This is a genomic window from Hafnia paralvei ATCC 29927 (assembly GCF_001655005.1).
In the GTDB taxonomy this organism is placed as follows: Bacteria; Pseudomonadota; Gammaproteobacteria; order Enterobacterales; family Enterobacteriaceae; genus Hafnia; species Hafnia paralvei.
The window spans coordinates 1-107,676 of sequence record NZ_LXET01000053.1 but is presented as its reverse complement, the minus strand read 5'-3'; the positions used below and the strand labels follow the sequence as shown (position 1 = coordinate 107,676).

Genomic DNA, 107,676 nt, shown 5'->3' with positions numbered 1-107,676 from the left:
ACACCGCGGGGCGGTTATGGAACACATCCATGTGTTCCCCCCTAAGGGGCAACGCTAAAGCGTTGTTCAACTTTGCTCCCTGCAAAGTTGTCGGCAGCTAAAGCTGCTACGACCCCATCGGTGTACTTCCCCTAAAATCACGCTTAAGTGACCGGCATTAGGGGGAATGTCGAAACGGTTATAAATAGAGGGCTGGACGAGTGATTTGCTTAACGCCTCGTTGGGTCAGCGCTTCAGCCAGCGTTTCTATATCTTGTTGCGTCGCACTTTTCCATCCGCTTGCTTCTCCGCGTACGCCGTGGTGGTGAAATGCATTGAGGCGAACAGGAACATCGCCGAGAGATAAGATAAACTCAGCCAGTTCATCTGCATGCTGGAGGTGATCGCTATGCTCAGGGATCACTAATAAACGCAGTTCACTCAATTTTCCCCGTTTTGCCAACCATAGAATGCTTTGTTTAATCCGATAGTTATCTCGCCCCGTTAATGCTCTGTGGCATTCGTTATCCCATGCTTTGAGATCGAGCATTGCCCCATCTATCCAAGGCAACAGCTTTTGCCAACCGGTTTCTGATAAATCGCCATTACTATCAACCAGACAAGTGAGATGCGCTAACTCTTGACTGGATTTTATAGCGGCAAAAAAATCACATAAAAAGGGAAGCTGGAGAGTCGCCTCACCGCCGCTGATGGTTACGCCATTGATAAACGGCGCGTTGCGTTTGACCTGAATCAGAAGGGCGTCAACGCTATAAATTTGCGTCATAGGGCTTGAGTGCTGGGTGCAGGTTTGTAGACAGGTATCGCACTGTTGGCAGACGTCAGCATCCCACTGCACTTTGCCACTCACCAAACTTAGTGCCTGATGAGGGCAGGTTGTCACGCAGTCGCCACAGTTATCGCACATCCCAATGGTGTACGGATTATGGCAATTTTTGCAGCGAAGATTGCATCCTTGCAGAAAAATGGCCAGACGACTGCCTGGCCCATCGACACAAGAAAACGGTAAGATTTTACTTACCGAAGCGCATCGTCTGTTCATGGCTTATCACTCGTGGCTGGCGTTGCATGATACCGGTGTTTTTGGCTGCTTCTTCACCTAGCCATGTCGTATTTAGACGGGAACCTTCTGCTTTAAATTTTTCAATATCGGACAGGCGGACCATATAGCCGGTGATGCGAACCAGATCGTTGCCGCAGACGTTAGCGGAGAACTCACGCATTCCTGCGGCAAATCCACCTAAGCAAAGTTGCATCATGGCTTCAGGATTTCTCTTGATGGTCTCTTCCAGTGTCAAAATATCGCTGATGCCTGAGGTGTAATAAGCATGATGCGGCGCAACGGTCATCAGATGTGTGACCGGATCGGGCTCAGTGCCGTAGGGAATACGAGCTCCCGGCGTAGTGCCTATGTCAGAGCTAATCCCTGACTGCGCATGCAGCATCGCGCGTTGTTTCCATCCGTGTTGCACTGGTGTCTGTGCGACAAACTCAGCTAATTGATTGCTGATGCGATAGCCAAGTTGATTGGCTGCGTCGTTTTCGCCATAGCTTCCCGTCAGGCCATCTTTTTCCATCAGAATATTAACGGCTTCTGCTAGCGCATAAATGCCAAACATAGGGACGAAGCGCTGTGGATCGATTAACCCTTCGCTAACCAAGAAGCTTTGGGTGAAGAAGTTCGACTGGTTATAGAGGAAATCAGTACGTGCATTGATGATTTCAATCTGCTGACGACAGTAATAAGGCAACTGATGGGTAAAGAAATCTTCTGAGGATTCACTACGCAAGGCAACCTGCTTTAAATTGATGCGCACCAGCGTATTTCCACCGCCGGCGAGAGGCAATGAGTTGTAGCAACTCACAATGCCATAGCCATTTTTTGTGAAAATACTATCATGAATAGGGCCGTTAGCGATGTGTGGTTTACTGCATTCACAGATGTTGCTGGCGGCTTGAAGCAGTAGGGATTGCGGAGTGATTTGCGGATCGTAAATAAAGGTTAGGTTTGGTGCAACCTGCTTGAGCTCTGCATCTACGCGTAAAATCAGACGCGTCAGTATGTTATCGCTAGGCCCGATGTTAGCGTGCATAAAGGCATCAGGTAAAGTGCGATCCAGATAACGCCAGAAACGTTTTATGCGGATATATAATTCGTTTTCTGTTAGAATTCCAACATAAGGCAGCAGTAAGCTGTCTAAGTGACCGAGAAACACCGGCATCGATGTGACGGAAGGAACATGGTGGTACAGGATGCACAGCATATTCAAGGCGTCGTCAAAATCCTGTGCTGGCTCTAGCTCCAGATACTCCGATCCCTGTGCCAGAAACTTGACGTAATCCGGCAGAACGTAACGTGGTTTGTACGGAGCATGGCCTTCGAACATATCGCAAATTACGCCGTCATCCAGTGCCTGACGCGCCTCTGGCGGTAGACTTGGATAGGGTAATGCGTTCTCGGCCTCAAGAGCTAAAAAGTGACGTTTTTGCTCTGGAGAGAGCGTTTCGCTAGTGGCAATTTGCTGGCAACGCTGTAAGAAAGAAGGTAGTGAAGTCGTATCGATCGAATTTGTCATAACGCCTCTCTGCGGGCAATAGTCCTGTTTGACCGTCATTCTAAAGATGATGAGCTGGCAATCTATTGATCCTGATATAGGCTGGTAGAAGGTAATGCCTTTTTCATCGATATAAGAGGTTATTTCGTGATGCTAATCACATATAATCTCGTGACGTTACAGTCTGTTTTTCATTGACTGTGATGTTGAGCACAAATGTGACGGAGGGTTTGTGTTCAAATAGTAACATATGATGTTGACCATGAAGGGCCATATGCGGTGAGAAGGATCTCAGTTGCTTTCCGGTCTTTAGCCGGAACAGTATCTTCAAGGAACCAAGTCCGCTCGCCAACGTATTGGGATACCTTCAAGGCTTACGCGTTTAACGTGAACAGTGAAGCCTCCGAACCCTAAATCATTGTGTCTGAATCTCGGCCAAGCCAGTTCAGCCAAGTTGGAGAGTAAAATGACTGATTTAAAAGTTGCTGCAAAACGTGCGTTACAGTTGATGGATCTGACCACTCTGAACGAAGATGACACTGATGAAAAAGTGATCGCCTTGTGCCATCAGGCAAAAAGCCCAGTTGGTAATACCGCAGCAGTTTGCATCTATCCACGTTTCATTCCTATTGCGCGTAAAACGCTGCGCGAACAAGGCACCCCTGAAATTCATATCGCAACCGTAACCAACTTCCCACACGGTAACGATGACATCGCTATTGCTCTGGCGGAAACCAAAGCGGCTATCGCTTACGGTGCCGACGAAGTTGACGTGGTATTCCCATACCGCGCACTGATGGCTGGCAACGAGCAGGTTGGTTTCGACATGGTTAAAGTTTGCAAAGACGCCTGTAATGAAGCTGGCGTATTGCTGAAAGTGATCATCGAAACTGGCGAATTGAAAGATGCCGCACTGATCCGTAAAGCGTCTGAAATCTCTATCAAAGCGGGCGCTGACTTCATCAAAACGTCAACCGGTAAAGTGCCTGTTAACGCGACTTTAGAAAGCGCTGAAATCATGATGACCGTGATCCGCGATATGGGCGTCAGCAAAACCGTTGGCTTTAAGCCAGCGGGTGGCGTACGTACCGCAGAAGATGCTGCCGAATATCTGGCTCTGGCAGGTCGTCTGCTGGGCGATGACTGGGCTGATTCCCGCCACTTCCGCTTCGGTGCTTCCAGCCTGTTGGCTAGCCTGCTGAAAACGCTAGGCTATGACACCAAAGGCACTGGCAGCGCTTACTAAGTCTGCTGGTTCTTGACGCTGATCTGCCTGATTTCTCATGCAACAGCGTCAATGAATGAGAGATTAAGCGAATCTTTTGCCGCGACGGTTTCGTCGCGGTCATTGTTAGTACTTGAATTGAATAGATGATGCGGGGCGTTCCGCAGAACATACCTCTTAACCTACACCTATATCTAATGTCTTGAGCTTTGACTCAACGAAAGAAGATATAAATCAGCAGGGGGATACAACCTTGTTCCTGGCACAAGAAATTATTCGTAAAAAACGTGATGGACATGCTCTGAGTGAAGAAGAAATTCGCTTTTTCATCAATGGCATTCGCGACAATACAATCTCTGAAGGTCAAATTGCCGCTTTAGCGATGACCATTTTCTTCCACGATATGGTCATGCCTGAACGCGTTGCGTTGACGATGGCGATGCGTGATTCCGGTACCGTTCTGGACTGGAAGGCATTGAACCTGAATGGTCCTATTGTGGATAAGCACTCCACCGGCGGCGTAGGTGACGTAACCTCTCTGATGCTTGGCCCAATGGTGGCCGCATGCGGCGGTTATGTTCCGATGATCTCAGGTCGTGGTTTGGGCCATACCGGGGGTACGCTGGATAAACTGGAAGCGATTCCGGGATTTGATATTTTCCCTGACGATGCGCGTTTCCGTAAAATTATTTCTGAAGTGGGTGTGGCAATTATTGGCCAGACCAACTCTTTGGCTCCTGCCGACAAACGTTTCTATGCGACGCGTGACATTACCGCGACGGTCGATTCTATCCCACTGATCACAGCATCCATTCTGGCGAAAAAACTGGCGGAAGGCCTAGATGCGCTGGTCATGGACGTTAAGGTCGGCTCTGGTGCCTTCATGCCAACCTTTGAGCTGTCCGAAGCATTGGCTCAGTCGATCGTTGGCGTGGCTAACGGTGCGGGTTGTAAAACGACGGCATTGCTGACGGATATGAATCAGGTATTGGCATCCAGCGCGGGTAATGCGGTTGAGGTGCGTGAGTCGGTTCAGTTCCTGACGGGCGAGTATCGCAATCCGCGTTTGCTTGAAGTCACTATGGCTTTATGCGTTGAAATGTTGATTTCTGGTAATTTGGCCGCAGATCAACAAGACGCCCGCAATAAACTGCAAGCGGTACTGGATAACGGCAAAGCGGCTGAAGTCTTTGGTCGTATGGTTGCCGCACAAGGTGGCCCGGCTGATTTCGTTGAACGCTATGACAGCTATTTGCCAAAAGCGACATTAAGCAAGCCTGTCTTTGCTGAGCACAGTGGTATTATTACCGCTATGGATACCCGTGAATTGGGCATGTCTGTTGTTGGACTTGGTGGTGGACGTCGCCGTGCAACTGACAGCATTGATTACAGCGTTGGTTTAACCGATATGGTTCGTCTGGGTGATAACGTTGACGCTCAGCGCCCGTTAGCGATAGTGCATGCTTCCGATGAAGCCTCTTGGCAGCAGGCGGCTCAGGCCGTTCGCAGCGCTATCGTTCTGGGTGATAAAGCGCCGGCAGAAAATCCGGTTGTCTATCGCCGTATCACCGAGTAAACGCCATACTTAATGCGTGGACGTTAAGCCAGCCTAAGAATTAAAACCAAAGAGTCGCCAAGTTTGCATCGGCTCTTTGGCCACAGCGCTAAAGCGCAGGAGAGTAAGATGAAACGTACATTTATCATGGTATTAGACTCATTTGGTATCGGTGCGAGTGAAGATGCTGAACGCTTTGGCGATGTGGGTTCCGATACTTTAGGTCATATCGCTGACGCCTGCGCGCGCGGCGAAGCCGACATCGGTCGTAAAGGTCCATTGACACTGCCAAACCTGAGCCGTTTAGGATTGGGTAAAGCGGCTGAAGAATCTACGGGGCGTTTCCCGCAGGGACTGGATAAAAACGCCGAAATCATTGGCGCATATGGCTATGCTAGCGAGCTTTCTTCCGGTAAAGATACCCCGTCTGGCCACTGGGAAATCGCTGGTGTTCCGGTTCTGTTCGACTGGGGTTACTTCTCCGATCATGAAAACAGCTTCCCGCAGGAATTGCTGGATATTCTGGTAAAACGCGGCAATCTGCCGGGTTATCTAGGAAATTGCCACTCTTCAGGTACTGTGATTTTAGATCAGTTAGGCGAAGAGCACATGAAAACCGGCAAACCGATTTTCTATACTTCGGCTGACTCGGTATTCCAGATTGCCTGCCACGAAGAGACCTTCGGGCTGGATCGTCTGTATGAACTGTGCGAAATCGCGCGTGAAGAGCTGACCAAAGGTGGTTACAACATTGGTCGCGTTATTGCGCGTCCATTCGTGGGTGACAAACCGGGTGAGTTTAAGCGTACCGGCAACCGTCACGATTTAGCCGTTGAGCCACCGGCTCCAACTATGTTGAAAAAGCTGGTTGATGAGAAGGGCGGCGAAGTGGTTTCTATCGGTAAAATTGCCGATATCTACGCGAACGTTGGGATCACCCAAAAAGTGAAAGCGACCGGTATCGATGCGCTGTTTGACGCCACGCTGGTGGAAATGGAAAAAGCGGGTGACAACACTATCGTGTTCACCAACTTTGTCGACTTTGACTCCTCTTACGGCCACCGTCGCGACGTAGCGGGTTATGCCGCTGCGCTGGAGCTGTTTGACCGCCGTCTGCCAGAAATGCTGAAATTGGTGAAAGATGACGATATCATTATCTTCACTGCTGATCATGGCTGTGACCCAACCTGGGCTGGCTCTGACCATACTCGTGAGCACATTCCGGTATTGGTTTACGGCCCTAAAGTGAAACCGGGTTCATTGGGGCACCGTGAAACCTTCGCTGATATTGGTCAAACGGTAGCGAACTACTTTGGTTTGTCACCAATGGATTACGGTAAATCCATGTTTTAATTTCTGAGCGCCACCTGATTTCAATGGATCGGGTGGCGTTTCATTTCACAGCAAGTTTGAATATCTAGATTCATATACCAAAAGGATACGAATTATGGCTACGCCGCATATTAATGCCGAGATGGGTGATTTTGCAGACGTTGTGTTGATGCCGGGCGATCCGCTGCGTGCAAAACACATTGCTGAAACTTTCCTGCAAGACGTCCGTCAGGTAAACAGCGTGCGCGGCATGCTGGGGTTCACCGGGACTTACAAAGGTCGTAAGATCTCTGTTATGGGTCACGGTATGGGTATCCCATCCTGCTCTATCTATGCGAAAGAGCTGATCACTGATTTCGGCGTGAAGAAAATTATCCGCGTTGGTTCATGTGGCGCTGTACGTATGGACGTTAAACTGCGTGATGTGGTTATCGGTATGGGGGCATGTACTGACTCTAAAGTTAACCGTCTGCGTTTTAAAGACCATGACTATGCAGCGATTGCAGATTTCGACATGGTACGTAATGCATCTGACGCGGCTAAAGCGAAAGGCATCAACGCTCGCGTAGGTAACATCTTCTCTGCTGACCTGTTCTACACTCCAGATCCATCTATGTTCGACGTAATGGACAAATACGGCATTCTGGGCGTGGAAATGGAAGCGGCAGGTATCTACGGCGTAGCGGCTGAGTTCGGTGCGAAAGCGCTGACCATCTGCACCGTTTCTGACCATATCCGTACCCACGAGCAGACCACTGCCGAAGAACGCCAGACGACGTTCAACGACATGATTGAAATTGCTCTGGAATCCGTTCTGCTGGGTGATGCAGAAGAAGCTGCTGCAAAATAATTGCAGGCGCTTTAGATTGTTTAAAAGGCTCCAGATTGGAGCCTTTTTCGTTTTTGGCTTTCAGCTAATTAATCGAACTATCCGCTAACCTAAAAGCGGAATAAATGGTGACGTGAGAGCGATTATTCATCAGAGAGTGGTGATTCACCGATAAAATTCAAGCGCATGGTTAACCAATCCTGAACGATGGCGTTAGCTGCCTTCTCCGCATCGGTCTTAGTGAAATGTTGTTCTGTCACAAGCCATTGTGCCGTTGTTTTACGCGCCTCATTAACCGCATTCAGTACGGCATCACGTTCCTGTTTTGGCCATTCTTTATCGTTCCAAGCTTGGATTGCACTTTCTGGGCTATTGGCCGCTGTCGTGTTGGGCTCAGATTTTAGAAAATCTCTTGGCGACACAGTGACATGCAGATCGAACATTCTCCAGTCTGCATAGCTGGCGGAACGTATGGTTCCCATATCTAAGCTGGCTTTATCAACGATCGTTGCCATTGCGTCATTTAATTGTTTCCATGCGGGGCGTTGAAATAAATCCCCTTGCGGCGAACAAATCGGAGCGTTTCCATCGAGAGATGAGCCATACAGCGCACCAAATGTGTCATAGGCGGCTTTCCCTTGGCGCTTGAAAATAAAGCAATGGGCATACTCCCTTTCTTTGCCGTTAATGATTTCCCTATAGTGATTTTCATTTTGTTCAATGGTCATGCGTAGCAGGGTAAGCGTGGCTGAGTTTTTGGTTGTCGCCGGATCTTTTTCTATGTCGTGGAGCAATTCGCCAGCCCATGAGCTACCTAACCCTTTTACCGCCTGTTGGTAGCGCTGTGCGGCTTCTGCATCGGTTATCTGGCTGGAGGGTTCAAACTGGTGAAGATAAACGAGCCAAGCAGAAGCGAGAGGGCCGCGATATAACGCTAACTTCTGTGCTGCAATCGCTGGATTGGCAGGTATGCCACGAATGATGTTGTCTAGCGTTGATGTTGCTTGGCCGGCTATCTCTTGCAGCTCACGGTCACGCTGCGCCATGCTTTTTTGTAAACAGCTTTCGAGCCGCTCGGGATTCGCTGCACACCCATTGCGCTGCTTGATCCAGTTTCTTTGGGCTGTACGTAACTCATTTGCTTGAGTTGTTGGAAGGTTAGACATCGCGATCTGGTAGCTTTCATTCAAGCTACTGTCGAGGGCGCTTAATGACGTGGTATCGCAGATGGTATGCTCTATGCTGCTTTCCGCTTTTTCACAGTCAAAAGAGGCTGCAAATACTGGCGCGGCACACATGATGAGGGGCAGCATAATCCCTGCGGGAATGAACGATGAAAAAATGCTCTTCTTTGCCATCGAAGAATGCATGTGACGGTAGGTGCCGTGTAGCATCAATGAAAGTCCCTTCTTATCGTCGTATTTTATCAAGATCATCGCTAAATGAGATCGTTTACGGAAAGATAACCGCAGAGCAGATCAAAATACAGCTCCGGTTTATGCGATCTGAAGTGCACAGTTATCGGATCACTATTAAGGAATATATGGCATGAAGCGAATACATAAATTAACGCTACTGTTAGCAGCGGTATCCAGTATGCCAGCTTGGGCTGCGAGCGGAGTGTCGTTCGATCATAAAGACTGGGAAGTCACTTGTGATAACACGTTAACCTGCCGTGCGGCGGGTTATAGCACAGAAGAACAGCCTAGCGGCTCAATCTTGTTTACACGCAAAGCAGGCCCCAATACGCCAATTAGCGGCGAAGTTATTTTGGCTGAAGTTGAATCGGCCGATAAGACTCCTAAGAAACTCACAATGTGGATCGATGATAAATTCGAGGGGGAGGCCAAGGCAGGAAAAAATGATATCTGGCACTTATCAGCGGTGCAGAATCAGAAGCTCATTCGCGCTCTAAAAGGAACGGGAAAAGTTGAGTTCAGAGGCGCTCCCGACCCCTTTATACTTTCTGGCGACGGCGCATACGCAGTAATGCTAAAGATGGATGATGTTCAAGGGCGGATTGGTACACCGGGTGCGATGGTGAAAAAAGGAGATAAGCCAGAGGACAGCGTATTGGCCGCGATCCCCGCGCCGGTGATTCAGGCGGCGCAGACTGAAACAGGAAAAGAGCGCCCGTTGACTGCTCCTGAGCTTGCTGCGCTGAAACCTAAATTGGTTTCCACTTTGACACCGGATGACGGATGTGACCGTTTACAGCCATCCCCAGATGACACTGCTGAAAGTGATGAGGGAATTACGCTAACGCCGCTCGATAAAACACATGCTCTTCTCTCGACACTTTGCTGGCGAGCGGCCTACAACGAAGGCTACGGCTACTGGGTGATCGATAATGCGTTGAAAGAAAAACCGGTCATGGTGACAGATTCCGGCACCAGCTATGACGCAGGCGTTATTTCTTTAAGCCAGAAAGGGCGCGGGCCAGCTGATTGCATGTCGATGGCGAGCTGGGTGTGGGACGGGCAGGCCTTTCGTCAAAGCAAAGTGGCCGACACCGGCATGTGTCGGTATATTCGGTTAGGTGGAACTTGGGATTTACCGACGTTTATCGCTGATGTGAAACCTGCGCGATAAAACGACGCTTGCTGTTGTTACTGCCAAAAAAACCAAAAGCCGCATAGTACTAGTACTATGCGGCTTTTGGCTAATCTCGCTATCGCATTAGCCGATTATTTGGATCCAATCTTACGCAGTGGCTTGCCTTGCATCAGGTTACGCTCGATGTGTTCCAGAGAAATGTTCTTAGTCTCAGGGATTAACGCCAGCGTAATGAAGATGAAGATAATATTCAGACCGGCATAAACCCAGAAGGTATGCGCGCTACCCAGAGAGTTCAGCATGGTCAGGAAGGTGGCACCGACAATCATGTTAGCAATCCAGTTGGTTGCGGTTGAGCAGGTGATACCAAAGTCACGTCCTTTCAACGGCTGGATTTCAGAGCACAGAACCCAAATCAGCGGACCAGCGCTCATAGCGAAACCAACGATGAAGATGAGCAGCATGATGACGGCAAAGTACTGAGCAAAGACGGAGGAGATGCCGATGTTCATCATCGTACCCAATGTACCCATGCCCAGTGCCATCACAATGAAACCGAGGATTAACGTAGGCTTACGACCCCAGCGGTCAACCAGTCCGATGGCGATGAAGGTTGCTAACACGTTCACCAATCCGACGATAACGGTGCCCCACATCTGCTGAGAAGTGCTGGCAAAACCGGCCAAATCGAAGATTTTTGGTGCGTAATACATGATGACGTTCATACCGGTGAACTGCTGCATCACCTGTAACAAGACACCCAGATAAACGGCACGGCGGAAGTTTTTGTTGTTTACAAATAATGCCCACCCGCTTTGTTTCACTTTCAAACTTTCGCGAATTTCGTCCAATTCGTTTTTGGCTTGTTCGCTGGTGTCACGCAGCTTTTCTAACACGCGGCGCGCCTTTTCATCACTGCCACGAGCGGCCAACCAGCGAGGGCTATCCGGTAGGAAGAATACCCCAATCAACAGCAGAACCGCAGGGATGGTGATGACACCTAGCATCCAGCGCCATGCACCTGTGTAGCTGAAAGCGGTATCAGATAAATAAGCGGCTAAAATACCGATGGTGATCATCAACTGGTACATGGAAATCATGCTGCCGCGGATTTTTTCTGGAGCAATTTCAGAAAGATAAATTGGAGCAGTATAAGACGCGATCCCCACGGCCAAACCCAGCAATACACGTGAAACGATGAGTATTTCTACGTCTGGGGCAAATGCGGAGCAAAGTGAACCGACGACAAATAATACTGCGCCGATCATCAGACTGTATTTACGACCGATGCGGAAGTTTAACCATCCACTGCCGACTGCGCCAACCGCTGCGCCAAACATCATGGAGCTCACAACCCATTCTTGTTGAGAGCTGGTGATCTGAAACGTCTCGCTGATAAATGGCAAAGCACCAGCGATAACACCAATATCCAGTCCGAATAATAAGCCTGCCAGCGCAGCGAGAAAGCAGACAAAAAACGTCAGGCTGGCATTTGAACGGGCTTTACGACCCGGGTGTGTACTCACGGTAGTACTCATACTGCCTCCGAAAAGAAACTCGTTTGTATATCTATCATGTTAAGAATCTATGGCTTGAATGTAAGTGCTCCCGATCACAGAAATGTAATCGTTTACACTGGCGTGGTATTCACCGTGATAGTGAATGGATGTGTGGTTATGGATTTATTTACAGTGAAAATGGACTATTTGATTGAATTTTATGATTTTTTGTCAATAGTTTGCGATGGTTATATATTTGTTTTGATGTTCATTAAGTGTACATTAATAATTTTTTTAGTTTAATTGGAAATATTATGTAATCGTTTTCATGGTGGTTGACCTGATTTGAGACAAAAAAAAGCAGGCTCACATGGCCTGCTTTATTGATGCGAAATAATCTAGCGCGAGTTAAATCTTACTTTAGACCCGCAGCTTCACGCAGCAATGCCGCTTTATCGGTTTTTTCCCAAGGGAAGTGCTCACGACCAAAGTGACCATAGGCTGCGGTTTGACGATAGATTGGCTGAATCAGATCCAGCATCTGGATCAAACCATATGGACGCAAATCGAAGAATTCACGTACTAGCAGAGTCAGTTGTTCGGTAGAGATTTTCTCAGTGCCGAAGGTTTCGATCATGATTGAAGTGGGTTCAGCAACGCCGATAGCGTAAGAAACCTGAATTTCACAACGATCTGCCAAGCCCGCGGCGACGATGTTTTTCGCCACGTAACGAGCGGCATAAGCGGCTGAACGGTCAACTTTAGAAGGATCTTTACCGGAGAATGCACCGCCACCGTGACGAGCTGCGCCGCCGTAGGTATCAACGATGATTTTACGGCCCGTCAAACCACAGTCACCCATTGGACCACCGATAACGAAACGACCTGTTGGGTTGATGAAGTATTTGGTATTAGACGACAACCATTCTGGTGGCAGAACTGGCTTGATAATCTCTTCCATTACTGCTTCTTGCAGGTCAGGAAGACTGATGCTGTCAGAGTGCTGGGTAGAAAGAACTACTGCGTCAATACCCGCAATTTTACCGTCGTCGTACAGGAAGGTAACCTGACTTTTTGCATCAGGACGCAACCATGGCAGAGTGCCGTTTTTACGGACTTCGGCCTGACGTTCCATCAAACGATGAGCATAGGTGATTGGTGCAGGCATCAAAACTTCAGTTTCGTTGGTTGCATAACCAAACATAATGCCTTGGTCACCGGCACCTTGTTCCAGAGGATCGGTACGGTCAACGCCCTGATTGATGTCTGGAGACTGTTTACCGATGGCGCTCAATACGGCACAAGAGTTGGCATCAAAGCCCATATCGGAGCTTACATAGCCGATTTCAGCAACGGTTTTACGAGTCAGCTCTTCAATATCAACCCATGCGTTCGTGGTAATTTCACCACCAACCAGCACCATGCCGGTTTTAACGTAGGTTTCACAAGCTACGCGCGCTTTAGGATCCTGTTCCAGAATCGCATCGAGCACGGCGTCAGAAATTTGGTCAGCAATCTTATCAGGATGTCCTTCAGACACTGATTCGGAGGTGAAAAGGTGTTTAGCCATTATGTTCTTTACCTTCAAAAGACGGGTTTATCGTGACTGCGTAGTGCTGGGGTATGTACATCAGTCGCTAGCGATATACCCTTACGAGTGGGGATAACACGCTAGTGCTGGTGCCTGATGCATCCTGCAACGCCCCTCAGGCAAAGCCGTTCAGCAGTTTATCTGTCAATAAGTATAGATGGATTAACATCTGGACGGCTATTTTAAGCCAGACCCGCCATAACATTCCAGTCATTTTTACTGCGTGCTTTTATCAAATGAGCACTATTTATATCTAGAACAGAACCTTTACACCTGCGTAAACGCTCAGAAACAGTTTTTAGTAAAATTTCATTTTGCATTTAAGGCGAGTTGATTGTATAAACTGCGCGCGGCTATGTGTCTCACTTCCAGCCGAGGAGGGTATGGGTTGCTGCTCATACTGTCAGTTTCAACACACTGTTAACTTTTTGGCTCTGTGCGTTAGCGATAACCGCAGACATGGAGGTGGTTCAGGTAATGATCCGCACTGATATCATTGCGACATCCGTCGCGCTAGACACTGTTATTTGCAAAACCGCTTTGTTTAAGACAACGGCTTTGTTTGATACCGTGACTTCCTGCAATACCCTGCGTCATTGTGACGCCTCGCCGTCCCGCGCATTGCGCTTTCCTTCCTATTTATCTGCATTTCTCGCATTTTCCCGATGTTATTCATCACTTTGGTGAATATAGGGCGCGACTCAGGATTCTTACGCCGATAGCGGCAACTGATGACTGAACAAGGGTAACCTGCTACGTGGTATGACGACCAAATAACGTGGCTGGTGAATTTTCATTGGGGTTTGTCCTGCATTCAAGAATGCACTCCCCGACCCACGGAGTTAGCGACGTGTTTTGCTCTTATACTTATATCAGCCCGGCATTTTGTCCGGCGCTGAGCTTTGTGGTCACGCCAAAAATCCCGGCGTGTGGGTTGTTAAGCGCAGATGTTGCTGCGATAGTGAATAACCGTGCTGTGAATAATTCCATTATTTGCCACGATAGTGCACAAGGAGTTCGGCATGTCTAACGAACTCAGCCAACGCCCGCAGGAAGCGGCCGGACACCATCATTTGCGTTCTATGCAGGAGGTTGCCATGAATGATCGTAATGCCAGCAAAATGCTGAGTACTTATAACGTCGCCTACTGGGGTGGCAACTATTATGACGTCAACGAATTGGGTCATATTTCGGTTTGTCCTGATCCCGACGTCCCAGAGGCGCGCGTCGATCTGACTCAATTGGTTGAGAAGCTGCAAAAAGAGAGCAACCAGCGTCTGCCTGCGCTGTTCTGTTTTCCGCAGATCCTGCAGCATCGCTTGCGTTCTATTAATGCGGCGTTCAAACGTGCGCGTGAATCCTTCGGTTATGAAGGCGGTTATTTCCTTGTCTATCCCATCAAGGTAAACCAGCATCGTCGCGTCATTGAATCTCTGGTGAATTCCGGTGAGCCTCTGGGGTTGGAAGCGGGTTCAAAAGCCGAATTGATGGCCGTGCTGGCGCATGCCGGTATGACTCGCTCTGTCATTGTGTGTAATGGCTATAAAGATCGCGAATACATTCGTTTGGCACTGATCGGCGAGAAACTGGGACACAAGGTGTATCTGGTCATCGAAAAGATGTCCGAGATTAAGCTGGTAATGGAAGAAGCTGAGCGTCTTAATGTCGTGCCGCGTTTAGGCGTGCGTGCGCGTCTGTCTTCTCAGGGCTCAGGCAAATGGCAGTCAAGCGGTGGTGAGAAATCGAAATTTGGTCTGGCTGCGACTCAGGTTCTGCAATTGGTCGAAACCCTGCGTGAGGCTGGGCGCTTAGACAGCCTGCAACTGCTGCATTTCCACTTGGGTTCTCAGTTGGCGAACATTCGCGATATCGCCACAGGGGTGCGTGAATCGGCACGATTCTATGTTGAGCTGCATAAGCTTGGCGTTAATATTCAGTGCTTTGACGTCGGCGGCGGTCTTGGCGTGGACTATGAAGGAACACGTTCCCAGTCTGATTGCTCAGTCAACTATGGCCTGAACGAATATGCTAATAACGTGATTTGGGGGATCGGTGATGCCTGTAATGAACACGGTTTGCCGCATCCGACAGTGATCACCGAGTCTGGCCGTGCCGTTACCGCGCATCACACCGTGTTGGTTTCCAACGTGATTGGCGTTGAGCGCAATGAGTTCCATGCACCGATTGCGCCGGCAGAAGACGCACCGCGCGCGCTGCAAAGCCTATGGGCAACATGGGAAGAGATGCAGGATTCTGGCACTAAGCGTTCTCTGCGCGAATGGCTCCATGACAGCCAGCTCGACCTGAATGATGTCCATAGCCAATATGCGCATGGCATTCTGGATCTGACCCAGCGTGCTTGGGCAGAGCAACAGTATCTGACGATCTGTAGCCAGATTCAGGAACATCTGGATCCAAGCAATCGAGCACATCGCCCGATTATCGATGAGCTGCAGGAGCGCATGGCCGATAAGCTATACGTTAACTTTTCGCTATTCCAGTCAATGCCGGATGCATGGGGTATCGATCAGTTGTTCCCTGTACTGCCATTGAGTGGCTTGGATCAAGCGCCTGAGCGCCGCGCGGTGCTGTTGGATATCACCTGCGACTCTGATGGTGCTATCGATCACTACATCGACGGTGACGGCATTGCGACGACCATGCCAATGCCTCAGTACGATCCTGAAAATCCACCGTTGATCGGTTTCTTCATGGTGGGGGCTTATCAGGAAATTTTGGGCAATATGCATAACCTGTTCGGTGATACCGCATCGGTTGACGTATTTGTCTTTGAAGATGGTAGCGTTGAGGTTCAAGATTCTGATGAAGGCAACACGGTGGCTGAGATGCTGGAATACGTTCAGCTCGATCCGGAAGTGTTGCTCACTCGTTTCCGCGATCAGGTACGTAAAACCGATCTGGCGCCTGAACTGCAAACGCAGTTCTTGGATGAGTTCGAATCTGGCTTATATGGGTATACCTATCTCGAAGATGAGTGATCCTCAGCTCTAAGTGGTAATAAGTAAGATCACATTGAGTCAGATCACAAAGTATCAGGGTGCTTCGGCACCCTTTTTTATTGCTGATATAGTGAGGATCATACCGAACAGAGACGTGGAGAGTTTCACATGGAGAAAATCGATCTGCATATGCACTCGCATTACAGTGATGACGCGGATTATCCGGTGGCTGAATTGATCGCTCGCTGCCTACGCGAAGGAGTGACTACGCTGGCGGTGACCGATCATAACTCGGCATTTTCATTTGCAGAATCTATAAAATGGCGTAGTGACTCCCTGAATATTATTTCGGGAATTGAAATCGACTGTACCTTTCAAGGACGCAATTTCCATCTGCTGGGCTACGGTTTTACACCGTCGGATGACTTCTCTCTGGTTTATGAAAACTTTAATAACATTCAGCGTGAGCTCGTACCGGTAAAATTGACCAAGCTGCGTGAATTGGGCTTTTTCATTGATGATGAACATTTGATTCGATTAGCTAACGGTCGCTTGCCGCAGGAAGAGCAAATGGGCGAGGCCATTCTGGAGGATGAGCGCAATGCCGGCAATTCACTGCTCTTACCATATCGCTCAGGTGGTGAACGTGCGGATATGCCGTTAATCAATTTCTATTGGGATTTCTTTGGCCCCAACAAAGCCTGTTATCAACCAGTGACCTATCCTGCGTTAGAGGATATGGCTGATTTGATTCGCAATAATGGTGGAATACCGGTGATTGCGCATATTGGGGCTAACCTGAAAGAAGAACATGAGGCGATGCTCGAGCTGATGTTGGAATCGGGCGTAGCAGGCATTGAGGTTTTCTCAAGCTATCACGATGAGGTGCTGGCGCAGCGACTCTACAATTTTGCGTGTGAGCAGGGTGCCTATGTGACCTGCGGCAGTGATTTTCACGGACGCAATAAGCCCAAAATTGAAGTGGGAACCTGCCAATATAATAGAGAGCAGTTGGCAGAAATTCAGCGCTTTATCGACGTTGTGAGCATGGGTTCATATCAGGCTTGAAGAGTGGAAAGTTTACGGCGATAATTGCTAATAGCAGCTTTAAAAGCGAACAATAAATCCCTTTCTCGTCGGGCTAACGACGCGGAAGGGATTTTTTTTCATCGGTACTTTGACTTCGGCCTGTAACAAATGTGGCCTTCAACGAGGATTGATTATGAGCACCCTGGGCAATAAACCCGATAACTCACTGGTTTCTAACGCCTTTGGCTTCCTGCGTTTTCCGCTGAATTTCCAGCCATACGACAGCGATGCTGATTGGGTTATCACCGGTGTACCTTTCGATATGGCCACTTCAGGCCGTGCGGGTGGGCGTCATGGTCCTGCCGCCATCCGTCAGGTATCCACCAATCTGGCGTGGGAAGGCAACCGCTGGCCGTGGAATTTCGATCTGCGCGATCGCCTGAATGTAGTTGACTGTGGCGACGTGGTATTCAGCTTTGGTGATGCTCAGGACATGAGTGACTCTCTGCAGGCACATACCGAGAAATTGCTGGAGTCCGGTAAGCGCTGTCTGACCTTCGGTGGTGACCACTTTGTCACGCTGCCTTTGCTGCGCGCTCATGCCAAACACTTTGGCAAAATGGCGCTAGTGCATTTCGATGCGCATACCGATACTTATGCCAACGGCAGCAAATTCGATCACGGAACAATGTTCTTCCATGCGCCAAATGAGGGGCTAATCGATCCAAATCACTCCGTGCAGATTGGTATTCGTACTGAGTTCGATCGCGATAACGGTTTTACCGTATTGGACGCTGCGCAGGTAAACGATCGCGGTGTGGATGACGTGCTGGCGCAGATCAAACAGATCGTTGGCGATATGCCGGTTTATCTGACTTTCGACATCGATTGTCTGGATCCTGCTTTTGCTCCGGGCACCGGTACGCCGGTAATTGGCGGTTTAACTTCAGATCGTGCGCTTAAGTTGGTGCGTGGCCTGAAAGATCTTAACATCGTGGGTATGGATGTGGTGGAAGTTGCTCCAGCGTACGATCAGTCTGAAATTACCGCTCTGGCTGCGGCCACGCTGGCACTGGAAATGTTATATATTCAGGCAGATAAAAAAGGCGAGTAATTTTCACGAAGTCTTATGATATTGAGGCGGCCATCAGGCCGCCTTTTTTAATTCTGCTGTGCTCTTTGGGGCAGTAGTAAATATATTTTCATACTGATGGGGCGGCTGGTTGAGGCAAACACCGACTCACCGACCTTATGGTTCTGCTGGCACAGGATCTGCGCATAATGCATTGGGTGTACCGCGATAATTTTGCACATGATATTTACCTAACGGTTTTGAAAATCTGATGGGGATATCAATGCTATGGAATCAATACCATAAAAACAGAATAGGGGATTCCTTATAAAAATAGGGTAATAATCGGCAGTGGAATATAAAAATGGTGTAACCATCTTACCTATTTCGGCTACTGTGAGGTGTTATTTACTATTATTTTGTTCTCACCGATTGGCATAATTTAATTGGCTACGCTATATGGAATAAGTATCACTTAACTGTAATTTTTTTTTTACTACATGCTCTTGGTGATAGAATAACTTATTACCAATTTATGGATTTTGTCGTGAAAAAAGTACTTGGATTATTTTTTTGTGTGGGATGCATCCTGCTTATTCTTGCGGGTTATATGCTCTATTCAAGCATGCAGTTTCAGAAAACTGCTTTACGCGCTGAAGGTGTTGTGACCGAAGTTCGCTATGAGTGCTCGAGTGATTCAAAAGGATCTTATCATCCCGTTGTTGCTTTTAACACCAATCAAAATAAGAGAATTGTTTTCGAATCCTCAACGGGGAGTTCTAGCTACAGAGGTACTGAAGGAAATAGCATTGAGGTTCTTTATGCCGCAGATGCACCAGAGAACGCAGAGATAAATGACGCACTTTCTCAATGGATTGCCCCTATTATTCTGGGTGGCATGGGAATAGTGTTTGCTGGCATCGGTTTTGTCCCCTTTCTGATTATGCGAGTGCGTTCTCGCCAAGGCGCCCGTTTGCTTCACGAGGGAGTCCCTATTGATGCACAAATTATCGGTGTTGAATTGAATCAGGCTATTCAATTTAATGGCCGTTCACCTTATCGGATTAAAAGCCAGTGGTTAGATAAAAATACAAACCAATTATTTGTTTTTTATAGTGACAATATTAAATTCGATCCTTCTTCTTATATACAGAGTGAGTCGATTACCGTTTACATCGATAAAAACAATCCTAAAAAATACCATATGGATATTTCTCTGTTACCTAAAATAGCGTGATGGCTGAAGTATATGTTTATTATTAAGGGAGTAGTGATGAACAAATTAACATTGTTTCGTTTGTTGTGCAGTTTCTGGATCATTTTCGCTTTGTCTGGCTGTGGGTATAACGATATTCAGTCGGATGATGAAAATGTTAATGCCACCTGGGCTGAGGTATTAAACCAATACCAACGACGTGCCGATCTGGTCCCTAATCTCGTCGCCAGCGTTAAAGGGTATGCCGCCCACGAGTCGGAGGTATTCGCACAGATTGCTGAGGCCAGGGCAAAAATAGGCGGATTGCCAAATATGCAGCAGGCTCCGCAGGATGAGCAAAGCATTAAGCAGTTTCAGCAGGCACAGGCCAGCATGAGTAGTGCGCTATCCCGTTTGCTGGTTGTTAATGAGAAATACCCAGACCTGAAATCCGATCAGCTTTATACCAATCTAATGGTACAACTCGAGGGGACGGAGAATCGGATTGCGGTTGCTCGCCATCGTTATGTACAGGCAGTGCAAACTTATAACACCCGCATTAGAACGTTTCCTAACAACCTGACGGCTAGCTGGAAGGGGTATAAGCCTAAACTCACTTTTCAGCCTGAAAATATCGAATCTATTAGCACGGCACCAAAGATAGATTTCTCAACTCCTTCAACGGCAAAATAAGGCGAAACGGATGCGCTTTTTCGGATATGGAATGATTCTGCTGTTATCACTGATGAGCGGCAGTCTATTTGCTAAAGAAATACCGATTCCTGCGTTAACTCAAAGAGTGACCGATTTAACCGATACGATTACGAATAGTGAAAGTGCGCAACTATCTGATCAGATTGTTAATTTCGAAAATAAAACGGGCCATCAACTTGCGGTTTTAGTGGTAAAAACCACGGGCGAGGAAACTATCGAACAATATGCCACACGCGTTTTTGAACAGTGGAAATTGGGAGATAAGAAGCGCGATGATGGTTTATTACTGCTCATCGCCAAGCAAAACCACACTCTGCGATTAGAAGTGGGATATGGGTTGGAAGGTGAGATGACCGATGTTGACGCGGCAAATGTGTTAGATAGATACATCGTTCCGTTATTTAAGAAAAATCAGTTTGCACAGGGCATTAGCTCCGGTATTGAGCAGGTAACGTTTAAGCTCACCGGTGTAAAAACGGCCGATAGAAGTGCAGCGGAGGGCGTTTCTGCAGCAACAACGCACAATCGCACTAATACAGCTTCTGACAACACGAGAAGAACTATCAGCCATATGCCATCGAGTCCGTATGGGGTTTACGTGTGGATTGTTGGCATATTGCTTTTACTCAAGCTAAACGCGAAAAGCAGTAAGGTTATTTTACCGGCATTATGGGGCGGTATCGGGATGGGGGGGGGGTAACGTTGTCTACCAATCTGTTTGTCTCTTGCTTAAACCCACACCTTTTAAATTGAGTTCTCTTGAGCCAATGTTTTCTGTTTTCTTCGGTATTTTCATGTTTATCGTTTTTTTAATACTCCCGTTTCTCAAGGGATGGCGCTCGGTACAGCCCTCTAGGCGGAAAAGTGGTTGGGAAAGTAAACGCTCTTCGAGTTCCTCCTCAACCTTTGGCGGAGGAGGTGGAAGCAGCGGCGGTGGCGGCGCGAGTAGTCGCTGGTGATTCGTTATCTTCCTCAGTAATACAACACGATAAGAGCTGTAAGAATTGCTACCAGCTAAGTTTTATCAGACCGCAGCCAATAACGTTGCGGTTTTTTTATCACTCATATACGACTAATTTGGCTTTCCCCTCCATTTCCATCTAATTTTTTGAATAAAGAAAGTAATGGGTGTAAATCCTACAAATCCTTATTCCGTGTGCCATTAGAGTTAATGAAACGTTACTCTTCATACTTATTAAGGGGTAAATATTGACTAAATAGTTCTCTTTTTTGATTTGACTCAATATGAGCAGGGTTTTAACTGCTAGTTTGCCGCTGACAAAAACATCATTGAAGCAATGAGGATGGCAATGGACGTCAGTCGCAGACAGTTTTTTAGAATCTGCGCCGGCGGGATGGCTGGTACAACAGCGGCAGTTTTAGGGTTCACTCCTAGTCTGGCGCTGGCGGAGTCGCGTAACTATAAGTTGCTGCGAGCAAAAGAAACACGTAACTCCTGTACCTATTGTTCTGTTGGTTGTGGGTTATTGATGTATAGCCTTGGTGATGGTGCCAAGAATGCTAAATCTACGATTTTCCATATTGAAGGGGACCCGGATCATCCGGTGAACCGAGGCGCGCTTTGCCCTAAAGGTGCTGGCCTACTGGACTATGTCCATAGTGAAAATCGCCTGCGTTACCCAGAATACCGCGCTCCGGGTTCTGATAAGTGGCAGCGCATTAGCTGGGACGATGCTTTTGAGCGTATCGCCAAGCTGATGAAAAATGACCGTGATAAGAATTTTGAAACCACAAACGCCGAAGGCGTAACGGTCAATCGCTGGCTCTCCACCGGCATGTTGTGCGCCTCAGCGGCCAGCAACGAAACCGGTATGCTAACGCAAAAGTTTGCCCGCTCTCTGGGCATGCTGGCGGTTGATAACCAAGCGCGTGTCTGACACGGACCAACGGTAGCAAGTCTTGCTCCAACATTTGGTCGCGGTGCGATGACCAACCACTGGGTTGATATCAAAAACGCCAACGTTGTGATGGTGATGGGCGGCAACGCCGCTGAAGCGCATCCGGTGGGATTCCGCTGGGCGATGGAAGCCAAAAACAATAACGATGCCACGCTGATCGTGGTCGATCCGCGCTTTACCCGCACCGCATCGGTCGCGGATATCTATGCGCCGATTCGTTCTGGCACCGACATTACTTTCTTGTCGGGCGTGCTGCTGTACCTGATTTCCAATAACAAAATCAACGCTGAATACGTCAAGCATTACACGAACGCCAGCTTGCTGGTACGTGATGATTTTACGTTTGAAGACGGCCTATTTAGCGGTTATGACGAATCAAAACGTCAGTATGACAAAACAACGTGGAACTATCAGTTCGACGAAAATGGTTATGCCAAACGAGACGATACCTTGCAGCATCCACGCTGCGTATGGAATCTGTTGAAAGAGCACGTCAGTCGTTATACGCCGGATGTGGTAGAAAATATCTGTGGTACGCCACAGGCCGACTTCCTCAAGGTGTGTGAAGTATTGGCCTCAACCAGCGCCGCAGACCGCACTACGACGTTCCTGTACGCGCTCGGTTGGACGCAGCACACCGTGGGCGCGCAGAACATTCGTACCATGGCGATGATTCAGCTGTTGCTGGGCAATATGGGGATGGCTGGCGGTGGTGTTAACGCCCTGCGTGGTCACTCTAATATTCAGGGGCTTACCGATCTTGGCTTGCTGTCTACCAGCCTGCCGGGCTACTTGACGCTGCCTTCTGAAAAGCAAACTACTCTGGAAACCTATCTGGCCGCCAATACGCCAAAAGCCACGCTGCCGGGGCAGGTTAACTATTGGGGCAATTATCCTAAATTCTTCGTCAGCTTGATGAAGGCGTTCTATGGTGATGCCGCGCAGAAGGAAAACAACTGGGGCTTTGACTGGCTGCCGAAGTGGGATCAATCCTACGACGTCATGAAATATTTCCAGATGATGGATCAGGGCAAAGTGACGGGCTATATCTGCCAAGGTTTTAACCCTGTTGCGTCATTCCCAGATAAAAATAAGGTCGTCGAGTCGCTTTCGAAGCTGAAATATCTGGTGATTATCGACCCTCTGGTAACAGAAACCTCAAACTTCTGGCAAAACCACGGTGAGATGAACGATGTCGATACTGCGTCTATTCAGACTGAAGTATTCCGCCTGCCATCTACCTGTTTTGCTGAAGAAGATGGCTCGATTGCCAATTCCGGTCGCTGGTTACAGTGGCACTGGAAAGGTGCGGATGCTCCGGGTGAAGCGCGTAATGACGGCGAGATTCTGGCTGGCCTCTATCACCGTTTGCGTACCATGTATCAGAACGAAGGCGGAGCGGGCGCAGAGCCACTGCTGAAAATGGGCTGGCGCTATGAACAGCCAGACCATCCTGAATCTGAAGAAGTTGCTAAAGAAAACAACGGCTATGCGTTAGCTGATTTGTATGACGCTAACGGCACGTTACTGGCGAAAAAAGGCCAACTGTTGGATACGTTTGCTCTTCTGCGTGATGACGGAACCACGGCCAGTGCCTGCTGGATTTATGCCGGTAGCTGGACCAGCAAAGGCAACCAGATGGCGAATCGCGATAACAGCGATCCGTCCGGTTTGGGGAATACGCTGGGCTGGGCTTGGGCATGGCCGCTAAACCGCCGCATTATTTATAACCGAGCATCAGCCGATCCAATGGGTAACCCTTGGGATCCGAAGCGGATGTTGATCGAATGGAATGGTAGTAAATGGGTCGGAAACGATATTCCAGATTACAACACCGCCGCACCGGGCAGCGGCGTCGGACCGTTTATCATGCAGCCGGAAGGACTGGGGCGCCTGTTTGCCATCGACAAGATGGCGGAAGGGCCATTCCCTGAGCACTACGAGCCGTTCGAAACGCCACTGGGTACTAATCCGCTGCATCCGAATGTTATCTCTAACCCAGCGGCGCGTTTGTATGAGTCCGATGCTAAGCGTATGGGTGAAAAAACGGAGTTCCCTTACGTCGGTACCACCTATCGCCTGACGGAGCATTTCCATACTTGGACGAAACATGCGCGTTTAAACGCCATTGTGCAGCCTGAGCAGTTTGTGGAAATCAGCGAAGGCTTGGCGAAGGCGAAAGGAATTACTCATGGTGATACGGTTAAGGTCAGCAGCAAGCGTGGATTTATCAAAGCCAAAGCGGTGGTCACCCGTCGTCTGAGCACGTTGCGCGTTAATGGTCAGGATGTGGAAACCATCGGTATTCCAATTCATTGGGGCTTTGAAGGCGTGGCGCGTAAAGGATTTGTGGCAAACACCCTGACTCCGTTTGTAGGCGACGCTAACTCGCAAACGCCAGAGTACAAGGCGTTTTTAGTTAACGTGGAAAAGGTATAAGGAGCCGAACTTATGTCCATGCAATCACAAGACATTATTAAGCGTTCGGCGACCAATGCCTTAACGCCGCCGCCGCAGGCTCGCGATTACAAGGAAGAGGTTGCTAAGCTCATTGACGTCTCGACCTGTATTGGCTGTAAAGCCTGTCAGGTCGCTTGCTCAGAGTGGAATGACATCCGTGATGAAGTGGGGCACTGCGTTGGGGTTTATGATAACCCAGCTGATTTGAGCGCCAAGTCATGGACGCTAATGCGTTTCTCTGAAGTGGAGCAAAACGGCAAGCTAGAGTGGCTGATCCGTAAAGATGGCTGTATGCATTGTACCGATCCGGGCTGCCTGAAGGCATGCCCATCGGCGGGCGCGATCATCCAATATGCCAACGGCATCGTGGATTTTCAGTCTGAACACTGCATTGGCTGTGGCTATTGCATCGCGGGCTGTCCGTTTAACATTCCACGCCTGAACCCAGACGACAATCGTGTGTATAAATGTACGCTGTGCGTTGACCGTGTCAGCGTGGGACAGGAGCCTGCCTGCGTGAAAACCTGCCCAACCGGAGCGATTCACTTCGGCAGCAAGAAAGAGATGCTGGAAGTGGCTAGCGAGCGCGTCGAAAAACTGAAGAAACGCGGTTTTGAGCAGGCGGGGATATACAATCCTGAGGGCGTTGGCGGCACACATGTGATGTATGTCCTGCATCATGCGGATAAGCCAGAGCTCTATCACAATCTGCCGAAAGATCCGAAGATCGATATGGCCGTGGGTCTATGGAAAGGCGTGTTGAAGCCATTATCCGTAGCTGGGTTTATCGCCACCTTTGCGGGGCTGATTTATCACTACATCGGTATTGGCCCAAACAAAGAAGTGAGTGACGAAGAAGAGAGCGATGACGAAAAGGGGAACCATCATGAGTAAAAGCAAAATGATTGTTCGTACTAAGTTTATCGATCGCGCCTGCCATTGGACGGTAGTGATCTGTTTCTTCTTGGTTGCATTATCGGGTATTGCGCTGTTCTTCCCTACGCTGCAATGGCTAACACAGACTTTTGGTACGCCTCAAATGGGCCGCATAATGCACCCGTTCTTTGGCGTACTGATTTTTGTGGCGCTAATGTTTATGTTCTTCCGTTTTGTGAAGCACAACATCCCTGAACGCGAAGACGTGCCGTGGGTGGTCAACATTGTTGAAGTGCTAAAAGGCAATGAGCATGAAGTCGCGGATGTGGGAAAATATAACGCCGGACAGAAGATGATGTTCTGGAGCATCATGAGCCTGATCTTCGTGCTGCTGGTGACGGGCATTATTATCTGGCGTCCGTATTTTGCTCAGCACTTCCCGATTGAGCTGGTGCGCTATTCGCTACTGATTCACGCCGCGGTAGCTATCGTGCTGATCCACGCCATCCTGATCCATATGTATATGGCATTCTGGGTTAAGGGATCGATCAAGGGCATGGTGGAAGGTAAGGTAAGTCGCCGATGGGCGCGCAAACACCATCCGCGTTGGTATCGTGAAATCGAGGCGAAGGAAGCCGAGAAAGCGAAGGAAGATAAACCGCACGATTAACGCTGTTATCCGATGAAAAAGCCGCATGAAAATTGCGGCTTTTTTTATGTCCGAAAACGGTCGTTCATTAAATGAACGTAGCTAGCTAACATGCGTCACGAGAATGACATGTTGTCCGTGATGGGCAGACACATGTCTGTATATGGCCTTTAAATTTAAAATATTAACAAGCATTATAGATCCCACAAGAAGTGGTATTGCTTAAGGCCGTTAGCTATTAAGATGCAAGGTATCTGGCTACAGACGGAACTTGAGCAAAATGAGCGTAGATGTCTACTTCTTGGTATTACCGAATATGATGGTGCTGGATATTGTCGGGCCGTCAGAAACGTTACAGTTGGCAGGCGATCACTTTAAAATTCATTACATAAGTCCCAAGCAAAGCGTTCGCTGTTCTACGGGGATGATGGTTGGTGACTTAAAACCTCTGCCGGAAACGTTACCTAACGGCAGCTTGTTAGTGCTGCCCGGAGTCACTAACTCGCTGGTTGATTTTGACACTGAAGAGGCGTTGACCGCACTGGAGTGGCTCAAAGGGTGGCGAGGGAAGGTGAGTCGGCAGGAGCTCAGCATCGTATGCATCTGTTCAGGTGCATTGCTCGCGGCTAGAGCAGGCCTGTTAGATGGAATTCAATGTACGACGCACCACGATATTTTGGATCGGTTACGAGCACTGGCACCGGCAGCGTTGGTGAAAGAAAACCGCATCTTTATTGAAGATAAAGGCGTGTGCACGTGCGCTGGCATTATGGCTGGTATTGATTTAGCGCTGCACTTAGTGCACCGGTTTTGTAGCCCACAAGAAGCGATGCGTGTGGCGAGAGAGATGGTGGTTTATTTTCCACGGGCGGGCGAGGACGCACAAATGTCACCGTGGCTAAGGTTTCGTCATCATCATCATCCGGTTATTCATCGTGCCCAAGATATTATTGCGATTTCACCAGAAAAGAACTGGAACATTGAGGAACTGGCCGCGCTTATTCACGTTAGCTCACGCCATCTGTCGCGTTTATTTCGCCAGCATCTTGGAATTAGCGTACGAGAATTTCATGAACAGATGCGTTTGGCCATTGCGCAGCAATATATCCAAAGCGGTATGGGCGTTGAAAAAGCGGCTTTGGTTGCCGGTTTCTCTTCCGCTCGCCAATTACGTCGAGCGAAAATGCGAGCTGAAGAGTAGCGTATAATTTACTTAATAATATTTTCGCACTCTTGATAATCATTTTTTAGCCTCACACTATCGGTATTAAATCGCTCCGAGGGAGCGATCTATTCAAAAAACAGAGAGTCGCTCTCCTAGCGCTAGAGATGTCATCTGTAAGTTTACGGTGAGTCTTGACGCTAGAGCCATATCTCCGTGGCGTAAAGGTTATGAATTAAAAAATTTTAAAATATGTTTTTAATAAAATGAGAGAGCGTGGATATGGAAAGTAATATCAGTCAGTCAGCTGTTGTTTCTCAGCAATTTGCCGTTATTGTCGACCCATTTTCTAGCGGTGCTCTATTAGCCGCAGAGTTTAAAAAACGTGGCTTAGAGTGTATAGCGCTAATTTCTCAGAAAAATATTCCCGCGGTATTTGCAGGATCATATCGCCGTGACGATTTCTTCATGGAGATTCGCTTCGACGGGAATGTGAAAAAGATCTCCAACGTTTTGCGCCAATTAGATATTCGTGCCGTGGTGTCTTGTTTAGAAACCAGCGTGGCTTTGGCGGATCGTGTGGCTAATTTACTCGATGTTCCGGGCAATAACGTATTTACCAGCGAAAGACGTCGCGACAAATTTGCCATGGGCGAAGCGGTGCGAGCCGCAGGTTTACGTGCCCCATTGCAAAAAATGAGCGCGAGCGAAGATGAAATCATTCGCTGGGTTGCAGAACATAAAGTATTCCCCGTGGTGGTTAAACCGGTAAATTCGGCTGGCTCAGATTGTGTCACGATTTGCCACGATCTGGATGAGGTGAAATTCGCATGTTCACTGATTTTAGGTAAGTTGAATAAATTCGAGCAGGAGAATACTTTCGTACTGGTGCAGGAGTTTTTAGATGGCCATGAATATGTGGTCGACACGGTGACGCTTAATGGCCAAACCGTTACCTGTAACGTATTCGTGTATGAGAAAGTTGCAGCTAACAACGTCGCTTTTGTCTACCGCGCTATTCGTGCGCTAGAGCTCGACGATCCGATTGCCCAAAAGCTGATTGTCTATAACGATCAGGTACTGAAGGCGTTAGATATTCACCAAGGTGCAGGGCACAGCGAAATTATTATTAGCAACGGAGAACCTGTGCTGGTGGAAGTCGGTGCGCGTATGCACGGCGGTAATATTCCAGCGGTTGTACAGAAATGTGCCAAATGGTCCCAAATTGAATTGCTCGTTGATTCTTATATCGATCATCCTTCGTTCCATCGCCGCGCTAAAGAACCGTTACATCTGGATAGAAAAATTCTTATTCATTTCTATATTTCGGGTGAAGGTGGAAAAGTAAAAGCAATTCGTGGACAAAGCGTTGTCGAGAATTTGCCATCTTACTTTGATGCATTTTGGTACGTTAAACCGGGTGAACCTATTGCTGAAACGGTTGATTTATATACCTGCCCGTTAAAAGTTATTCTCACTCACGATAATGCTCAACAGATTGAAGAAGATAAAAGACTTTTGTTAAAGCTAGAACAAGAGAATCTGATTTTTGAAGTGTAGTTATTTCCGATGATATTTTTAAAGGGTTAATTAATGAAAAAGATAGCTGTGCTGACTAATGACCTGCAATATGACTTGGTAGAGAAAAACCCTGAGCGTGTTGCCGCCGTAGAGGCATTTAAAGAGCGTTTTGTTTCATTCATGAATAATATGCGTGAAATGGGGCATATTATTGTCCATCTACAATTGGTTAACTTACCTGATGACCCTAATGTAGAGCGCTATAATGGTTTTCTTCCGGTACAGAAAGGAACTCATGGTGCAGAGATCATCAGTGAGTTTTTGCATCCTGCGGATATTGTGGTTGAAAAGAATAAAGACAGCGGTTTTTATGAAACCGAGCTGGATAATATATTGAAGCAGAATGATGTGGATACGGTCATTATCACCGGTATGCAAACTCAAATCTGTGTTCAAACGACAGCGGCAGATGCGTTTTTCCGTGGTTATAACGTTTGGGTTCCAACTGACGGCGTAGTTTCAGCCCGTGATGAAGATAAAGAAAGAGCGCTAACCTGGCTTGCTGGATATTGTGCCACCGTATGTTCTAGCGATGAGATTTTGCATACGCTGGTGGACAAAGGTCACTTACCCCGTAAAGAAGTTAAAATCCCTTAACTTATATTGAGTGAGCAATAAATGAACCAGCAGGACAAGATTGTTCTCGATCACGGAACGGGTGCGAAATTAAGCCAAGATCTTATTCGTACCATGACAGAACTTCTCGGTGATGTGCATATTGGTAAAATGGAAGATAGTGCGGTTCTCAATATTGGTAACAATAGAATTGCCATGACAACCGACTCATTTGTTGTTTCTCCTGTTTTTTTCGGCAACGGTGATATTGGGAAAATAGCCGTATGCGGAACGGTTAACGATTTGGCCGTGATGGGAGCCAAACCTTTATTTATCACTTTGGCGATGATTATCGAGGAAGGTTTCTTAATTGAGGATCTGAAACGCATTATTATGTCTATCCGTGATACCGCCCGTGAAGCCGGTGTGAAGATTGTGGCAGGAGATACCAAGGTTGTTGGGCGCGGTGAGGCGGATAAAATATTCCTGAATACGACCGGCATTGGTACTTTCGAACGAGAGCCTCTAAGCATGTTGAACGTGCGTAGCGGCGATAAAATTATCCTCAGTGGTAATATTGGCGATCACTCTATTCATCTACTTTCCATTCGTGAAGGTTTGGGATTTGAGCAACGCGTTAAGAGCGATTGTGCGCCGCTTAATAATATTATCGAAGCACTACTCAGTTCATCTTTGGCTTCAGCAGTGGTTTCCATGCGCGATGTCACCCGCGGTGGCTTCAGTGAAGTTATGCATGAATATAGCCAGTCGACAGGGCATGTCGTGTGTTGTGATGAGGCGCGATTGCCTATTCAAGCAGAGACACGTATGGCTGCTGATATGTTAGGGGTTAACCCTATTCATTTAGCCAACGAAGGTTGTTTGTGCCTATTTGTTCGTTCTGAACATGCAGACGAAGTCGTGAATTTCCTGCGTGAGTTTGAACAATCAAAAAATGCGACCGTCGTGGGTGAGGTGAGCGTAGAGGCAGGCTGCCAAGTATTGATGCGTCAAAGTGATGGTGATTCTTACACGTTGGAGCAATTGGTCGGGGCTGAATTGCCGCGCCTTTGCTAATACCCGTCATATTTGAAGCTGTATCGGCGTTGGCCAAGCCTGCTTAGCCGTATGACTAAAGAATGTAAGCTCATACGGATAAATAAGAGGCCGATGCAAATCCAATTATTTGGAGCATAGAGAAATATTTCCGTAGCGGGTCAGGTTATTTCGTTTATTGACCCGCCTTTTTCAACTATCTGTTCTTAATACTATGGCTATTTAGCCATTTAAATTGCAAAGAAATACATTATGTATACACACAAACAGATAAGAGTGAACGGAGTCGTACAAGGGGTCGGATTTCGTCCTTTTGTACATAAAATTGCATTAATTAACGGTCTATTGGGATGGGTGTTAAATGATTCCCAAGGCGTACTTATTGAAGTACAGGGAAGCGTTGAAAATTATGCCAAGTTTAAACGACAGCTATTAGAAGATAAGCCGCCGATGGCGAGCATTATTTCCTGCGTAGAAACGAGTTTCGAAACGAATCATGAAACGGGCGCAATTAAATACACTTCATTTTTAATTAAAGAAAGTCTAGAGAAATTAAATACTACGACGATAGTTCCTCCCGATGCCAATGTGTGCCCTGACTGCATAAGGGAAATGTTTGATCGCACCAATCGTCGTTATTTATATCCATTTATTAACTGTACCAACTGCGGCCCGCGTTTTTCTCTGATTGAAGATATGCCTTATGACCGCAAGAACACCACTATGGCCTCTTTTACCATGTGTGATAGCTGTTTGGCAGAGTATCAGGATGTTGCCGATCGCCGTTACCATGCTCAGCCGAACGCTTGTCCTGACTGTGGACCGCGAGCATGGCTTGCTGATACTGCAGGTCAAGAGATATTGCATCCTGAGCCGTTGGAGCAGGCTCGCCGGATGTTACGTGATGGACAAATTCTGGCGGTGAAATCGCTGGGGGGCTTTCATCTTTCTGTGGATGCGACACAGGAAAATGCCATCAAATTATTACGCCAGCGTAAGCGTCGGGATGACAAGCCGTTTGCCATCATGGTCAAAGACATGGCTACCGTGCGCCGTTTTTGTGAGGTCAGCGCTGAGGAAGAACGCTATCTACAATCGCACCAGCGCCCCATTGTCATCTTGAAAAAACGCAGTGATTGTTCACTGCCTGACGCTATTGCCCCAGCTAACCCATCACTTGGTGTTATGTTGCCTTCCGCGCCGTTGCACTATTTGTTGCTGGATGACACTGCGCTGCCAGCCTTAGTGATGACCAGTGCCAACCGTTCTGGCAACCCAATTGTGTTTCGCAATGAAGAGGCAGTGGCGGAATTAGGGCAAATTGCAGACGTTTTTTTATTCCATAACCGCGATATTCATACACGCGTCGACGACTCTTTGGTTCGTTTGGTTTCTACCCGAGATGGTGAAACATTGACGACGTTTGTTCGCCGCTCGCGCGGCTATGCGCCTTATCCGGTCAATGTGGCGCAAACGCTGCGTCCCATCATGGCCGTGGGTGCGGAGTTGAAAACCACGTTGGCGCTCTCGAAAGGTGAGCAGGTTTATTTAAGCCAGCACATTGGCGATCTCAAAAATGATAAGGCTTTTGACGCTCATGAATTGTGTGGCAAAACGCTCGGTCATCTACTGGATATTCAGCCGACGGCTTGGGCTGCGGATATGCATCCCCAGTTTCGTTCAACTCGTCACATCGAAGAGAGCAGCAATTTACCTCTGTATCGCGTTCAGCATCACCACGCACATATGGCGTCTTGTATGGCTGAAAATGGTTTGCAAGGCCAAACCATCGGCGTGGTGTTTGACGGCACTGGCTATGGTGATGATGGCACGATCTGGGGCGGTGAGTTTTTGCTGGGTGACTACAAAAGCGCACATCGCATTGCTAGCCTGCATCCGTTTGGGCTTCCGGGGGGAGACAAAGCGGTTAAAGAGCCATATCGCGTTGCGCTAAGCCTGCTGTTTGAAACTTTTGGTGATGATGCAAGGCACCTACCGCTGCCGTTTTTAAGTGAGCTACAGGCAGACCAAATCAATGTGTTGATGACTATGCTGAGCCGCGGAATTAATACCGTGAAAACGTCCAGCATGGGGCGATTATTTGATGGTGTGTCGGCGCTTATCGGTGTGCGCAGCAAAATTGAATATGAAGCGCAGGCCGCTATTGAACTTGAAGGTCTGCTGGACCGTGATCTTTCCAGCGCAGAGATTTTTGCCTATAGCTTTGTCGGCGATCAAGGTGTGATCCGATTGGATTATCGCCCCATGATTGCTGAAATTGTAGGCTGTTTGATTAACGGCTCACAGGATGCCGCACATCTCTCTCGCCGTTTCCACGCCACTATTGTCGCCGCCACGCATAGGCTGTGCCAGCTTCTTTCCGAAGCCTATAACACTAGCCAATTTGTTCTCAGCGGTGGCGTATTCATGAATGAATATCTCCTAGCCAATACTTACACGGCGCTAAAAAACAGTGGTTTTCGTCCCTTCGTTCAGCAGCAGCTTCCTGCTAACGATGGCGGTATAGCTTTGGGGCAGTTGATGGTTGCCAACGCCCAGATGGAGTCTTAATAACATGGCCCCTTTTGATCACGATCTTTCTCGACAGTTTGGCATTGAGTCCAACGCACGCACTTATTCGCGCACGATTAATTGCAACATTGTGCGCGGGCAAGGCTCTTTATTGTTTGATGAACATGGACATCGGTATATCGATTGTTTGGCCGGCGCTGGCACTCTTGCGACTGGACACAATCACCCTGAAATAGTCTCTTGTCTGACTTCTTTTTTAACCAGCGGGCAGATTTTGCATGGGCTAGATATGGTGACGCCGGCTAAGCGGATTTTTAGCGAAAAGGTGATTGCCGCTTTTCCTGAGCAATGGCGTAACGATCTGAAAATCCAGTTCTGCGGGCCAACGGGTGCAGATGCCGCCGAAGCCGCGATTAAGCTGTTTAAGACCGCCACGGGGCGCAGCAATATTATCGCGTTTCACGGTGCTTATCATGGGATGACCTGTGGTGCCTTATCGATAACGGGCAATCTAAAGGTGAAAGACCCTATTCAGAACCTGATGCCGGGCGTTCATTTTCTGCCTTATCCGTATTTGTTCCGAAGCCCATATGGCGTGGGCGACGAAGAGACGATTGATATCTCTCTCCATCATATCCGACAAACGTTAGTCGATCCTGAAAGTGGGATTAGCAAACCCGCGGCGATGATCGTTGAGGCGATTCAGGGGGAGGGGGGATGTATACCTGCCCCTCTGCGCTGGTTAAAGGGGCTTAGAGAGATTTGCACCGAGCTCGATATCCCCCTGATCCTCGATGAAGTTCAGTCTGGCATTGGGCGTTCGGGGGCGATGTTTGCCTTTGAGTTGGCCGATATTCAGCCTGACGCCGTTTTACTTTCCAAGGCGATTGGCGGCGGCTTACCAATGTCGTTGTTGGTCTATCACCAGAAGTATGACCGCTGGGCTCCAGGCGCGCACACCGGAACGTTTCGTGGAAATCAACTGGCGATGATTGCCGGAACCGCGACGCTGGAGATTATAGAGCGCGAGCAGATTTTGGAACAAACCAAGCTCAAAGGTGCGGTGCTGATGCATATGCTTGAAGGATTGAAAGCGCGCCATGCCTCAATAGGAGACGTGCGCGGAACCGGTTTGATGGTCGGCATTGAGCTGGTTGATGTGGGAGGTGAGTGCGATAAATTTGGCCGCTTCCCACCCAACGGCGACTTGGCCACTCGCGTGAAACGTCGCTGTTTTGAGCATGGTTTGATTGTTGAAACGGGAGGGCGGCATGGCGCAGTGGTGCGCTTACTTCCGGCTCTGACGATTGAAACAGCGTTGCTTGAGGAGGCGGTATGTATTCTCGACCAAGCCTTAGGCGATGAGCGCTAATCTCCAATCTATCTATTGATTGGATCTATTTATAACGATAGCCCCGCTAAAACGGTGGGGCACAAAACATCACTGACAGGCTAGGGGAAGGAATATGGGGAACGTTGATAGTCAAAAAGGCAGCCGTTTCGGCGTCGGCTATATATTGGTGTTTAACCTGTTGTCTGGGATACAGGCTGTTTATTTATCAGGGCTGCTGCAAAAGGCTAATCTGTTTGCCACCATCACTATTACGTTTTTCTTTGTTAGCGTTTTTTTTCTGGTCGTTTCTTTGTTTTATAAAGAGAAGAAAAACATACCGACGGCACCGGCTGCTAAATTTTATAACGTACTCGCTATTAACCTGACCACGGCGGGAAGTTGGTTGGGATTCTTTGTGGCGCTGAAATATATTGAACCGGCGGTGGTGTCTGCCCTCGCGAATGCAATTGGTCCAATGCTGACGCTGTTCATTACCGTGAAAATCGCGAAAAGCGACAAGCTGAGCCGCGCCGAGATATTCTCTGCTATCGGTGTGTTTGTCTGTATGTTGCTGATGATTCGTTCCACGATGAACGGTACCAGCGCATTAGGGAATATCTCCCGCGATCACGCGATTATCGGGATCGGCATGGCGTTTTTGTGCGGTCTTTCAATGGTGCTGAATACCATATTCTCAAAACGTTTGAATAACCAAGGCGTAAAACCCCATAGCATCATGACATTTCGTTTCGTTTTGATTGTGCTGGTAGGGGTTTATATTGCGGGTTATGACGAGATCATGGCGACGCTGCATCAGTATTGGCTGACGTTGTTGATTGTGGCGATGTTAGGGAATGTGTTGCCGCTTTATATCTTGCAGGTCGGGATTAGTAAAGTACCGCCGCTGGTTGTTTCGTTCGCACTGGTATTAGCTCCACTGTTTTACTTCCTGTCGCAGCAGTTTAGCGCCCGTATCGCATTTTCTGCAGAAACGCTGATTTTTATCCTGTGCTCTTTAATGTTTTTGTCCTACGGCATTATTGCAAAGTCGAAAGCTAAAGCGATGGCTGAAAAAGCCTTGCTGGCTGAATGAGTGTCTGCAAAACCTTATTGCGAATGCTATTGTTGGGATAACCACCTCAGATGAGGTGGTTTTTTTGTATGTACTAATTTTTACTTATCAGCAGCAATGCGTTCGCGGATGTGCTGTGCGCGCTCGGTTGATGGTGGGTGAGAATCAAACATACTGCCTTTACGGCCACCTTCTAACTGCGCCAATTTTTCAAAGCTAGTGGCTAAGCCTAGGGTATTTAGCTTACGTTTTTTCAGATAATCGTAAGAGAAATCATCGGCTTCTGATTCTTGGTGCTGTGAGAACTGAGAGTTAATCAGGGCTTCACCCAGATCGGCTAACTGTGTTTGGGACAACTCTGCGGCAACACCGCTTGTGGAGGCGACGGCAGTGCGTGCTGCAATGGTGCCATAGGCAACTTTCATCGCTTTCAAGCTGTGACCTAGTGCGACGTGACCCATTTCGTGACCTAAAACGCCTTCAACTTCTTCGTCGGTCATCATATCCATCAGCCCGCTATAAACACGGATGCAGCCGTTGGCCATTGCCCATGCGTTAACATCTTCAGTCATATAGACTTTATAGTTAACTGGCGTGCCGTTGATGTTATTGCCCATAGCCTTAGCAATTTTATTTAAACGCTTAGTGTATTTGCTTTTGCTGCTGGCGATTTGGCTTTGGCTATCCATCTCTTTGCAAGACTTGTTCGCGATAGCTTTAGCATCATCATCGGACAGAGTGGCTGCTTGGACGGCCTGTGCGCCAGATTGAGCCATCATTTGGGTATTTATGTTTTTACAGCCCGCTAATAATGCGGTAGTGACTGCAATCGCAATGATTGTTTTAAGCTTCATTATCTTTATCTTCCGTTGACAAATGATAGGTTAATTGGATGATTTACATAAAATAAAATCAGCTGATGCTATCACTAGGTCAAGGACGTAAATAGTTAATTAAATATTAAGTCAAAAACAATTTAGCAGGGGAAAATAGAGGATGAAGTAGGGCGAAAAGGCTCCGAATTATACCGGAGCCTGACAGTGTTATTGCTCTGCTGCGATGCGATCTCGGATATGTTGAGCGCGCGCCTGAGAGGACGGGTGATCGTCAAACATACTGCTTTGACGTCCGGCTTCCTGAGAGGCGAGCTTATCGAAACTGGTCGCCAATCCGATCGGATTAATGCCGCGTTTCTTCAGTAGATCGAACGAGTAGTCGTCAGCTTCACTTTCTTGTTTTTGGGAGAACTGGGAGTTCACCAGTCTTTCCCCCAGATCGGCGAGCTGTGATTGAGAAAGCTGTGCACCGATACCGCTGCTGGCCGCAATGGCAGTGCGTGCTGCCGTTGTGGCGTAGGCTACCTGCATAGCTTTACGTGAGTGGCCCAAGGCTACGTGCCCCATTTCGTGACCAAGAACGCCTTCCACTTCATTATCGTTCATCATGTCCATCAGACCGCTGTATACGCGCACGCAGCCGTTAGCCATTGCCCATGCGTTGACATCTTTAGTGACGTAGACTTTATAGTTAACTGGGGTACCATTGATATCGCTGCCCAATGCTTTAGATATAGTGGCTAACCGTTTAGCGTAGGTACTGTCGGCTGGTGCAATTTGATTTTTGCTGTCCATTTCGGCACATGATTGTTCGCTCAGGGCTTTTACCTGCGCATCTGACAGCGTTGCCGCCTGAAATGCCTGTGCACCCGATTGCATCAGTCCCTCGGCGTTCATGTTTTGACAGCCGCTGAGGAAGGCTGAGGCTGTTAGAGCAATAAGCGGAAGTGTTATTTTGTTCATGTTATTTTCCTTTGGTGCAGTCTTTCCAGAGATTGAAGGTCGATCTGTGGTAGTGTATCCAGCGCAAAACGGGCTGTCATTGAGTATGTATTTTGTCTGTGCAGACTCCATATGAAAGCGGATTAATCTGCTATTTACAGGGATTAAATGAGACTTGATGCACTCATTTGGCCTTAGGGATTGCTGTTTTCATGCGTAGTCTGAGAAAATACCTCGAACCCTGTTTCTTTAAATCCGACTTGGAGTAGAACATGTCCTCTCGTAAAGAGCTTGCCAATGCGATCCGTGCACTCAGTATGGACGCTGTGCAGAAAGCCAATTCTGGTCACCCAGGTGCCCCTATGGGGATGGCTGATATCGCGGAAGTCCTGTGGCGCGATTACATGAATCACAACCCGACCAATCCAAATTGGGCCGATCGTGACCGCTTCGTGCTATCAAACGGCCATGGCTCCATGTTGATTTATAGCCTGCTGCACCTCACAGGTTATGACCTACCAATCACTGAGCTGGAAAATTTCCGTCAGTTACATTCTAAAACCCCAGGCCACCCAGAATACGGTTACACCCCTGGTGTTGAAACAACCACTGGCCCATTGGGTCAGGGCATCGCGAACGCGGTAGGTATGGCTATTGCTGAGCGTACTTTGGCTGCGCAGTTTAACCGTCCTGGTCATGAAATCGTTAACCACCACACCTATGCATTCTTGGGTGACGGTTGCATGATGGAAGGCATTTCTCACGAAGTTTGCTCTCTGGCGGGTACCTTGAAGCTGGGCAAACTGACTGCGTTCTACGATGACAACGGTATTTCCATCGATGGTCATGTTGAAGGTTGGTTCACTGATAACACCGCTGAGCGCTTCGAAGCTTACGGCTGGCACGTTATCCGTGGCGTAGACGGTCACAACAGCGACGCTATCAAAGCGGCAATCGAAGACGCACGTAAAGTCACCGATAAGCCATCACTGCTGATGTGCAAAACGACTATCGGTTTCGGTTCTCCGAACAAAGCGGGCTCTCATGAAGCTCATGGTGCTCCACTGGGCGCGGCTGAAATCGAAGCTACCCGTAAAGCATTGGGCTGGAACTATGCTCCATTTGAAATTCCACAGGAAATCTATTCTCAGTGGGATGCTAAAGAAGCGGGTAAAGCGAAAGAAAGCGCTTGGGATCAGAAATTCGCTGCTTATAAAGCTGCATTCCCTGAACTGGCTGCTGAGTTCAAACGTCGCGTGAGCGGTGAACTGCCTGCTAACTGGGCTGAAGAATCCAAGAAATTCATCGACCACCTGCAAGCAAACCCAGCTAAAATTGCTAGCCGTAAAGCCTCTCAGAATGCACTGGAAGCCTTCGGTAAAGTGCTGCCAGAATTCCTAGGCGGTTCTGCTGACTTGGCTCCTAGCAACCTGACCATGTGGTCTGGTTCTAAGCCGTTGAACGAAGATCTGGCCGGTAACTACATCCATTATGGTGTACGTGAATTCGGTATGTCTGCCATCATGAACGGTATTGCTCTGCATGGCGGTTTCCTGCCATACGGTGCCACTTTCCTGATGTTCATGGAATATGCTCGTAACGCCGTACGTATGGCTGCGCTGATGAAAATCCGCAATATCTTCGTTTATACCCATGACTCTATCGGTCTGGGCGAAGATGGCCCAACTCACCAGCCAGTTGAGCAGATGGCTAGCCTGCGCGTAACACCAAATATGAACACTTGGCGTCCATGTGATCAGGTTGAGTCTGCGGTTGCGTGGCAGTTCGCTATTCAGCGCAACGATGGCCCATCTGCGTTGATCTTCTCTCGCCAGAATTTGGCTCAGATGGATCGTACTCCAGAGCAGGTTGCTAATATTTCTCGCGGTGGTTACATCCTGAAAGATTGCGCGGGTCAGCCAGAGCTGATCTTCATCGCTACCGGTTCTGAAGTTGAACTAGCAATGAACGCCGCAGAGCAGTTAACCGCTGAAGGCCGCAAAGTGCGCGTAGTTTCTATGCCTGCAACTGAAGTCTTCGATAAGCAAGATGCGGCATACCGCGAATCTGTACTGCCGGCGGCAGTTACTGCGCGTGTGGCTGTTGAAGCGGGTATCGCTGACTTCTGGTACAAATACGTTGGTTTGAACGGCGCGGTGGTGGGTATGACAACCTTCGGTGAATCAGCACCGGCTGAACTGTTATTTAAAGAGTTTGGTTTCACCGTAGACAACGTTGTTGCTAAAGCGAAAGCTCTGCTGAAGTAATTCGGTAAGCATCGTAGATAGAAACGGGATTGCCGCAGGGCAGTCCCGTTTTTTTACGCCTGAACGGGGATATGAAACGCGATAATTTGTGAACTACAGCACATTTTTGGCGAAAGAAAGCGAGGCTTAACGCCCTTTTTATTGCGGTTATTTCTTTTGCTAAGGCTTTGGTTTATTCTTGGCTGAAGCGTTTCAGTTGATTGATGAAACGTCATTATTGGGATTATGTGACCGTGGGATTTCCATCGTTTTCGATGCTGCAGTACTCTATGCTCTTGTCTTAAAACTTTTGTTTTAAACTGCGTTCGGCGCAGGGAGTGATATGACCATTCGCATCGCAATAAACGGTTTTGGCCGCATCGGGCGCAGCGTGTTACGTGCGCTATATGAATCCGGCCGACGGGTAGAGATGTCCGTGGTGGCGATCAATGAATTGGCTGATGCTGAAGGCATGGCTCATTTATTGAAATACGATACCAGTCATGGGCGCTTCGCTTGGGATGTCCGTCAAGAACGAGATACGATGTGGGTAGGTGGGGATATTATCCGCCTGCTGCATGAAAAGCAGATTGCCAATTTACCGTGGAGTGAATTGGGGGTAGATATCGTGCTTGATTGTAGCGGCGTGTATGGCAGCCGAGCTGACGGTGAAGCGCATATTGCTGCGGGAGCCAAAAAAGTGTTGTTCTCACACCCTGGCAGTCACGACCTTGATGCCACTGTCGTTTACGGTGTGAATCAGCAGGAGTTACAACCAGAACACCACATTGTGTCTAACGCATCCTGCACGACGAACTGCATTATCCCTGTTATAAAACTGCTCGACGACGCGTTTGGCATTGAATCGGGTACGGTGACAACGATCCATTCATCAATGAACGATCAGCCGGTGATAGATGCGTACCATTCCGACCTGCGTCGGACGCGTGCAGCAAGTCAGTCGATTATACCTGTCGACACCAAACTTGCCGCAGGTATCACCCGTATATTTCCCAAGTTCTGCGATCGTTTTGAAGCGATTTCAGTGCGAGTGCCGACCATCAATGTGACGGCAATTGATTTGAGTGTTAGCGTGCAGGCCGCAGTAAAGGTGAGTGATGTCAACCACCTACTGCAAAAGGCAGCAAGCACCTCATTTCGTGGTATAGTTGACTATACAGAATTACCACTGGTTTCGACCGATTTTAACCACGACCCGCACAGTGCCATTGTTGATGGCACGCAGACGCGAGTTAGCGGTCAACACCTGATAAAAACGTTGGTCTGGTGTGACAACGAATGGGGTTTTGCCAATCGTATGTTAGATACAACGCTGGCAATGTTCCAAGCGGTTTCCAGTACGGCACAGCGGCCTGTGCTGCTGTGACGGTCAAGCAACTTTAAGAGAATCAACGAGAGGGTTCACCATGTCTGTAATTAAGATGACCGATTTGGATTTGGCTGGTAAACGTGTCCTGATCCGTTCAGATCTGAACGTCCCAGTTAAAGAAGGCAAAGTGACTTCTGATGCGCGTATCCGTGCGTCTCTGCCAACTATCGAAGCTGCTCTGAAACAGGGCGCTCGTGTTATGGTTACTTCCCATCTGGGTCGTCCTACCGAAGGCGAATACAACGAAGAGTACTCTCTGCTGCCTGTAGTTAACTATCTGAAAGATCACCTGAAGTCACCAGTTCGTCTGGCTAAAGACTATTTGGATGGTGTGGATGTTGCAGAAGGTGAGTTGGTTGTTCTGGAAAACGTTCGCTTCAACAAAGGCGAAAAGAAAGACGACGAAACCCTGTCTAAGAAATACGCTGCACTGTGCGACGTTTACGTCATGGACGCATTCGGTACTGCACACCGTGCACAGGCTTCTACCCACGGCGTAGGCAAATTTGCGCCTATCGCATGTGCGGGCCCTCTGTTGTCTGCAGAACTGGAAGCTTTGGGTAAAGCTCTGGGTAATCCAGCCCGTCCAATGGTTGCAATCGTTGGTGGTTCAAAAGTTTCTACCAAGCTGACCGTTCTGGACTCCTTGTCTAAAATTGCTGACAAACTGATTGTTGGTGGCGGTATCGCTAACACCTTCGTTGCTGCTCAAGGCCACAATGTAGGTAAATCTCTGTACGAAGCGGATCTGGTAGGCGAAGCGAAAAAACTGCTGACAACCTGCGACATCCCAGTACCAACGGATGTCCGTGTTGCAACCGAATTCTCTGAAACTGCGGCCGCAACGCTGAAATCCGTAAACGATATTAAAGATGACGAACAGATTCTGGATCTGGGTGATGCTTCTGCACACGAACTGGCTGAAATTCTGAAGAATGCAAAAACCATTCTATGGAATGGTCCAGTCGGCGTGTTCGAGTTCCCTAACTTCCGTAAAGGCACCGAGATCGTTGCTCAGGCTATCGCTGATAGTGAAGCATTCTCTATTGCTGGCGGCGGCGACACTCTGGCAGCTATCGATTTGTTCGGCATTGCTGACAAAATTTCCTATATCTCTACTGGCGGCGGCGCATTCCTTGAATTCGTTGAAGGCAAGAAACTGCCAGCTGTAGTGATGCTGGAAGAACGTGCTAAGCAGTAATGAACCGTGACGGGAGGCCGAGCCTCCCGTTGTTCTATCTGTTTGAATGTGTGGTAGCTTTTTTCTCTGTACTTTGCCCACATCAAGCAGCTGAAGACGATTTATTTTTTACTTACGGCCCACGAAACAGGACGACGTAACATGTCTAAAATTTTTGATTTTGTTAAACCGGGTGTCATCACTGGTGATGATGTTCAGAAAGTTTTCCAGATCGCTAAAGAAAACAATTTCGCATTGCCTGCAGTCAACTGTGTTGGTACCGACTCTATCAATGCGGTAATGGAAGCTGCTGCGAAAGTACGTGCTCCGGTTATCGTTCAGTTCTCAAACGGCGGTGCAGCATTTATCGCTGGTAAAGGCGTGAAAACCGACGTTCCTCAGGGCGCTGCTATTCTGGGCGCAATTTCTGGTGCACACCATGTTCACCAGATGGCTGAGCACTACGGTGTTCCAGTTATCCTGCACACTGACCACTGCGCCAAGAAACTGCTGCCATGGTTAGACGGGCTGTTGGACGCTGGCGAAAAACATTTCGCAGCAACCGGCAAGCCACTGTTCTCTTCTCACATGATCGATCTGTCTGAAGAGTCCTTAGAAGAAAACATCGAAATTTGCTCCAAGTATCTGACCCGCATGTCTAAAATCGGCATGACGCTGGAAATTGAACTGGGTTGCACCGGCGGTGAAGAAGATGGCGTAGATAACAGCCATATGGATAGCTCTGCGCTGTATACTCAGCCAGAAGACGTTGACTATGCGTACACCAAACTGAACGCAATCAGCCCACGTTTCACTATCGCTGCTTCTTTCGGTAACGTACACGGTGTTTACAAGCCAGGTAACGTACAGCTGACTCCAAAAATTCTGCACAACTCTCAGGAATATGTTTCTAAGAAACATAATCTGCCACACAACAGCCTGAACTTCGTATTCCACGGCGGTTCTGGTTCTACTGCTGCAGAAATCAAAGAAGCTGTAAGCTACGGCGTAGTTAAAATGAATATCGACACCGATACCCAGTGGGCAACGTGGGAAGGTATTCTGAACTACTACAAGAAAAACGAAGGTTATCTGCAGGGCCAGCTGGGTAACCCAGAAGGTGCAGACAAGCCTAACAAGAAATACTATGACCCACGCGTTTGGTTGCGTGCAGCTCAGACCAGCATGATTGCTCGTCTGGAACTGGCATTTGACGAACTGAACTGCAAAGACGTTCTGTAATTCTTGCGGCGCAGCACTAATTTGATTGGTGCTGCGGTCAAATAAAAACACCCTGACGATTTCGTTGGGGTGTTTTTTTTGTTTTATATGACGACCAATATCTCTGAATTATCCTATTTCATTGGGCCAAATTTTATATTTTAAGTTTTGATTAGTTGGCGTATGGCCCATTGTCCGTTAACCTTACGTCAACATGTCGCATATATCCGTCATACTTGAAGTTGCATCTGTGTTGGCTGTGTTCGCTCACCCGAATCACTTACTAGAGTAAGCTCATCGGGTTTTTCTCACTTGCCGCCTTGATGCAACTCCAATTATTTGGGGTATAAAACGGCATAAATTGAGCATATTGCATTACTTTTGATTTCTTAAAAGGAAGGATGGTTTATGAAAGACCTGAACGTTGTTGATGGCATTAATAATGCCGGAAACTGGTTAGTGAAAAATCAGGACTTATTGATTCACTATGCGGTAAATATTATTGCTGCGATCGTTATCTTCATTGTGGGTTCGATTATTGCCAAAATCGTTTCCGGCACAATTACCCGTTTAATGAAGGCTCGCGGCGTAGACCTCACCGTTGCTCACTTCCTTTCTGCACTGGTGCGCTACGGTATTATGGCGTTTACCATTATTGCTGCGCTAGGTCGTTTAGGTGTGCAGACTGCGTCTGTGATTGCCGTTATCGGTGCCGCAGGTTTAGCTGTTGGTTTGGCGTTGCAGGGCTCACTATCTAACTTTGCTGCGGGTGTTTTGTTGGTTCTGTTCCGTCCATTCCGTACCGGAGAGTTTGTTGATTTGGGCGGCGTATCGGGTACGGTTAAAGACGTACAGATTTTCTCTACAACGATGCTGACTGCTGACAATAAAACTATTGTAGTGCCAAATGGTAAAATCATTGCAGGTAATATTATCAACTACTCGCGTGAGCCTAATCGCCGCGTAGATATTACCGTTGGCGTCGCCTACGATGCTGACATCGATATCGTTAAAAAAGTTCTGGGCGATATTGTTGCTGCTGATAGTCGTATTATGCACGATCAAGGCGTCACTATTCGCCTGAATGAAATGGCTGCTTCATCTCTGAATTTTGTGGTTCGCGCATGGACAACCAATGCTAATTATTGGCCTGTCTATTTTGACCTGATGGAAAACTTCAAACGTGGTTTGGATGCCAATAAAATTGGTATTCCATTCCCGCAGATGGATGTACATCTGTATCAAGCCGCGGTGCGTAAGGCTGAAGGGGAATAGAATCTCCTATTGTTTAGGCGTTTCGAGCGTCAGTTGTTTATGTTAAGGCTGTGCAAGGTTCCGCCCGCCTGTCGATACCGAGCTTCATTGATGCACTGATGAAGGCGTACGGGCAGAGACCACCAGCGCGTGGTCTCTGCACTTGCGCGCTTTTATCTGAGACGCCATCTCCGCTTCGGTTTGGTATCGCCCATCCAGGGCGCCCCAAACTCCGCCGATACATCCTTGTGTCGGCGGCTCTCCCTACCAAGACTTAAACAATTAAAAAGACACAAACAAAACAATATTGCTGTGTCTTTTTCATGTTGAATGGAATGCATTTTAGAGCCGCCATTAGGGATGCTAGTGGGCGGACGAAAGGCTGGCGTGATATTCAATGCTCTAGCCGCATGCCTCTATATCATTAGCCTCTCTAATCCCCGATAAGAATCATCCATTTCCTCTTCTGAAATTCTCGGCGTAATATCGCTGCCATTCCGGCCCATTATCTCTTTGGGACGCCGTTATATTTCTGAGGGACTTCCATGTTTTCTGTTTTTTTACAGGGCTTTGCTCTGAGCGCAGCGATGATTTTGCCTCTTGGTCCGCAAAATACGTTTGTGTTGAGCCAAGGAATTCGTCGTCAATACCACCTGATGATCGCCTGCCTGTGCGCGCTTAGCGATATCGTTTTAATTTGTGGCGGCATTTTTGGAGGAAGCGCGTTATTAAGTCAGTCGCCGCTTTTGTTAATGCTGGTTACATGGGGCGGTGTCGCGTTCCTGCTATGGTACGGATGGGGGGCTTTCCGTGCGGCGTTGGCAAAACAGGGGATTCAGACTGGCACAGAGGTCATGCAACAGAGTCGCTGGCGTATTGTCGTGACTATGCTGGCGGTGACATGGCTAAATCCGCACGTCTATCTTGATACCTTCGTCGTTCTGGGGAGTTTGGGGGGACAGCTTGCCGTAGATGCGCGTAGCTGGTTCGCTTTCGGCGCAGTGAGTGCATCGGCGTTATGGTTCTTTTCACTCGCGCTATTAGCCGCATGGTTGGCTCCGTGGTTGAGTACACCAAAAGCTCAGCGAGTGATTAACCTGCTGGTTGCCTGTGTCATGTGGGTTATCGCCCTGCAATTGGCTCGAAGTGGACTACAGTTGTAATGTAATCTGTAACTCGATGCGTAAATTAAGGTTTGCACCCGATGGACAAAATTCTGGATTGTTCCTAAAGCGTTACATACTGTTTTAGTTCAGGATATTGTTCATCTTTCAGTATGAAATAGGTTCATGCTGAAACCACCAAAATCGAGGATGTCTACAAGGAGACGCCATGAAGCTAAAAGCTTTAGCAATGGTTGCAATGATGGGATTAAGTGCGTTACCGACACTGTCTCAGGCCGCAGATATACCAGAAGGACCACATTTGGCGACTTCCGGTACATCAAGCGTAAGCGCTACTCCCGACATCGCAACGCTGACTTTCCAAGTAACAGCGTCTGCTAAAGATGCGGCAAGTGCTAAAACTCAGGTAGATGAGCGGGTTGCCAAGTACTTCGATTTTCTGAAGACCAATGGCATTGAGAAAAAAGATATCAGCGCCGCGAATCTCAGTACTCAGCCTGAATACGATTATCTGAAAGATGGCAAAAGCGTGCTAAAAGGCTATCGTGCCGACCGTAGCGTTCAGGTGACTCTGCGTCAGTTAGACAAGCTGAATGGTTTGTTAGATGGCGCGTTGAAAGCCAACTTGAATGAAATTCGTTCGGTAGAGTTAGGTGTTGCTAAGCCAGATAATTACCGCGAGCAGGCGCGTCAGGAAGCGATCAAAAATGCCGTAAATCAGGCTCAGTCTCTGGCAAAAGGCTTTGGCGTGACGCTTGGTCCGGTATATAGCATTCGTTATCATGTCTCAAACTACCAGCCAGCGCCGGTAAGCCGCATGTATATGGCCGCAGATTCTATGCCGAAGACTTCAGCTGCACAAACTTATGAACAGCAAACTATCCAGTTTGACGATCAGGTTGATGTGGTCTTTAGCTTGAACAAATAATTAACGCCGATGAACTGAAAAAGCACACCAAACGGTGTGCTTTTTTAGGCTTGATACACCGAACTTAGTCCTGACGTAACACATGATGCCCATAGGTCAGCAGCGCATCGGTGACTCGGCGCATCATGCGGCTCTCTGGCGCAAATCGGTGCCAATACAGCATACGGCGCTGCACCATGCCTGGAGTTAGATTGATCAATGAACCGTCTTTAAGCTCTTTTTCAATTTGCAGATGAGGGATCATACAACAGGTGGTTCCCTGCAAAGCTAACTGCACAAAGGCTTCGGACGAGTTAACGATATGGCACGGCACGCTGCCTGGGGGAAGGTCAAAGTTTTGCTGTAAGAAGGCCTGATGCATATCGTCCAGATGGTCGAATGCCACGGCAGGAGCTTTCAGCAGCGAAGAGCGGTTAACGCCGTTTGGAAAGTAACGAGCAGCAAACGTTGGCGATGCGACAAACAGATAGTCTAGTGCCCCCAAGCGGTCAACGAGGCAGCTGGGTAGTGGTTGTGGCTGGATACTCACGGCACCAACAACCTCACCGCGGCGCAGACGCTCTTGGGTTCGAGTTTCATCCTCAACCTGAAGATTCAAACGTAGCGGCGAATCGGCCAGCACAGGTTTAAGTGCAGGCAGCAACCATGTTGCCAAACTGTCGGCGTTGACGGCTAAAGAGAGCAACAGCGGGCCATCCGTGCTGCTATCGTTCCCAAGCCACTCTTCCTCTAGCAATTCGACCTGATGCAGCAACGCAAGCAGGCGCTGTCCCTGCTCCGTAGGACGTGGCGGAACGGTACGCACCAGCAATGGCTGTCCGAACAAATTTTCCAACTGCTTGATTCGCTGAGAAACCGCAGACTGAGTTATACAGAGTTTTTGTGCCGCACGCTCAAAGCCACGTTCGCGTATTACCGCATCCAGTGCTTGCAAAGTCCGGTAGTCCGGGCGTTTCATGTTGTTCTTCGTCCCCTGCGCTTATGATTTTTATATCTTAATAACTGCAATATGCCACATTTCTCCTCATTGACGAGGAGAAAATACATCAACCTCAGGGAAAAGGTTGTTACTAAGGACTAAAAACTCGCCATGTGACACGCCATTTTATAGGCAGTTGCTCTATAATACGCACACGTTTTCGTAGATTAGTCGATAGGATTCGGTAATGACTCAAGATGAACTGAAAAAAGCTGTGGGTTGGGAAGCGCTGAAATATGTGAAGCCAGGTACCATCGTTGGAGTGGGGACGGGGTCAACGGCGGCTCATTTTATTGATGCGCTAGGAACCATGAAAGGGCAGATCGAGGGTGCTGTATCCAGCTCTGACGCTTCTACGGAGAAATTGAAGAGTTTGGGTATTACTGTCTTCGATCTTAACGATGTGGACTCACTCGATATTTATGTTGATGGCGCAGATGAAATCAACGGCCACATGCAGATGATCAAAGGCGGCGGCGCGGCGTTAACGCGTGAAAAAGTGGTAGCTGCCGTCGCGAAGAAATTTATTTGCATCGTCGATGCGTCCAAACAGGTAGATATTCTGGGTAAATTCCCTCTGCCGGTGGAGGTTATTCCAATGGCACGCTCCTATGTTGCGCGTGAGTTGGTGAAGCTCGGTGGTCAGCCAGAATATCGACAAGGTGTTTTAACCGATAACGGCAACGTGATTTTAGATGTGCATAACCTGAAAATCATGGATGCAATTGCGTTAGAAAAGCAAATCAACGCGATTGCAGGTGTAGTGACCGTTGGCCTGTTTGCTAACCGCGGTGCTGACGTTGCGTTGGTCGGTTCGGCAGACGGTGTAAAAACTATCGTTTTATAAAATCATCGTTTTATAAAATCATCGTCTTATAAAACCATCACGGCTTAAATTCGCTGTAACGATTGTTATCGTTGACTCAGCTCCGAAAACTCGGAGCTGTTTTTTTGTCCATCTGCCATAATTTCTTTTTAGTGCCTTTCCCTTTGTTAACTTTGTTTTAAACACTGAATTTCATTTATTTATCACACCCCCTAAATTCGGTGACATATGTCACATATTTGCGCTTGACGATACTTTCACTCTGCGGTGATGAAAGCCGGTAGCATTTTTCGCCAACTTTTAACGTTTTATTCCCTTTGCTCACCTCATTGTAGGCAATCGGTTGGCTTGCTGGATGCGTAATATTTGTTATGTTGGCTGCATGCCGCATGAGTTTTATCGTTCGCAGCGGTCACACTAAGGTTCGAATTAACAGGGGTTAGGGTCGGGTCATGGCAAAAGTATCTTTGGAGAAAGACAGGATTAAATTCCTTTTAGTTGAAGGCGTTCATCAAAGCACGGTCGATAATTTACGTGCAGCGGGTTACACCAACATTGAATATCATAAAGGTGCGCTGGACTCGGAATCGCTGAAATCATCCATCCGCGACGCCCACTTTGTAGGCATTCGCTCCCGAACCCATCTGACCGAAGATATCTTTGCGGCAGCCGAAAAGCTGATTGCTGTCGGCTGTTTCTGTATTGGAACCAATCAGGTTGATTTGGTTGCTGCTGCCAAACGCGGTATTCCGGTATTTAACGCGCCGTTCTCAAATACGCGCTCCGTAGCTGAAATGGTGCTTGGCGAGTTATTGCTACTGTTGCGCGGTATTCCGACGGCGAACGCCTGTGCGCATCGCGGTGAGTGGAATAAGCAGGCCGTTGGCTGTTTTGAAGCTCGCGGTAAAAAGCTCGGCATTATTGGCTATGGTCACATCGGTACTCAGTTGGGCATTTTGGCTGAAGGTATCGGGATGAATGTCTTTTTCTACGACATTGAAAACAAGCTACCTCTGGGTAATGCGCAACAGGTTCGCCATCTCTCTGATTTGCTCAACATGAGTGATGTGGTGTCTCTGCATGTGCCGGAAACTCGCTCCACGAAAGATATGATTGGTGCGGATGAACTGGCGTTGATGAAGCCTGGTTCGATTCTCATTAACGCCTCTCGCGGGACGGTCGTCGATATCCCTGCGCTATGCAATGCGCTGTCATCTAAGCATTTGTCTGGAGCGGCTATTGACGTATTCCCAACGGAGCCAGCAACGAATAGCGATCCGTTTAACTCACCGCTGTGTGAGTTTGATAACGTGCTGCTAACGCCTCACATCGGCGGCTCAACGCAGGAAGCGCAGGAAAATATTGGCGCAGAAGTTGCGGGCAAGCTGGCAAAATATTCAGATAACGGCTCTTCATTGTCAGCCGTCAACTTCCCTGAAGTTTCACTGCCGATGCATGAAGAGAACGTCAGTCGACTCCTGCATATTCATGAAAACCGCCCAGGTGTTTTGACTCAGATTAACCAGATTTTTGCCGAAGAGGGTGTGAATATCGCAGCTCAGTATCTGCAAACTAATGCGCAGATTGGCTATGTGGTTATCGATATCGAAACGGAAACCGAGCGAGCAGAAGCAGCGTTGCAACGGATGAAAGAGATCGCTGGGACTATCCGCGCTCGTCTTCTGTATTAATTTCGCATCATTATCATTGTGAAAACGGCAGCCATAAGGCTGCCGTTTTTTTATCTAGCATCTTGCTAGAAAATGAATAGTTTCTGTGTAGCGAAGTCATAAAAATCAAAAGATAGACTGCATTCTGAGCCTCTCTTTTTCTTATCTCTGTGTACTTATATCATCAATGATGACCAACGATAATGCGTCGTTGGCGTGATTATTTCTGGCAGCGGCACATCCCATTCTTGAGACGGTAGAGTATCGACTTTTTGGCAATCGTGAGCCAAGCCGATAGGGTAAGGTCCGCAGTGATTGGCGTGCGCACTTTGCCAATACTGAAGAGTACGATCGTAAAAGCCGCCACCCATACCTAGTCTTTGCCCCAATTCATCAAATGCAACTAACGGTGTAAAGACGATCTGCAGTCGATGTAGTGGTAGGACTTGCCGCACGTCGAGCCGAGGCTCATCAATGCCAAAATAGTTTCGCGTCATTTCGGTGTCAGGGGCGTAGCGTAAAAACAGCAGATTGCCGCGACTGAAGGGATGAAGAACCGGCAGATAAACCGATTTCCCTGCCTGCCAGAGCTGCTCAATGAGTGGACGCGTATTTAATTCTCCGTCAAAAGAGAGAAAAAGAGAAAGCGTTTGAGCCCGTTGAATTTGAGGTAATGACATCACTCGAGCCGCTATATCTAGGGCTGCATGTCGTTGAAATTCAGAGCTAAGTTTTTTCCGACGTTGGCGGATAGAAGAGCGGATATCCGAACGGGATAGAGCAGATATTGGAGTAGAGTAGGGAAGAGCAGGGTTATTGGACATGAGACACCCGTTTAAGGATGTTTAGGGTAAGGAATCTCCGAGGTGCCGTAACAGGCTGTAACCCTTGAACCCATGGTTCAAGGTGAACGCAACGACGCAATCTTAAGGCTTCTCGGAGACCGAGCGTGCTCACCGATTACGGATCCGCCGCATTCTTGAGGTATTAAATATCGGCTCAGGGGACTGGCCCGCACACGAACACCTCAGAGAAATTTTGTATCCTTTACGCTAATTAGCTTATCACATTTTTCTTAAATTGATACGATTTTATTTAAAAATCGCTTGCTAACCAACATGTTACAACTATAGGTCACACTTATTCGAACTGCGCACCCTGACGATCAGTGATGCGACCTTGTTCCAGCAGAGCTTGTTCAATTGTCTGCTGCAACATGCGAATTCTTTGCTCCATATTGGAGGCATAATCGCGAGTTTTCAAGCGTTCTTGCGCCAGTTCGTGACATACGTTTAATGCCGCGATGAAAACCAGTTGCTCTGTATTTGTGACTCTAGTGCGAACTTTGAGATCTTGCAACCGCTGATTAAGATCCTCTGCAGCCTGATTCAACGCTTCTTGTTGTTCTGGCGGGCAATTAACTCTTAACGAACGACCAAAAATTTGAATATCTACCGGTTGTGCAGACATACCACCTTCCTGCCTAGATTTTGCGCCAGTTTCAAAACCGCGAGGGTCACTAAATCGGGCGCCAACTATATATACCTCGCTACGCAGTTACAAGCCATTTCAAGCCTTACAGCGTGCCCTTTCTGGTATAGCGACTGTTCTTGATGGTAGCATAACACGAACTTTATCTGCCAACGATGACCAAAACGTATGTCAATTGAGATTACTGTACCGGAATATTCTGTTTTTACTCAGGCTTTGCAACAGCAAGGCGTTGGATTAACTCCCGCTGAAATGCATGGTTTGATCAGCGGAATACTGTGTGGCGGCAATCAGAACGACAACTGGCGCACTATGGTTCATGATTTGACCAATGAGGGCGAGGCTTTTTCTCAATCGCTCGCACAGCCTCTTCAGGCTGCTTATCAGCATACCCGCGATACGCTGGAAGATGATGGATTTGGTTTCCAATTGTTGCTGCCTGATGGCGATGATGTGACCGTGTTTGATCGCGCCGATGCGCTGTCTGGCTGGGTAAATCACTTCCTGCTAGGTCTGGGCATGATGCAAAAGAACCTTGGCAAAATTAAAGGTGAAGTGGGCGAAGTGATCGACGATCTGCGTAGCATTGCTCAATTGGGCTATGAGGAAGACGAAGATCAGGAAGAGTTAGAACAATCTTTGGAAGAAGTCGCAGAATATGTGCGTATGGCAGCCATGCTGTGCCACAGCGAGTTTTCTCAAGAAAAGCCAAACGCGGCTGAAGTGCAAAAGCCAACGTTGCACTAATTTCTGTTATGAATCAGGTGGCACTCCCGCCGCCTGATTGATCTTGCTTATCCCATTTCGCAAACCGCGTGATAGTCTATACCCATCATATTTGAAGCTGCCTCGGCGTTAGCTGCACCCATGCTTTCGAATCGCTTACTGATGTAGGTTCATCGGAATTTATACGCTTGTTGCCTTGATGCAACACCAATATTTAGGCTATATCCCCTGCATGCTTGAAGCTTGGGGACTCTATCTGTATTGATAGCTCATGCTGATTAAGCCGTATGCTATGAGCACTACGCCACGTTTTCGCAACTGCTGATTTCAGGAGAAGGTCATGACCCCGCAAGAATTCCAACGTCGCCGACAGGCTGTTTTGGCACAGATGGCACCCGGTAGTGCCGCTCTCTTTTTTGCTGCTCCAGAATGTACCCGCAGCGCGGACAGTGAATATCCTTACCGTCAGAATAGTGATTTCTGGTATCTGACGGGTTTTAACGAACCCGAAGCGCTGCTGATCTTGATTAAAAGCGACGAGACCCATAATCACAGCGTGCTCTTTAACCGCGTGCGTGATTTAACCGCCGAGATTTGGTTTGGTCGTCGTTTAGGGCAAGAAGCCGCTCCGGCCAAGTTAGGCATAGATCGCGCCTTACCTTACGGCGATATTGAAGAGCAGCTTCACCTGTTGCTGAACGGGCTAGACGTGGTTTATCACGCTCAGGGCCAGTATGATTTTGCCGACCAGATTACCTTTGCCGCCCTCGAAAAACTGCGTCGTGGTGTACGTCAAAACTTCCGCGCGCCGGCAACGCTTATTGATTGGCGTCCTTGGGTACATGAAATGCGCTTGTTTAAATCGCAGGAAGAAATTGCGGCGATGCGCCGAGCGGGTGAAATAACGGCATTAGGCCATATCCGTGCGATGGAAAAATGCCGCCCAGGTATGTTCGAATACCAGTTGGAAGGTGAAATTCTGCATGAGTTTACTCGAAACGGCGCGCGTTACCCCTCTTATAATACCATCGTTGGCGGTGGTGAAAACGGCTGCATTTTGCACTACACCGAAAATGAGTGTGAGTTAAAAGACGGTGATTTAGTACTGATTGATGCGGGCTGTGAATATAAAGGCTATGCCGGTGATATCACCCGTACTTTCCCTGTAAACGGCAAGTTCACCAAGCCACAGCGCGAAATTTACGATCTGGTATTGGCTTCGATGGACAAGGCATTTGAAATCTTTGCTCCTGGCCGCAGTATTCGCGAAGCGAACGAGGCGACGGTTCGAGTGATGGTCGAAGGGTTAGTAAAATTAGGCGTAATGAAAGGGGATGTGGAGCAACTGATTGCCGATCAGGCACATCGCCAGTTCTTTATGCACGGTTTGAGCCATTGGTTAGGTCTGGATGTACATGACGTCGGCGATTATGGCTCTTCTGCGCGTGAGCGCGTGTTAGAACCAGGCATGGTATTAACCTGCGAGCCGGGCTTATATATCGCACCAGATGCCGATGTTCCAGTGGAGTATCGCGGTATTGGCATCCGCATTGAAGATGACATCTTGATTACTGAAGATGGATTTGAGGTGTTAACTAAAGATGTTGTTAAGCAGGCTGATGATATCGAAGCGCTGATGGCGCAGGCCAAAGCAGCCCGTTAAGGAAAGATAAACGGCATGAAAATGATCATTGTGGGCGGGGGCATGGCGGGAGCCACGCTGGCGTTGGCGGTTTCTGCTCTGAGCGCTGGACGTATTCAAGTTGAGGTTGTTGAGGCGGTCTCCCCAGACAGCAGACAACACCCAGGATTCGACGCTCGCGCTATTGCTCTCGCGTATGGTACATGCCAGCAATTGGAACGAATTGGCGTATGGCAGGCGCTTAAGGCGTGTGCTACACCGATTGAGCGTGTGCATGTTAGCGATCAGGGACATGCCGGCTTTGTTGGCCTCGATGCTCTGGATTATCAGATCCCTTATTTGGGACAGGTGGTTGAACTGCATCAGGCGGGCTCACGACTATTCCAACTGCTTGAGAAAGCGCCGGGCGTTACACTGCATTGCCCGGCAAAAGTGGTGGGTGTCGAGCGGCAAAAAGATAGTGCTCGTATTGCGCTGGATAACGGCTCTCATCTTACAGGCGAACTACTGGTGGCGGCGGATGGTTCATCTTCGGCGCTGGCTCAGCATTGCAACGTCGATTGGCGTAGTGAAGACTATGGTCAAATTGCCGTTATTGCCAATGTGACCACCGCATTGCCGCATCAAGGTAAAGCCTTTGAGCGCTTTACCCGTAATGGTCCGCTAGCCATGTTACCGATGAGTGAGGGGCGTTGCTCGCTGGTGTGGTGCCATTCCGCAAACGAACAGGACAACGTAGATAGCTGGAGCGATAGCGAATTTTTATGTCAGCTTCAGAAGGCGTTCGGCTGGCGATTGGGCGCGATGGTCAAAGCGGGTAAGCGCCATAGCTATCCATTGCGCTTAACGTTGGCTCAGCAACATATTAGCCATCGCCTTGCCTTGGTGGGTAATGCGGCACAGACGTTGCATCCAATTGCAGGCCAAGGGTTCAATCTGGGGCTGCGCGATGTGATTTCACTGGCAGAGACGGTTGTTCAGGCCGAGCAGCAAGGGCATGATATCGGCAGTTATCAGGTACTAAGCCAGTATCAACGGCGCCGTGAGCCGGATCAACGGGCTACGATTGGTGTGACCGACGGGCTTATCCATCTGTTTGCTAATCGCCTTGCACCCTTGGTGGCTGGGCGCAATCTGGGGCTGATGGCGATGGAGCTCGTTCCATCGCTGCGTGAAACATTGGCGCGGCGCACGCTCGGCTGGGTGGAGCGTTAAATTTATCCTCGCCGTACTTCAGGAGGCTTTTCAGCAGCTTGAATGATTTAGGGGATATGATTCATTAACAGGAACAGATAATCACAATGCAATCTTTTGATGTGGTCATTGCCGGTGGTGGCATGGTGGGATTGGCAACAGCAGCAGCGCTTCAGGGAAGCGGTTTACGTATTGCTGTGGTTGAACATCGGATCCCAGAGCTCGCAGAGCTAGCGCCAGAACCCGCCCTGCGTGTTTCCGCGATTAATGCCGCCAGCGAGCGTCTATTGCAACATCTGGGCGTTTGGCAAGATATTCTCGCCCTACGCGCCAGCGCCTATCAAGGCATGGAAGTATGGGATAGTGATAGCTTTGGACGGATTGCGTTCCGCGCGCAGGAATATGGTCATACCCATCTGGGGCATATCATTGAAAATAGTGTCATTCAGCAGGCATTGTGGAATAAGGTAGCTCGGCAATCCGAGGTAACCATGATAGCGCCAGCCACTTTCCAACAGGTGGCATGGGGAGAGAATGAAGCGTTCATCACCCTGAATGATGGGCAAATGCTCACCGCGCGCTTAGTCATTGGGGCCGATGGAGCACAGTCGTGGCTGCGCCAGAACGCGGATATCCCTTTAACGTTCTGGGATTATGGGCACCATGCCCTAGTTGCTACGATCAAAACCGAACAACCGCACGATGGCTGTGCTCGTCAGGTTTTCCGTCCAAATGGCATACTGGCTTTCTTGCCGCTGGAAGACGAACACTTGTGCTCAATTGTATGGTCGGTTGGGCCGGAAGAGGCTCGGCGTCTGGAAGCCTTATCGGACAGTGATTTTAACCGCGAGCTGGCGGTGGCCTTTGATACACGTTTAGGGCTGTGTGAGGTGGTAAGCCCACGTCAGTCACATCCACTAGTGGGGCGCTACGCACGTAGTTTTGCCGCGCATCGCTTGGCCTTGGTTGGTGATGCTGCGCATACCATTCACCCATTAGCGGGGCAGGGCGTGAATTTAGGCTTTATGGATGCCGCTGAGCTGGCTTCTGAAATTAAGCGCCTACAACGTCAGGGTAAGGATATTGGCCGATATATGTATCTGCGCCGCTATGAACGTTCTCGTAAGCATAGCGCCGCTGTGATGCTGACGGCGATGCAAGGTTTCCGTCAGCTCTTTGACGGTGATAATCCTGCCAAAAAGCTACTGCGTGATGTTGGAATGATGCTCGCGGATAATCTCCCCGGGCTAAAACCTCGACTAGTACAACATGCTATGGGGTTAGCTGATTTACCGGATTGGTTGCAAAAATAATCCTCTTTTGCGGCTGACAAAACGCATTGTTGGCCGCCTCCATTCTTCCCTTTCTTTTTCCTCTTACGACCTTGTTTGAAATATTCTAATGCTGCCCGCTATTTTGAATTAGTTTTTCTAATGCATGCGATTTTAACATCCGCTATTTTCCACGATAAAATTGCGACATACGTTATATAACTGCAATGCAGTTGCAGTGAAAATGTTAATAATGTGCCATTAGGCGCAGTTTTCTAGGTGAAACTTCTGCATTATCCCCTCTCTAAATTTCACTATCGTTAACACCAGCTCTTATTTTAACTTATGGTTAATCGCTGATTTCGGTGATAACGTCTGAGGAAGGGTATCGTTTGCGTAGCGATGTTTGCTGCTCTTTGGCTCGAAGATATCTTTAGGCAAAACATATCTTATCAGTGCGCCCGGGACGCCATAGAGAATGACTTGTACCGGATGACAAAACGTTCAGGAAAAGAGGGTTAAGATGGCTAAACAAACTCCACTCTTCGATCAGCACGTCGCCTGTGGCGCGCGTATGGTTGATTTCCATGGTTGGATGATGCCGCTGCACTACGGCTCACAGATCGATGAGCATCATGCCGTGCGTCAGGATGCAGGCATGTTTGACGTTTCCCATATGACTATCGTCGATTTGCGCGGGCCGCGCACCCGGGAGTTTTTGCGCTACCTGCTAGCAAACGACGTCGCCAAACTGACCGTTCCGGGTAAAGCTCTCTACACTGGCATGCTGAACGCCTCTGCAGGCGTCATTGATGACCTGATTGTTTATTTCCTCGAAGAGGAATATTTCCGTCTGGTGGTTAACTCTGCGACACGTGAAAAGGATCTCGCATGGATCACCGAGCATGCCGAGCCATATCACGTTGATATCACCGTACGTGACGATCTCGCGCTGATTGCCGTTCAAGGTCCGCAAGCGCAGGAACGAGCCGCAACGCTGTTCTCAGACGCTCAAAAGCAGGCTATCAGTGGTATGAAACCTTTCTTTGGCGTACAGGCCGGCGATTACTTTATTGCGACTACGGGTTACACCGGCGAGAACGGTTATGAAATTGCACTACCTGTGGGTGAGGCCCCTGAGTTTTGGCAAAAACTGGTTAAAGCTGGCGTTAAACCCTGCGGTTTGGGCGCGCGCGACACTCTGCGTTTAGAGGCGGGTATGAACCTCTACGGCCAGGAAATGGATGAAGGTGTTTCGCCGTTAGCCGCCAATATGGGCTGGACCATCGCTTGGTCTCCGGAAGATCGTGACTTTATTGGCCGTGAAGCATTAGAACAGCAACGCGAAAACGGCACAGAACAGTTGGTTGGCTTGGTCATGACCGAAAAAGGTGTGTTACGTAATGAGCTTCCGGTGCGTTTCACCGATACCAACGGGAATCTTCAAGAAGGTGTGATCACCAGTGGTTCTTTCTCTCCAACCCTAGGTGTCAGTATTGCATTGGCGCGCGTACCAGCAGGAATTGGTGAAGAGGCTATTGTGCAGATCCGTAACCGTGAAATGCCGGTTCGTGTCGTTAAACCTGGTTTTGTGCGTAACGGCAAAAGCCTGATTAACTAGGCTACTGCGCTTGCCATCTTAAGCTCGGGCAGTGCTCGGAATCCTCACGTACTGTGAGTACGCTCCGATTCCTATGAGCTGGCCGCACTTAAATTGGCAACACCAATTGAATCAGACTTAGAAAGTATAATTTAACAAACATTTAAGAGAGGATTTCGATGAGCAACGTGCCTACTGAATTGAAATATACCGCATCTCACGAATGGGTTCGTGCAGAAGGCGAAGGGGTTTATAGCGTTGGTATCACCGAGCATGCGCAGGAGTTGCTGGGCGATATGGTGTTTATCGATCTGCCTGAAGTCGGTACCTCTTTCGATGCTGGGGATGACTGTGCGGTAGCGGAGTCCGTAAAAGCGGCTTCAGATATTTATGCGCCTATCAGCGGTGAAATCGTCTCGATTAACGATGAGTTAGAAGGAGCACCAGAGCTGGTAAACAGCGCGCCTTATTCCGAAGGCTGGTTGTTCCGCATTAAAGCATCAGACGAATCGCAGATTGCTGACTTGCTGGATGCTGCTGCCTATGAGTCTTCTATCGAAGACTAACTGTCCGTGCCTGAACGCTTTTGGGCACCGTAGCGGCAACTCGTGGTAGATAGCGCTTCAAACTTTCTCTCGGCGGTAGGGTATCGCCGAGAGAAAGTGAGTTCGTAGTGTCATTTCTTTTGTATGCACATTTAGGAATCAGTAACTCATGACCCAGACTCTCAGCCAGCTCGAAAACAGCGAATCCTTTATTGCTCGCCATATCGGTCCGTCTGCGCAACAGCAGCAAGAAATGCTGGAAACTGTCGGAGCACGCTCTTTACGTGATCTGATCGAGCAGATCGTTCCATCGGATATTCAGTTACCAACACCGCCAGCGGTGGGTGACGCCGTGACTGAACATCAGGCGTTGGCTGAGCTGAAAGCCATTGCGGGTCAGAATCAACGTTACAAATCCTTTATTGGTATGGGTTACCACGGTGTGCTGATGCCGCCGGTTATTCAGCGCAATATGCTGGAGAATCCGGGTTGGTACACCGCTTATACGCCATACCAACCGGAAGTGTCTCAAGGACGTCTTGAGGCACTGCTGAATTTCCAGCAGTTGACGCAGGATCTTACCGGTCTTGAGTTAGCTTCTGCTTCCCTGCTGGATGAAGCAACAGCCGCGGCGGAAGCCATGGCGTTAGCCAAACGAGCCAGCAAGCTGAAAAACGCTAACCGCTTCTTTGTGGCTGCAGATGTTCATCCGCAAACGCTGGATGTGGTACGTACCCGTGCCGAGACTTTTGGCTTTGACGTTATCGTCGACGATGCAGAGAAAGTGCTCGATCATCAAGACGTATTTGGCGTATTGCTGCAACAGGTGGGGACCTACGGCGAGCTGCACGACTATACCGCGCTGATGAATGAGCTGAAAAACCGCAAGGTGATAACCTGTGTCGCAGCCGATCCTATGGCACTGGTACTGCTGGCGGCTCCGGGAAAATTAGGTGCAGATGTCGTATTTGGTTCGGCACAACGCTTTGGTGTGCCGATGGGGTATGGTGGTCCACATGCGGCCTTCTTTGGCTGTCGTGATGAATTTAAACGTTCCATGCCGGGACGTATCATTGGGGTTTCGCGTGATGCGGCGGGTAATACCGCGCTGCGTATGGCAATGCAGACGCGTGAACAGCATATCCGTCGCGAGAAAGCTAACTCCAACATTTGTACTTCGCAGGTATTGCTCGCCAATATCGCCAGTCTATATGCGGTTTATCATGGTCCAGTTGGGCTGAAGCGTATTGCCGATCGTATTCATCGTTTAACCGATATTTTGGCTGCGGGTCTGAAGCAAAAAGATGTCACCATTCGTAATCACAGTTGGTTTGATACGCTCACGGTGGTTGTTAAAGATAAAGCCGAGGTTTTGGCTCGTGCATTGAGTTTTGGCTTCAACCTACGCAGCGATATTCCTGGCGCAGTAGGGATTTCTTTGGATGAAGCGACCAGCCGTGAAGATGTTGAAGCGTTGTTTGCGGTTCTGTTAGGCGATAATCATGGTTTGGATATTGATACGCTAGACACGTTGGTATCTGAAGAGTGCGAAGGCAGTATCCCATCACATATGCTGCGTACCGATCCTATTCTGACTCACCCAGTATTCAATCGCTATCACAGCGAAACTGAAATGATGCGCTACATGCATCGTTTAGAACGTAAGGATTTAGCGCTGAATCAGGCGATGATCCCGTTGGGTTCTTGCACTATGAAGCTCAACGCTGCGGCGGAGATGATTCCAATTACCTGGCCTGAATTTGCAGAGCTGCACCCGTTCTGCCCGCCAGAGCAAGCGTTAGGGTATCAGATAATGATTTCCCAATTGTCACAGTGGCTGGTGCAATTAACCGGTTATGACGCTGTGTGTATGCAGCCGAACTCCGGTGCTCAGGGGGAATATGCAGGTCTGCTGGCGATCCGTCGCTATCATGAGAGTTGTAACGAAGCAACGCGTCATGTTTGCTTGATTCCAAGTTCTGCCCATGGGACGAACCCGGCCTCAGCGCAAATGGCGGGTATGAGCGTGGTCGTTGTGGCTTGCGACGATTCCGGTAATATCGATCTGCACGATTTGCGTGCTAAAGCAGAGCAGGCCGGCGATGAGCTGTCTTGTATTATGGTGACCTATCCGTCGACCCATGGCGTATATGAAGAAACCATTCGTGAAGTGTGCCAGATCGTGCATCAGTTTGGTGGACAGGTTTATCTTGACGGCGCCAACATGAACGCGCAGGTGGGCATCACCACGCCGGGCTATATCGGCGCGGATGTGTCACATCTCAATCTGCATAAAACTTTCTGTATCCCTCACGGCGGTGGCGGACCGGGCATGGGGCCTATCGGTGTGAAATCACATTTGGCTCCGTTTGTACCGGGTCATACTATCGTACAGATTGACGGTTTAACCACTCAGCAAGGTGCGGTTTCTGCTGCACCGTTCGGCAGCGCGTCGATTCTGCCGATTAGCTGGATGTACATCCGTATGATGGGGGCTGAAGGGCTGAAGAAAGCCAGCCAGACGGCAATTTTAAATGCGAACTATATTGCAACGCGCCTGAAATCCGCTTATCCAATTTTGTATACCGGCCGTGATGGCCGTGTGGCACACGAATGTATTCTGGATATTCGTCCGCTCAAAGAGCAGACCGGTATTAGCGAAATGGATATTGCTAAACGTCTTATCGATTTCGGCTTCCATGCACCAACCATGTCTTTCCCTGTGGCGGGTACGTTGATGGTTGAGCCAACCGAGTCAGAAAGCAAAGCTGAACTGGATCGCTTTATTGATGCCATGCTAGCGATTCGCGCTGAGATCGAGCGTGTTAGCAGTGGCGAATGGACATTGGCGGATAACCCGCTGGTCAACGCTCCCCACATTCAGGCTGAGTTGGTGGCAAACTGGGAGCATGCTTATTCACGCGAATTGGCGGTATTCCCAACGGAATCAACCAGAGAGAATAAATACTGGCCAACCGTGAAACGTCTGGATGACGTCTACGGTGACCGTAATCTGTTCTGCTCGTGTGTGCCCATTTCTGAATACGAATAGTTTTTAGAATAAAACGGTAACGATCAAACCCACCGCTCTGATGCTGTGAATCAACAGCTCAGAGCGGTTTTTTATGTCATAAATCCGCAAAGCGTTATAGCAAATTGAGTAGGTGAAGGATTACATGTCCTGAATCACCACGCCGCCAAGCAATGGCGATATCGCTGGTAGGAAGCGCCCGGAGGGACTCAAGGCAGACCACGTTTTTTTCATCTATCTTGCTTAGCGAAGCCGGAACGAGAGCAAAGCCAAATCCCCCTCCCACCATGCTAATTGCCGAGGTTAGCTGAGGAGATTGTTGGCCTAACAACGGTGTGAATCCGGCTTCTTCACAGGCGTTAATCGTTTGATCATATAGACTTGGCGCTACCTCTCGTGGAAACGTAATCAGGGGTTCATCTTTCAGATCTAGTAATGATAGGGATTTATTTTGGCTGAGAGGATGAGTTCGCGGTAAAGCCACCATCATTTTCTCTGTGTCGATCACTCGGCACATAAAGTCTTTACTGCGCTCGCACGGCAGGCGGATAAAAGCAAAATCCAGATTCCCTTCTTCAAGTGCGTTCATCAATGCCGACATGTCTTTCTCTTGCGGTTGAAGGTGCATCTTGGGGTAGTTTTCACGAAAGCGTCGTAACAGCGAAAACACCGTGGGATTAAACGCCGTAGAGCACGCAAATCCAATATTCACGGAGCCACTAATACCGCGCGCCACGTTGCGAGCACGTTCCAACGCGGCATCGGTGAGTTTGATGATTTCACAAGCGTCTTTATAGAGCGTTTTCCCCGTTTCCGTAAGTTCGATCCCGCGAGTTAAGCGCTTTATAAGAGGTGTGCCAACTTCATGCTCAAGTTTTTGGATTTGCTGACTGAGTGGTGGCTGGGAGATCCCGAGTTGCTCAGCTGCTCGAGTGAAGTGACCGGTTTGAGCCACTGCGACGAAATAGCGTAAATGGCGTAGTTCCATATCAAAAACGTCTCAAAGTGAACACAACATCATATTGGAACTCATTGCTGAAAGGAGTCAACCTTTAGTTAACAACGCTAATGATTAAAAAATGGATCACCTCATGAAAGCACATCATTCTGACTGTTCATGCGTGGCAGACATCGCAGAAACTGCTAAGCAGCTCTATCGTAAACATCCAGAACGCGTCATTTATCAAACTTCTCTAATGAGTGCGCTATTAAGCGGGGTCTACGAAGGTGAAACCACCATGGCCGATTTACTTAAGCATGGTGACTTTGGTTTGGGCACGTTTAATCATCTCGATGGTGAGATGATTGCGTTTAACCGCAACATTTTCCAACTACGTGGTGACGGCAGCGCTCGGAAAGCCAAGCCTGAGCAAAAGACGCCTTTTGCCGTCATGACATTTTACCAACCCACCGAAGAGTACCGTATTAACCGTCTACATAGCCGTGATGAAATCCATCAGGTTATCGACAAAATGCTGACGAGCCAAAATGCATTTTGCGCACTACGCATCGACGGTGTTTTCCATAATGTGGAAACACGGACTGTGCCTGAACAGCATCGTCCTTATAAGCCGATGCAGGAGGCTATTGAAGCGCAGCCGACATATCACATTGAACAGCGCAAGGGCGTACTGATTGGGTTCTTCACCCCTAACTATATGCAAGGTATCAACGTTGCTGGCTATCACGAACATTTCATTACTGAAGAGCGCGACTGTGGTGGTCATGTTCTCGACTATCAGGTGGAAAGCGGTGTGCTGACCTTCGGCACAATCGACAAATTACTGATCGATTTTCCTCATGACGATGATTTTATGCAGGCTGATTTATGTCCTGCAAATTTAGATACCGCAATTCGTTCTGTAGAAAGTTAAACCTTGAAGGCATCTAGGAGTTGGGTTCCATGAAAAAGTCTGATAGCAACAAAGCATGGCAGTGTGGGGCAGATCTGATCGTCGCTCAGTTGGAGGCTCAGGGGGTAAAACATGTATTCGGTATTCCTGGTGCGAAAATTGACCGCGTATTTAACTCATTAGTCGATTCCAATATCGAAACTATTCCAGTGCGTCATGAGGCAAATGCGGCTTTTATGGCGGGAGCGGTGGGCCGTTTGACGGGGAAAGCTGGCGTAGCGTTGGTGACTTCAGGACCTGGCTGTTCGAATTTAATTACCGGTGTAGCCACGGCAACATCGGAGGGTGATCCTTTGGTTGCACTGGGTGGGGCAGTAAAACGCGCTGACCATTTAAAACAGGTACACCAAACCATGGATACCGTGACGATGTTCCGTCCGGTCACCAAGTATTCAGCTGAAGTGACATCGGCTTCTGCTTTGCCTGAGGTGTTAGCCAATGGTTTTAGAGCGGCAGAGTTTGGGCGTCCTGGGGCAAGTTTCATTAGTCTACCCATGGATATTCTCAACGAGCCAGTCAATAGCAGGGTGTTGACGACGCAGCATCCTACTCTTGGTGCGGCTCCTTTTGAGAGTGTGGCTCAAGTCGCACGCCGTCTTGAGAAAGCTAAAAATCCAGTCATTTTGCTGGGACTGATGGCTAGCCAGCCGCGTAATGCTGAAGCTATTCGCCGGTTTTTGCATAAAAGTGGGCTGCCCGTTACCAGTACCTATCAAGCTGCGGGGGTTATCGATCAGGCGCATTTCCATCGTTTTGCTGGTCGGGTGGGGTTATTCAATAATCAGGCAGGAGATCGTCTGCTGAGGAATGCGGATCTGGTGATGACTATTGGTTACAGCCCGATAGAATATGAACCAGCACAGTGGAATAATGACGAAAGTGCGCTGGTACATGTCGATATCATGCCCGCCGAAACCGATAGCGATTATCAGCCAGATATTGAACTGGTAGGGGATATCGCCGATACGTTGGATCTACTTTCTGAACATATTCATGCCACGCTAGATTTAAGCCGTGATGCGGTCGCTATTTTGGAAGAGCGACGTCAGCAACGGGAACTGCTGGCACAAAAAGGACGTAGCCTAACGCAGTTTGCGATTCATCCGTTGCGCTTGGTTAGAGCGATGCAGGATATCGTCAATAGTGATGTGACGTTATGCGTAGATATGGGGAGTTTCCATATTTGGATTGCTCGCTACTTGTACAGTTTCCGTGCGCGTCAGGTGCTGATCTCAAATGGGCAGCAAACCATGGGTGTTGCGTTACCGTGGGCAATCGGTGCTGCGCTAGTCGATCCAAGCCGTAAAGTGGTCTCGGTTTCTGGAGACGGTGGTTTTATGCAATCCAGCATGGAGCTAGAAACCGCCGTACGGTTAGGCGTAAACCTGCTGCATATCATTTGGGTCGATGACGAATATAATATGGTTGCGATTCAGGAAGATAAAAAGTATCACCGCACATCAGGGGTTAAGTTTGGGCCCATTGACTTTAAAGTTTATGCTGAAGCTTTTGGGGCTAAAGGTTTTGCTGTTACTTCCTCGGAAACGCTCGAGAGCACGCTTCGCGCTGCCATGGATGTGCAAGGACCTGCGGTTGTCGCCGTACCGGTCGACTATAGCGATAATGCGTTGTTGATGAGCCAGCTGAATATGAGCGAAATGTTCTAATTCAAGAGCCATTGATTTCACCTACCCCGGGGAGTGTCTGACATAGCATCTCTTCGGTTTCAGCCTCATCATTTTATCGATGAGGCTTTTTTTGTCTTTATAGCGACTTAAACCATCTTACCCTTACTTTTTCTCATTTATTTTGGATGAAGTTTTCTAATGCAAAAGTTGCAGATACCCAATGGGCAATCTCTTGGGTGACTTTGGATAAATCTAATTTTATCATTTAGTTATGCTTATTTAACATTCTATTACTTACACTAATCATCACTTTTACTCATGCTGATTTAACCCTCATTCAACCCCAGAATGGTGATAAAAGTGTGATAGAGTTCTCACCGTGAAATGTTCCCCTAATGAATACAAGGTCAGCCAGCCTATCTGGGCTTATTGGCTGATATATCAGCATTTTCATCATGACAATCCACCTGGGTGCTTTTAACGACTACGGGTGAGCTATTGGTTTTGCATTACAACTTTGACGCGTGACCACACGCGCGCCGGCATAAAACAGGTAAGGCATTTATGGAATTTATTACTCAGTTAGTTAATCAGGTCAACAGCCTGCTTTGGGATGAACTACTGATTTTTCTACTTTGTGGGACGGGGATCTATTACACGCTACGTTTGGGGTTCATCCAAATCCGCCATTTTAAATCGGGATTTAAAGCTTTGTTTAGCGGTATCTCGCTGTCTGGTGCTAAAGCAGATAAGCAGGGGATGAGCTCTTTTCAGGCCGTAGCGACGGCGATTGCTGGACAGGTTGGTACGGGGAACTTAGCGGGGCCAGCCACGGCCATTATTGCTGGTGGACCAGGTGCGATTTTCTGGATGTGGGTTTCGTCGTTCCTTGGGATGGCGACAATTTATGCTGAAGCGATGTTGGCTCAGAAATTCAGATCAAAAGATAAAAATGGGCAGGTTGTCGGCGGACCGGCGTACTACATCGAAAAGGGGCTGAACTGCAAATGGCTCGCCTGTATTTTCTCGGTGTTAGTGATTATTGCATTAGGATTTATCGGCAACATGGTGCAATCCAACTCCATTGCCGCAGCGTTTAATAGTTCTTTAGGCGTTCCGGGCTGGGTTATTGGCATTATTCTCGCGTTGATTACCGGCGTGGTCATTATGGGGGGGATCAGCAGTATTGCGTCCTTTACCGAGAAAGTGGTGCCTATTAAAGCCGTGTTCTATTTATTGGGTACTCTGGTGATTTTGGTGCATAACGCACACTATATTCTGCCTGCGTTTAAATCGATCTTCGTTGCTGCGTTTAATCCAACAGCGGTGTTAGGTGGTGGTGCAGGGATTGCCATCCAGCAGGCAATGCGTTTTGGTATTGCTCGCGGCCTGTTCTCCAATGAAGCCGGTATGGGGTCTACGCCTCATGCGCATGCGGTCGCTAAAGTCGAACGTCCAGAGCAGCAGGGTTATATCGCGATGATGGGGGTTTTCGTCGTATGCGTTATCGTAACGTTGACGGCATTGGCAATTATCACTTCCGGTATGAGCATGTGGGAGCTGGATGGTAAAACTCAGGCTAATTTCCTCGGCGTGTTTACTGGACAGGGAATTGCGGTGACTCAGCAAGCCTATACCTATGTCTACGGCTATTTCGGCAGTCTGTTTATTTCTGTCTCTCTATTTTTCTTTGCCTTTTCAACGATTGTAGGTTGGTACTACTACGGTGAAATGAACATTCGCTACCTATTCAATTCGCAAAGAGCGGTACGTGCTTATCAATTGATGGTGATCGCCTTCATCTTTATTGCATCATTCTTCAAGGTTGAGCTGGTATGGAATATGGCAGATATGTTCAACGGGCTGATGGTACTACCAAACCTTATCGCGCTGATTTTGCTGTCGCCAATAGTGATTAAGATGAGCAAGTTGGTAGGCGGAAAGGTGGCGGTGAACCCAGATTAAACTGGGTGAATGTTACGTCCGCCTAATGTATCCGGTCTTACATCTGTATTGTGCAGGCATCCGTGTCGGAGGGCTCAATAGACGCCCTCCGACGCGTTTCCAGCCGGCTACGCGGCTGCCCTCGGGAACGAACGGCAATCGCCATTCTGGCTAATCCGTTCTTTTACGTAGTCCAACGTCAGCTACACATACAAATAAATCGCAAAGAAGTGGCAAGCACAGCCCCCGAGTACAAACGCATGCCAGATGGCGTGGTTGTAGGGGATGCGTTTGCTGACGTAAAAAATCACGCCTAGCGTATAAACAATCCCGCCGATAGCAAGCAATGTCACTCCGCCCCACGCCAGCTTGGTTGCCAGTTGGTAGATCACAATCAGCGACAACCATCCCATCGTCAGATAGGTGATCAACGACAGCACTTCAAAGCGATGCGCAAACGCGAGTTTGAAGATTATGCCAAACAGCGCTATTCCCCATATCACCGCCATCAGCCATTTAGCTAGCGTTGAGTCCAGCCCAACTAACAAGAAAGGCGTATAGGTGCCGGCAATCAATAGATAGATTGCGCAGTGGTCAAACACTTTTAGCCAACGCTTGGCGCGCTGATGTGAAATTGCGTGATACAGCGTGGAGGCCAGAAACAGCAGAATCATACTGCCGCCATACAGGCTGTAACTGGTGATTGCGGTGGCGTCAGCGCCGGTGCCAACGGCTTGCACCAGCAATAAAACTAAGCCGACGATACCTAGAATAAAGCCAACTCCGTGGCTGATGCTGTTGGCAACTTCCTCTGCCAGCGAATATCCCTGCTGAACAATATTTGCCTTTGCCATAGTGCGGCGTTACCTCTGTTGAACAATGAAAAATTAAAGCTAAGGCTAGATTAGCTGAGAATGATTCCAGTGTACACGTGTACGCCAAAATATAATTAAAACAAGATAGAGAGTGATGTGTTTGCTTTTGGTTATCAAATAATTAAATGATTTATAAGGGAATAAATAAGTTTTTATAATATTGTGCGTATGGGCTTGGTGTCATAATTATCACAAAATATGGGGTATTTTATTACCTTCCAAACATTTGTTTGGTGCGACACTGTTACAGCAGCAAAGTTTCGTCAGACTTTTCGTAGATAAAGTTGCGCAACACGGCTGTAAGTGACTACCTGCGTTGGCGTATTTTATAGAACCCTTGCAGGGCAAGCCTTATCGAGCTGTTTTAAAATTGTGCTCTCCGTTTTAAATTTGATTAATCCTGCAAAGATTGTAGAATCCCTCCGAATTTTTTTACCGCAAACGTGAACGCAATCGATTACGTATTTAAGAATGTATTCCTAGATCACAGATTTTTGTGAGCAATGATTTCTATAATACACTCAGCCAGAAAGCTGGGTTGTTGATCAATTGATGGCTATTTGTGGTGATGTTTACATGGGTCTTTCCCCTGGCAGGGAATCTTGCTTAAGGTAAGTAGCAATATTATGAAAAAAATAATTTTAGCTGCAGGCACCGTGCTTGCGCTTTCAAGCAGCGTTACTGCTGTAGCAGCAGACAACAACAGCGAATATCTTTCTGACTGGTGGCACCAGAGCGTTAACGTCGTGGGCAGTGCTCATACGCGTTTCGGACCACAATTGCGTGACGATACCTACTTAGAATATGAAGCTTTTGCCAAGAAAGATTGGTTCGACTTCTACGGTTACGTGGATGCGCCAATGTTCTTCGGCGGTGACAGCACCTCTCGCGGTATCTGGAACCACGGTTCACCGTTGTTCATGGAAATTGAACCACGTTTCTCTATTGATAAATTGACAGGCACCGACCTGAGCTTTGGTCCATTTAAAGAGTGGTACTTCGCGAACAACTATATCTACGATATGGGTCGTAACAGCGATAACCGCCAGAGCACGTGGTATATGGGTTTGGGTACCGATATCGATACCGGCCTACCAATGAGCCTGTCCATGAACGTATATGCCAAATACCAATGGCAGAACTACAATGCGTCTAACGAAAACGAGTGGGATGGCTACCGCTTCAAAGTTAAATACTTCGTGCCAATCACCGAAGTATTGGGCGGCAACCTGAGCTACATCGGTTTTACCAACTTTGACTGGGGGTCTGATCTGGGCAAAGACTCTGGCTACAGCAACATCGATGGCAAGCGTACTCGTACCAGCAACTCTATCGCCTCCAGCCACATTTTGGCATTGAACTACGATCACTGGCACTATTCCTTCGTTGCGCGTTATTTCCATAATGGCGGACAGTGGAACGACGGCACTGAACTGAACTTCGGTAAAGGTAACTTTGACGTGAAATCCACCGGCTGGGGTTACTACCTGGTTGCGGGTTATAACTTCTAAGTTTTGCCAATATGCATAGAGAGAGGAGCCTTATGGCTCCTTTTTTTGCGTTCTGGTGAGTCGCAGTGTTTGCTATAAAAGAGGAACCAGAGAGAAGATATTCAGCCATTTTCACCTTCCCTGTTTTAGTCCATGATAGTCCTCAATACGGGCGCATCTCTGCGGCTTCACTCATATTCACCCTTGGCGAAGAGGCTTTGTTACATGACCAAATACCTAAATAAAGATACGCAGGTTTGTATGTCGCTGGCGGCGCGGCCAAGTAATTTTGGGACTCGTTTCCATAACTATCTTTACGATGCACTGGATCTGGACTACCTCTACAAAGCATTTACGACCAAAGATATTCAGGCGGCTATAGGCGGCGTTCGTGCGCTGGGGATACGTGGATGTGCGATCTCGATGCCGTTTAAAGAGGATGTGATCCCGTTAGTCGATGAAATGGATGCATCCGCTAAGGCGATTGATTCAGTTAATACCATTGTTAATACTGATGGTCATTTAAAGGCCTATAACACCGATTATTTGGCGATTGCGCAACTGTTGGCACAGTATGCGGTGTCTAATGATCAGGTTTTTGCTTTACGTGGTAGTGGCGGTATGGCGAAAGCCGTAGCTTGTGCGTTGAAAGATGCTGGTTTTAAGCGTGGCTCTATCGTGGCTAAAAATGAAAAGACGGGTCAGCAATTGGCCGCGTTATATGGCTATGAATGGCGCGCAGATATGCAAGGTGTTACCGCCGAGGTATTAATTAACGCGACGCCAATTGGCATGAGCGGCGGCGCTGACGCCGATAAATTTGCCTACAGCGAAGATGAAATCAACTCCGCAAACGTGGTTTTTGACGTGGTCGCACTGCCATCGGAAACGCCAATGATCCGCTACGCCAAGACGCAGGGCAAAACCGTTATCAGCGGTGCAGAGGTGTTTGCGATTCAAGCGGTCGAACAGTTTGTGTTGTATACCGGGATTCGACCGGATCATGAGTTGTTTTTGGCTGCGGCACAATATGCGAGGGAGAGTGCATAAAAAGGATGAGTACGGGTTGCTGAGTCTTGCAGTTGAGCCTTTATGTTAGAACTATGAAAGGTTTCGTCCGCCTGTCAGTATCTACTTTTCCATGACACCGCTGGTGTAGGCGTCCGACGAGAGGTTGCCAGCGCGTAACCTCTCGACTCTCGCGCTTTTTTACCGCGTCGTTTGACCGACCGGTCTCGAAGCGCACATCCTGTACGCCCTCGACCTACCGCCATCTTCCCTGATGGCGGTTCTATCATGCATTCCATTCAATATGAAAAAGACACAGCAGTATTGTTTTATTTGTGTCTTTTTAATTGTTTAAGTCTTGGTAGGGAGAGCCGCCGATACAGGGATGTATCGGCGGAGTTTGGGGCGCCCTGGATGGGCGATACCAAACCGGAGCGGAGATGGCATCTCGGATAAAAGCGCGCGAGTGCAGAGACCACGCGCTGGTGGTCTCTGCCCGTACGCCTTCATCGGTGTATCAATGAAGCTCGGTATAAAACAGGCGGGCGGAACATTACACAGTAGCCCCATAAACGGCCAGTGTGCGCAACATTACACAGTAGCCCCATAAACGACCGATAAAAAATCTTACTCTACTAATGAATACGGCAATGCCTGAATGGTCAGCATGCCGCCTTCATCATCACGTACTCTCAGTACGCTGTCGGCTTCCAAATCGTTATTTAACACGGCCTGAACATTTAGAATGCCGTCGTTAAGCTGGATTGCAGTGAGTACAGTGCCTGTACGGCGCCAGTTTTCACCTAGCTTAAGCTCTAAATCTTCGCCAGCCTGCGGAACTCGACTTGCAGAGCCTTGCAGCCAATAGAGTGCGCGTTTATTGGCACCACGATACTTAGCTCGAGCCACCATTTCTTGTCCGGTATAGCAGCCTTTTTTGAAACAGATGCCATTCAGAGCCTGAAGGTTAGTCGCCTGTGGAATCAGTTGGCCGCTGTTTTCTACGTCGATAACGGGCTGTCCCGCTTCGATATCCAGTTCAACCCATTGCTGACTATCGTTAAATTGGGCACTGCCCTGAAGCTTTTCAACCAGCGCTTCAGCCATCGAGGTTGATGTAATCACTAGGTAGCGATCATCTGGCTGGGCTAGATACAGCAATGTTGTCTCTTCATGAGCAACCACCGGCGTTGTCGAGTCAGGCAGTTGTGAGAACAAGGGGGCAAGCGCAGAGGCGGCTTTAAAGCCGGCAACGCCAAGAACGACGGCGTCAGTGTCGGCAGCGATAGTGAGCTTGGAGAACACGGCATATTTCTTTAGTTCAACGATTTGGTTCTCCGCGACGCTGCGACGAAGCAGATAAGAGAAACCTTCTGCGCGGTGGAATAAACGTAAATCGCTCCACATTTTTCCCTTTGCGTCACAGTGGCCACACAGGGTGTGCTCTTGCTCAGTCAGCGCGGCGACGTCCACCGTTAATTGTCCCTGCAAATATTTACCTGCGTCAGGGCCTGTTACGTTCACCAACTGCCAATCGTTGAGTAGCATAATCGTTAGTGGAAGGTGGCTTGAAGCAACAGGTTGGCGCGGTGCGAAAAGAGAGTTCAAAGTCATGATGGTTCCCTACTAATGCCGTTCCGAAATGGAATTCGTCCATGTTAAGAGAGGGCGGTAGGATTGCAAACGGAAATATTGCACCATGGCGATAAAAATAGAGTCAGAAATGCATATGAATAGAGGAGTGGTCAGAGCAGGGGAGAATTCCGAGTTTCGATGAAACCCCTACTTTTTCCAATGTTAAAGGCTCGCTTTGGTACATAATGCGCTAATAAATATGTCAGTTTGTGAACCTATTTTCTAAATCTTGGCCTGAATCGCGCTAAAATAGAGCCTCGGCATCTTGTAGAGGCTGGGAACCCAGTATGATATGGGGTGTCTTACAGGATTAATGATAAGAATAAGACTAACTGATCAGGAGTCGGTAAATCATGGATATAGAAAATAAATCACGAATTCATTGGGCGTGTCGCCGTGGGATGCGTGAACTGGATATCTCTATTATGCCGTTTTTCGAACATGAGTATGATTCACTGAGTGACATAGACAAGCAGACATTTGTACGCTTACTTGAGTGCGACGATCCCGATCTTTTTAATTGGCTAATGAATCACGGCTCACCAAAAGATCCTGAATTGGCGCATATGGTTAAACTCATTCAAACGCGAAACAAAGACCGTGGACCAATGGCGTTGTGATGTGCGGGTGTCATGGCGTACACAACTATTACTGTTGGTGACGCATGGCACTCTGGTTTTATTGATTTTGTTAGCTCCTTGGCCGGAAAACTACAGTATTTATTGGCTCATTTTGCTGACATTAGTGGTGTTTGAAAGTATTCGCAGCCAGAAGCAGATTGCTAAGGTTCAGGGAGAGTTGAATTTTCTGGCGGAAAATCGCATTAGGTGGCAGCACCAAGAATGGGAGCTATGTAAGACGCCGTGGATCAGTGATTTTGGCGCTTTGCTACCGTTGAAGAGTTTGAAGGATCAGGATAAAAGAAAGCGTTTGTGGATTGCAGCAGATAGCCTGACGCCAGAAGCGTGGTCTCATTTGCGACGCAGTTTAATGCAGATGCGTCATGATGCTTAACAAAGAATGCCCGAGGTTTTCTATCGGGCATTTTTGTTGGGACGTGATTTACAGCAGTTCAGCAATTTCTAACATGATCTGTTCGCACCATTGCTCAAGTCGCTGATCGCTTAGATCATATTGGTTGGCCTCATCTAGTGCCAGCCCGACAAAGAGTTTACCGTCATCGATAACAGGTTTAGGGCTTGTAAATTCGTAGCCCTCCGTTGGCCAGTAACCCACAAACTGTACGCCGAGCGGCAGTAAACGATCGTGTAGCATGCCGAGTGCGTCTAGGAACCACTCACCGTAGCCGAGCTGATCGCCCATGCCATACATAGCGATGATTTTGTTTTGTAATTTCAGGCTAGGTAGCGCGTCCCAGACCGCTTCCCAGTCTTCTTGAATTTCACCGAAATCCCAGGTCGGAATACCAAGGATTAAAATATCGTAATCCTCCATCCGTTGGATCGGCACATCTTTGATGTTGTGCAAATCGACTAACTCGGTGCCGAGAATATCGCGGATTTTTTCAGCGGCCATTTCGGTGTAACACGTGCTGGAGCCGTAAAAAAGACCTATCTTCATAGTTATACCCAAAAACATTCGAGCTGCGGCAAGCCGGCAACTGGGGGATACGAGGGACGCTAACACCCCCCGCATTGACTGGGGGGGAATTCGCTGCCATCGGGTTACAAATACATAACAGCAGAGTGTATCAGATTTGAATCCGTATCAGGCATAATGCACACTAAACCTAAGTTTGAGCCTTTATATAAAACGGAGTAAGCGGTGCACGAGCAAGATCAGGCACTGATAGAACAATTTCTGGATGCGTTGTGGCTAGAGCGTAATTTGGCAGAAAATACGCTGGCGTCTTATCGCCTAGATCTTCGGTCTCTGGCCGAATGGCTGGCGCATCATCATTCTGATTTATTACTGGCTCAGGTCTCCGACCTGCAAGATTTTCTCGCTGAGCGTGTTGATGGTGGCTACAAGGCGACCAGTTCAGCTCGGCTATTGAGCGCAATGCGCCGTTTGTTCCAGTATTTTTACCGTGAGAAGATGCGCAGCGACGATCCAACAACGCTGCTATCATCGCCAAAATTGCCGCAACGCTTGCCCAAAGATCTCACTGAAGCGCAGGTTGATACTTTGCTGCAAACGCCCTGTATAGAAAATCCGATTGAGCTGCGTGATAAGGCGATGCTTGAGGTTCTCTATGCGACTGGGTTGCGAGTATCTGAGCTGGTTGGTCTGACGCTGGCTGATGTGAGTTTGCGTCAGGGCGTTGTTCGCGTGATTGGTAAAGGTAATAAAGAACGACTGGTTCCGCTGGGCGAAGAGGCTGTTTACTGGATTGAGTATTATCTGGAATATGGCCGTCCATGGTTGCTTAACGGCCAAACAATCGATGTACTGTTCCCCAGTAATCGCGCGCAGCAAATGACGCGCCAAACGTTTTGGCATCGCATTAAACATTATGCGGTGCTTGCTGGAATCGATAGTTCGCGTTTGTCCCCCCATGTGTTAAGGCACGCTTTTGCGACGCACTTGCTGAACCATGGGGCTGATTTACGTGTCGTACAGATGTTACTCGGACACAGCGATTTATCCACCACCCAAATTTATACGCATGTAGCCACTGAACGACTGAAACAGCTACATCAACAGCATCATCCTCGCGCCTGAAGCGATGGGGAATTACAAGGACTATGCAATGAAGAAAGGTTTAATCTGGTTGTCTCTGTTGGCGGCTTCAGTCACCGGTGCCGCGCATGCAGGTGACGCAGAAATTCAACAGTCGCTGAAAACGTTAGGCGTGCAAAAAGCTGACATTCAGCCATCGCCAGTGGCTGGCTTACAAACGGTGTTTACTGACAACGGTGTGCTGTATGTCACGAGTGACGGCAAACATATCCTTCAAGGTCCAATGTATGACGTCAGTGGTGCTGTACCGGTTAACGTGACCAACCAGATTCTCATTGGGCGTTTGCAGAAGTTGGTGCCTGAAATGATTGTCTATAAGGCACCTAAAGAAAAACATGTCATTACCGTTTTCACGGATATTACCTGTGGCTACTGCCACAAACTGCATTCTCAGATGAAAGAGTACAACGATCTTGGTATCACCGTACGCTATCTGGCATTCCCGCGTCAGGGCTTAAGCTCGCAGGCGGAAAAAGATATGCAATCAATCTGGTGTATGGCCGATCGCCGTAAAGCGTTTGATGCCGCGTTGAGTGGTGAATCCACTCAGCCTGCAACCTGTAACGTTGACATTAAAAAACATTATGAACTGGGTGTGCAATTTGGCGTACAGGGCACCCCAGCTATCGTGCTGAATGATGGCACTGTTATCCCTGGCTATCAGGGACCTAAAGAGATGCTGGCGATGTTGGATGCACAGGCTGCAATGAGCAAAGCAAAAGGTTAATAAGTTTGATCGTATCGACACAACTCCGCCGCCGTGAGGCGGTGGAAAATCATGAACTGCCCGAAGATCTCCATCCTCTTCTGCGTCGTGTCTATGCTAATCGCGGCATTCTCAATGTGCAGGAGCTAGAACGCAGCGTTAAAGGCTTACTTTCATACCAGAAACTATCCGGTATCGAGCGAGCCGTAGAACTGTTACATCAGGCGCTGAGTGAGCATCAACGCATTGTTATCGTCGGTGATTTTGATGCTGATGGCGCCACCAGTACCGCGCTGTCAATGTTGGCGTTACGTAGTATGGGGGCTGCCAACGTCCAGTATCTGGTGCCAAACCGTTTCGAAGATGGCTACGGGCTAAGTCCTGAAGTGGTCGAGCAGGCGGCGGCAATGGGTGCTGAACTGATCATGACCGTCGATAACGGCATTTCTTCGCATGCTGGCGTGGATAACGCTCACGATCGCGGAATTAAAGTCTTAGTTACCGATCACCATTTACCTGGCGAAACGCTGCCAGCAGCTGATGCCATAGTGAATCCAAACCTCAATGATTGTGACTTTCCATCCAAGTCATTGGCCGGTGTGGGGGTTGCTTTCTATCTGATGCTGGCGCTGCGTAAGCATCTCCACGAACATGGTTGGTTCGAGAAACATGGTATTTCTGCACCGAATTTGGCTGATTTGTTAGATCTCGTGGCGTTAGGCACGGTTGCTGATGTGGTCGCTTTGGATACCAATAACCGTATTCTGGTTCATCAAGGATTAAATCGTATTCGTGCAGGAAAATGCCGAGTCGGTATTCGCGCACTGTTGGAAATTTCCAATCGTGATGCTAGACAATTGGTGGCAAGCGATTTGGGCTTTGCGCTAGGGCCAAGGCTGAATGCCGCGGGGCGTTTGGATAATATGTCCGTGGGCGTTGAATTATTACTGTGTGAAGATATGCCGCAGGCGCGGGCATTAGCCAGTGATTTGGATAGCCTAAACGTCACACGCCGTGAAATTGAGCAGGGCATGCAGGTTGAGGCGCTGCAGATTTGCAGTGAGCTTGAACGCACTACGGTAGAAATGCCGTATGGTTTAGCGTTGTATCACCCTGAATGGCATCAGGGTGTGGTCGGTATTTTAGCATCGCGCATTAAAGAACGTTTCTATCGTCCGGTCATTGCTTTTGCTCCTGCGGGGGATGGCATTTTGAAAGGTTCAGGACGCTCGATCCACGGTTTGCATATGCGAGACGCCCTCGAACGTATAGATTCACAGAATCCCGGTCTGATCATGAAGTTTGGTGGTCATGCAATGGCGGCGGGATTATCCCTGGAAGAGGCGCGTTTTGATGAGTTCCGCCTGCGTTTTGCTGAGCTGGTGGGCGAGTGGCTGGATGCCTCTCAGTTGGAAGGCGTGATTTGGTCTGACGGTGAATTGGCGATGGACGAGCTTTCGTTACCAACTGCCGAACTGTTACGCGATGGCGGCCCTTGGGGCCAGGCATTCCCCGATCCGACGTTTGACGGCAAGTTTAAAATTCTGCAACAGCGTTTGGTTGGCGAGCGCCATCTAAAGCTGATGGTTGAGCCCGTTGGTGGTGGTCCGTTGTTAGATGGAATTGCGTTTAACGTGGATACCACATTATGGCCAGATCCCAGCGTGCGTGAAGTTGAACTGGCATATAAGCTGGACATTAACGAATATCGTGGCAACCGCAGTGTACAGCTGATGATTCAACACCTTTGGCCGCGCTGACGCGTTCGAATAAAAATCCATGTAATGTAGAAGGGGTAGCACAAGCTGCCCCTTTTTGTTCTCATCATAGCTCAAGCGGTATGAAGTAATCGCTTTCCACCATACAACCCGAGTTGGATAGCGCTATGAGGCATCGCTCTTTTATAAGAAAAAGTAATAACTGCGACTCAGCAATAAGCTACACATTTTAGTTTCGTCGATCCTCGTCCGATTTTGCAGCAACAGAGCTTGAAAAGCGCGGAATGACTGCCATTTATAGATGTGAGTTGCTATATTCTGTAAGGGCATTTTGATAGAGTCGAAAACTGAGCATAAGCGATTTTTTCGTTCATTATGCTGCTTTGAGGCTGTTTCTATCGTCTCTTTATGGCGGGTTAGGATTTCCTTTATGGGAATGAAGTGGTTCCGTCTTTGAACACTTAACGAAAGATATAAGAAAATATGTTTGAAATTAATCCGGTAAAAAGCCGTATTCAGGACCTGTCTGAACGGACAGAAGTTCTGAGGGGGTATCTTTGACTATGATGCCAAGAAAGAACGGCTAGAAGAAGTCAACGCTGAGCTTGAACAACCCGATGTGTGGAACGAGCCAGAGCGGGCACAGGCGCTGGGTAAAGAGCGCTCCTCGCTAGAAGAAATTGTTAACACCATTAATCAAATGACGCAGGGTCTGGATGATGTTTCCGGGCTGCTGGAGTTAGCTATTGAAGCTGACGACGAAGAGACCTTCAATGAGGCCGTCGTTGAGCTGGATCAGTTAGACGCGAAGCTCGCTCAGTTAGAATTCCGTCGTATGTTCTCGGGTGAATACGATAGCGCCGATTGCTATATCGACATTCAGGCGGGTTCTGGTGGGACAGAAGCACAAGATTGGGCAAGCATGTTGCTGCGTATGTTCTTGCGCTGGGCTGAGGCCAAAGGTTTCAAAACTGAAATTATTGAAGAGTCAGACGGTGAAGTTGCTGGTCTGAAATCTGCGACCGTAAAAATTTCCGGTGAATATGCCTACGGCTGGTTACGTACTGAAACTGGCGTACATCGTCTGGTACGTAAGAGCCCGTTTGACTCCGGTGGTCGCCGTCATACGTCATTTAGCTCTGCGTTTGTATACCCAGAAGTGGATGACGATATTGATATCGAGATCAATCCAGCCGATTTGCGTATTGACGTATACCGCGCCTCCGGTGCAGGTGGTCAGCACGTTAACCGTACGGAATCCGCTGTACGTATTACCCATATTCCGACCAACATTGTGACCCAGTGTCAGAATGACCGTTCTCAGCATAAGAACAAAGATCAGGCAATGCGTCAGCTTAAAGCTAAGCTGTACGAGTACGAAATGCAGAAGAAAAATGCTGAGAAACAAGTGATGGAAGATAATAAATCTGACATCGGTTGGGGGAGCCAGATCCGTTCTTATGTACTGGATGACTCTCGCATAAAGGATTTACGTACTGGCGTTGAGACGCGTAATACACAGGCCGTGTTAGATGGCGACCTGGATAGATTCATTGAGGCAAGTTTGAAAGCCGGGTTATGAGGAAACAATATGTCTGAACAACAATCACAAGGTGCCGAACAGGCTCTTGATCTAAACAATGAAATGCAGTCACGCCGTGAGAAATTGGCCGCGCTGCGCAAGGAAGGGATCGCTTTCCCTAACGATTTCCGCCGTGATGCTACTTCGGACAAGTTGCATAGCCTGTACGACGAAAAGGATAAGGCAGAACTCGAAGATCTGAACGTCGAGGTATCTGTTGCAGGTCGTATGATGACCCGTCGTATCATGGGTAAAGCTGCCTTCGTGACGCTGCAAGATATGGGTGGTCGCATCCAGCTGTATGTTGCTCGTGACGATCTGCCAGAAGGCCTGTACAACGACCAGTTCAAGAAATGGGATCTGGGCGATATCATCGGCGCACGCGGTAAAGTTTTCCGCACTCAAACCGGTGAGTTGTCTATCCACTGTACCGAAATTCGTCTGCTGACCAAGGCTCTGCGCCCACTGCCAGATAAATTCCACGGTCTGGCCGATCAGGAAACACGTTACCGTCAGCGTTATTTGGATCTGATTGCTAACGAAGAGTCTCGCGAGACTTTCCGCATTCGTTCTAAAACGCTGGCTGCTATTCGTAGCTTCATGGTGAACAAAGGCTTCATGGAAGTGGAAACTCCTATGATGCAAGTGATCCCTGGCGGTGCGTCTGCACGTCCATTCATCACTCACCACAATGCGCTGGATATCGATATGTATCTGCGTATCGCTCCAGAGCTGTATTTGAAACGTCTGGTTGTGGGTGGCTTCGAACGCGTGTTTGAAATTAACCGTAACTTCCGTAACGAAGGCGTGTCTCCGCGTCATAACCCAGAGTTCACCATGATGGAACTCTATATGGCTTACGCGGATTACAAAGACCTGATCGTTCTGACCGAAGATCTGTTCCGTACTCTGACTCAGGAAGTTCTGGGCAGCAGCATTGTTCAGTACGGCGACCAGACTTTCGACTTCGGCAAACCTTTCATCAAAATGACCATGAAAGAGTCCATCAACCACTATCGTCCTGATATTAAAATGGAAGATTTGGATGATCTGGAAAAAGCGACCAAAATCGCTGAATCTCTGGGCATTAAAATTGAGAAGAGCTGGGGTCTAGGCCGTATTCAGTGTGAAATCTTTGACGAAACCGCAGAGAAAAACCTGATTCAGCCAACCTTCATCACCGAATATCCAGCAGAGGTTTCTCCGCTGGCACGTCGTAACGATGATAATCCGTTCATCACTGACCGCTTTGAATTCTTCATCGGCGGTCGTGAAATCGGTAACGGTTTCTCCGAGCTGAATGATGCGGAAGATCAGGCTGAACGCTTCCAGGATCAGGTTCGTGCGAAAGACGAAGGTGATGATGAAGCAATGTTCTATGATGAAGACTATGTGACTTCTCTGGAACACGGTTTGCCACCAACCGCAGGTCTGGGTATTGGTATCGACCGTATGATGATGCTGTTCACTAACAGCCACACCATCCGTGACGTTATTCTGTTCCCTGCAATGCGTCCAATTAAATAAATCAACGTACTGATTTAATTTAATAAAAACCTCATTAATGCATTCTGTGGTTAATGAGGTTTTTTTATGCCTATGTTTATTTTCCTTTGTGCGCATCTATGTGATCGCCTAGGGAAGATCACCTGAGCATCCAGAGCCATGGGAAAACGTTGAGGGGAGAGCTGATAGATCTTCTGCGAGCAAACCAACGGAGGAAGAGGGGATAGCTTGATTGACGCTCAATTATCTTATGCGAGATATGGCGCATGTCTATTTGCTTAAATTATAAGCTGTTAGCGCATTTATCTGCTTGCCGGGTTAACATAAGCGGCTATAATGGTCTCCACATTGATGCGGGCGTAGTTCAATGGTAGAACGAGAGCTTCCCAAGCTCTATACGAGGGTTCGATTCCCTTCGCCCGCTCCAAACTCAAGTCTTCTGAAGTCTACCCAACTCAATTTTTCCTTGATAAATCAGCAGTTATAGCATTCTATTAGTCTATTGAACTCAATAATACTCCCCCAGGGTCAAGCTCAATGTGGGGGTATGGATGGGGGTATAATTGTACCCCATGCTGAGAGGTACCCCCAATGAAGTTAACTGCTCGTCAGGTTGAAACTGCAAAGCCGAAAGAGAAGCCCTACAAATTGGCTGATGGTGGGAGTCTTTACTTATTGGTTAACCCCAACGGTAAGAAATACTGGCGTCTGAAGTATCGTACGCCTGGAGGGGAAAATGTACTTGCGCTTGGTGTTTATCCTGCTGTTTCTTTAGCTGAAGCACGAAGCAAGCGTGAGGATGCTAAAAGAACATTAGCAGCTGGTAACGATCCTTCTCTCGAAAGAAAAATGGAGAAGCTCAGTCGCAAGCAGGACGCTGAAAACTCGTTTGAGGCTATCACTCGGGAGTGGTATCAGCGTCGCTATGATCGCTGGTCTGTCTCCTATCGTGAAGAGATGATGAGAACCTTTGAGAAGGATGTATTTCCTTATATCGGCCACCGACCAATCAAAGATATCAAACCGATGGAGTTGCTTGCTGTTCTTTCAAAGATAGAAACTCGAGGAGCAACTGAGAAGGTCCGTAAGGTTCGCCAGCGTTGTGGAGAGGTCTGGAAGTATGCGGTTGTGACTGGCAGGGCTGAGTACAATCCAGCTCCCGATCTAGCCAGCGCCGTAGCTCCCCATGAGAAAGAGCACTATGCTTTTTTGACCCAGGATGAACTGCCTGAGTTTCTTCGGACTCTGAACACCTATGCCGGTAGTGTGATTGTTAAGATTGCGATGCAATTACTTATTTTGACTGGAGTAAGGCCTGGGGAATTGAGGCAAGCGGAGTGGCAGGAGTTTGATTTTGAGCGGAAGGTTTGGAACGTACCAGCAGAGCGAATGAAAATGCGCCGACCTCATCTGGTTCCGTTATCAAGCCAGGCAATTGACCTGCTTAATCAGCTTAAACCCATGACGGGAGCAGGAGAGTTGCTGTTCCCAGGACGTAATAATCCTAAGAAACCGATGAGTGATATGGCATTGACTGTGTTGGTAAGGCGCATCGGCTATGCAGGACGCGTTACAGGGCATGGATTCCGCCACACGATGAGTACCATTTTGCATGAGCAGGGATTTAACTCGGCCTGGATCGAGCTACAGCTGGCTCACGTCGATAAGAACTCAATTCGTGGAACGTATAACCATGCTCAATATCTGGAGGGGAGGAGGGCGATGATGCAGTGGTATGGTGATTTTACTAGTAATTTAGGCAAGGAAGGGATTATTACAAGCTGAAATGTTGAAAGGCAGTCTCGAAAAGCAATTGCATTCGTCTGGGTACCTAGACGTCTGGATGGATGTAATTCAATATATGCTGCTAACTGCAATAGTTGAAAACCAGAGAAATAGTGGCTATTGCTACAAATTTTTTGCCTAAGTCAAAACTTGGTCTGCCTATACACTGATGCTATTTTAGACAAAACTAAATAAGGGAGGTAAGTATGTTTGAGGCGATCCAGCCATTGGATATATACAATAAGAACATCAACATACTGATTGGCTCAGGCGCTTCAGCAGACTTGTTCCCGACGCTGTCCCTAGCCATCAAGAATGCAGAGGGACGGCGAGAAACGATCGAAACGCTCGCCACACAGTTTGAAAACTCGCCAGAGAAGCGAACCGCGTTATTCATGCACTACTACAACACATGTATTTTTCCAGTGCAGACATTCAATCCAAGTTTCGTTACAACGAATAAAGGAAAAGAAAATCTCAAGAATTATGAGATTTTTTTAACAACCCTTTTGGGGTTGTTGGATAGAAGGAAAGACCTCAACCGCAAAATCAATATTTTTACCACAAACTATGATGGATGCCTGTCCCATACAGCTGACAGCCTTCTCATGAAGGGATCACATGATTTTGTGGTGAATGATGGTACCTCCGGATTTCACACAAAGCATCTTCATTCCAAAAACTTCAGTACGTTTCAATGTCAAACTGGAGTATTTGAACGAAGCAACTATGGCATCCCGCAGCTAAACATTATCCATCTTCACGGTTCGGTTTACTGGTCAAAAAGCGGTGATAAGATTGAAGTCAATTACCGCAATGATTTTAGTAACCTTTTGACAGAAGAGACACTCGGAAATTTAAATGGATATTCCGAATTTCTTGGTGTCGATGGCAACAGAACTGAAGGCATTCCATCCTTGGCATTCAGTCAAGACCAGATAGATATTTTCTGGGGGGAGTACAATAAGCTACCTATTGTCAACCCCACTAAGTGGAAGTTTTACGAAACTGTCTTCGAAGAACACTACTACCAGATGCTCAGGCTATTAAGCTATGAGCTTGAAAAACCAAATTCTATACTCATAACATTTGGCTTTTCGTTTGCTGATGAACACATTCTCAGACTTATCCAACGCTCCCTCTCCAACCCACAACTTCATACTTTTATTTGTTGTTATAGCAACAATAGTGCAAATAGCATGCGGGAAGAATTCAAATCTTGGAAAAACGTCCAAGTAATTGGGCCCGCTGAAGATATGAATATGGACTTCACCAATTTCAATAAATATGTTTTCTCACTCACGCCAGACACTTATGAACCTCCATTAAAAGCTGAAGAGGAGGATCTGATATGAGTATCATCGTAGGTGAGGTTATTGCAGTGAGTGGAGTGCGTATCTCCCTTCGAATTTTTGAAGACTCCAATCATGAGACTATTTTCTACGGAGGAGTTAAGTACAGAGGTATTTCACTTCGGGAGCACGTATCTATTCAGCGAGGCTTTATAGATATTGTCTGTCTTGTTGAAGGTGAATTTTTGGATGAGAAAAGGCTAGAGACTGATGCCGAGAAGGTCCAATATGTACGAAAAGTGGATGTTCGCCCCATTGGTTATATAGTAGATGATAAGTTTTTTGAAGGTGTGAAGTACATGCCGATGATCCGAGACAAGGCATCTCTACTCAGCGAACTTATGGTAGGGAAAATTTATGGGGCGGACGGTAAAACAGGTTTTTCTATTGGCTCTATGCTCAAGGAGAATGTACCCATCAACCTCCCATGGATGCGATTATTCAACAGCCATTTGGGCATATTTGGTAACACCGGGAGTGGTAAATCTAATACGCTAGCTAAACTTTATACTACACTTTTTAATGAGCGGCTCCAAGCATTACAGCACAAGAGCCAGTTCGTTATCATAGATTTTAATGGTGAATACACGGAAGATCAGCTACTACCAGCTAAGAATAAGCAAATCACAGTGCTGGACTCTAAAAAAGCAAAGCACAAATTCAAGATTGAAGGCGCTCATTTTTGGGATGTCGAAACCCTAAGCCTCTTGTTTCAGGCAACTACGAACACACAACAGCCATTTCTGCGTCGCGTTCTATCTGGTAAGGAAAAATTTAAAACTACGCCACTCAAAAGGTATGTAGAAAAGGTTTTTGAAAAAGTTTTTAGTACAGGTGAAGCGAAATCAGATGCTTTGGATTTGAGCCGTGAAATTGCACGCATGATTGACTGCGAATTGCTTCAAGAACATTTAAAAGGAATTATTTATTACAATAAAGATAAGTATTTTAAGCATGCCAGCGGCACGTACTATAATTCAAATGGCAATGGATTTGACGCGAATATCAAACCCATTATTGATGAGAGTGTTAATTTAGATGGAATTGATCAATTCGACGAACTAATATTGCGGTGCTACCTCCAACTCTGTTCAGATGTTGTATTTGGCTATGCCCAATACGAACACATTCAACCGGTGCTAGCTAGGGCCAAATCATCTATATCGGCTCTGCGTAATGTTCTTGAAATCGTTGATGTGCCACAACCTCCGCATCTCTTACATGTCATCTCTTTAAAGAAATGCAAGAATGAGATAAAAAAGATCTTGCCACTGCTTGTAGCCAAAAATTTCTACACAAATCATAAAGATGCAGAGAATCTTAAAAGCCCTCCAAGCCGGACTCTGCACCTTATCATTGATGAGGCACACAATATTTTGTCAGAGCAGTCCACCCGTGAGCATGAAATCTGGAAAGACTACCGGCTTGAACTCTTTGAAGAAATAATTAAGGAGGGACGCAAGTATGGCGTATACCTCACACTATCTAGTCAGCGGCCTGCAGATATTTCACCTACTATTGTTTCCCAGATTCACAATTTCTTCATACACCGATTGGTTAACGATCGCGACCTTATGCTATTAGACAATACAATTAGCACGTTAGATTCCAGTTCTAAGGCTCTCATACCGACTCTAGCCAAGGGCTGCTGCGTAGTCACTGGAACCGCTTTTGATCTTCCAATGATATTGAAAATTGACCCGCTGCTGAAACAGCATCGACCCAGCAGCGACGATGTGAACCTTGAAGAACTTTGGGCGCTACCTCCAGCTTAATATTAACTCTAACAGAATGTGCCCTGTGGATGTCTTCAGGGCTTCCTAGTATAAGAGGTTACTCTAGATTATCTCGCTGTCCATACTAGACGTAGAGAGAAGCTTTGCTTCTTTCATATATGGAAATTCAAATATATTTTTTGACATTGCACTGTTATAGAGAGAAACTGCGAGATAATAGCAGGAGGGCTTATGCCACAATTATCAGCATTACAACTCTTCAAAAACCTCTCCGATGAAACCCGTTTGGGCATCGTGTTGCTGCTCAGAGAGATGGGAGAGCTGTGCGTGTGCGATCTCTGTACAGCGCTGGATCAGTCGCAGCCCAAGATCTCCCGCCATCTGGCAATGCTCCGGGAAAGCGGTCTATTGCTGGATCGCAAGCAGGGGAAATGGGTTCATTATCGCTTATCCCCGCATATTCCATTCTGGGCTGCTCAGGTGATTGAGCAGGCCTGGTTAAGCCAACAGGACGATGTACAGGCCATCGCCCGTAAGCTGGCATCGGCAAACTGCTCTGGTAGCGGTAAGGCTGTTTGCATCTAAAAAATTTGCCTGAACATATATGTTTTTCCAAATGTGAGGTATTCAGAATGAAGACGTTAACGGTGTTTGACCCGGCAATGTGCTGCAGTACCGGCGTATGTGGCTCAGATGTCGATCAGGTTCTGGTTGATTTTTCTGCTGATGTGCAGTGGCTGAAAGGACGTGGTGTACAGGTTGAACGTTACAACCTGGCGCAGCAGCCCATGAGCTTTGTTCAGAATGAGAAAGCGAAAGCATTCCTCGAAGCATCTGGAGCAGAAGGTCTTCCGTTACTGCTATTGGACGGTGAAACGGTGATGGCAGGGCGATACCCAAAACGCGCTGAGCTGGCTCGCTGGTTCGGTATTCCGCTGGAGAAGGTAGGGTTAGCTCCCACCAGCTGCTGTGGTGGTAATACTTCCTGTTGCTGAATATGTCAGGAGGACATATGAAATTCTTACAGAATATCCCGCCTTACCTGTTTTTTACCGGCAAGGGTGGTGTAGGAAAAACTTCTATTTCCTGCGCGACGGCTATCCGCCTTGCTGAACAGGGTAAGCGGGTTTTGCTGGTCAGTACTGACCCAGCCTCCAATGTCGGTCAGGTGTTCGATCAGGCTATCGGTAATACCATTCGCCCTGTGGCAGCAGTTCCTGGACTTTCCGCTCTGGAAATCGACCCGCAGGAAGCCGCCAAACAATACCGCTCCAGAATCGTTGATCCTATCAAAGGTCTTTTGCCTGATGACGTTGTTAACAGTATCAGCGAGCAGCTTTCAGGAGCCTGTACCACTGAGATTGCGGCGTTTGATGAGTTCACCGGCTTATTGACAGACGCTTCCCTGCTGACCCGCTTCGATCACATCATTTTTGATACAGCGCCGACGGGCCACACGATTCGCCTTCTCCAGCTTCCCGGTGCCTGGAGTAGCTTCATTGAAAGTAACCCGGATGGTGCTTCCTGTCTTGGCCCAATGGCCGGGCTGGAAAAGCAGCGTGAGCAGTATGCTCATGCGGTAGAGGCGTTATCCGATCCTGAACGTACCCGCCTGGTTCTGGTTGCGCGACTGCAAAAATCTACGCTGCAGGAAGTCGCCCGCACCCATGAAGAACTCGCCGCAATTGGCCTGAAAAACCAATACCTGGTGATTAATGGTGTGCTGCCTAAAGCCGAAGCTGAACATGACGCCCTGGCCGCTGCGATATGGCAACGTGAGCAGGAGGCACTGGCAAATCTTCCTGCCGGTTTATCTGGGCTACCGACAGATACCCTATTACTACAGCCAGTCAATATGGTTGGTGTTTCAGCATTGAAGGGACTTCTGGATACCGGTTCTGAGGCATTACCGCTCCCGGTAACGAACATCCAGTACACGCCTGAAAACTTATCGCTCTCTGGCCTGGTTGATGATATCGCTCGCAGTGAACACGGTCTGATTATGCTGATGGGTAAAGGCGGTGTGGGTAAAACCACAATGGCTGCGGCTATCGCCGTCAGTTTGGCAGATAAGGGTTTTGATGTGCATCTCACTACCTCAGATCCTGCTGCACACCTGAGTACAACGTTGAATGGCAGCCACAAAAATCTGCAGGTCAGCCGAATCAACCCTCACGATGAAACTGAACGCTATCGTCAGCATGTTCTTGAGACGAAAGGCAGGGATCTGGATGAGGCAGGGAAACGGCTGCTCGAAGAGGATTTACGTTCTCCTTGCACGGAAGAGATTGCGGTGTTCCAGGCGTTCTCACGCGTAATCCGTGAAGCAGGCAAACGGTTTGTGGTCATGGATACGGCACCTACCGGGCATACGCTATTACTGCTTGATGCGACCGGGGCTTACCACCGAGAGATTGCCAAAAAAATGGGGAGTAAAGGTCATTTTACTACCCCAATGATGCAGCTTCAGGACCCGGAACGCACCAAAGTCCTGCTGGTCACTCTGCCTGAAACCACACCGGTACTGGAAGCGGCAAACCTGCAGTCCGATCTTGAGCGTGCGGGGATTCATCCGTGGGGCTGGATTATCAATAACAGCCTTTCCATTGCGGATACGAGTTCTCCGTTGCTTTGCCAGCGCGCCCAGCAGGAACAGCCTCAGATTGAGGCTGTTAAGAATCAGCACGCTAACCGTATAGCGCTCGTTCCGGTACTGGCTTCTGAGCCAGCCGGTATTGAAAAACTCAGAGAGTTGGCGAGTTAATTTTTTGTTTTTACAGGGCGGTAGAACCGCCCTGTCAGGAGGATGTATGTTACTGGCAGGCGCTATTTTTGTCCTGACCATTGTTTTGGTTATCTGGCAACCGAAGGGATTAGGGATCGGCTGGAGTGCAATGCTAGGCGCAGGACTGGCTTTGATATCTGGCGTTGTGCATGTAAGCGATATTCCGGTGGTGTGGAATATCGTCTGGAACGCGACAGCGACCTTTATTGCGGTGATTATCATCAGCCTGCTGCTCGATGAATCCGGCTTTTTCGAATGGGCGGCATTGCATGTTTCACGCTGGGGTAACGGTCGTGGCCGTTTGCTCTTTACGTATATCGTCCTGCTAGGTGCAGCGGTGGCGGCATTGTTTGCCAACGATGGTGCGGCATTGATTCTTACTCCAATTGTCATCGCCATGCTGCTTGCATTAGGTTTCAGTAAAGGTACTACGCTGGCATTTGTCATGGCCGCCGGGTTTATTGCCGATACGGCCAGTCTGCCGCTTATCGTGTCCAACCTGGTTAACATCGTTTCTGCAGACTTCTTTGGGCTGGGCTTCACTGAGTATGCGTCGGTAATGGTGCCGGTGGATATTGCCGCTATTATCGCCACGCTGGTGATGCTGCATCTGTTCTTCCGCAAAGATATTCCGCCGACTTACGACCTGGCTCTCCTGAAAGCACCTGCAAAAGCTATTAAAGATCTGGCAACCTTCAGAACCGGATGGATAGTGTTGATCCTTCTTCTGGTTGGCTTTTTTGTCCTTGAGCCGGTGGGTATCCCGGTCAGCGCGATTGCTGCTGTAGGAGCTGTCATTCTGTTTGCGGTGGCGAAACGAGGCCATGCCATTAACACTGGCAAAGTGCTTCGCGGTGCGCCATGGCAGATTGTCATCTTCTCATTGGGGATGTACCTGGTGGTCTACGGTCTGCGCAACGCTGGGCTAACCGAATACCTTTCAGGTGTGCTGAACGTACTGGCGGATAAAGGACTCTGGGTTGCGACGCTTGGTACTGGCTTCCTGACGGCTTTCCTGTCTTCCATCATGAACAACATGCCTACCGTGCTGGTTGGCGCTCTCTCTATTGATGGCAGCACTGCAACAGGCGTTATCAAAGAAGCGATGATCTACGCCAACGTGATTGGCTGCGATCTGGGCCCGAAAATTACACCTATTGGTAGCCTGGCAACGCTGCTCTGGCTGCATGTCCTTTCACAGAAGAATATGACCATCACCTGGGGATACTATTTCCGCACCGGGATCGTCATGACTCTGCCTGTGCTGTTTGTAACGCTGGCAGCGCTGGCGCTACGTCTCTCTTTCACTTTGTAATGAGATACTGATATGAGCAACATCACTATTTATCACAACCCGGCCTGCGGCACGTCGCGTAACACGCTGGAGATGATCCGCAACAGCGGTAATGAGCCGACTGTTATTCTTTACCTTGAGACCCCACCTTCACGCGATGAGCTGGTCAAACTCATTGCAGATATGGGCATTTCCGTCCGGGCTTTGCTGCGTAAGAACGTCGAACCGTATGAGGAACTGGGTCTTGCAGATGATAAATTTACTGACGACCAGCTAATCGATTTTATGTTGCAACATCCGATCCTGATTAACCGTCCGATTGTAGTGACGCCACTGGGAACTAAACTTTGCCGTCCTTCTGAAGTCGTTCTGGATATCCTGCCAGAATCTCAGAAAGGGGCTTTCACCAAAGAAGATGGTGAAAAAGTCGTTAATGATGCAGGTAAAAGACTGAAATAAAAATGAAGGGGGCATTTGCCCCCTTCATGGTTACTTAGCCATTTCTTTCAGTAGGTCAATACCTACCGGCTCTTCGCTCTGTAACGCAGTTAATGCAATACGCTTTGCATACTGCTCTTCCACATCAGAGATGAGAGGCAACTCGCGGTTCGCCCTGGTCTTCAGGAAAGGTGAAGACGGTTCAGCTGCCGCCAGGCTGTTATTCACAACCCATGCCCATGGCTCGATGCCAGCGCGACGTAAATCCTGCTGTAGGTTCGCCGCTTCAAGTACCGGTGTCGTTTCGGCAAGCGTCACGATAATAACCTTTGTCTTCTCCGGGTCCTGCAATTGCATCATTGGCGTCATCACATGGTCATGTGTTTGCCCCATCTGACGCACCATTTCCCGGTGATAGGCTCCTGTTGCATCCAGTAGCAGAAGTGTGTGACCTGTTGGCGCGGTGTCCATAATAACAAAATGATCGTCTGCCTCTTTGATGATCCGCGAGAATGCCTGAAACACGGCGATCTCTTCAGTACATGGCGAGCGGAGATCTTCCTCCAGCACTGCTAGTCCCTCAGCGTCTAATCCTTTGCCCTGATTTTCCAGCACAAAGCGGCGATAGCGCTCTGTCTCCACCTTCGGATCGATACGGCTGACCTGAAGGTTTGGCAGCGAGCCATCCAGCGTATAAGACAGATGTGCTGCCGGATCGGACGTCGTCAGATGGACTTTATGACCGCGTTTTGCCAGCGATACCGCGATCGAAGCTGCAACAGTCGTTTTGCCCACGCCACCTTTACCCATTGCCATTACCAGACCTTTACCTGTCAGGCTGAGTTCATCTACCAGTGAGGCAAGTTTCGGTAAATCCAAAGTATTCAGCGTGGTAGCAGGGAGCGGCAGCGAGGCTTTGTTCTCCGTAAATAACTGACGCAGCGCTTCCAGACCGACCAGATTAAATGGCTTCAGATACAGCTGCGAGCGGGGAAGGTTCGCCAGGTTCTCTGGCATTGCCTGTAATGCTTTTTCTTCTCGAGCCAGAATACTTTGCGCCAGTGGATCATTTTCACCCGCAAACGGCGGCAGCACGCCATTAATGGCAAGGTGTTGATGCTGCAAACCGATAGCAGAAAGCTCATCGTGCGTATGAGAGACTTCTTTCAGTGTTGAAGCTTGGGCTCGGGCAACCAGAACCAAGCGCGTGAGAGCTGCATCAGACAGCGCCTTAACCGCGTCTGAGTACTGGTGCTGTTGTTTCTCCAGCCCCACCAGCGGCCCGAGGTTAGCGGCGGCATCAGGGTTCGCTTCGAGATAACCGCTCCAGGCCCCCGGCAACTCAAGCATACGGATGGTATGACCGGTTGGCGCAGTATCAAATACGATATGGTCATACTTTTCCCGCAACTCATGGTTGGTAAGAAGACCAGTAAACTCATCAAATGCCGCGATTTCCGTAGTGCATGAACCGGAGAGCTGTTCTTCAATGCTGCTGACCACATCGGCTGGCATCAGCCCGCGAACCGGGTCGAGTACTCGGTCACGATATGCCTGTGCTGCAGCCATCGGATCAACTTCCATCGCGGCAAGATTTTCTACGGTACTGATATCTGTGATTCGGTGGCCGATAGTCTGGCTAAAGACTTGGCCGACATTGGAAGCCGGATCGGTACTCACCAGAAGCGTTCTCTTACCCTGATCGGCCAGCCATACCGCAGTAGCACAGGCCAGGGATGTTTTACCCACGCCACCTTTGCCAGTGAAGAAGATGAACGGGGGAATGTCTTTTAAAAATGGCATATTCATCAGTGATTGCTCCTCTGGAATTAAGGCATACGTGGAATGCTGCAGCAGCGTGGTTGCGTGCTGTCTTCACTCCAGTCCTGACTAAGCGGAATACCTGCCCAACGGGCGATATCTTCACGAGTCGGGAGTTTGCCTGCCATCACGAGTTTGCCGTCGAGCAAGGTGACAGGGAGAGACTCCATCCCTGATGTGTTCAGAAACTCTTTAATGACCGGCGAATTCAGGAACTGCTGCGGGTTCTTCGCAAGGCTGTAGCGCTGTATATCAACGTCATTCTTTTTCGCCCATTCGGCGCTGGCGTTCCATTTGACGGCTTCGTCACTGACTACAACGCTGCTGGTTGCACAGCAGCCTGCTGCTTCAAAGATCTCAATTTTTGACATGGACTGTTTACCTCAGTGTTTAGTCATTTGGCTTTACACTGAGGTAAACGAAGGTGGTGGGGAAAAGATGCGCGATTAATTCATTTTTTTGTGGCAGCAGACGGAAGACGTGTCATCCGCCTCAATCTGACAAAGTTCTGTCATCGTCTCTTTCAGGTGTTTTCTGGCCCGAAGTAGTCGGGATTTAAACGCCGTAAGCGTGATTCCCAGTTCATCGGCCAGGGACTGCTGGGGACGCCGGTTAAGGTCGGATTCTTCAATCAACCACCGCTCATCTTCAGGTAATGCCTGCAATGTTTCAGGCAGGCAAATATCCAGCGTTGAGATTGCATCAGGGGATGCATCAGTGAATGGGGCATCATCTTCCAGCTCAACGAATTCCCTGGTGGTGCGGTACTCATCAATCAGCAGATTCCTCGCCGCCCGATACAGCCAGGCTCGCGGATTCTCCATTTCGCAGAAACTGTCTGAATGAGCGCGGGCACGCAGGAATAGCTCTTGCAGAAGGTCTGCTGCTTTTTCGCTATCACCTGTCTTAGATGTCAGAAAGCGAGAGAGTTCGGCTTCATGTTGCCGCCAGAACACGCTCATGCAGTTGTTGAATGCCGTTACATCACTCATACCAGCCCTCAAATTTTGCTCTGATTAACCCGCCGTGAAAGTTCTTCTGCAGACTCTTTTCGTTCGCTGTAGCGATCAACGAGATAGGCTGAGTTACCTCGGGTCAGCAGAGTAAATTTCACCAGTTCTTCCATCACATCCACGATCCGGTCGTAATAAGACGACGGTTTCATTCGTCCATCTTCATCAAATTCCTGCCAGGCTTTTGCCACAGAGGACTGATTCGGGATGGTGATCATCCGCATCCAGCGGCCAAGAATGCGCATCTGGTTTACGGCATTGAAAGACTGAGAGCCACCGCAGACCTGCATAACGGCCAGAGTCTTACCCTGCGAAGGGCGAACAGCGCCTTCTGATAACGGTATCCAATCAATCTGGGCTTTCATGATGCCGGTCATCGCACCATGGCGTTCAGGGGAACACCACACCATCCCTTCGGACCAACGAACCAGCTCGCGCAGTTCCATGACTTTAGGATGCGAGTCAGGCGCATCATCAGGAAGAGGCAAGCCAGAAGGATTGAAGATCCGCACTTCTGCGCCCATGGCGGTCAGTAACCTTGCCGCTTCTTCCGTTGCCAGTCGGCTGTAGGAACGTTCGCGCACAGAGCCGTACAACATGAGGATACGTGGAGGATGGGGAACGGCAGGAACACCGAATCTTGCCTCTGTGATTGAGGTGTCGAACAAACCCGAATCAACATTCTTAAGATCACCTGTCATTTTACTTCTCCGTCTTCTGGGGCAGGGGGAGGCAGTCGTTAGTCCCTGAGCAGCATTCTTCTGTCAGGAAGGCAATCAGAGCCTCAAGGTTTTCATATCGAGCGTGGCAAAAAAGCGTTCTGCCCTGACGTTCCTGGCGTACCAAAGAAACTGATATCAACGAGGAAAGATGATGGCTCAACGTAGACGCTGGGATTTCGAGCCGCTTCTGCAGTTCGCCAACCGGTAGCCCTTCATGCCCGGCTTTAACCAGCTCTCTGTATACGCTTAGGCGCGTAGGATGACCCAGCTCTTTCAGGGTTTCTGCTGCTTTCGAAAGCTCCATTTATATCTCATTTCTATATTTCCGGAATTATAGAATAATATCGTATCTTCCAATAAATACCAATAGTGAATGGGCCTTGCCCCTGAACATTTTGGATAAAGGGGGAGCATCATTGAGAAAAAGTGGGGAGTAGCTCTGCTCTTTTTCCCAGGAGTAAAACGGTTAGGCACAGATCGGAACTGATATTAGTGGCCGGTAAATAGCAGATATTCATCCATCATTTGCGTGAGGGATATGTTTTCCTCCTGCCGTCCAACCAGCCACAAGCCTAGATCTTCAGGTGCCTTACGTTTCAGGTTATCCAACCAGTCTTCCAGCGTCGCACCCATCATCAAATCGTACCAACATAGCCAGACCAGTTTGTGGCGATGCTCCGGTGAACTGAATTGGTGTAACAGGCTAATCAGCCTATTTGCCAGTGGGCGTTGTTTGAGGCGGATACATTCACTCAGTAATATCCCTTCCAACATTGGGTGGTGCAGTAAAGTTTTTTGCCTTGTCTCAAGGCTGATTTGCATATCAGTCAATACCGACACTGGCTCTGGATGCTGACTTCCGTAAATCAGTCGGTAAAGGCACTGTGGTACCACTGCAGTCATCTGCCCTGCGCCGGGAAAGTACAGACTGCCCACCATCAGATGGTGGCTGGCCTGAATATTGGGATGACACATGCCATTTATGATGGCCAGTTTTGTGAACCCGTTTAGCCAACGTTGATAGCTGACCAGCAAACTGTTATATCGCGTCTTTGTCTCTTTCATGGTGGATTATCCCTGGATACTGAATGACAGGCAGCCGCAAACCTCCGCTATGAGAGGATAAAGAGTTTGCCTGTCAGGAAAGTGATATGTAAGGAGAGGTATTTAGCTGCGTGATTCGTGGATTCTCGCCTGTAGCCAGGCTTCCACTTCACTCTGTAGCCATCGTGAACTTCGCCCCAGTTTGATGGGTTTTGGAAATATGCCATCTTTGATGAGTCGGTAAATCCACTTATCACTGACCCCCAGCAGGCGGGTGATGAAAGTCATATCAACGAACTGATCTTCAAGCAGGGAAGGTTTAATTGCCATGGTGAGATTCTCCGGTAGCTAAGTAAGTACCGGAGTCGTGTGATGAATCACTGTACCCTTCTCCGGCATAACAACCGGAACTGACGTAAAAAAGTGCGTCGTTTTATCGAAGCCCTCGCGGTCTGCCCAGTCCACTCGCGGGTGGTACCTCGTTGGCCCCGTAGTAAGTCTGCCCGTATTTTGATTTCTCCTTGGCGAGATAGCTGATGATGTAGCGCAGGTTGTCGATGGCTGCAGCATCATCGTAATTGACGGGGCGGGTGATATCGGCTTCGTAGCACTTCTTGGGATCACAGCGATTGTGGTACCCCTCACCCTGTGTAATCTTCTGCCAGGCAGCCCCCGCCTGTTCAGCCACCGGAAAGGTGGCCTGGTTATGGTGACCATCAAGATACATCACGATATGGGCATGGCATTTGTGTCGGGAAGTACACTCCAGTACCCAGAAGTGGCCCACGATGTTGCTCTCTAACATCAGATGTTCTGTTAACTGGCGTACCTCCCTTTCTGTCTCGTACCATCCGTGATGGTTATAACGCCATGTGTCATTCTGATAGAACACATCGAGTCTGAGGGGCTGAAGGCGGGAGTAACGTTCCAGTAGCTGATCAAGATGGTGGTTCAGTAACGACAACAGGAACCAGTTCATTGTGTATTTGCGATTCCAGGGCCAGGGAAAGTCCATGATTTAATCCTCTGTAGTGTGTGTACAAAGGAAGGTGGTGATATGTAATTTTTATGCAGGAAAGTCACAGTATTTCTGTTTACTGAGCAGTACTGTGGGGACAGAAGATATACAGACGGGGTAAGCGGATCACTGGGGAAGGGGATATGAAGAGGAAGTTCTTAAAACATGAAGACCTTAATTATACTAAAAACCCAAATGTTCGCTCCTGGTATCCAGGCTGTCCTGACAGCATCATATTCAGTATTTTTACGTGAGAGCATGTTACTATGAATTGATAACTAAAGAGAAAGAGCAATAGAATAAACTTGTTGATAATAAAGGTGTTTAAGGTTAATTGTTATGCACTTTTTCTAAAATGCTTAATAGGTGATTGGCATGTCAGAACGAATCACTTTCAATGTAACCAATTCTGAGACTCTGCGTGTTGTGGATGAATACAGCAAAAAACAGAAGATCTCACGATCGCAGGTTATTTCCACATTGCTGGATGCCACCGTTCCGGTACTGAAAGATATTAATCGCTATTATCAGCTTGCGGACGAACTTAAGGCCCGGCTACTGTCTGGTGTCTACCAGCAGGATTTGCCTCGCCGAAGAAATGTTGTAGCTGCTGAAAAGTATTGTATGGAGATCTGGGAGAGTAAGCTTCAGGTTGGAAAAGGGTACGACTTTGACAGCGTCAATGGCAAGGTGCATGTTCGCGAACATAAGCGACACCTCCGTCGGGATAATGCAGTTGGCAGGGTCGAAAATCGACATATCAAAGAGTTCTGTCAGTCGCTCCTGGAAAGATCAGAACAGGATGCCCGCTATGCCTGTTTTATCTATACCGAAAGGATTATTTTTGCTGATGTTGAAACCTCTGGACACTCTTCATCCCCAATAAAACTGGCAGCAGGTGATGCTGTAATTTTGCTGGCAAAAGATGTGGTTTTTAACGAGTTTTTCTTTGATATAGGTAAGGCGCTTTTTATTAATGTGGTTGATCTTATGTCATACGGTACAAGTGGTATCCCGGAGACGACAGGAGACCCACGTGTTCATTGCTGGGTGCCAATTCTGTTTAGTGGGAAAAATGCCGTGATAGTACCTGTGTACCTGATTGACCCTGCTACGGCCCCGACGTTAAGAAAACCAGACAACATCACAGTGGTTTACCAGGACAAAAAGTAACGTTGATTCTTGTTCCTGCCATGCCATGCGTTTTCATCTATCCCGTGGCAACCTCAGACTCATCTAGGTTGAATTACCTTGTGCAGGTGAAAGTCAGCAATGTGATAAAGAATATACAGTACTGAGCTGCAGGCATTCTGTCTGACATGAACCAGGGCTACAGGGGATATAACGAAGCGTTGAGGGCAGCAATATTGCTGCCGGGAAGACGCTCCCCCGGCAGAAACACAAATTAAATCGGCTTGTTGTGATCAGGAAGCATTCTACATAGTGTGTTGTCCTTCTGGACATAGTGATGAAGCAACGCCGCTGCCGCATGGAAAGCAATGAAGAAATATCCGGCATTACCCAGTGTTTCGTGAATATTTTTCAGTACTGACTTCACCAAAGGGTCGGGCGTAGCAAAAGGAGAAATAGTGAGCCCCAGAAAAATCCAGCTCTTACCGTTAATAGCCATCAGAGCGACCTCCAGTAATTTTCTCCGAAATGAATGCTGCATAGCCATGATCTTCTGTCGGATTATCGCGCTTCAGCGGCCAGTCGATATCGTCATCCTGCCGGGCGATATAACCATCAAGTGCCCCGTATTCAGGTTGCATAGACCCGTTGAACTCACAGCACGAAGCGGTTAGAACTAACTGAGCTGAAGGTCCGTTGTGAGCGAGAAGCGGACATTGCAGACTGCCCAGTAGAAAAAGTGCTATCAGAATTATCTAAAGGAAGATCGTATTTACCATGTCTCATTCTAACTGTTTAATAAATTACAAAAATTAAAATTTCCATTTAATATCATCGCGTTAAGCAAGAGAATTAAACCTCTCATTTAATTTATGATTCTTATTTAATTCATGAGTTGGTGTAAAAATAGGTTGCCGCACTATAGAAAGACACATATTTAAACCCAGCAGGAAATCATATTTGAAAGTAATGTGTTTAAGGGGCTGCGTAACAAGAACAGCAAGTAAACACATAGTAATAACAGTTACCATTCCCATTTCGCAAGTGGCCATATCAGAGGTGAACTAATGCCTGCTGCAATTTTAAGAATTAAGGTTATCCTAATAATTCTTTTGTATGATTAAGATCATCGATAAATTTACTAAGGACTCATTAATGAAATTGCGACTCTGGAATCTATTACCCCATGATTACGCTCCTTTTTTTCGTATTCTTCACATCATTGTGGCATTTCTAATATTATCACAAATTATTAACTCTAATCTGACAGAGACCGAAGCAATTGGTGAACATAGTCTTGAAGGAGTTATAACCTGGATGCACATTATTTCAGGGTTAGGACTGATTATTTGTGGTTTTATTATGTTAAGTTGGATGCTTACTCAAAGAGGTTTTACTTATTATTTTTCATGGGTAGGGCTTGACTTTAGTGGTATTAAGCAAGATATAAAAACGTTGACTAGTTTCCGACTGCCCGATGCACATTCGGGAGGTATTGCCAGTACAATCCAAGGATTTGGAGTTCTAGCATTGCTAATTGTAGCACTTTCAGGTGGCCTATGGTTCTTGTTGAATACCATGCAGTCAAATCTGGCTGAAACAGTAATCCACTGGCATAAGTTCTTTACTACTTTCATTGAGGTCTATTTTTATGCACATGGTGCAATGGGAGTTTTGCATATTTTAATTGAAAAATATAAAAGCCGCTCAGTTAACCTAAGTGACTAATCTGTTGTGAGATAATATTACTTCAAGTTGAAGAAAACCCTAAAAATAAAATTTAGTTTACTAGAAGATGAAACAGCACTTGCAGAGACTTTTTAATTAAATTTAATAAAAACGAAAAAATATTCATGGCGAAATGATTGTTTAATTATCTATCATGGATAGAAATGTGAGTTAGTCGTCCTATTTTAGGAAGTTAATAATGACTAAAACAAAAGGGTTACCTCGTCCGCTGACGCACTACGCTTGGCTTTCCATTGCCACGGCTATTGCCACTATCGGACTCAAAGGTGTGGCGTGGAAAATGACCGGTTCGGTCGGTCTGCTATCTGATGCCATCGAATCCGTAGTTAACCTCGCAGGAGCCCTAATGGCGCTCTGGATGCTGACCTTGGCTGCGCTTCCGGCCGATGAGAACCATGCATATGGGCACGGCAAAGCCGAATATTTCTCGAGTGCTTTCGAAGGATTTCTGATCCTATTGGCGGCAGCCAGTATCGCCTATACCGCAGTTGAGCGGATGTTAACTCCACAGCCGCTTGAGGAGATTGGTCTCGGATTACTGGTTTCAACAGTCGCATCAATCCTTAATTTTGTGACGGCTCGCATTTTGTTAAGGGCTGGCAGGCAGCACAACTCTATCACTCTTGAGGCAGATGCTCATCACCTGCTGACCGATGTCTGGACGTCGGTCGGTGTCATTTTTGGTGTCGGACTGGTTTATCTGACCGGCTGGTTTTGGGTCGATCCGATCGTTGCATTGCTGGTCGCAGCCAACATCGTTTGGACTGGTTATCAGCTTATGAGTCGTTCAGCTGCAGGTCTGATGGACGTATCGCTACCCACGGAAGAACTCAAAAAAATCGAGTCACTGCTGGCAGGATATCGTGAACAGGGGCTTGATTTCCATGCACTACGTACACGCCAGGCTGGCGGGCGGGCGTTTATGACAATGCACATCCTAGTTCCTGGGCGATGGACTGTTCAATATGGGCACGACTGGGCCGAGCGTATAGAGAATGATATCCGCACCGCACTGCCTTTTATCCATATCACCACTCATGTGGAACCGTTGGAAGATCCCGCGTCAATGAACGACCAAACGCTCGACATTTCTGATCACTAAACTAACCACATGTCGCTGGTCGGGCAGGGTAACAAACCTCGCTCTACAAAAATTTCAGGTATTCTCTATAATTCTGAGGGTACTTGATGTGACCTGCGCCCAATTGTTGGGCACGCAATATTTTTAAAAAGTCCGCTTCTGGCACAGGGCTGCTGTTGCAGCCCTGATAACCTTAGACTTCAATCGATTCAGAAATCTCTAACGCATCATCGACTTCAATGCCCAGATAACGGACTGTGCTTTCCAGTTTCTTATGACCCAACAGAAGTTGGATCACCCGGAGATTCTTGGTTTTCTTGTAGATCAGGTAAGGTTTTGTTCTTCTCATGGAATGTGTGCTGTAAAGCGTCTCTTCGAGACCAAGCTTTGCTACCCACCCATGAAAGATTCGGTTGTATTGCCGGGTTGAAATATGCTGGTTAGTTCCGATCCGAGACCGAAACAAGAAGTCTTTACTGTGCAAATTGCCAAGCTTTATCAATGCAGCAACAGCTTCTCTTGTCCCTTTGGTTATCTCAAATTGCACAGGGCTACCGGTTTTCTGTTGCAATACCGTTGCTCTGCTCGAAACAGAGCTACCATATGCAACATCAGATACTTTGAGTTTGACCAGATCACAGCCTCGAAGCTTACTGTCCAGTGCCATATTGAACAGAGCTAAATCGCGCGTTTTACCTTCCAGTTCAAGTCGGATTCGGATACCCCAGATATGAGATATCTGAAGTGGCCTTTTTTGGCCTATGATACGGTCTTTGTTCCACGGTGACGTGTTCATACTCAAATCTCCTGCAATGTGGGAGATTTGAGTATGGTTGTCCCTTATGAGCGATCTGCTGACATTACCAGCATAGTGGCGTATTAATCATCTAGGAGCAGGTCACAATCTCAGCCATCAAGCTCTGGACTAACCCAACTGCGAAACGCTGCAGACTAACAAGACCATCTTCGTCGTCCTCGCCGTAGAAACGTGTGAAGGCAACCGATCGCACCTTCTCATAGTCTTCACCATGTTCATCGCCTCCAAAACGCTTGGCGAGCGCCGCCAGCACGTACTTCAAAGACTCTTGGTCCTCCTCTGAACGAATAGAGCTATGACTTCGCTAGAGACAAAGTCGCTTACTTAGCTTCCCTGTTTCGATGTTGCAACTCACATATTTTTAACTTTCAGAATGTGTTACCCAATAGTTCGTGCTAATGCTACTATTTGTATTCAATCGGATTAATGATGTTGTTACGCGAGTCCATTGAACTAAACATAAGGGAGTATATGGGGTTAGCTGAAACATTAGTTAGTATTCCGCAGTCTGAAAGAGGCGGTGAGATTGCTCAACGTGGGTTTGACTATCAAACTTGCTGGGCTTTATCTCAAATGCTGGAATATGAACTAGATGAAAAGAACTATGTGTTTATCTTCGAATATCATGATGATGTTCTTATTCTTGATGACGAAGTTTCTCCAACACAACTCACATTTGCTCAAGTAAAAACAAGAGAGAAACACTGGACTGCATCCACTCTTAGTAATAGCACCAAGAAGAACCCCATATCTATCATCGGTAAGTTATTTATTCATCAAAAGAATTTCGCCGAATATTCACCCAAGCTCCTTTTTGTTACTAATGCTTCTTTCAATCTATGTGAGGAAAACGGTGGTAAGTCTTGTTTTGGTGCAAATGAAGTCAAAGTGGAGTATCAGACGAGCTTTAAGAAAGCAATCAAAGATCAAGTAAAGCTTGATGACTCCAGTATCGATCTTTCTGTTATGCGTTTCGTTCAATCCTCATTAAGCCTAGATGACCACATTACACATCTAAAAGGTAAACTATGCGATTTCCTTAGCAAGAAGTTTGGCGATAGCATTAGCCTGAGTGTTAATGCATTAGCTTCTTTGCTTGAACAGGCGTGTCGAGAAAAATCCAAGGTAAAATCCGCAGATATTATTAATTTTCCTGAACTTATCTCACGAAAGGGTTTCTCATCAGAAGCATTGAATGGTGTGCTTGATTCCTTGAATGCAAGTAATAGTTTAAAGCCTGATTGGGACAAAGCTAGTCCCCTATTCAATGATCTTGGCAAAACATCGCTTCAGCTCATTATCCTGCAAGCCATGTTCTCACAAGTTTGCATCGACCTTAACCAAAACAAAAAAAATCCTTCGACTGTATATCTAGAATATGCAATTAGCCTTTACGATGAGGCGAGTGCTCACTCGGATTTGAAATTATATCTAACTGAAACCATGTACAAAATTGATGCACTTTGTCCAGATTATGCATTGACTTTAAAGTCAGGGAAGAAAGAATGCATAGTTATTTACTCAATAATCCAGAAGCTCTTAGAGGGAGGTGAATAATGAAAAGCATATACTTTAAAAGTGCTCATATATTATCCCTTCGCGATAAGAAAGGATTCTCCTTCAAGTTCTCACCTGATATTAATATCATTACAGGTGAGAACGACACAGGTAAGTCTAGCTTTATTAAGAGCTTATATCATACATTAGGTGCTGATGTTCGACTGGATAAAAAGTGGAAAGAAGATAACTTTGTTTCAAAAGTTGTTATTTGTGTTAATAATCGTGACTATGCGTTTCTTCGCCACGAAAAACGTATTTCCATTTTCGATATAACAGCAGGACAAGAGCATCACTTAGTGACCTCTAGCTCTCGTGCAGAGATTGCATTAGCTGTGCGTGATGTCTTTGATTTCAATTTGGAGCTTGTGACTAAAACTAATTTGGTTCAGGGACAAGCACAACCAGCAAGTCTTTATCTCCCTTACTATATTGATCAAGATAACGGTTGGGGGAAGGTTTTAGATTCATTTAGCAGTTTGGCTATGTATGAGGACTGGCAAAAAAATATCTTGAATTTTCATACTGGTGTAAAACCAAAGGAGTACTATACTTTACAAGGAAAGATTAATTTAATTGATATCGATCTTGTTGAAATCCGAACGACGTTAAAAGCTCTAAAGAGAGCTAAAAAGCGATTCGAAGAGTCATTTGGAAGAGTACTTTTCGATGTGGATGTAAAATATTATGAAGAGCTGCTGGAACGTTTCCTTCGTAAGTGCCAAGACTTACATCAAGAAGAAACAGAATACAGAATTAAGCTCATAAAAATATTATCTCTACGAGATGAATTAGTAACAGAAATAGAGGAATCAAAAAGACAGCTCGATGAAAATGATATAGATTCTTTGCTACCATCGGCAGGCTTAGAAGCGAGATATGTAGTACTTGAGAATAAAGAAAAGCTATTGCAAATCATACCAAAGTTGTATGAGGAAAAATCTGTATATGATGATCAACTCTCTAAAATTAAAGAAGATTTGAAACAGGCTATAAGCTTAAGCTCAGAACTCAAAAACATGCTTCTGGAAGTCAAAGAGCAACTGACTCTTCAAGACGTTATTAAGTCTCAAGCAAGTAAGCAGGTTGAGGTAACTTTCGATGAGCAAATTAACGAATTACTGCTAAAAATAGGCGAATTGGATGTTGCTAGAACTCAGCTTTCAAAAGAAATAGCAAAGTTCGAAGATAAAAAGCGAGCAAAAGAAATCAATGATAAGTTTAAAGAGTCACTGAAGTTTGCGCAAACTGAGTTAGGTATCAAAGATCCTAAAGTTGGAACTATTCTTCAATATGGTCCGATTTCTAAGAGCGAAACAGGCAGCCGTGCTCCAAGGTCAATATTGGCTTATCACTATGCTCTTCTAAAAACAATAGAAGATAAATCGACAAGTCCTATGCTTCCAGTAGTAATTGACTCGCCTAAACAACAAGATCCAGATCCGCGCACAACAAAAAAGTTATTCGATTTATGTATTAATGGTTTATCAACTAATAGCCAGCTAATTATCGGCTCAGTTTCATTTGAAAGAGAAACGAATCAGTTTAAAACACTTATTATGACTGAAAAATACAGTCTGCTAAAATCAGAGCTTTACAATCAGGTTTATCAAGAGATTATGCCTCTTTATGAACGAGCTGCGTTATCATAATCTGATCATTTATATGGGAACACGCTCATCACTATGAGTGTGTCTCCTCATAGTTACGCTAGCTATCAATTAAATTAGCCTATTCAATTGACCAGCTCTTCATTGATCAACAATAAGTGCTATTAGCTACTTCAGCTTTCGGCACAGAGAGGACGAGATGGCTGGTTTGAAGGTCCGCTGTGAGCGAAAAGCAGGCGCTCCGAAAGCAGCAAGACATAACAGCAATCTTGCGCTCATCGTTATTACCGCATGCCTTAAAACGGCATGCGGGTGGTGGCGGATGTCACTTACCTCTCTGCAGCCACGCGATATTGCTAGCGCAAGCTATTCTTACTGAACTCACTACGTTCCTGATGGATTTGAAATCAGCAGCCGCCAACCTCCGTCAACGCTTCGCAACAACACCTGCGTTGCTGTACCGGACTCTTCGTGCAGTGTTCTATCCTTGGTGGTTATGGTCAAAGTCCAGTCAATAATAAGCAGAGCAATTTCACCGGCGGAGAGGATCGAGCGGATATGGTTTCTGATAACTGGCTGGGATGATGTCAGTGACAAAAAAGTGTCCCGAAGCTTTTCAGGATCGCTTTCGATGACCACACCATCAGTCATTTTCATAGTGGCACGGTTACTGAACAGAGCCAGCAGGTCATCAACCCTGCCTGCATTGAAAGCATCATCAAACGCGGCTATCGTTTCGACAGGCGAATGGTAGACTGCTGTCCCCCCTTCAATGGCGGCTGTAAATTTTAACAGGTGGCTGGCGACCTCTGTAGGGGCCTCCAGAGGCAAGAGATGTCCGACGTCTGGAATAATATACATTGATGCATGTGAAATAAGGGGCAGCAATTCTCTTTGCAGAGTAGCCGGAAGGTCTACACGATCCAACTCCCCTGAAATGACCGTCACAGGGACATTAATTGAGGCCACTTCCTGGGTAATGTCTTCGCCGATAGCCGTATTAGGCCAGCCTTCTTTGGCCTCGGATGAGGCCCTCAAACTGTCCTCGATTACCTGTTCACGCAGAGCAGAACTTAGTGCCCCCGCTGTCAGGACATTATCAATCACAAAGCCGACAGATTCGCGGCTGTTATATGCGCTGGATAACGTATCGCGCTGCTCAGGCGTGAGACGCATAGGTGAAGGTGGAGAGGGAGCGATAAGCATCAGGCCTTCAAGACCTGCAGGCCGACGCGACGCCATCAGTTGGGCAACTTTTCCCCCCATCGAATGGCCAATAAGAATGTAGCGTTTAAGCTCAAGCGCTGAAATAACCCCTTCGGCATCCCGAGCAAGGTCACCAATTCGGTATCCTGATTTAGGTGCGTCTGAGCCCCCCCAGCCCCGGTGGTCGATTGCAACTGTGCGGTAGTGGTCAGGTAACTGACTTATCACGCTCTCCCATGTACGGGATGAACCGCCATAATAATGCAAAAATACCAGTGCAATTTCACCGCTGCCCTGTTGCTCAATGTGGATACCCGTTCCATTCACCTTAATTTTCATCGTCTCATGCCTCTTCATGTCATTAAGGTAATGGTAATTGCTGTCATGAGTGATGATAATCAGCGTAATTGTGTCGACAGCCGATACTCTGATTATCGAATGGTGGTAAGTTATGGACAGGTTCACCAGCATGCAGATTTTTATCGCGGCAGTGGATGAAGGCAGTTTCGCCGCCGCCGCGAGACGTTTTAAGCTTTCGGCTGCAATGGCAGGAAAGCATGTCAGCGCTATAGAATCTGATCTAAATGTACGACTTCTTCAGCGTTCAACACGCCGTCTTAGCCTGACGGATGCCGGTGAGCGGTATTATGAACGTTGCAAAGTTATTCTTGAGGTTCTTGAGGATGCGAACCGGGAAGCCAGTGATGTTCAGAAAACACCGAAGGGGTTGCTTCGCGTTGCAGCACCGGTCGCCTTCGGTGCAATGCATCTTGGTAGGATCGTATCACGCTACCTGGAGCAATTTCCGGAGGTCAGTCTGGACGTTGTACTGGAGGATAAATACGCCGATCTGCTCGAAAATCGAATCGATGTTGCCATCCGAGTTGGGCGTTTTGAGGATCCGACACTGGTTACGCGGCGGCTGGCACCTTGCAGGATGGTTTTGTGCGCTTCACCGGAGTATTTGAAAAAACATGGCACACCAGAGACGCCGGATGATCTTTCCCGTGCGCCTCGACTGGCGTTCAGCCAGGCGGTTTCAGCGGGAGACTGGACGATTTATGATGCACAAGGCAGGCCGCACAGTATTGAAGGCCCATGCCGTATGACTGCCAATAACATTCAGTTGCTTCTTGAATCCGTACTGGCCGGAACAGGCATTGCTTACGGGCCCAACTTTGTTTTTGGCGAGCATATTAAGCAGGGCAAGCTGATAAAGCTGCTGCCAGCATACCGGACGACTGAACTTACTATTCAGGCTGTTTATCCCAGCGCGATCCGTATTCCTTTCAAGGTTCGCAGCTTTGTTGATTTTATTGCTAAAGCGTTAGGAGATACACCGCTGTGGGGAGAAGAAAATTGAAATATGCAAGAAGTAACATCCGCTTCTGGCACAGAACGGCCTATCAGCATTCTAAAAATATTCAGATATATATCATTCCCCTGAACATACCTCATTAAAGGCAGAACCTCACGGTCTTGCCTTTTTTGTTTTCATTTCAGAGGAGCAGTAATGAATCAATTTGAAGGTTTACAGTCACTGCAGCATTCGCTTTCTAACCTGCCGCACTGGGCATCAGAGCGTATTCTGCAGCAGATAAATCAGCTTACTGACTATGAGCCGGTGATTGGCATCATGGGTAAAACTGGCTCGGGCAAGAGCAGCTTATGTAATGCCCTGTTTACCGGTGAGATTTCACCGGTCAGCGATGTGACCGCCTGCACACGCGAACCCTTACGCTTTCGCCTGCAAGTGGGGAAGCGCTTTATGACGCTGGTGGATTTACCCGGCGTCGGGGAGTCTGAGCGCCGGGATACAGAGTATGCCACGCTGTACCGTAAACAGCTCCCCCAGCTGGATCTGGTTCTGTGGTTGATTAAGGGTGATGATCGGGCGCTGGCCGTAGATGAACATTTTTACCGGCAGGTGATTGGTGAAGCATACCGGCATAAGGTGTTGTTTGTTATCAGCCAGTCTGACAAGGTTGAACCCACCTGCGGTGGTGAAAAGCTGTCTACAGAGCAGAAACGAAATATCAGCCTCAAAATCTGTCTGCTGCATGAGTTGTTCCAACCTGTAAACCCTGTCTGTGCGGTGTCGATACGTTTGCAGTGGGGGCTGCGGATGATGGCTGAGCGGATGATTCGTTGCTTGCCACGGGAGGCCAGTAGTCAGGTGGCAGTACAACTCAGTGCGCCACTTCGTACCGATGCCGTTAATAAAAAAGCCCGTGACGATTTTGGTGAAACGGTCGGCTCGGTACTGGATACAGTAAGTTCCATGCCCCTGATACCGGCCCAGGTTCGGTCAGTCATCCAGTCTGTGCGCGACATCGTGGTATCAGTCGCCCGTGCAGTCTGGAATTTCTTCTTCTGAACATTAACCCTTCTAACCCGTAGTTTCCTGAGCCCTGCCGCGATTTTGCGGCGGGGCTTTTTGTATTTAATTTTCCATCATGAGGAGTCTGCTTATGACCCGTCTGGCTTCGCGCTTTGGCGCAGCAAACCTTATTCGTCGTGACCGTCCGTTAACCCAGGAAGAGCTGTTTCGTGTAGTGCCCAGTGTCTTCAGCGAGGAGAAGCATGCGTCTCGTAGCGCACGGTATACCTGGATACCAACCATTACCGTTCTTGAAAATCTGCAGTGTGAAGGCTTTCAGCCTTTCTTTGCCTGCCAGACCCGGGTGCGTGACCCAGGGCGTCGCGAGCATACAAAGCATATGTTACGTCTGCGCCGGGAGGGACAAATTACTGGCAAGCAAGTCCCAGAAATCATTCTGCTCAATTCTCATGACGGCACCAGCTCGTATCAGATGTTACCGGGATTATTCCGTGCGGTATGCCAGAACGGGCTTGTCTGCGGTGAATCGTTCGGCGAGGTGCGGGTACCGCACAAAGGAGATGTCGTGAGTCAGGTGATTGAGGGGGCGTATGAAGTGCTGGGTATTTTTGACCGTGTGGAAGAGAAGCGGGATGCCATGCAGTCGCTGATGCTGCCGCCACCTGCACAACAGGCTCTGGCACAGGCTGCACTGACGTACCGTTTTGGTGAGGACCACCAGCCGGTGACAGCACCTCAGATACTCTCCCCACGCCGCTGGCAGGATGAGAGCAATGACCTGTGGACCACATACCAGCGTATTCAGGAGAACCTGATTAAGGGCGGGCTCAGTGGCCGGAGTGCAAAAGGTGGGCGAACACATACCCGCGCCGTGCGTGGTATCGACGGCGATGTGAAGCTCAACCGGGCTCTCTGGGTGATGGCGGAAGCGATGCTGAGTGGGTTTCAGTCCTGAGCTTGTTATCAGCATGTTGGGAAAGGACACTCCCTGTCCGTTTTACCTCCATTGGATTGAGTGTTTTATCACCGTATTTCACGGTGCGCCGCGTTGGGCTTGCCTCCGGT

92 protein-coding genes, 1 tRNA gene, 1 other RNA gene and 1 pseudogene are annotated in these 107,676 nt (G+C 48.0%); 66 read left to right on the top strand and 29 right to left on the bottom strand.

Annotation, left to right across the window (positions count from 1 at the left end; all coding sequences use genetic code 11):
- Positions 1–178: 178 nt before the first annotated feature.
- The gene (locus M988_RS17125; protein WP_064575095.1) at positions 179–1,042 is read right to left on the bottom strand and encodes a YjjW family glycine radical enzyme activase; all 864 of its coding nucleotides are present in this window, start codon (positions 1,040–1,042) and stop codon (positions 179–181) included.
- Positions 1,014–2,576, bottom strand: a complete 1,563-nt coding sequence (locus tag M988_RS17120) for a YjjI family glycine radical enzyme (protein WP_114444302.1) — start codon at positions 2,574–2,576, stop codon at positions 1,014–1,016. Before M988_RS17120 ends, M988_RS17125 begins: the two co-directional genes overlap by 29 nt.
- A 445-nt stretch (positions 2,577–3,021) precedes the next feature.
- Between M988_RS17120 and deoC the strand changes: the two genes are divergently transcribed.
- The 4 genes from deoC (at position 3,022) to deoD (ending at position 7,517) form a co-directional block, all read left to right on the top strand.
- Positions 3,022–3,801: a deoxyribose-phosphate aldolase gene (gene deoC / locus M988_RS17115; RefSeq protein ID WP_004846795.1), complete on the top strand. Its 780-nt coding sequence runs from the start codon at positions 3,022–3,024 to the stop codon at positions 3,799–3,801.
- A 232-nt stretch (positions 3,802–4,033) separates the two neighbouring features.
- Positions 4,034–5,356 (top strand): thymidine phosphorylase, encoded by a 1,323-nt coding sequence (gene deoA, locus M988_RS17110; RefSeq protein WP_039187962.1) that lies wholly within the window; start codon positions 4,034–4,036, stop codon positions 5,354–5,356.
- 108 nt (positions 5,357–5,464) lie between these two features.
- Entirely contained in the window at positions 5,465–6,688 is a 1,224-nt protein-coding gene (gene deoB / locus M988_RS17105; protein WP_008815003.1) for a phosphopentomutase, read from the top strand.
- A gap of 94 nt (positions 6,689–6,782) precedes the next feature.
- Positions 6,783–7,517 (top strand): purine-nucleoside phosphorylase, encoded by a 735-nt coding sequence (gene deoD, locus M988_RS17100; protein WP_004846800.1) that lies wholly within the window; start codon positions 6,783–6,785, stop codon positions 7,515–7,517.
- A 122-nt stretch (positions 7,518–7,639) separates the two neighbouring features.
- On the opposite strand, the gene M988_RS17095 is transcribed toward deoD, so the two are convergent.
- On the bottom strand, positions 7,640–8,932 hold the full coding sequence (locus M988_RS17095) for a lysozyme inhibitor LprI family protein (protein ID WP_082919472.1): 1,293 nt from the start codon (positions 8,930–8,932) through the stop codon (positions 7,640–7,642).
- Between the two features lie 112 nt (positions 8,933–9,044).
- On the opposite strand from M988_RS17095, the gene M988_RS17090 reads away from it, so the two are divergent.
- Positions 9,045–10,088 (top strand): DUF1176 domain-containing protein, encoded by a 1,044-nt coding sequence (locus M988_RS17090; RefSeq protein WP_039187963.1) that lies wholly within the window; start codon positions 9,045–9,047, stop codon positions 10,086–10,088.
- Between the two features lie 95 nt (positions 10,089–10,183).
- On the opposite strand, the gene M988_RS17085 is transcribed toward M988_RS17090, so the two are convergent.
- Positions 10,184–11,590, bottom strand: coding sequence for a sugar porter family MFS transporter (locus M988_RS17085; RefSeq protein ID WP_004846806.1), 1,407 nt, complete (start codon positions 11,588–11,590; stop codon positions 10,184–10,186).
- A 376-nt stretch (positions 11,591–11,966) separates the two neighbouring features.
- Positions 11,967–13,121, bottom strand: a complete 1,155-nt coding sequence (gene metK, locus M988_RS17080; RefSeq protein WP_004846810.1) for a methionine adenosyltransferase — start codon at positions 13,119–13,121, stop codon at positions 11,967–11,969.
- 1,043 nt (positions 13,122–14,164) lie between these two features.
- On the opposite strand from metK, the gene speA reads away from it, so the two are divergent.
- The 3 genes from speA to speB all read left to right on the top strand — a co-directional run bounded on the left by speA (position 14,165) and on the right by speB (position 18,245).
- Positions 14,165–16,141 (top strand): biosynthetic arginine decarboxylase, encoded by a 1,977-nt coding sequence (gene speA / locus M988_RS17075; RefSeq protein ID WP_008815006.1) that lies wholly within the window; start codon positions 14,165–14,167, stop codon positions 16,139–16,141.
- A 129-nt stretch (positions 16,142–16,270) separates the two neighbouring features.
- Entirely contained in the window at positions 16,271–17,170 is a 900-nt protein-coding gene (locus M988_RS17070; RefSeq protein WP_064575094.1) for a PHP domain-containing protein, read from the top strand.
- Positions 17,171–17,324: 154 nt separating this feature from the next.
- Positions 17,325–18,245, top strand: coding sequence for an agmatinase (gene speB / locus M988_RS17065; RefSeq protein ID WP_004846823.1), 921 nt, complete (start codon positions 17,325–17,327; stop codon positions 18,243–18,245).
- Positions 18,246–18,292: 47 nt separating this feature from the next.
- Here speB and M988_RS22985 read toward each other — a convergent pair whose 3' ends face one another.
- Complete coding sequence (locus M988_RS22985) at positions 18,293–18,445, bottom strand: hypothetical protein (protein ID WP_166712931.1); 153 nt, start codon at positions 18,443–18,445, stop codon at positions 18,293–18,295.
- 305 nt (positions 18,446–18,750) lie between these two features.
- Between M988_RS22985 and M988_RS17060 the strand changes: the two genes are divergently transcribed.
- The 13 genes from M988_RS17060 (at position 18,751) to M988_RS16995 (ending at position 35,328) form a co-directional block, all read left to right on the top strand.
- Positions 18,751–19,440, top strand: a complete 690-nt coding sequence (locus tag M988_RS17060) for a DUF3592 domain-containing protein (RefSeq protein ID WP_248846520.1) — start codon at positions 18,751–18,753, stop codon at positions 19,438–19,440.
- A gap of 36 nt (positions 19,441–19,476) precedes the next feature.
- On the top strand, positions 19,477–20,091 hold the full coding sequence (locus tag M988_RS17055; RefSeq protein WP_064575090.1) for a LemA family protein: 615 nt from the start codon (positions 19,477–19,479) through the stop codon (positions 20,089–20,091).
- A gap of 10 nt (positions 20,092–20,101) precedes the next feature.
- Positions 20,102–20,812 carry a TPM domain-containing protein gene (locus M988_RS17050; protein ID WP_248846519.1) on the top strand — a complete coding sequence of 237 codons (711 nt, stop codon included), beginning with the start codon at positions 20,102–20,104 and terminating at the stop codon, positions 20,810–20,812.
- Between the two features lie 610 nt (positions 20,813–21,422).
- Positions 21,423–24,470: a formate dehydrogenase-N subunit alpha gene (gene fdnG, locus M988_RS17040; RefSeq protein WP_096079962.1), complete on the top strand. Its 3,048-nt coding sequence runs from the start codon at positions 21,423–21,425 to the stop codon at positions 24,468–24,470.
- Positions 24,471–24,482: 12 nt separating this feature from the next.
- Positions 24,483–25,385, top strand: a complete 903-nt coding sequence (gene fdxH, locus M988_RS17035) for a formate dehydrogenase subunit beta (protein ID WP_008815013.1) — start codon at positions 24,483–24,485, stop codon at positions 25,383–25,385.
- Positions 25,378–26,037: a formate dehydrogenase-N subunit gamma gene (fdnI, locus tag M988_RS17030; RefSeq protein WP_008815014.1), complete on the top strand. Its 660-nt coding sequence runs from the start codon at positions 25,378–25,380 to the stop codon at positions 26,035–26,037. The genes fdxH and fdnI overlap by 8 nt, the downstream gene beginning before the upstream one ends.
- Positions 26,038–26,296: 259 nt before the next feature.
- A complete protein-coding gene (locus M988_RS17025) occupies positions 26,297–27,217 on the top strand; it encodes a GlxA family transcriptional regulator (protein WP_008815015.1) in 921 nt (306 codons plus the stop codon).
- Between the two features lie 243 nt (positions 27,218–27,460).
- Positions 27,461–28,738 carry an ATP-grasp domain-containing protein gene (locus M988_RS17020; protein WP_064575085.1) on the top strand — a complete coding sequence of 426 codons (1,278 nt, stop codon included), beginning with the start codon at positions 27,461–27,463 and terminating at the stop codon, positions 28,736–28,738.
- A 33-nt stretch (positions 28,739–28,771) separates the two neighbouring features.
- On the top strand, positions 28,772–29,356 hold the full coding sequence (locus tag M988_RS17015; RefSeq protein WP_008815017.1) for a cysteine hydrolase family protein: 585 nt from the start codon (positions 28,772–28,774) through the stop codon (positions 29,354–29,356).
- Positions 29,357–29,377: 21 nt separating this feature from the next.
- Positions 29,378–30,391: a hydrogenase expression/formation protein HypE gene (gene hypE, locus M988_RS17010; protein ID WP_008815018.1), complete on the top strand. Its 1,014-nt coding sequence runs from the start codon at positions 29,378–29,380 to the stop codon at positions 30,389–30,391.
- A 231-nt stretch (positions 30,392–30,622) separates the two neighbouring features.
- Positions 30,623–32,941, top strand: coding sequence for a carbamoyltransferase HypF (gene hypF / locus M988_RS17005; protein ID WP_064575083.1), 2,319 nt, complete (start codon positions 30,623–30,625; stop codon positions 32,939–32,941).
- 4 nt (positions 32,942–32,945) lie between these two features.
- Positions 32,946–34,274 carry a diaminobutyrate--2-oxoglutarate transaminase family protein gene (locus M988_RS17000; protein ID WP_064575081.1) on the top strand — a complete coding sequence of 443 codons (1,329 nt, stop codon included), beginning with the start codon at positions 32,946–32,948 and terminating at the stop codon, positions 34,272–34,274.
- A gap of 94 nt (positions 34,275–34,368) precedes the next feature.
- On the top strand, positions 34,369–35,328 hold the full coding sequence (locus M988_RS16995; protein ID WP_039187984.1) for an EamA family transporter: 960 nt from the start codon (positions 34,369–34,371) through the stop codon (positions 35,326–35,328).
- A gap of 80 nt (positions 35,329–35,408) precedes the next feature.
- Here M988_RS16995 and loiP (M988_RS16990) read toward each other — a convergent pair whose 3' ends face one another.
- Together loiP (M988_RS16990) and loiP (M988_RS16985) are read right to left on the bottom strand one after the other, a co-directional pair.
- Positions 35,409–36,161 (bottom strand): metalloprotease LoiP, encoded by a 753-nt coding sequence (loiP, locus tag M988_RS16990; RefSeq protein WP_008815022.1) that lies wholly within the window; start codon positions 36,159–36,161, stop codon positions 35,409–35,411.
- A gap of 189 nt (positions 36,162–36,350) precedes the next feature.
- Positions 36,351–37,106 (bottom strand): metalloprotease LoiP, encoded by a 756-nt coding sequence (loiP, locus tag M988_RS16985; protein ID WP_064575079.1) that lies wholly within the window; start codon positions 37,104–37,106, stop codon positions 36,351–36,353.
- A gap of 251 nt (positions 37,107–37,357) precedes the next feature.
- Between loiP (M988_RS16985) and tkt the strand changes: the two genes are divergently transcribed.
- The 7 genes from tkt (at position 37,358) to M988_RS16950 (ending at position 46,428) form a co-directional block, all read left to right on the top strand.
- A complete protein-coding gene (tkt, locus tag M988_RS16980) occupies positions 37,358–39,352 on the top strand; it encodes a transketolase (RefSeq protein ID WP_008815024.1) in 1,995 nt (664 codons plus the stop codon).
- 322 nt (positions 39,353–39,674) lie between these two features.
- Positions 39,675–40,718 (top strand): erythrose-4-phosphate dehydrogenase, encoded by a 1,044-nt coding sequence (epd, locus tag M988_RS16975; protein ID WP_008815025.1) that lies wholly within the window; start codon positions 39,675–39,677, stop codon positions 40,716–40,718.
- Between the two features lie 40 nt (positions 40,719–40,758).
- On the top strand, positions 40,759–41,922 hold the full coding sequence (gene pgk, locus M988_RS16970; RefSeq protein ID WP_008815026.1) for a phosphoglycerate kinase: 1,164 nt from the start codon (positions 40,759–40,761) through the stop codon (positions 41,920–41,922).
- A gap of 141 nt (positions 41,923–42,063) precedes the next feature.
- Positions 42,064–43,143, top strand: coding sequence for a class II fructose-bisphosphate aldolase (gene fbaA / locus M988_RS16965; RefSeq protein ID WP_004846864.1), 1,080 nt, complete (start codon positions 42,064–42,066; stop codon positions 43,141–43,143).
- 387 nt (positions 43,144–43,530) lie between these two features.
- Complete coding sequence (mscS, locus tag M988_RS16960) at positions 43,531–44,397, top strand: small-conductance mechanosensitive channel MscS (protein ID WP_008815027.1); 867 nt, start codon at positions 43,531–43,533, stop codon at positions 44,395–44,397.
- A gap of 524 nt (positions 44,398–44,921) precedes the next feature.
- Positions 44,922–45,539, top strand: coding sequence for an arginine exporter ArgO (gene argO / locus M988_RS16955; protein WP_004846867.1), 618 nt, complete (start codon positions 44,922–44,924; stop codon positions 45,537–45,539).
- A gap of 169 nt (positions 45,540–45,708) precedes the next feature.
- Positions 45,709–46,428, top strand: coding sequence for an oxidative stress defense protein (locus M988_RS16950; RefSeq protein WP_004846868.1), 720 nt, complete (start codon positions 45,709–45,711; stop codon positions 46,426–46,428).
- Positions 46,429–46,492: 64 nt separating this feature from the next.
- On the opposite strand, the gene M988_RS16945 is transcribed toward M988_RS16950, so the two are convergent.
- Positions 46,493–47,386 (bottom strand): LysR family transcriptional regulator ArgP, encoded by an 894-nt coding sequence (locus M988_RS16945; RefSeq protein WP_004846873.1) that lies wholly within the window; start codon positions 47,384–47,386, stop codon positions 46,493–46,495.
- A 208-nt stretch (positions 47,387–47,594) separates the two neighbouring features.
- Between M988_RS16945 and rpiA the strand changes: the two genes are divergently transcribed.
- Together rpiA and serA are read left to right on the top strand one after the other, a co-directional pair.
- Positions 47,595–48,254 (top strand): ribose-5-phosphate isomerase RpiA, encoded by a 660-nt coding sequence (gene rpiA, locus M988_RS16940; protein WP_004846874.1) that lies wholly within the window; start codon positions 47,595–47,597, stop codon positions 48,252–48,254.
- Positions 48,255–48,685: 431 nt separating this feature from the next.
- Complete coding sequence (gene serA, locus M988_RS16935; protein WP_008815028.1) at positions 48,686–49,924, top strand: phosphoglycerate dehydrogenase; 1,239 nt, start codon at positions 48,686–48,688, stop codon at positions 49,922–49,924.
- A gap of 155 nt (positions 49,925–50,079) precedes the next feature.
- Here the strand turns inward: serA and M988_RS16930 are convergent, their stop codons facing one another.
- From M988_RS16930 to zapA, 3 genes are all read right to left on the bottom strand, one after another.
- A complete protein-coding gene (locus M988_RS16930; protein ID WP_064575077.1) occupies positions 50,080–50,727 on the bottom strand; it encodes a 5-formyltetrahydrofolate cyclo-ligase in 648 nt (215 codons plus the stop codon).
- Between the two features lie 30 nt (positions 50,728–50,757).
- Positions 50,758–50,940: non-coding RNA, 6S RNA (ssrS, locus tag M988_RS16925), on the bottom strand.
- Between the two features lie 103 nt (positions 50,941–51,043).
- Positions 51,044–51,373: a cell division protein ZapA gene (gene zapA / locus M988_RS16920; protein WP_004846886.1), complete on the bottom strand. Its 330-nt coding sequence runs from the start codon at positions 51,371–51,373 to the stop codon at positions 51,044–51,046.
- Positions 51,374–51,562: 189 nt separating this feature from the next.
- Here zapA and M988_RS16915 point away from each other — a divergent pair, with 189 nt between their 5' ends.
- The 7 genes from M988_RS16915 to gcvP all read left to right on the top strand — a co-directional run bounded on the left by M988_RS16915 (position 51,563) and on the right by gcvP (position 61,424).
- Positions 51,563–52,141 (top strand): YecA/YgfB family protein, encoded by a 579-nt coding sequence (locus M988_RS16915; protein ID WP_008815030.1) that lies wholly within the window; start codon positions 51,563–51,565, stop codon positions 52,139–52,141.
- 319 nt (positions 52,142–52,460) lie between these two features.
- Complete coding sequence (pepP, locus tag M988_RS16910) at positions 52,461–53,783, top strand: Xaa-Pro aminopeptidase (protein ID WP_064575075.1); 1,323 nt, start codon at positions 52,461–52,463, stop codon at positions 53,781–53,783.
- 15 nt (positions 53,784–53,798) lie between these two features.
- Positions 53,799–54,977, top strand: a complete 1,179-nt coding sequence (gene ubiH, locus M988_RS16905; protein WP_039187990.1) for a 2-octaprenyl-6-methoxyphenyl hydroxylase — start codon at positions 53,799–53,801, stop codon at positions 54,975–54,977.
- A gap of 86 nt (positions 54,978–55,063) precedes the next feature.
- On the top strand, positions 55,064–56,269 hold the full coding sequence (gene ubiI, locus M988_RS16900) for an FAD-dependent 2-octaprenylphenol hydroxylase (protein ID WP_064575071.1): 1,206 nt from the start codon (positions 55,064–55,066) through the stop codon (positions 56,267–56,269).
- Positions 56,270–56,750: 481 nt separating this feature from the next.
- A complete protein-coding gene (gene gcvT, locus M988_RS16895) occupies positions 56,751–57,848 on the top strand; it encodes a glycine cleavage system aminomethyltransferase GcvT (protein WP_064575069.1) in 1,098 nt (365 codons plus the stop codon).
- A gap of 158 nt (positions 57,849–58,006) precedes the next feature.
- Positions 58,007–58,393, top strand: coding sequence for a glycine cleavage system protein GcvH (gene gcvH / locus M988_RS16890; protein WP_004846899.1), 387 nt, complete (start codon positions 58,007–58,009; stop codon positions 58,391–58,393).
- Positions 58,394–58,541: 148 nt separating this feature from the next.
- Positions 58,542–61,424 carry an aminomethyl-transferring glycine dehydrogenase gene (gene gcvP, locus M988_RS16885; RefSeq protein ID WP_064575067.1) on the top strand — a complete coding sequence of 961 codons (2,883 nt, stop codon included), beginning with the start codon at positions 58,542–58,544 and terminating at the stop codon, positions 61,422–61,424.
- 94 nt (positions 61,425–61,518) lie between these two features.
- Here gcvP and M988_RS16880 read toward each other — a convergent pair whose 3' ends face one another.
- The gene (locus M988_RS16880) at positions 61,519–62,391 is read right to left on the bottom strand and encodes a LysR substrate-binding domain-containing protein (protein ID WP_061059199.1); all 873 of its coding nucleotides are present in this window, start codon (positions 62,389–62,391) and stop codon (positions 61,519–61,521) included.
- A gap of 103 nt (positions 62,392–62,494) precedes the next feature.
- Here M988_RS16880 and budA point away from each other — a divergent pair, with 103 nt between their 5' ends.
- From budA to M988_RS16865, 3 genes are all read left to right on the top strand, one after another.
- A complete protein-coding gene (gene budA, locus M988_RS16875; protein WP_064575097.1) occupies positions 62,495–63,277 on the top strand; it encodes an acetolactate decarboxylase in 783 nt (260 codons plus the stop codon).
- Positions 63,278–63,306: 29 nt separating this feature from the next.
- Positions 63,307–64,983, top strand: coding sequence for an acetolactate synthase AlsS (gene alsS / locus M988_RS16870; protein WP_008815038.1), 1,677 nt, complete (start codon positions 63,307–63,309; stop codon positions 64,981–64,983).
- A 525-nt stretch (positions 64,984–65,508) separates the two neighbouring features.
- The gene (locus M988_RS16865; RefSeq protein ID WP_008815039.1) at positions 65,509–66,909 is read left to right on the top strand and encodes an alanine/glycine:cation symporter family protein; all 1,401 of its coding nucleotides are present in this window, start codon (positions 65,509–65,511) and stop codon (positions 66,907–66,909) included.
- Between the two features lie 182 nt (positions 66,910–67,091).
- On the opposite strand, the gene trhA is transcribed toward M988_RS16865, so the two are convergent.
- Positions 67,092–67,742, bottom strand: a complete 651-nt coding sequence (trhA, locus tag M988_RS16860; protein WP_004846918.1) for a PAQR family membrane homeostasis protein TrhA — start codon at positions 67,740–67,742, stop codon at positions 67,092–67,094.
- Positions 67,743–68,389: 647 nt separating this feature from the next.
- On the opposite strand from trhA, the gene M988_RS16855 reads away from it, so the two are divergent.
- Together M988_RS16855 and M988_RS16850 are read left to right on the top strand one after the other, a co-directional pair.
- Positions 68,390–69,274: a nucleoside-specific channel-forming protein Tsx gene (locus M988_RS16855; protein WP_004846922.1), complete on the top strand. Its 885-nt coding sequence runs from the start codon at positions 68,390–68,392 to the stop codon at positions 69,272–69,274.
- 204 nt (positions 69,275–69,478) lie between these two features.
- Entirely contained in the window at positions 69,479–70,303 is an 825-nt protein-coding gene (locus M988_RS16850) for a shikimate 5-dehydrogenase (RefSeq protein WP_064575065.1), read from the top strand.
- 585 nt (positions 70,304–70,888) lie between these two features.
- On the opposite strand, the gene ygfZ is transcribed toward M988_RS16850, so the two are convergent.
- The gene (gene ygfZ / locus M988_RS16845; RefSeq protein ID WP_064575063.1) at positions 70,889–71,875 is read right to left on the bottom strand and encodes a tRNA-modifying protein YgfZ; all 987 of its coding nucleotides are present in this window, start codon (positions 71,873–71,875) and stop codon (positions 70,889–70,891) included.
- Positions 71,876–72,249: 374 nt separating this feature from the next.
- On the opposite strand from ygfZ, the gene sdhE reads away from it, so the two are divergent.
- Both sdhE and M988_RS16835 read left to right on the top strand, forming a co-directional pair.
- Complete coding sequence (sdhE, locus tag M988_RS16840; protein WP_064575061.1) at positions 72,250–72,516, top strand: FAD assembly factor SdhE; 267 nt, start codon at positions 72,250–72,252, stop codon at positions 72,514–72,516.
- On the top strand, positions 72,497–72,910 hold the full coding sequence (locus M988_RS16835) for a protein YgfX (protein ID WP_064575055.1): 414 nt from the start codon (positions 72,497–72,499) through the stop codon (positions 72,908–72,910). The genes sdhE and M988_RS16835 overlap by 20 nt, the downstream gene beginning before the upstream one ends.
- 48 nt (positions 72,911–72,958) lie before the next feature.
- On the opposite strand, the gene fldB is transcribed toward M988_RS16835, so the two are convergent.
- Positions 72,959–73,477 carry a flavodoxin FldB gene (gene fldB / locus M988_RS16830; protein WP_061059195.1) on the bottom strand — a complete coding sequence of 173 codons (519 nt, stop codon included), beginning with the start codon at positions 73,475–73,477 and terminating at the stop codon, positions 72,959–72,961.
- Positions 73,478–73,681: 204 nt separating this feature from the next.
- On the opposite strand from fldB, the gene xerD reads away from it, so the two are divergent.
- The 14 genes from xerD to arsC all read left to right on the top strand — a co-directional run bounded on the left by xerD (position 73,682) and on the right by arsC (position 89,522).
- The gene (gene xerD / locus M988_RS16825; RefSeq protein WP_061059194.1) at positions 73,682–74,581 is read left to right on the top strand and encodes a site-specific tyrosine recombinase XerD; all 900 of its coding nucleotides are present in this window, start codon (positions 73,682–73,684) and stop codon (positions 74,579–74,581) included.
- A gap of 28 nt (positions 74,582–74,609) precedes the next feature.
- On the top strand, positions 74,610–75,326 hold the full coding sequence (gene dsbC / locus M988_RS16820; RefSeq protein WP_061059193.1) for a bifunctional protein-disulfide isomerase/oxidoreductase DsbC: 717 nt from the start codon (positions 74,610–74,612) through the stop codon (positions 75,324–75,326).
- Positions 75,327–75,331: 5 nt separating this feature from the next.
- Entirely contained in the window at positions 75,332–77,065 is a 1,734-nt protein-coding gene (gene recJ / locus M988_RS16815) for a single-stranded-DNA-specific exonuclease RecJ (RefSeq protein WP_008815047.1), read from the top strand.
- A 441-nt stretch (positions 77,066–77,506) separates the two neighbouring features.
- Positions 77,507–78,605 (top strand): peptide chain release factor 2 gene (gene prfB / locus M988_RS16810; protein ID WP_096079952.1). Its coding sequence is split into 2 segments (ribosomal slippage): positions 77,507–77,581 and positions 77,583–78,605, totalling 1,098 coding nucleotides; the frame shifts between segments, so codons are not numbered across the junction.
- Positions 78,606–78,614: 9 nt separating this feature from the next.
- Positions 78,615–80,132 (top strand): lysine--tRNA ligase, encoded by a 1,518-nt coding sequence (gene lysS / locus M988_RS16805; RefSeq protein WP_004093230.1) that lies wholly within the window; start codon positions 78,615–78,617, stop codon positions 80,130–80,132.
- A gap of 332 nt (positions 80,133–80,464) precedes the next feature.
- Positions 80,465–80,538: transfer RNA gene (locus M988_RS16800), tRNA-Gly, on the top strand.
- Positions 80,539–80,702: 164 nt separating this feature from the next.
- Positions 80,703–81,896, top strand: a complete 1,194-nt coding sequence (locus tag M988_RS16795; RefSeq protein WP_000778549.1) for a tyrosine-type recombinase/integrase — start codon at positions 80,703–80,705, stop codon at positions 81,894–81,896.
- Positions 81,897–82,102: 206 nt separating this feature from the next.
- Positions 82,103–83,251 (top strand): SIR2 family protein, encoded by a 1,149-nt coding sequence (locus M988_RS16790; RefSeq protein WP_000460992.1) that lies wholly within the window; start codon positions 82,103–82,105, stop codon positions 83,249–83,251.
- Positions 83,248–85,023: an ATP-binding protein gene (locus M988_RS16785; protein ID WP_000022894.1), complete on the top strand. Its 1,776-nt coding sequence runs from the start codon at positions 83,248–83,250 to the stop codon at positions 85,021–85,023. The genes M988_RS16790 and M988_RS16785 overlap by 4 nt, the downstream gene beginning before the upstream one ends.
- 192 nt (positions 85,024–85,215) lie before the next feature.
- Complete coding sequence (arsR, locus tag M988_RS16780; protein ID WP_001135895.1) at positions 85,216–85,569, top strand: As(III)-sensing metalloregulatory transcriptional repressor ArsR; 354 nt, start codon at positions 85,216–85,218, stop codon at positions 85,567–85,569.
- A gap of 47 nt (positions 85,570–85,616) precedes the next feature.
- Positions 85,617–85,979 (top strand): arsenite efflux transporter metallochaperone ArsD, encoded by a 363-nt coding sequence (arsD, locus tag M988_RS16775; RefSeq protein ID WP_000855179.1) that lies wholly within the window; start codon positions 85,617–85,619, stop codon positions 85,977–85,979.
- A gap of 17 nt (positions 85,980–85,996) precedes the next feature.
- Positions 85,997–87,748, top strand: coding sequence for an arsenite efflux transporter ATPase subunit ArsA (gene arsA / locus M988_RS16770; RefSeq protein WP_016538087.1), 1,752 nt, complete (start codon positions 85,997–85,999; stop codon positions 87,746–87,748).
- Positions 87,749–87,794: 46 nt separating this feature from the next.
- Complete coding sequence (gene arsB, locus M988_RS16765; protein ID WP_016538086.1) at positions 87,795–89,084, top strand: arsenite efflux transporter membrane subunit ArsB; 1,290 nt, start codon at positions 87,795–87,797, stop codon at positions 89,082–89,084.
- A gap of 12 nt (positions 89,085–89,096) precedes the next feature.
- Positions 89,097–89,522, top strand: coding sequence for a glutaredoxin-dependent arsenate reductase (gene arsC / locus M988_RS16760; protein WP_000065761.1), 426 nt, complete (start codon positions 89,097–89,099; stop codon positions 89,520–89,522).
- Between the two features lie 30 nt (positions 89,523–89,552).
- Here arsC and arsA (M988_RS16755) read toward each other — a convergent pair whose 3' ends face one another.
- The 8 genes from arsA (M988_RS16755) to M988_RS16720 all read right to left on the bottom strand — a co-directional run bounded on the left by arsA (M988_RS16755) (position 89,553) and on the right by M988_RS16720 (position 95,116).
- On the bottom strand, positions 89,553–91,310 hold the full coding sequence (arsA, locus tag M988_RS16755) for an arsenical pump-driving ATPase (RefSeq protein ID WP_001057013.1): 1,758 nt from the start codon (positions 91,308–91,310) through the stop codon (positions 89,553–89,555).
- Between the two features lie 20 nt (positions 91,311–91,330).
- Positions 91,331–91,693 carry an arsenic metallochaperone ArsD family protein gene (locus tag M988_RS16750; RefSeq protein ID WP_000034287.1) on the bottom strand — a complete coding sequence of 121 codons (363 nt, stop codon included), beginning with the start codon at positions 91,691–91,693 and terminating at the stop codon, positions 91,331–91,333.
- Positions 91,694–91,768: 75 nt separating this feature from the next.
- Complete coding sequence (locus tag M988_RS16745; protein ID WP_001286343.1) at positions 91,769–92,314, bottom strand: sigma-70 family RNA polymerase sigma factor; 546 nt, start codon at positions 92,312–92,314, stop codon at positions 91,769–91,771.
- A gap of 8 nt (positions 92,315–92,322) precedes the next feature.
- Positions 92,323–93,036, bottom strand: a complete 714-nt coding sequence (gene arsH, locus M988_RS16740; protein ID WP_000145398.1) for an arsenical resistance protein ArsH — start codon at positions 93,034–93,036, stop codon at positions 92,323–92,325.
- 1 nt (position 93,037) lies between these two features.
- A complete protein-coding gene (locus M988_RS16735; protein WP_000423544.1) occupies positions 93,038–93,361 on the bottom strand; it encodes an ArsR/SmtB family transcription factor in 324 nt (107 codons plus the stop codon).
- Between the two features lie 185 nt (positions 93,362–93,546).
- Positions 93,547–94,122 (bottom strand): hypothetical protein, encoded by a 576-nt coding sequence (locus M988_RS16730; protein WP_000665320.1) that lies wholly within the window; start codon positions 94,120–94,122, stop codon positions 93,547–93,549.
- Positions 94,123–94,224: 102 nt separating this feature from the next.
- Complete coding sequence (locus M988_RS16725) at positions 94,225–94,431, bottom strand: helix-turn-helix transcriptional regulator (RefSeq protein WP_000985661.1); 207 nt, start codon at positions 94,429–94,431, stop codon at positions 94,225–94,227.
- Between the two features lie 103 nt (positions 94,432–94,534).
- Positions 94,535–95,116 (bottom strand): YagK/YfjJ domain-containing protein, encoded by a 582-nt coding sequence (locus M988_RS16720; RefSeq protein WP_000347296.1) that lies wholly within the window; start codon positions 95,114–95,116, stop codon positions 94,535–94,537.
- Positions 95,117–95,494: 378 nt separating this feature from the next.
- Here M988_RS16720 and M988_RS16715 point away from each other — a divergent pair, with 378 nt between their 5' ends.
- Positions 95,495–96,292 carry a hypothetical protein gene (locus M988_RS16715; RefSeq protein ID WP_000003883.1) on the top strand — a complete coding sequence of 266 codons (798 nt, stop codon included), beginning with the start codon at positions 95,495–95,497 and terminating at the stop codon, positions 96,290–96,292.
- A 232-nt stretch (positions 96,293–96,524) separates the two neighbouring features.
- Here M988_RS16715 and M988_RS16710 read toward each other — a convergent pair.
- Both M988_RS16710 and M988_RS22895 read right to left on the bottom strand, forming a co-directional pair.
- A pseudogene (locus M988_RS16710) lies at positions 96,525–96,767 on the bottom strand (cytochrome b/b6 domain-containing protein); the annotation flags it as partial.
- Positions 96,739–96,891, bottom strand: coding sequence for a hypothetical protein (locus tag M988_RS22895; protein WP_156123960.1), 153 nt, complete (start codon positions 96,889–96,891; stop codon positions 96,739–96,741). The pseudogene M988_RS16710 and the gene M988_RS22895, both read right to left, overlap by 29 nt.
- Before the next feature lie 514 nt (positions 96,892–97,405).
- Between M988_RS22895 and M988_RS16705 the strand changes: the two genes are divergently transcribed.
- Together M988_RS16705 and M988_RS16700 are read left to right on the top strand one after the other, a co-directional pair.
- Entirely contained in the window at positions 97,406–97,978 is a 573-nt protein-coding gene (locus M988_RS16705) for a cytochrome b/b6 domain-containing protein (protein WP_001515348.1), read from the top strand.
- A gap of 199 nt (positions 97,979–98,177) precedes the next feature.
- Positions 98,178–99,101: a cation diffusion facilitator family transporter gene (locus M988_RS16700; protein ID WP_000167917.1), complete on the top strand. Its 924-nt coding sequence runs from the start codon at positions 98,178–98,180 to the stop codon at positions 99,099–99,101.
- A 172-nt stretch (positions 99,102–99,273) separates the two neighbouring features.
- Here M988_RS16700 and M988_RS16695 read toward each other — a convergent pair whose 3' ends face one another.
- Both M988_RS16695 and M988_RS16690 read right to left on the bottom strand, forming a co-directional pair.
- A complete protein-coding gene (locus tag M988_RS16695; RefSeq protein WP_016538085.1) occupies positions 99,274–99,876 on the bottom strand; it encodes a site-specific integrase in 603 nt (200 codons plus the stop codon).
- Positions 99,877–99,967: 91 nt separating this feature from the next.
- The gene (locus M988_RS16690; protein WP_000878752.1) at positions 99,968–100,150 is read right to left on the bottom strand and encodes a hypothetical protein; all 183 of its coding nucleotides are present in this window, start codon (positions 100,148–100,150) and stop codon (positions 99,968–99,970) included.
- A gap of 218 nt (positions 100,151–100,368) precedes the next feature.
- On the opposite strand from M988_RS16690, the gene M988_RS16685 reads away from it, so the two are divergent.
- Both M988_RS16685 and M988_RS16680 read left to right on the top strand, forming a co-directional pair.
- Positions 100,369–101,454 (top strand): DUF4297 domain-containing protein, encoded by a 1,086-nt coding sequence (locus M988_RS16685; protein ID WP_000521770.1) that lies wholly within the window; start codon positions 100,369–100,371, stop codon positions 101,452–101,454.
- Positions 101,454–103,106 carry a coiled-coil domain-containing protein gene (locus M988_RS16680; protein WP_001575467.1) on the top strand — a complete coding sequence of 551 codons (1,653 nt, stop codon included), beginning with the start codon at positions 101,454–101,456 and terminating at the stop codon, positions 103,104–103,106. The genes M988_RS16685 and M988_RS16680 overlap by 1 nt, the downstream gene beginning before the upstream one ends.
- Before the next feature lie 342 nt (positions 103,107–103,448).
- Here the strand turns inward: M988_RS16680 and M988_RS16670 are convergent, their stop codons facing one another.
- Positions 103,449–104,609, bottom strand: a complete 1,161-nt coding sequence (locus M988_RS16670) for an alpha/beta fold hydrolase (RefSeq protein ID WP_227660412.1) — start codon at positions 104,607–104,609, stop codon at positions 103,449–103,451.
- Between the two features lie 130 nt (positions 104,610–104,739).
- Between M988_RS16670 and M988_RS16665 the strand changes: the two genes are divergently transcribed.
- The 3 genes from M988_RS16665 to M988_RS16655 all read left to right on the top strand — a co-directional run bounded on the left by M988_RS16665 (position 104,740) and on the right by M988_RS16655 (position 107,566).
- A complete protein-coding gene (locus tag M988_RS16665; protein ID WP_004958616.1) occupies positions 104,740–105,633 on the top strand; it encodes a LysR family transcriptional regulator in 894 nt (297 codons plus the stop codon).
- Positions 105,634–105,783: 150 nt separating this feature from the next.
- Entirely contained in the window at positions 105,784–106,647 is an 864-nt protein-coding gene (locus tag M988_RS16660) for a GTPase family protein (protein ID WP_001071225.1), read from the top strand.
- A gap of 94 nt (positions 106,648–106,741) precedes the next feature.
- The gene (locus M988_RS16655; RefSeq protein WP_000197385.1) at positions 106,742–107,566 is read left to right on the top strand and encodes a DUF932 domain-containing protein; all 825 of its coding nucleotides are present in this window, start codon (positions 106,742–106,744) and stop codon (positions 107,564–107,566) included.
- The last annotated feature ends 110 nt before the right edge of the window (positions 107,567–107,676 follow it).

Coding starts and splice junctions, on each gene's coding strand:
- M988_RS17125 (WP_064575095.1), bottom strand. CDS start 1,042: ATGAACAGACGATGCGCTTCGGTAAGTAAAATCTTACCGTTTTCTTGT.
- M988_RS17120 (WP_114444302.1), bottom strand. CDS start 2,576: ATGACAAATTCGATCGATACGACTTCACTACCTTCTTTCTTACAGCGT.
- deoC (WP_004846795.1), top strand. CDS start 3,022: ATGACTGATTTAAAAGTTGCTGCAAAACGTGCGTTACAGTTGATGGAT.
- deoB (WP_008815003.1), top strand. CDS start 5,465: ATGAAACGTACATTTATCATGGTATTAGACTCATTTGGTATCGGTGCG.
- deoD (WP_004846800.1), top strand. CDS start 6,783: ATGGCTACGCCGCATATTAATGCCGAGATGGGTGATTTTGCAGACGTT.
- M988_RS17095 (WP_082919472.1), bottom strand. CDS start 8,932: ATGATCTTGATAAAATACGACGATAAGAAGGGACTTTCATTGATGCTA.
- M988_RS17090 (WP_039187963.1), top strand. CDS start 9,045: ATGAAGCGAATACATAAATTAACGCTACTGTTAGCAGCGGTATCCAGT.
- M988_RS17085 (WP_004846806.1), bottom strand. CDS start 11,590: ATGAGTACTACCGTGAGTACACACCCGGGTCGTAAAGCCCGTTCAAAT.
- metK (WP_004846810.1), bottom strand. CDS start 13,121: ATGGCTAAACACCTTTTCACCTCCGAATCAGTGTCTGAAGGACATCCT.
- speA (WP_008815006.1), top strand. CDS start 14,165: ATGTCTAACGAACTCAGCCAACGCCCGCAGGAAGCGGCCGGACACCAT.
- M988_RS17070 (WP_064575094.1), top strand. CDS start 16,271: ATGGAGAAAATCGATCTGCATATGCACTCGCATTACAGTGATGACGCG.
- speB (WP_004846823.1), top strand. CDS start 17,325: ATGAGCACCCTGGGCAATAAACCCGATAACTCACTGGTTTCTAACGCC.
- M988_RS22985 (WP_166712931.1), bottom strand. CDS start 18,445: ATGTGCAAAATTATCGCGGTACACCCAATGCATTATGCGCAGATCCTG.
- M988_RS17055 (WP_064575090.1), top strand. CDS start 19,477: ATGAACAAATTAACATTGTTTCGTTTGTTGTGCAGTTTCTGGATCATT.
- M988_RS17050 (WP_248846519.1), top strand. CDS start 20,102: ATGCGCTTTTTCGGATATGGAATGATTCTGCTGTTATCACTGATGAGC.
- fdxH (WP_008815013.1), top strand. CDS start 24,483: ATGTCCATGCAATCACAAGACATTATTAAGCGTTCGGCGACCAATGCC.
- fdnI (WP_008815014.1), top strand. CDS start 25,378: ATGAGTAAAAGCAAAATGATTGTTCGTACTAAGTTTATCGATCGCGCC.
- M988_RS17025 (WP_008815015.1), top strand. CDS start 26,297: ATGAGCGTAGATGTCTACTTCTTGGTATTACCGAATATGATGGTGCTG.
- M988_RS17020 (WP_064575085.1), top strand. CDS start 27,461: ATGGAAAGTAATATCAGTCAGTCAGCTGTTGTTTCTCAGCAATTTGCC.
- M988_RS17015 (WP_008815017.1), top strand. CDS start 28,772: ATGAAAAAGATAGCTGTGCTGACTAATGACCTGCAATATGACTTGGTA.
- hypE (WP_008815018.1), top strand. CDS start 29,378: ATGAACCAGCAGGACAAGATTGTTCTCGATCACGGAACGGGTGCGAAA.
- hypF (WP_064575083.1), top strand. CDS start 30,623: ATGTATACACACAAACAGATAAGAGTGAACGGAGTCGTACAAGGGGTC.
- M988_RS17000 (WP_064575081.1), top strand. CDS start 32,946: ATGGCCCCTTTTGATCACGATCTTTCTCGACAGTTTGGCATTGAGTCC.
- M988_RS16995 (WP_039187984.1), top strand. CDS start 34,369: ATGGGGAACGTTGATAGTCAAAAAGGCAGCCGTTTCGGCGTCGGCTAT.
- loiP (WP_008815022.1), bottom strand. CDS start 36,161: ATGAAGCTTAAAACAATCATTGCGATTGCAGTCACTACCGCATTATTA.
- loiP (WP_064575079.1), bottom strand. CDS start 37,106: ATGAACAAAATAACACTTCCGCTTATTGCTCTAACAGCCTCAGCCTTC.
- tkt (WP_008815024.1), top strand. CDS start 37,358: ATGTCCTCTCGTAAAGAGCTTGCCAATGCGATCCGTGCACTCAGTATG.
- epd (WP_008815025.1), top strand. CDS start 39,675: ATGACCATTCGCATCGCAATAAACGGTTTTGGCCGCATCGGGCGCAGC.
- pgk (WP_008815026.1), top strand. CDS start 40,759: ATGTCTGTAATTAAGATGACCGATTTGGATTTGGCTGGTAAACGTGTC.
- fbaA (WP_004846864.1), top strand. CDS start 42,064: ATGTCTAAAATTTTTGATTTTGTTAAACCGGGTGTCATCACTGGTGAT.
- mscS (WP_008815027.1), top strand. CDS start 43,531: ATGAAAGACCTGAACGTTGTTGATGGCATTAATAATGCCGGAAACTGG.
- argO (WP_004846867.1), top strand. CDS start 44,922: ATGTTTTCTGTTTTTTTACAGGGCTTTGCTCTGAGCGCAGCGATGATT.
- M988_RS16950 (WP_004846868.1), top strand. CDS start 45,709: ATGAAGCTAAAAGCTTTAGCAATGGTTGCAATGATGGGATTAAGTGCG.
- M988_RS16945 (WP_004846873.1), bottom strand. CDS start 47,386: ATGAAACGCCCGGACTACCGGACTTTGCAAGCACTGGATGCGGTAATA.
- rpiA (WP_004846874.1), top strand. CDS start 47,595: ATGACTCAAGATGAACTGAAAAAAGCTGTGGGTTGGGAAGCGCTGAAA.
- serA (WP_008815028.1), top strand. CDS start 48,686: ATGGCAAAAGTATCTTTGGAGAAAGACAGGATTAAATTCCTTTTAGTT.
- M988_RS16930 (WP_064575077.1), bottom strand. CDS start 50,727: ATGTCCAATAACCCTGCTCTTCCCTACTCTACTCCAATATCTGCTCTA.
- zapA (WP_004846886.1), bottom strand. CDS start 51,373: ATGTCTGCACAACCGGTAGATATTCAAATTTTTGGTCGTTCGTTAAGA.
- M988_RS16915 (WP_008815030.1), top strand. CDS start 51,563: ATGTCAATTGAGATTACTGTACCGGAATATTCTGTTTTTACTCAGGCT.
- pepP (WP_064575075.1), top strand. CDS start 52,461: ATGACCCCGCAAGAATTCCAACGTCGCCGACAGGCTGTTTTGGCACAG.
- ubiH (WP_039187990.1), top strand. CDS start 53,799: ATGAAAATGATCATTGTGGGCGGGGGCATGGCGGGAGCCACGCTGGCG.
- ubiI (WP_064575071.1), top strand. CDS start 55,064: ATGCAATCTTTTGATGTGGTCATTGCCGGTGGTGGCATGGTGGGATTG.
- gcvT (WP_064575069.1), top strand. CDS start 56,751: ATGGCTAAACAAACTCCACTCTTCGATCAGCACGTCGCCTGTGGCGCG.
- gcvH (WP_004846899.1), top strand. CDS start 58,007: ATGAGCAACGTGCCTACTGAATTGAAATATACCGCATCTCACGAATGG.
- gcvP (WP_064575067.1), top strand. CDS start 58,542: ATGACCCAGACTCTCAGCCAGCTCGAAAACAGCGAATCCTTTATTGCT.
- M988_RS16880 (WP_061059199.1), bottom strand. CDS start 62,391: ATGGAACTACGCCATTTACGCTATTTCGTCGCAGTGGCTCAAACCGGT.
- budA (WP_064575097.1), top strand. CDS start 62,495: ATGAAAGCACATCATTCTGACTGTTCATGCGTGGCAGACATCGCAGAA.
- alsS (WP_008815038.1), top strand. CDS start 63,307: ATGAAAAAGTCTGATAGCAACAAAGCATGGCAGTGTGGGGCAGATCTG.
- M988_RS16865 (WP_008815039.1), top strand. CDS start 65,509: ATGGAATTTATTACTCAGTTAGTTAATCAGGTCAACAGCCTGCTTTGG.
- trhA (WP_004846918.1), bottom strand. CDS start 67,742: ATGGCAAAGGCAAATATTGTTCAGCAGGGATATTCGCTGGCAGAGGAA.
- M988_RS16855 (WP_004846922.1), top strand. CDS start 68,390: ATGAAAAAAATAATTTTAGCTGCAGGCACCGTGCTTGCGCTTTCAAGC.
- M988_RS16850 (WP_064575065.1), top strand. CDS start 69,479: ATGACCAAATACCTAAATAAAGATACGCAGGTTTGTATGTCGCTGGCG.
- ygfZ (WP_064575063.1), bottom strand. CDS start 71,875: ATGACTTTGAACTCTCTTTTCGCACCGCGCCAACCTGTTGCTTCAAGC.
- sdhE (WP_064575061.1), top strand. CDS start 72,250: ATGGATATAGAAAATAAATCACGAATTCATTGGGCGTGTCGCCGTGGG.
- fldB (WP_061059195.1), bottom strand. CDS start 73,477: ATGAAGATAGGTCTTTTTTACGGCTCCAGCACGTGTTACACCGAAATG.
- dsbC (WP_061059193.1), top strand. CDS start 74,610: ATGAAGAAAGGTTTAATCTGGTTGTCTCTGTTGGCGGCTTCAGTCACC.
- lysS (WP_004093230.1), top strand. CDS start 78,615: ATGTCTGAACAACAATCACAAGGTGCCGAACAGGCTCTTGATCTAAAC.
- M988_RS16795 (WP_000778549.1), top strand. CDS start 80,703: ATGAAGTTAACTGCTCGTCAGGTTGAAACTGCAAAGCCGAAAGAGAAG.
- M988_RS16790 (WP_000460992.1), top strand. CDS start 82,103: ATGTTTGAGGCGATCCAGCCATTGGATATATACAATAAGAACATCAAC.
- M988_RS16785 (WP_000022894.1), top strand. CDS start 83,248: ATGAGTATCATCGTAGGTGAGGTTATTGCAGTGAGTGGAGTGCGTATC.
- arsR (WP_001135895.1), top strand. CDS start 85,216: ATGCCACAATTATCAGCATTACAACTCTTCAAAAACCTCTCCGATGAA.
- arsD (WP_000855179.1), top strand. CDS start 85,617: ATGAAGACGTTAACGGTGTTTGACCCGGCAATGTGCTGCAGTACCGGC.
- arsA (WP_016538087.1), top strand. CDS start 85,997: ATGAAATTCTTACAGAATATCCCGCCTTACCTGTTTTTTACCGGCAAG.
- arsB (WP_016538086.1), top strand. CDS start 87,795: ATGTTACTGGCAGGCGCTATTTTTGTCCTGACCATTGTTTTGGTTATC.
- arsC (WP_000065761.1), top strand. CDS start 89,097: ATGAGCAACATCACTATTTATCACAACCCGGCCTGCGGCACGTCGCGT.
- arsA (WP_001057013.1), bottom strand. CDS start 91,310: ATGAATATGCCATTTTTAAAAGACATTCCCCCGTTCATCTTCTTCACT.
- M988_RS16750 (WP_000034287.1), bottom strand. CDS start 91,693: ATGTCAAAAATTGAGATCTTTGAAGCAGCAGGCTGCTGTGCAACCAGC.
- M988_RS16745 (WP_001286343.1), bottom strand. CDS start 92,314: ATGAGTGATGTAACGGCATTCAACAACTGCATGAGCGTGTTCTGGCGG.
- arsH (WP_000145398.1), bottom strand. CDS start 93,036: ATGACAGGTGATCTTAAGAATGTTGATTCGGGTTTGTTCGACACCTCA.
- M988_RS16735 (WP_000423544.1), bottom strand. CDS start 93,361: ATGGAGCTTTCGAAAGCAGCAGAAACCCTGAAAGAGCTGGGTCATCCT.
- M988_RS16730 (WP_000665320.1), bottom strand. CDS start 94,122: ATGAAAGAGACAAAGACGCGATATAACAGTTTGCTGGTCAGCTATCAA.
- M988_RS16725 (WP_000985661.1), bottom strand. CDS start 94,431: ATGGCAATTAAACCTTCCCTGCTTGAAGATCAGTTCGTTGATATGACT.
- M988_RS16720 (WP_000347296.1), bottom strand. CDS start 95,116: ATGGACTTTCCCTGGCCCTGGAATCGCAAATACACAATGAACTGGTTC.
- M988_RS16715 (WP_000003883.1), top strand. CDS start 95,495: ATGTCAGAACGAATCACTTTCAATGTAACCAATTCTGAGACTCTGCGT.
- M988_RS22895 (WP_156123960.1), bottom strand. CDS start 96,891: ATGCAACCTGAATACGGGGCACTTGATGGTTATATCGCCCGGCAGGAT.
- M988_RS16705 (WP_001515348.1), top strand. CDS start 97,406: ATGAAATTGCGACTCTGGAATCTATTACCCCATGATTACGCTCCTTTT.
- M988_RS16700 (WP_000167917.1), top strand. CDS start 98,178: ATGACTAAAACAAAAGGGTTACCTCGTCCGCTGACGCACTACGCTTGG.
- M988_RS16695 (WP_016538085.1), bottom strand. CDS start 99,876: ATGAACACGTCACCGTGGAACAAAGACCGTATCATAGGCCAAAAAAGG.
- M988_RS16685 (WP_000521770.1), top strand. CDS start 100,369: ATGGGGTTAGCTGAAACATTAGTTAGTATTCCGCAGTCTGAAAGAGGC.
- M988_RS16680 (WP_001575467.1), top strand. CDS start 101,454: ATGAAAAGCATATACTTTAAAAGTGCTCATATATTATCCCTTCGCGAT.
- M988_RS16670 (WP_227660412.1), bottom strand. CDS start 104,609: ATGAAAATTAAGGTGAATGGAACGGGTATCCACATTGAGCAACAGGGC.
- M988_RS16665 (WP_004958616.1), top strand. CDS start 104,740: ATGCAGATTTTTATCGCGGCAGTGGATGAAGGCAGTTTCGCCGCCGCC.
- M988_RS16660 (WP_001071225.1), top strand. CDS start 105,784: ATGAATCAATTTGAAGGTTTACAGTCACTGCAGCATTCGCTTTCTAAC.
- M988_RS16655 (WP_000197385.1), top strand. CDS start 106,742: ATGACCCGTCTGGCTTCGCGCTTTGGCGCAGCAAACCTTATTCGTCGT.